We start from the raw sequence: 114497 nt of genomic DNA on the forward strand, positions 1-114497 counted from the left end.
CCCGGCCAACCGGCTGGGGCACGTTCTTTGATTAGGACTTGATAGTCCAGGCCAATGCAGTGCTCACCAGCCGGCAGCTGTAACCCGGAAGTCTGCCCCATGGACTCGCTCCCGGGAATCATTAGGCTAGTCAAGGTCAAAGGCGCCTCCGGCGGCCCCTCCGGGGAGGACCTCGCTCTGGAAAGAGTGGGGTCGGGCGGTTAACTTGCCTTTGGTCGGTGGTTCCGGTTTCGGTCCCGGCCTTTCCGTCGCATCGTCGCCTGAAGGAATCACACCGCCCAGGCGGTATCAAGGCGACCCTTCAGGTGCCGTGCCCCGGCTGATGCGAGCCTTGACACCGCCTGGGCGGCGCGATTGGCTACGCCCGCCGAAGCGACGGAAAGACCGGAACCGAAGACCTAACTTTGGGGCAAAGCAAAAAGCGGGGCACCCGGTTGCGATGACCACCGGTCCCGCTGGCCGCCGCCGGAGTGGTGATGGTGGCCGGCAGTCAATTGCGATGCTGACCAGTTTTGTTGGCCGCCGCCGGTTGCGGTGGTGGCGAGGCACCCGGTTGCGATGCCGATCAGTTCTGCTGGCCGCTGCCGGTCGCGAAGGTGGCCGGGCGATCAGTCGCGATGCTGACCAGTTTTGTTGGCCGCTGCCGGTTGCGGTGCTGGCCGGGCGGCCAGGCGCGGTGGGGCAGTGAAGCTGGTCGCTGGTCGCGGCGGGTGTGCTGTCGGCGGGGCGCTTGGTCGCGAGGGTGATTTGGCGAAGCTGGCCGTCGGGCGGCTGGTCGCGCTGGCGGTTTGGCCAGGTCTTCAGCTGCTGCTCGGCAGCGTCAGCACCTCGACGCCGTCGTTCGTCACCACCATCGTGTGCTCGAACTGGGCGGTTCGTTTGCGGTCGCGGGTCACTGCTGTCCACTTGTCGGGCCACATGTCGTAGTCGGTGGTGCCCAGGGTCAGCATGGGTTCGATGGTGAAGGTCATGCCTGGTTCCATCACCAGGGTTGCGTAGGGGTCGTCGTAGTGGGGGATGACCAGGCCGGTGTGGAAGCTGGTGCTGATGCCGTGGCCGGTGAAGTCGCGGACTACGCCGTAGGCGAAGCGTTTGGCGTAGCTTTCGATGACGCGGCCGATGATGTTGATTTGGCGGCCTGGGCGGACGGCGTTGATGGCGCGGGTCAGGCTTTCGCGGGTGCGTTCGATCAGGAGGTGGGATTCCTCGTCGACGGTGCCTACTTCGAAGGTGGCGTTGGTGTCGCCGTGGACGCCGTTGATGTAGGCGGTGATGTCGATGTTCAGGATGTCGCCGTCCTGGAGGACGGTGGTGTCCGGGATGCCGTGGCAGATGACCTCGTTGAGGGAGGTGCACATCGACTTCGGGTAGCCCTTGTAGCCCAGCGTGGAGGGGTAGGCGCCGTGGTCGAGGAGGTACTCGTGGCCGATGCGGTCCAGTTCGTCGGTGGTGGTGCCGGGTTTGGCGGCGGCGCCGGTGGCTACCAGGGCGTCGGCGGCGATGCGGCTGGCGATGCGCATGCGTTCGATGGTTTCGGGGGTCTGGACGGCGCGGCCGGCGTAGGGCTTGGGCTGCTTGCGTCCTACGTACTCGGGTCGCTTGATCCCGGCGGGGACGGGCAGAGTGGGAGAGACGGTGCCGGGTACGAGAGTCGCCATAGTCGGACAGTCTAGGCAACCGTTGGAGCCAGGGAGGTTGCGATGCGCTGGAGCAGGAAGGGCGAGCCGTCGGAGGACGACGGTTGGTACTACTGCGTGAAGCACGGCACGGTGGAGCCGGCCGGGGCTTGTGCGGCCAAGGATCGGCTGGGGCCGTATGCCACGCGGGAGGAGGCCGAGCAGGCGTTGCAGCGGGTGCAGGAGCGTAATGAGGCCTGGCGGCAGGCCGATGAGGGGGCCGACGGCTGAGTGGGCCGGGCGCGTCCTCGGGACGCGCCCGGCTGTTCTATAGCGCCTTGACCTCGGCGGCGGTCAGGGCGTGGCTGTAGACGCGGACGTCGGAGATGTAGCCGTTGAACGGGTTCGACGGGTACTTCTGGTACCAGCTGCGTCCGATCGCGAACGGGCCGGTGGCGGCGTAGGGTGCCGATCCGGTTTTGGCCGTGCCCTGGAGGGCGCCGTCGACGTAGAACGCGATCGTGCCGGCCGGGGCGTCGTAGACGCCGGTCAGCTGGTGCCAGGAGTTCAGCGGGATCGCCGTCTTCGCCCCGACGCCGATCGTGGTCGGGGTGGTGGCGTCGTTGTCGGCGCGGACGAAGGACCAGTTCTTCGCCTCGGTGGAGTAGCTGAAGGTGAAGGCGAAGTTCTGCGCGCCGTCCTGGCTGAACAGGGCGGAGTACTTGGTGGGTGTGGTCAGGCCGGTCTGGTTCATCCAGAGCGAGATGGTGAAGCTCTTGGTGGTGTCGATCACCGCCGACTTGGTGGCGACCTCGCCGCCCTTGATCTGGTTCGCCGGGCCGTTGAAGTAGGCCGCGCCGCCGTGCTGGGCCGGGTCGAAGGTGGCGGCGCCGGCGGCGGTGCCGGTCAGGCCGCGGCCGGAGCTGTCGGCGGCGGTGGTGCCGCCGGCCTCGGCGAGGCGCCAGTGCAGGAGGTCCGCGGTCGGTGCGGCGACCGGGACGGCCGGGGCGGTGCTGGCCGGGGGAGCGGCCGTGGTGCGGCCGGTGGTCGACGGCTTCGTGGCCGGGGGCGAGGACTTCGAGCCGGTGGCGCTCGGCGTGGTCGGGCTGGTGGCCGGGGCGCCGGGGACGTCCTTGCCGTCGCGCGGGCTCGGCGTGCCAGGGGCGCTGTTGTTGTCCGGTGCGCTGCCGGTGGATCCGGGGAATCCCGCGGCGCCGGAGGAGTTGCCGGTGGTGACGCTGGGGGACGCGGCGGCGGTGGGCTGCTTGTCGCCGCCGCCGCCGCTGCTGCCGCCGGCCAGGGCGATGGCGCCGGCGGTGACGCCGATCACCGCGATCGCGGACGCGCCGATCAGCAGGGTCCTGCGACGCTTGTCGGGGCCGTTGCTGTCGGGGCCGGAAGGCGGTGGGCCGAGCAGCAGCGGCGGCTGTGGCGCCGATTGCTGCGGGGCCGATGGCGGCGGGGCCTGGAACCCGGCGGCCGAGCGTTGCGGAGCGCCGGGTTCCGAGGCCGGGAAGAAGCCGGTCTCGGCCGGGGGGAACGAGGTCATCGGGCGGCCGTCGGCCCCGAGCTGCGGGCCGCCGGGTGCCCCCGCCGGGTCCTGCCCCGTCCCCGGCCCTCCTGGTGTTCCGCCCCCGGCCGCCCAAGGCCCGTAGCCGCCGTTCCCGTCCCCGCCCACCATGACAATCCCCTTATAGCTGGTCTTGGCCCGTCAGGCCCCGATCATAGGGAGGCCGCCGCGTGTGCCGCCATCCGTTCCTCGCGGACGGCCTCGGCGTGGGTGTCGGAGCGGACGTCGTAGCGGCGGAAGCCGGGCAGGAAGGCCGCCAGGCCGAGGACGGCGCCGACGCAGGCCAGGCCGCCGAAGCCGACCGAGAACACCGGGCCGCGCCAGGCCGCCATCGAGCCGGCGCGGACCTGGCCGAGGATCGGGCCGGTGGAGAAGGAGAGCATCTCGATGCCGGCCAGGCGTCCGCGCAGGGCGTCCGGGATGGTCTGGTTCCAGATCGACATCCGGAACACGCCGCTGACCGCGTCGGCGGCGCCGGCCGCGGCCAGGCAGGCCAGCACCACGCCCACGTTCAGGGTGGCGGCCACCAGGGCGATGGCCGCGCCCCAGGCGCCGGCGGCCCAGATCACCGCCAGGCCGTGCCGGTGCACGCGGCGGGTCCACCCGCTGCTGACCGACACCAGGGCCGAGCCCACCGCGGGTGCGGCGTAGAGCAGGCCCAGGGACCAGGAGGCGTGCAGCCGGTCGGCCAGGAACGGGAACAGCGCCGTCGGCATCGCGAAGGTCATGGCCGCGATGTCGACGACGTAGGTGCCGATCAGCTCCTGCCGGCTGCGGGCGTACTTCCAGCCGGCGGCGATGCCGCGCAGGCTCGCCCCCTCGGCGTCCGCGCTCTGCGGGGAGGGCCGCAGGCGGATCAGGAACACGCAGGACGCCAGGAAGGTGGCGGCGTCGGCGACGTAGGCCACGGTCGGGCCGGTGGTGGCCACCAGCACGCCGCCGAGCGCGGGCCCGGCGATCTGGGTGAACGACCCCAGCATCCATTGCAGGGCCCCGGCGGACAGGATCAGGTCCGGCGGGACGACGCGGGGCACGATCGCCTCGCGGGAGGGCCGCTGCAGGCCGTTGACCGCCGCGAAGGCCGCGGTCAGCACGTAGATCGGCCACAGCATCGGATGCGGCAGCAGCGCGTTCACCAGCAGCAGCACCGACAGGACGGCCGAGGCGGCCTCGGTGGAGACCACGAGCTTGCGCCGGTCCATCGCGTCGGCCAGCGCGCCGCCCCACAGCCCGCAGACCACCAGCGGCACCAGTTCGGTGGCGCCGAGCAGGCCGACCGCGAGCGCGGAACCGGTGAGATCCTTGATCTGGAAGGGCACCGCGACGTAGGTCAGGAACGACCCGAAACCGGATATCACCGAGGAATACGTGAGCAGCCGGTAATCGCGGGAGACTTTCAGCGGAGTGACGTCGACCCTCAGGTCACGGAGGTCACGCCACCGGCGACGGGGCTTTTCGCCCTGCTGCGACGCGTCGCCAGGCGCCGCAGTTTCTGAGTTCACGCGGGCGATTGTCCGAACCGTTGCCCGCGCGCCGCAAACGACTTTCAAGGATTTGTGAGCAGAGTCACGAATGGGGCGCGACGGACTGACCACGGACCGTTCGTACGGGTGCGCTCCAGGTCTTAACAAGGGATCCTGGGCGTGAGACGATCAGCTTCGTCCGGGTACGCCGTTTCGGCGCCTCGAGTCGTCTCAATGAGGAGAAACCAGCATGTCCGCTGCATCCAGCGTCACGCAGGAATCCGCACAGACCCCGCCCAAGCTCTCGCTCTACGGCGGGACCGGCACCGGCCGCCGGGTCACCGTCCGCGATCTGGCCAAGGCCAAGCGCGAGGGCGAGAAGTGGGCGATGCTCACCGCCTACGACGCGCTCACCGCCGGCGTCTTCGACGAGGCCGGGATCCCGGTCCTGCTCGTCGGCGACTCCGCCGGGAACAACCACCTCGGCTACGAGAACACCGTCCCGGTCACCGTCGACCAGCTGGTCATGCTCTCCGGCGCCGTGGTCCGCGGCACCAAGCGCGCCATGGTCGTCGGCGACCTGCCGTTCGGCTCCTACCAGTCCTCGCCCTCCCAGGCGCTGGACACCGCCGCCCGGTTCATGAAGGAGGCCGGCTGCGGCGCCGTGAAGCTGGAGGGCGGCCGCCGGGTGCTGCCGCAGGTCGACGCGCTGGTCCAGGCCGGCATCCCGGTGATGGCGCACATCGGCCTGACCCCGCAGTCGGTCAACGTGCTGGGCGGCTACCGGATAGCCGGACGCGGCGACGAGGAGGCCGAGAAGCTGATCTCCGACGCCAAGGCCCTGCAGCACGCCGGCGCCTTCGCGATCGTGCTGGAGCTGGTCCCGGCCGAACTCGCGGCGCGGGTCTCGGCCGAGATCGACATCCCCACCGTCGGCATCGGGGCCGGGTCCGGCACCGACGCCCAGGTCCTGGTCTGGACCGACATGGCCGGTCTGACGCCCGGCGGCGTCCCCAAGTTCGTCAAGCAGTACGCCGATCTGCGCACCCTGCTCGGCGACGCGGCGCGGGCCTTCGCCACCGATGTCGTGCACGGCACGTATCCCGACGAGTCCCACTCCTACCACTGACGCGCTTCGGGCGACCGAGCGGCTCCGAGCAACCGAGTATCAGTACTGATATGCCGGGCCGGGTGTCATAAAGGCGCCCGGACCGGCAGTATTCGACTATGGACTCCGCGCAGACCGACCTCCTCCGCGAACTCCTCGACGGCACCGCCTGGTTCGGCGAGTGCCGCGGCTTCGCCCGCACCCTGCGCCGGGCCCCGCGCAGCCCGGGCGGGCTGCTCCTGGTCGGCACGCCCGAGGAGGAGCCCTGGCACCTGGCGGCCCACCTCGACACCGAGGCCGGCCTGTCCGGCCTGCCGCAGCTGGCCCCGACCCTGGTCCGGCACCAGGTCCCGGATGGCGCCCCGCCGCATCTGGCGGTGCCGCTGAACCGGCTGGTGACCGCCCGGCGCGGGGAGGCGGTGCTGGTCGTGGCGCCGGACGACCCCGGCGGGCCGCTGCTGGAGCGGGTCGACGACGCCCGCCGGCGCGGTGCGGCGATCCTGACCATGGCCGAGGACGAGGACTCCGCCGGCGAGCTGCTGTCGCTCTCGCACGACGCCCTGCTGGTCCCGGAGTCCGGCGTCGTCCCGGGCTTCGACGCCGCCCAGCATCTGCTCGCCTCCAGCGCCGGCGAGCAGGACCGGCGCCGCCGCGGGTTCCGGGACCGCCTCACGGCCCTCATCGACCAGGTCTCCGGCGGCTCGGCGGACACGTACCGCTGAGCCGGGTGATCCACCTAATACGAGACGGTTGCGTTCCGATACCACCGGGCGTACGCTCGCGGTGTTATCGATACGGCCCCGTTCCGTATCGATGAACGACAGCTCTCGCGGAGGGGAAGAGGGGATATGGAACGCGAGGTCATACACCGCCGCAGATGGGCCATCCTCGGGGTGCTCATCTTCAGCCTGCTCGTGGTCGTGCTGGACAACACCATCCTGAACGTCGCCCTGAAGATCATCTCGAACCCGAAGAACGACCCGGTGACGCCGGGTCTGGGCGCCCAGCAGCCCGATCTGGAATGGGCCATCAACTCCTACACGCTGGTCTTCGCCGGGCTGCTGTTCACCTTCGGGATCGTCGGCGACCGCTTCGGGCGCAAGAAGATCCTGATGGCCGGCATGGTCGGCTTCGGGATCGCCTCGGTGCTGTGCGCCTACGCCGGCAGCCCCGGCCAGCTGATCGCCACCCGGGCCGTCATGGGCTTGTTCGGCGCCGCGATCATGCCGGCGACGCTGGCCATCATCGCCAACGTCTTCGAGCCCAAGGAGCAGCCCAAGGCGATCGGCATGTGGGCCGGCGGCGTGGGCCTGGCCGTGGCCATCGGCCCGGTGCTGGGCGGCCTGCTGCTGGACCACTTCTGGTGGGGCTCGGTGTTCCTGATCAACGTGCCGATCATCATCGTGGCGCTGGTCGCGATGGCGCTGCTGGTGCCGGACTCCAAGAACCCGAACCCGGGCCGCCTGGACCCGGTGGGCGTGGTGCTGTCGATGGCCGGGATCGTGGTCTTCGTCTACGGCATCATCCGCGGCGGCGACGTCGGCTGGGGCAACCCGCAGATCTGGGGCTCGCTGATCGGCGGCGTGCTGCTGTGCGCGCTGTTCGTCTTCTGGGAGCTGCGCACCAGCCATCCGGCGCTGGACGTCCGGCTGTTCCGGAGCTCGCGGCCGTTCTCGGCCTCGATCATCCTGGTCGCGATGTCCTTCTTCGCGATGATGGGCGTGCTGTTCTTCCTGTCCTTCTACCTCCAGTCGGTGCTGGACTTCAGCCCGCTGAAGGCCGGTCTGTACATGACGCCCTTCGCCCTGGCGCAGCTGATCTTCTCGCCGATGTCGGCCAAGCTGGTGCAGCGGTTCGGGGCCCGGGCGGTGTCGACGTTCGGCATGCTGGTGATCGCGCTGACGTTCCTGATGTACCAGTTCGTGAACGAGACCTCGCCGGCGGCGCTGCTGATCGCGATCTTCTTCCTCCAGGGCATGGGCATGGCGAACGTGATGCCCCCGGCGACCACCACCATCATGACCTCGCTGCCCCGGGAGAAGGCCGGTGTCGGCTCCTCGGTGAGCAACACGGTCCGGCAGGTCGGCGGCGCCCTCGGCGTCGCGGTGCTCGGCACGCTGCTGACCACCGCCTACCGCGGCAAGATGGAGAAGCCGCTGGGCACGGTGGTGAAGGACCCGTCGCTGCTGCACACCGTCGACGGCTCGATCCAGGCCACCAAGGGGGCCGGGCAGCACGTCCCGGCGCTCCAGAAGTTCTACCCGCAGGCCGACGCCGCGTTCATCCACGCGATGCACGTGACCGTGGTGGTCTCGGCCGGCGTGGCCCTGCTGGCCGCCGTCATCGCCCTGATGTGGCTGCCGCGCCGGCCGATCGGCGCGCTGGTCGACGCCCGGCCGTCGGGCGGCCCGAGCGCCGCCGAGACGGCCGAGGCGGCCGGGGTCGCCTGACCGCCGCCGCGCGGGCGGCACCGGCGCCGGAACCGGCGCCGCTGCCCGCGCGAAGGCCGCGACGAGGAGATGATGGAGCGCTATGACGACGACCCATGCCGACCACGGATCCGACGGCCGACATCCCGGACACGTCGCCGGCGGCTGCGCGGACCCCGGCTGCGCCGCCAAGAAGGACCGTCCCCGCCGGCCCGGCCGGCCCCGCAGCGAGGCCGCCGAGCGGGCCATCCTGGACGCCGTCCTGGAGCTGCTCGGCCAGGGCATGTCCTACCCCGCGCTGTCCATGGAGCAGGTCGCCGCCCGGGCCGGGGTCGGCAAGGCCACGGTCTACCGGCGCTGGCAGAACAAGGAACAGCTGGTGGTCGACGCGGTCAGCACGCTGTGGACGGAGTGCCCGGAGCCCGACCTGACCGGCGGGGGCAGCGCCCGCGACCTGCTGGTCGAGTACCTGGTCACGATGGCCGACCTGATGCACTCCGACCGCGCCGGGCTGGTGTTCGCCTCGGTGATGGCCACCGCCATGACCAACCCGGAGCTGGTCCGCCGCTACCAGCAGGTGGCGATCGAACCGCGCCGCGACCAGCTGCGGACCATCCTGCGCCACGGCATGGCGGCCGGCGAGCTGCGGGCCGACCTGGACGTCGAGCTGACGGTGCGGATGCTGGCCGGGCCGATCGTCCTCACGATGAAGACCGAGTGCCTGGACCAGCCGCTGCCGGACGGCTTCGCCGCGGCGTTGGTCGACAACCTCATGGTGGGCATGGCACCGCGCTGAGCGGCGGTGCGGGCGCGGTCCGGCGCGGCTCGGGCGCGGCTCGGGTGCGGAACGAGCGCGCCGGTCGCGCCGGGCCCGGCCGGGGTGTCTGGACGGGCACCGAGCCGCCAGGTATTGGCGACCGGCCACCGGCTATCGGCCACCAGGCATCGGCCATCGGCGATTACCCGTTGCCGGGCACTGGCCAGCGCCACCGGGCCCGTGGAATTGGCTACTGGACACCGGCCGAGCCGAGCAAGAACCGGGCCCCGATCCACCCCTGAGAACCGACCTACCGTCCGTACTCGGCGGCCAGGAACTCGGCCCACGTGGCCTTGCCGACCCGGCGCTCCGGCGCGTTGTGCCACCCGGCGCGGAACGCCGCGCCGACCTTTCCCGGCAGCGGCGCGGGCACCAGCAGTCGGTGCTTGCCGGTGGCCGCCAGCCAGGACCGGGCCAGCTCCCGGGTCCCGAGCAGCTCCGGGCCGCCCAGGTCCTCGGCCCGCCCCAGCGGCTCGCCGACCGCCAGCTCGGCCAGCCGCTCGGCGGCCTCGGCGGCGTCCAGGGGCTGGAACGGCAGCTCCGGCATCGGCACCACCGGGGACTTCGCGGCCAGGCCCAGGAACATGTCGAGCAGCTGGAACCACTGGGTCGTGCGCAGGATCGTGAACGGCAGCCCGCTGCCCTCGATCGCCTGCTCGACCTCGTACTTGGTCCGGTAGTACTTCAGCGGGTGCCGGTCGACGCCCACGATCGAGATATAGAGCAGGTGCGGCCGCCGTCCCCCGCGCTTGGCGGCCTCGATGAGGTGCCACGCCGCGACGGTGTCGCCCTTGCCTTGTTTGCGGGTGTTGGAGGCCGCGTGCACGATCACGTCGACGCCGGCCAGCGCCTCGTCCAGCCCGGTCCCGTCGGTCAGGTCGCCGACCACCCATTCGCAGGAGCCCACCGAGCCGTCGCGGCCCCGTCGGCTCAGCGCGCGCACCCGTTCCCCGCGCGCCGCCAGCAGCGGGACCAGGACGCTGCCGAGCGTGCCGCTCGCTCCGGTCACCAGGATCATCTCGTGCCTCCTCGCCGATTCCACTACCCCGTCGGGGCGAGGACGGATCCGGCGCGGGGTCTGTGACGCGGCGGCGGTGTGAGACGGATCACGGCCGCGGAACCGGGCCGGAAAAGGTCCGAGGCCTCACCGCACGGGGGGACGGTGAGGCCTCGGGATGGGAGACCCCATCGCACGGGGGGACGATGAGGTCTCGTTGGAGGATTATTCTCCGTTCAACAACGCTTGGCGAGAGGTTCCGGAGAGATTTTCGGCAAAGATCTTCAGAGTTTCCCCCTGAGCACCCGCAGTGACCGCTTTTGGTCCGATTTTGCCCCGTGATGCCGCCCTATGCGATCAAGGGCTCCGGGTACGGCGGGAGCCGCCATGTCGACGCGGTGTCGGTATGGCGGTGTCTTTCAATAAGACGGCGCGGGACCCCTAAGAGGTTGCATCCGAGTCGGGATTCGCCCTCGCCGGCCTTTCGGAGCCGGGATTCCGGGCGCCCGCGCCGGATTCCGGGCATCCGTGTGTCCGGCCGCGCGCGCCGTCCGTACGGCGTTGTGCGGATCCGGAAATCCGAACCTCATCTCCGCCTCAACGCCGGCGCCCCGGCGGCCCGCCGCGGGCTCGTCCCGGCCCCAGGAGCCCCTGTGACGCCCTCGGGGCCCGCCCGCCCCGCGCACCCCGCGTCCGATCCCGTCCGGCCGTCTGCGGCCCACCCCCGGCCCGCACGACTTCCCATCGCCGTAATCACACGGAAACGCACCTCGGACATACTTGCCTCATGGAACGTCAGCAGGAGTTCGTCCTCCGCACCCTCGAAGAGCGGGACATCCGCTTCGTCCGTCTGTGGTTCACCGACGTCCTGGGCTTCCTGAAATCCGTCGCGGTGGCCCCGGCGGAGCTGGAACAGGCCTTCAGCGAGGGCATCGGCTTCGACGGCTCGGCCATCGAGGGCTTCACCCGGGTGGCCGAATCGGACATGCTCGCCAAGCCCGACCCGCAGACGTTCCAGATACTTCCGTGGCGTGCCGAGTCCCCGGGCACCGCGCGGATGTTCTGCGACATCCTGATGCCCGACGGCGCCGCCAGCTACGCCGACCCCCGGTGGGTCCTCAAGCGCACCCTGGCCAAGGCGGCCGAGCGCGGCTTCACCTTCTACACCCACCCCGAGATCGAGTTCTATCTCTTCGAGGGCCAGCCCAAGCCCGGCAAGGCCCCCGAGCCGGTGGACCGCTCCGGCTACTTCGACCTGACGCCGCACGGCGTCGGCCACGACTTCCGGCGCCAGGCCATCACCCACCTGGAGAGCATGGGCATCTCGGTGGAGTTCAGCCACCACGAGGGCGGGCCCGGCCAGCAGGAGATCGACCTGCGCTACGCCGACGCGCTGTCCACGGCGGACAACATCATGACCTTCCGCCACGTGATGAAGGAGGTCGCCCTGGAGCAGGGCGTCTTCGCCTCCTTCATGCCCAAGCCGCTGGCCGAGCACCCCGGCTCGGGCATGCACACCCACCTGTCGCTGTTCGAGGGCGACCGCAACGCCTTCCACGAGCCCGGCGCCGAGTACAGCCTGTCCAAGACCGGCCGCAGCTTCATCGCCGGCCTGCTGCGCCACGCCGGCGAGCTGACCGCCGTCACCAACCAGTTCGTGAACTCCTACAAGCGCCTGTTCGGCGGCGGCGACCGCAGCGAGGCCCCCAGCTACATCAGCTGGGGCCACAACAACCGCTCGGCCCTGGTCCGGGTGCCGATGTACAAGCCGTCCAAGTCGCAGTCCACCCGCGTGGAGGTCCGCAGCCTGGACTCGGCCTGCAACCCCTACCTCGCCTTCGCCGTCCTGCTGGCCGCCGGCCTCAAGGGCATCGAGGAGGGCTACGAGCTCCCGGCCGGCGCCGAGGACAACGTCTGGACCCTCACCGACGCCGAGCGCCGCGCCCTGGGCATCGAACCGCTGCCGTCCTCGCTGTCCGAGGCCATCTCCCGCATGGAGGACAGCGAGCTGGTCGCCGAGACGCTCGGCGAGCACGTCTTCGACTTCTTCCTGCGCAACAAGCGCGCGGAGTGGAGCGACTACCGGCACCAGGTGACGCCGTTCGAGCTGAACCGGTACCTGCCGGTGCTCTGAGACCTGGGCACGCCGGCAAGCACAGACAAACGCTGGCGAGTACAGGCAAGCACAGGCAGGCACAGGCAGGCGGCAGGTAACCGCGAGCAAACGAAAGCGGCTGCCCCGACGCGTCCCAGCGTCCGGGCAGCCGCTTCCGTTTCGACGCCTCCGTTGCCGCCTATCCCTTGCCGCCTGTCCCTTGCCTACTCCTTGACCCAGTTCCGCAGCACCCACGACACCGCGCCGACGTCCAGCTTCCCCTCGGCGGCGTCCCCGGCCAGCCGTGCGGCCTCGCGGACGTCCGGTACCACCGGCAGCCCGCACGCGGCCAAATAGGCCACCGCCGTGGCCGCCGCGAACAGCCGGTTCGCGTTCTCCAGCGCCGGCACCCGCGCCAGCTGGTGCATCAACGCGGCGGCCTGATGATGCGGCCGCTCGTAGACCCGCCGTCCCAGCACCACCGCCTCGGTGCGGGCCAGCGCCGCGTAGAGCGCGCCGTAGTCGACGACGGCCGGGTCGCCCGGCAGCCGCTGCGCCGCGTCCAGAAGCCAAGCAATGTCGATCGGGTGACCGGGAACGACTTCTCCGCTCACGCGACCGGCTTGAGGTCGTCGTCGAACGCGCCGCTGGCCTTCGCGTCCTCCACGAACCGGTCGAAGACCGCGTCGAAGACCGCGCGGCGGCCCCGGGTGTCGGCGTCGATCAGCCGCGTCAGGTACTCGCCGAGGTTCACGCCGGCGTCCGCCGCCGCGGCCCTGGCCGCCTCCGCGATCTCGTCCGGCACGCGCGCGTTCAGCTGCTGATTGCCCATACCCGCCATGCTAGCGCCGCTAGCACCCCCTGTCACCGGCGCCGTCGCCGAAACCGTCCGGCGTCGCGGCCAGGTCCTAGGTCCAAAGTCCTAGTCGCCGCAGACCCCCGGCCCGAGGTGGGCGCGCCGAAAGCCGGTGAGGATCGAGGGGACCCCGTCCTCACCCCCCTCGGAGACCCTTCATGCAGGCCATCTGGCTCCGCGCCTTCGGCGGCCCCGCCAACCTCCGCGCCGAGCAGACCCCCGCCCCGGTCCTCGCCCCCGACACCGCGCTGGTCGACGTCGCCTACGCCAACATCACCTTCGTCGAGACCCAGGTCCGCGCGGGCAACGGCCCTTTCCGGCCACGGCTGCCGTTCATCCCCGGCAACGGCGTCGGCGGGCGGATCCGCGCCGTGGGCCCCGGCCTGGACCCCGCGATCGTCGGCACCCGCGTCATCGGCTCCACCGGCGGCTCCGGCGGCTACGCCGAACAAGCCCTGGTCCCCGCCGACGTCCTCTACCGCGTCCCGGACCACCTCCCGCTCGACGCGGCCGTCGCCGTCCTCGCCGACGGCCGCACCGCCTCCCTGGTCCTGGCCGCCGCCGCGGTCCGGCCCGGCGAACGCGTCGTCGTCGAGGCCGCCGCCGGCGGGGTCGGCTCGCTGCTCACCCAGCTCGCGAAGGCCGCCGGCGCCACCGTCGTCGCCCTGGCCGGCGGCGACCGCAAGACCAAGCTCGCCCTGGACCTCGGCGCCGACCACGCCGTCGACTACACCGCCCCGGACTGGCCGGCCCGCCTCGGCGGTCCCGTGGACGTGGTCTTCGACGGCGTCGGCGGCGAGATCGGCCGCACCGCCTTCGCCCGACTCGTCCGGGGCGGCCGCCTGGTGAGCTACGGCCTGGCAAGCGGCGAGTGGACGGCCATCTCCGAGACCGACGCCGCCGCCCGGGGCGTCACCGTCGTCCGTCCCAGCGCCGGACCCGAGGACATGCGCCGCCACACCGACGCCGCCCTGCTCGCCGCCGCCGAGGGCCGGCTCCGCCCGGTGATCGGCCAGCGCTTCCGGCTGGACCGCGCCGCCGACGCCCACAGCGTGATCGAATCCCGCCAAGCTGTTGGAAAAACCCTGCTGACCACGGAATATTCTGACAGCGAAGCAGTAGCATGAGGGACGCGTTCCGTTGAGGGCATTCGCGAACACCTCATCGACCAGCTCAACAACGTGACGAAGCGTCCCCGCCGCGCATCTTGACCGCACCGCTCCCGGCTGCTGTGGTGGCAGACATCGCGTCCAATAGATGGGGACCGCGCCACCCGCACCGCCCAGCCAGCCGCAAAGCACTCCGCCGAGACAGCCGCCGGGAGCGACCATGACGGGTACCCGCACCACCCTTGCCGAAGACCTGTCCGCGGCGCGCGCCGTCATCCCCAGCCTCGCCGACCGGTCCTCGGACCTGTTCTCCCGGCTCCGCGAACCCCGCGCCCCCTCGCGGCTGCCGGGGTGGACCGCCGGCGACGTCGCCGTCCATCTGGGCCTGGCCTGCACCGCCTACGCCGCCGCGGCCACCGGCGATTTCAGCACCCTGGACGAGGTCGGCGCGGCCAACGCCAAGGACGCGGCCGCCGCCGATCCGGCCGGACTCGCCGAACCCCTGCCCGGCGGCCCCGACTTCGACTCCTGGATGGCCGCCCTGCCGGCCCGGGCCGGCATCCGGGAGCGCGTCGCCGACCTCAACGCCCTGACCCTCAACCAGTCCGGCCCCTCCACGCACCGCGCCACCCCGGCCCGGATCCGCGCCGGCGCCGAGGCCATCGTCGCCGCCACCGCCGGACGCGACCCCGCCGAACCCTGCCGGGTCCCCTGGTTCGGCGAGGACGTCACGATCCCGCTCGGCACCGTCGCCGGCCTGTTCCTGAGCGAGACGCTGCTCCACACCCTCGACGCGGCGCGCGCCTCACACCAGAAGTGGTCGGTCCCGCCCGGCACGGCGCGCCTGATCATCTCCTTGGTCTTCCCCGAGATGATGCCCCGGACCATGAACCTGGAGCGGGCCGCGAAGCTGCACGCCGTCGTCCAGTTCCATGTCCGCGGCGGCGTCACCATCGGCCTCGATGTCGACGGCGCGAAGATCCGGACGGTCCGCGACCCCGGGTCGGGCCGCGCCGACTGCCACATCTCCATGGACCCGGTCGCTTTCCTGCTGGCGGTCAGCGGACGGGCTTCGCAGAACCGGCAGATAGCCGCCGGACGGATGATTCCCTACGGCCGCAAGCCCTGGCTGGCGCCGCAGGTCGCCCAGCTTTTCGTCTTCCCCTGAGGCCCGGCGCAGCTCGCAGCCGTCCTCGCCGCACTGCCGCCGCAGCCGTCCGGCCGAGACGGTCTGCACCAGCCCCATGGTCCAGCACATGGGGCAGCCGCGCAGCGGCACCAAGCCGAGGGGCAGCAACAGCAGGCTCGGCACCGGCGTCAGCGCCAGACCGCCGGCCAGCGCGCCGAATCCGAGGACGCCGCGCACGACGTGCCGGGTCAGCGAGCTGCTGGCGAACTCACCAGAGCCGCTCATGGTCCGACCCCTCTCCGTCGAGCTCCCGCCGCACCGCCAGCCGGGCGCGATGCAGCCGCGACTTCATCGCCGCCACGCTCAGGCCCAGCTCCTCGGCCGTGGCCCGCCCGGACTGCCCTTGCACGTCCCGGAGAATCAGCACCCTGCGCAGGTCCTCCGGCAGCGCCACGACCGCCGCCACCACTCGCTCGGCCTCCAGCCGGCCCAGGACGTCGTCCTCCAGCGCCCGGGTCGCCGTCTCGCGCTGCACGGTCTCGCGCTGCACCGGGTGCCGGCGCAGGGCCAGCCGCGTCCGCCGCAGGCACTCGTTCCGCACGATCCGGAACATCCACGACGCCAGCGCCGCCGTCGCGCGCAGCATCCCGATCCGGCTGTACAGGATGATCAGCGCCTCCTGCGCGGCGTCCTCGGCGTCCTGCGGTGTCGCGCACAGCGTCTTCGCGAACCGCAGCACATGCGGATACGACCCGGACACCAGCGCCCGCACCGCCTCGGCGTCGCCGTCCTGGGCGGCCAGCACGAGCTGCTCGCCGGGCCACGCGCCGCTCGGCCCGCCCCCGGATCCGGTTCCCGTCCCGGGCTCCGCCACCATCACCGCCTCACCCACGGGCCCGCCCCCGCCTCCGCAGGAGCGTCACCGTGCACATGCACACCAGGATCGCCGCGACGACCCCGACGAAAGCCCACACCATCTCGTACATCCTCTCTCGTGTCCCCCGACGGCCCGGCACGCCCGGAACCACCGCCGACTCACCGATAAGAGGGTCGCGCCCCCTCGGAGGATTCACGCGCGCGGCGTGTTTTGATGACTCGGTGAACCCCGACGAAGAACTCGTCTACGAGGTGGACGAGAACGACAAGATTCTGCGCGTCGTGCGCCGTGGCGAACTGACCGACGAGAACCTGCGCCACCGCTGCGTCTACATCCTGTTCCGGGACCGCGCCGGCCGGATCCTGGTGCACCGCCGCGCCGCGGCCAAGCGGGTCTTCCCCAAGTACTACGACATGTTCGTCGCCGGCATGGTCCCGGCGGGGGAGACCTACGACCAGGCCGCGCGCCGCGAGGGCGGCGAGGAGGTGGGCCAGCACAACGTCGTCCTGCGCCGGCTCGGCAAGTTCCGCTTCGACCACGACAAGGTGCCGCAGTGGGCCGCCGTCTACACCGCCACCGTCTCCGGCCCGGTCGTCCCGCAGCCGGAGGAGGTCGAGTGGTTCGGCTTCCTCACCGAGGACGAACTCGCCGAGAGCGTCAAAGAGAACGACTACTGCCCCGACAGCCTGTACTTCTACGCCAGGCTGCGCGGCGAGTCCGTGGCGCAGCCCGAAACAGAGTCCTGACCTGCCGGGTCCAGGCCGATCGCCGACCGGCCCGAGAAGATCCCCATTGGGAACCCCAGTGCAACTGTTCACCCCGATGCCACCCGCACCTCATCGGGCATCCGACCACTGCGACACCCGGCGGCACCAGATTTAGCGGCGCCAACGGACTGCACCGGGAGGAATCTTGTCCGCCAAGACCCGTTCCACCGCGCTGCTGCGCACCAAGCGGCGCCGCGTCACCGCCGCCGCCATGGCCACCTGCGCGGCCGCCGGTCTCACGTTCGCCGCCGCCTCGCCGAGCTTCGGCGACCCGCAGCCGAGCTGGGCCCGTTCCACCGCGACGCCGATCAAGCACGTGGTCGTGATCTTCCAGGAGAACGTCAGCTTCGACCACTACTTCGGCACCTACCCGAACGCCGCCAACACCGACGGCACCCCGTTCTACGCCCACGGCGACACCCCGGGCGTGAACGGCCTGCTCGGCGGCGGCGGCCTGCTGACCGCCAACCCGAACAGCGCGAACCCGCAGCGTCTGGGCACGGACATGATCCTGACCTGCGACCAGGACCACGACTACACGCCGGAGCAGAAGGCGTTCAACGGCGGCCTGATGAACAAGTTCGTCGAGAACACCGACACCGAGTCCTGCGCGGCGCCGGACAAGGGCAAGCCGGGCCTGGTCATGGACTACTACGACGGCAACGTCGTGACCGGCCTGTGGAACTACGCGCAGAACTACGCGCTGTCGGACAACTCCTACGACACCGTGTTCGGCCCCTCCACCCCGGGCGCCATCAACCTGGTCGCCGGCCAGACCCACGGCGGCTACGCGGTCGACCCGAAGACCGGCGCCAAGGTCTCCGACTCCTACGTCGTCGCGCAGCCCGACGCCAACGGCGTCGGCACCGTGATCAACGACCCGGACCCGGCCTACGACGACTGCGGCAACGCCAGCAACCGGCTGGCCATGACCGGCAAGAACATCGGCGACCTGCTCAACGAGAAGAACGTCACCTGGGGCTGGTTCGAGGGCGGCTTCAAGCCCACCGCGCCCGCCGCCGCCGGCAAGCCCGCGGTCTGCGGCTCCTCGCACGTCAACGTCGGCGGCGCCACCGTCGGCGACTACAGCGCGCACCACCAGCCGTTCGAGTACTACCAGTCCACCAGCAACCCGCACCACCTGCCGCCGACCTCGGTGGCGAACATCGGCAAGAGCGACCAGGCCAACCACCAGTACGACATCACCGACTTCGGCGCCGCGCTCCAGAACGGCAACCTGCCGGCCGTGTCGTTCCTGAAGGCCGCCAAGTACCAGGACGGCCACGCCGGCTACTCCGACCCGATCGACGAGCAGAAGTTCCTCGCCGACACCATCAACGCCCTGCAGAAGTCGCCGGACTGGAAGTCCACCGCCGTCATCATCGCCTACGACGACAGCGACGGCTGGTACGACCACGTCATGCCGCCGATCGTGAACACCTCCACCGGCGCCGACGACGCGCTCAACGGCGCCGGCGTCTGCGGCGGCGGCAAGGCCCCGCTCGGCGGCTACGCCGACCGCTGCGGCTACGGCCCGCGCCTGCCGCTGCTGGTCGTCTCCCCGTACGCCAAGCAGGACTACGTCGACCACAGCGTCACCGACCAGTCCTCCGTCCTGCGCTTCATCGAGGACAACTGGAAGACCGGTCGCGTCGGCGACTCCTCGTTCGACGCCCTGGCCGGCTCGCTGAACGGGATGTTCGACTTCGACCACCGGCGCGACGGCAAGGTCTTGCTCAACCCGGCCACCGGCGCGGTGGTCAAGCACTAGACAGCTTGACCGGGCCCTTGGTGGCCCGAAGGCACTAAGGACGCGACCGGCTCCCGGACACGGGACGCCGGTCGCGCCCGCGTCTGGGTAATGTGGCGGGGTGGCACAGACGGCGGCGGCGCAGGGCCGGGCACGAGAGTCGGCACGCTCACGACTGGTCAGGCTCGGTTTCACCGACCCCGAGACGGCCCTGGACACCCTGGCCGAGGCGCCCCTGGGCGAACTCGGCCGCGACCCCCTCTTCCTGGAGGCCCTGGGCCGCACCGCCGACCCCGACCTGGCGCTGGCCGCCACCGGCCGGCTGCTCGACGCCGCCGACGACGCCGAGTCCCTGGCCGCCACCCTCGCGGCCGCCCGGCCGTTCCAGGATCGCCTGCTCGGCGTACTGGGGGTCAGCGTCGCCCTCGGCGACCACCTGGCCCGCCACCCCGAGGCCTGGCGCGCCCTGGTCGAGTTCGACGTCGAGGACCTGGCCCCGGCCTTTCGCCGACTGATGCTGGAGGCCGTCGGCGCCGAGCCCGACGCCGCCGAGCCCGTCGCCGCCCACGCCGGCATCCCGGCCCGCGACGCCCTGCGCGTCGCCTATCGCGACGCCCTGCTCGGCATCACCGCCCGCGACCTGGGCAGCCCCACCGCCGAGGCCGCCACCGAGAGCTACGACCGTACCTCCGCCGACCTGTCCGACCTCGCCACCGCCACCCTGGAGGCGGCCCTGGCGGTGGCCCGCGCCGAGCTGCCCGCCGACGCCCCGCCGGCCCGGCTGGCCGTGATCGCGATGGGCAAATGCGGCGCGCGCGAACTGAACTACGTCAGCGACGTCGACGTGGTCTTCGTCGCCGCCGCCCCGGACGGCACCGACCCCGCCGAGGAGCACCTGGCCCTGCGCACCGCCACCCAGCTGGCCGCGACGCTGATGCGGGTCTGTTCGGACACCACGTCCGAGGGCTCGATCTGGCAGGTCGACGCCAACCTGCGCCCGGAGGGCAAGAACGGGCCGCTGGTGCGGACCCTGGCCAGCCACGTCGCGTACTACGAGCGCTGGGCGAACACCTGGGAGTTCCAGGCGCTGCTGAAGGCCCGGCCGGCGGCCGGCGACGTCGACCTCGGCGCGCGGTACGTCGAGGCGGTGACGCCGATGGTGTGGGCGGCGTCGCGCCGGGAGGGGTTCGTCCGCGACGTGCAGGCGATGCGGCGGCGGGTGATCGCGCACCTCCCGGCCAAGGACGCCGAGCGGGAGCTGAAGCTCGGCTCCGGCGGGCTGCGGGACATCGAGTTCGCGGTGCAGCTGCTCCAGCTCGTGCACGGGCCGACGGACACGTCGTTGCGCAAGCGCGGGACGCTGGAGTCGCTGACCGCGCTGTCGGCCAGCGGGTATGTCGGGCGTGCGGACGCCGCGACGCTGGTCGACGCCTACCGGTTCCTCAGGACCCTGGAACACCGGCTCCAGGTGCACCGCCTGCGGCGCACCCACACCCTGCCGGAGGACAAGGCCGAGCTGCGGCGGCTGGGCCGGTCGATGGGCTACCGGACCGATCCCATCGACCAGCTGAGCGGCGAGTGGAAGCGGCACAAGCGGGAAGTGCGGCGGCTGCACGAGAAGCTTTTCTACCGGCCGCTGCTGGACGCGGTGGCGCGGTTGGCGCCCGGACAGGCCGCGCTGGGCGCCGCGCAGCTGACGCCGGAGGCGGCGCAGTCGCGGCTGGAGGCCCTGGGGTATACGGATCCTGCCGGGGCCCTGCGCCATTTGACGGCGCTGACGTCCGGAGTGAGCCGCAGGGCCGCGATCCAGCGGACGCTGCTGCCGGTGATGCTGAGCTGGTTCGCCGACGCCGCGGATCCGGACGGCGGACTGCTGGCGTTCCGGAAGACCTCCGAGGCGCTGGGGGACACGCACTGGTATCTCCGGCTGCTGCGGGACGAGGGCGCGGCCGCGGAGCATCTGGCGCGGGTTCTGGCGTCGGGGCGGTACGCGCCGGATCTGCTGCTGCGGGCGCCCGAGGCCGTGGCGATCCTGGGGGACCCGGGGAACCTGGTGCCCCGGGCGCGACCGGTGCTGGAGGCCGAGATCCGCTCGGCGGTGGGCCGCGCTTCGACGCCGGAGGCCGCGGTCGCCGCCGCGCGGGCGGTGCGGCGGCGGGAGCTGTTCCGGATCGCCGCCGCGGACATCCTGGGGATGCTGACGGTCGAGCAGGTGGGGGACGGGCTCAGCGCCGTCACGGCCGCCACGCTGGCCGGGGCGCTCCAGGCCGCCACCACGGCCGTGGAGACCCGGATCGGCGGGCCGATGCCGACGCGGTTCGCGATCATCGCCGCCGGGCGGTTCGGGGGGCGGGAGCTCGGCTACGGCAGCGATGCCGATGTGTTGTTCGTGCACGACCCGTTGCCCGAGGCCGAGGTTGATGCCGGGGACGGGGAGGAAGCGTGGGGGGCTGCTGATGAGGTCGGCGATGGCGGCGTTGTAGAGGCTGCTGGCGCTGGTTACGCATCCAGTTCCGGTTCCGGAGATGGCGCAAGCGACGGCCCACGCCCGATTTCGCCCGAGCGCGAGCGCGCCGCCACCGACGCGGCCCACGCGGTCGCCAACGAACTGCGGCGGCTGCTTCAAGTCCCGACTCCGGACCCGCCGCTGGCGATCGACGCGGACCTGCGGCCCGAGGGCAAGCAAGGGCCCTTGGTCCGATCCTTCGCCTCCTACGCCGAGTACTACCGGCGATGGTCGGTCGAGTGGGAGTCGCAGGCGCTGCTCCGTGCCGAGCCCGTCGCCGGCGACCCGGAGTTGGGGCGGCGGTTCATCACGCTGATCGACCCGCTGCGCCACCCCAAGGCCGGGCTCGACGAGAACGCGGTCCGAGAGATCCGCCGCATCAAGGCCCGCGTCGAGGCCGAGCGGCTTCCGCGCGGGGCCGACAAGGCGCTGCATACCAAGCTGGGCCCGGGCGGGCTGGCCGACGTCGAGTGGACGGTGCAGCTGCTTCAGCTCTGCCACTCCCACGACACCCCGGGTCTGAACACCACCCGCACCCGTCAGGCACTGTCCGCGGCGGTCGATGCAGGGCTGATCACCGCCGCCGACGCCGAGATCCTCGACGACGCGTGGGTCGAGGCGACGCGGGTGCGCAACGGGATCGTGCTGGTGCGCGGCCGCGCGGGGGATTCGATACCGACCGATGTGAAGGAACGCGCGAGCATCGCCCTGTATCTCAACGCCCTCAACAGCGAGGAGTTCGTCGAGGAATACCGGCGGGGCGCACGGCGGGCCCGGGCCGTCGTGGAGCGGGTGTTCTACGGCTGGACGAACGACTCCGGCGGCCGCCGTCCGGAGCAGTGAGCGGGTGAGCGCCGACTCTCGGCGCTCACTGCTCCACGGCTCACCACGCTCACCACTGCTTGCCGCAGTACCGGCGAGCTAGGCCGAGCGGCCGAATATCCGCCCGGCCAGATCGATCCCGACGACCGCGCCGCTCTCGTCCCGCGAGAAGAATCCGCGCTGCCCCTTCATCTCGCCTTCGGTGACGATGTAGTCGTCGCCCTCCTCGGCGAGGAATCCCATGGCCGACGCCGGGATGTCCGGCGGCATGTCCGCCTCGGCGGCCGAGCGGATCTCCGGCTTGATCTCGACCGCGAGGGTCAGGCGCTTGCCGTCGTCGGCGATGTCGAGGTTCATCGCGTCGATCTCGTAGCGGCCGACGACGTCGCCGTTGCGCGCCGGATCGTAGGCGACCGGCTCCGGGTCGGCTTCGACGACGCCGAGGCAGTGTTCGAGGGCCCACTTCACGACGGCCTGGTTCAGCTGGTAGCCCTCGGGGCTGTTGCTCAGGGCCACGACGGCGAACTCGCGGTCGGGGACGACCAGCACCTCGGCGAACTGGCCGTTGCCGGAGCCGCCGTGGCCGAAGGTCGGGACGCCGGCGATGGTCTTGAGGAACCAGCCGAACCCGAGCGCGTCGCCGAGGCTCGAGCCGCGGAGCTCGGCGGAGGGCTCCCGCATGAGACGGCGGTCGGCGAGCGAGAGAACGGCTTCGTCGGCGGAGACCGATCCCTCGGCTTCCAGATGGAACCGGCCCCAGCGCAGCAAGTCCCGTGCGGTCGACACGGCCCCGCCGCCGGGGTTGTTGCCCCGCGCGCCGGCCGGATAGGCCTTCCACGGCGTGGCGGTCTGTAGCGCGCCGTCATCGGTGCGCTTGTGGCCGATCGCGAACTTGCGCCGGACCACCTCGTCGAGGTCGAAGACGGTGTCGTCCAGGGCCAGGGGCGCCAGGACCAGGTCCGCCACGGCCTTCTCGTAGGGCCGGCCGGTGACGTTCTCGATGACGCGGCCCAGGATGTTGTAACCGGCCTGGCTGTAGGAGGCACGCGCTCCCGGTTCGGCGACCAGGGAGAGCGTCCCCAGCTTCGCCACGAAGCCGGCCAGCGACCCGTCGCCCTCGTCGGTGTCGATGAGGTTCCAGTCCAGGCCGGCGGTGTGGTTCAGGAGGTTCCGGACGGTGATCCGGTCGGCGTGCTCGTCGTCGGCGAGGACGAGTTCGGGGACGTAGCGGCGGACGGGCGCGTCGAGGTCGACGCGGCCCGCGGCGACGAGGTTCAGGACCGCGGTGGCGGTGAAGGACTTCGTGGCGGAGGCGATGTGGAACAACGTGCCTTCGTCGACGGGGACGGGGTGGTCGACGTTCGTGACGCCGTGGGGGGCGTAGGTCTCAGAGCCCTGGTGGAGGATGCCGACGCTGATGCCGGGGACTTCGTAAGCCTTCGCCGCCTCGGAGACGAAGCTTCTCAATGCGCTTGCTAGCTCTGTGGCCATGGTCGCTTACCGTAACGGGCACTTGAACTAAGTACAAGTATGCTGATCCCATGTCTCGGGCGACCACTCTCACGGCGGATCAGATCGTTCGGGCCGCCGTGGCTCTGCTGGATGAAGAAGGCCTTGACGGGCTCAACATGCGGGCGCTCGGCAAGCGGCTCGATGCCGCCGCCACGGCCGTGTACTGGCATATCAAGACGAAGGACGAGCTGGTCCGGCTGGCCGCCGACGCTGTGTGGCAGGAGGCGGAACTGACGGCGGTTGGCGGCGGGGGCGGCGATGAGGGTGAGGGCTGGCGGGCTGCCGCGACGGCCAGTGCGCAGAGTTTGTGGGGAGTGGTGGGCCGACACCCGTGGCTGAGTCCGGCTTATGGGGCGTACGTGATCTATGGGCCCGGCAAGGCGCGGCATGACGACAATGAGCTGGCGATCTACGAGGCTGCGGGGTTCGGGGCGCGGGAGGCGTGGTCGGCGGCGGCGACGGTTCTCACTTATGTGATGGGGAGCGGGCTGCTGCCGGCACTACAGGCCGGGCTCGCGCGCCGGTTCACCGAGGGCGGCAAGGCCGCCGCCGACGCCTACGAGGCGATGGCGGATGACGCGTTGGAGGTCGCCAAGCAGTTTCCCAGGCTGCGGGCGCGGATCGATGCCGAGGCGGCCGAGTGGAGTGCGCCCGCGGGTAGCGGCTTCGATTTCGGGCTGAACGCGATTCTCGACGGCTTCGAGGTCGCGTTGGCGAGGGGTCGCGGCGGCGGTCCTGGCCAGGGCTGAGCGGCGCACAAAGAGCAAAAAGATGGGCCCCTGTGGAGGGGCCCATCTTTATTCAGTCACGGTGGCTAACCCTGTGGCGCTATCTCCGGCTGTCCTCGCTCGCCGCCGGCCTTGCCGCTTCTCGTCGGCGCCGTCGTGGCCGTGGTGGCCGTGCCGGCCGCCTTGGCCGCCTCGGAGCCCGTCCCGGTCCCGCCGGTCGCGCCGGTCCCGCTGCCGTTGCCAGTGCCGCCAGCGCCGCCGCTGTCCGGCTGCTTCGGCACCGCCGCCGCACCGTCCGTCGTCGGCGCCGGCGCGAACGCCGGGCGGCCCTGCAACACCCGCTGCAGGAAGAACCCGATGCCCAGCGTCACCAGGCCGCCGACCGCGTCGAGCACGTAGTGGTTCGCCGTGCCGAGGATCACCGCGAAGGTGCAGACCGGGTAGGCGATGCCCAGGGCCTTGACCCAGGGGCGCTTGGCCAGATGGGCGATCACCAGGGCGCACCAGGTGGACCAGCCGATGTGCAGGGAGGGCATGGCCGCGAACTCGTTCGTGCCCTTGCCCAGGCCGGCCACGCCGTCGGACGTCGCCGCCGTCTGACCCCAGGGGTTCAGCAGCTTGAACGTGTCGACGAAGTTGCCATGGTCCAGCAGGCGCGGCGGGGCCAGGCTGTAGAAGTAGAACCCGAACAGCGCGACCAGTGTCATCGTGCACATCACTGTGCGGATGGCCCGGTACCGGTCGGGGAATTTGATGTAGACCCAGATCAGTACCGCGATGGGCACGATGAAGTGCAGCGTCGCGTAGTAGACGTTCATCGAGAACGCCAGCCATCGGACGCCGTACACCCAGTGGTTGAAGCTCCGCTCGAAGTTCAGGCCGAGGTAGTGCTCCAGGTTCAGGATGTCCCAGCCGCGCTGCTGGGCCGACACCTCGTGGGCGGGGGCCTTCAGGCGCGTCAGGGTGTACAGGTAGTAGCCGATCGCGATGAACGCGACCTCGAGCCAGAGCTTGGGGCGGTTCGTCGGCCGGTACCTCTCCGGCAGCAGCGGCCCCGGGATCCAGCTACGTCGGCGCCGCACCCGCTGCTCAGGACCTGCGCCGGGGGATGCAGTGGCCGGTGCACCAGGGGGTGCGCCGGACGGTGTGCCGGGCGCTGATCCCGCGGGTGCCACCGACCCGCCGGGCGCGGTCGTCGCCCCGGCGGTGCTTTCCAGCGGCTGTGTCGTCGTCACGAGTTCACCCCCATGACAGCCAAGTCTGCCAGGGTGCACACCAGGCGTGCGTCATACCCCGGGTCCACATTCCGCATCACTCCATGGTAGGGGCTTGGCGGTGGTGAGAGACGGTTCGCCGGGCGTCGATGATCCCGGCGGGGACCGCCAGCCTATCCGGACGCGATGTTTCCCGCTCGTCCCATGGCAGGTCATCTTCTTTGGCTACGCTCCGCGCCAAGCATCTGTGCATCGGGTCACAACGGGCACAGGGTGATCAATCAGACACGCGAGGAGCTGCCACCCATGTCCATCCCCGTGTACATCCCCGCCAACGGCGGCCGGTGCGACCACCTGGACCAGCTCAGGGACGTCGAGCCGGACTCGGAGGACACCTGCCGCGACTGCCGGGCCGTCGGGGGCCGCTGGCTCCACCTGCGCGAGTGCTTGACCTGCGGCCATGTGGGTTGTTGCGACAACTCCCCGAACCGGCACGCGACCGCGCACTGGCGCACCACCGGCCACGCCCTGATCCGGTCCTACGAGACCGGCGAGATCTGGGCCTGGTGCTACCCCGACGAGGCGATGCTGCTGCCTGCCAACCTCTGAGCCCCGGACGCACCGAGCCCGACGGGCCGCCCCCAACCAGCGGGCCGCCCAGCCGCGCCGCCGTCGTGCCGCCGAGCCCCCGTGCCGGCGAGCCCTCCACGCGGTCGCGCGGCGCCGGGCCCGCAGCCGCCCACCGAGCAGCTGCCGGGTCCGCCGCCCCGACGCCCCACCCCTCCCGGACCGCCGCTGACGGCCGCTGCCGCCGCGTACCGCCGTCCGGGCCTCGGTCGTGCCCGAAGCCATGCCCCGGGACGCGGCGGGCCGCCAGAAGCCGGTCTGCGGCGCTCGGCACCGGGCCGCCGCCGCTCAGGTGGCCCGGGTCCAGGGCCCGGCATAGCGTGAAAAGACGGACGCCGCGGACAGCGGCACCGCCAGGCAAGGAGTTGAAAACGCATGGCCAAGAACAGCCCGGCCAAGGGGCAACACGGAATCGGCGCGCGCGGGCAGGGGAAGCTGCTCTACTTCCACACCCGTGTCAGCCAAGCGATCCGCCACTCCAAGGAACAGCTGTTCCGTAAGTACCGCAGACAACCCGAGTACCGGCAGGCCGACGGACATTGGGCCGGTATTCGCTGACGACGCCCGTGCCGCGCGGGGCGGCTCGGTGCTCGCTTCGGGCGGCTCAGCGCGGCTCCGGGCCGGTTCCGACTGCGACTTCGACCCAGCTCTGAAGCAGCTCGGAACCAGCTCGGAACCAGCTCCGACCTAACTCTCGCTCCGACCACCCGATGCGCCCCTGGCCGTGATCGACATGATCTGCCAGGGGCGCATCGTGATGTCGCCGTCGCCGTCGCCGTGCTCCGAGCGCACCGTCGCCGTGGCCGGACCCGGCGTCAGCGCCACCAGGCGCAGTTCGGGGCCGTCGCCGCCGACATCGCGGCAGCTCGTCAGCACGATGCCTCGCCCCGTGACCTCGATGCCGCCGGCCGGGACTTCCGGAACGCCCTCAGGGTCCTGTCCTGTGCCGGGAACCGCGGTGAACGGGTGCCGGAACCTCTCGGCGGCCTCCAGCAGGCCCGACTCGTGCCATTCGCCCTCGTAGAGGAACAGCGCCAGCTCCACCGTCCGCAGCCCGCGGCACTGCGCGCCCGGCGTCGCCATTTGCGGCCCCGCCGGCTCCTCCCGCCACGCGTTCTCGTTCCGGGACAGCAGCCCGACCGAGCGCAGCAGGGTCAGCGCCAGCGTCCGGCCGTCGTCGACGAGTTCGTACTCGCTGACGTGGTCCAGCAGCACAGCCAACCCGCCGGCCGCGACCCAGCCGTGGGCCGGGAACGTCGGGACGGGGCGCTCGCCGGATCCGCCCTCGGCGTGCCGGGCGCGGTCCACGACCGCGAACTGGCCCTCGGCGTGGGAGTGGGTCGCCGGGCGGGGCAGCGGCAGGTGCAGGCGGACCCGGTGGTCGTCGCATTGGTTGTCGAAGCTGATCGTGAGGCGGACGAACGGCTCGCCGGCCCGCAGCTCCACGCCGGTCCTGACCTCGGTGGTGGCGGTCGCGCCGGACCGGCGGCCGGCCTCGGCGTCGCCGTGCCGGGGCCAGCGGTACCAGCGCACCGACTCCAGCGCGCCGGTCAGCGGCCCGCTCCAGCGGACCCGGTTCCAGACCTCGTCCGGCGTGTCGACGTGGTGGTCGTGGGTCGGAGGCGCGTAGTTGTACTCGTCACCGAGATCGCCGCCGTCGACGACGGCGCCGAGGCCGGCGGCGTGGGTGCCGTCGGCGGTTCGCACGTCCAGCAGGCCGTCGGAGCGGAGCGCCACGTGGATCAGGCCGTTGTCGAGGTCCGACAGGGAGCCGCGTCCGGCGGCGATGGCGGCGGGGGCTGATGTCGGTGCTGGTACTGCTGCCAGCGCCGGTGCCGTTCCGGCCGCGGGTGCTTCGGATCCGTCAGCCGCCGGGACCGCCGTGACCGCCGTGACCGCCGCCAGGCCCAGCGCGCCCACCTCCACGCGCGCGGCCACGGTGTTCCTGGCCTGCGTCCGCACCCTGATGCGCCAGAGCTCGAAGCCGGTGGCGACGGCCGCGTCCCGGACGTCGGCGACGTCGAAGACCAGGTCGGAGGCGGACGCCAGGTCGAAGACGATGGTCTGGGTGTCCGCCTCGATCGCCCAGGCGGTGATCTGGAGGCCGTAGAGCTCGCGGCCGTGGATCTTGCGCAGGTAGCGGTCCAGCTCGGCGGCCGGGACCAGCTCGTCCGCGTAAGAGGTCTGCTCGGTGTCGAGGACCTGGCACGGCACCGCCTCGCCGGAGGCGGCCACCAGCGTCCGGCCGGCCGGCAGCGTCAGGGTCACCACCTCGGCGCGGCGGCGCGGCGACGGGTTGAACAGGAGGTGCCCGCTGTCCGGGACGGTCGCGGCGACCGGCGACAGTACCAGGTCCACGACCCCGCGCCCCAGGTCGTCGGCCTCGGCGATGCGGGCGGCGACCTGATCGGCGGTCGCGTCCACACCGCAGCCGGTCACACTGTCGTGGCACGCCGAGTCGACCAGCCGCTCCCACGCCAGGTTCAGGAACGGCCGGCTGGCGAACGGGTGGCCGTAGAGCGCGACCAGCGGCTCGGCGTAGCGCTCGACCAGGCGCTCAGCACGGCTCAGGGCCTGCTTCAGCCCGATCCGCGCGGACAGGACGCCGGGCAGGATGTTGGCGCGGGCGTGGGAGCGCAGCTCGCCGTGGATCTCGGTGACGCTGGAGCCGGTGGCGATGGCGTGGCCGGGGGTGGTGCCCGGCAGCCCGCTGAAGAACCCGGCCAGCGTGTCCAGCCGCATCCGGATCTCCTGCTGCTCCGGAGGTGCCGCCTCGTCCAGCGCCACCGACCGTGACGCCGCCTCGACCAGATCCGCCTCTACCTGCGCCGATCCGTCCTGCGCCGCTTCGATCAGCGCCAGCTCGTCCCGTTCCGCCGACCGTGACGCCGCCTCGACCAGCTCCGCCAGATCGTCCACCGGCGCCGAGTGGTCCGTCCCGTACATCCCGAGCAGCCGGCCCTCCGGCTGCCAGTGTCGCAGGGCCCGCGCGTGCTCGGCCGCGCGCCGCCGCACCACCGCCGGGTCGGCCTCGGCGAACACCCCGGCCGCGCCGCCGTAGCCGCCCTCCGGCAGATACTGCGTCCGCACCGCCGTCCCGTCCGGCGCCACCCACCAGAACCAGGTCCCGTCGACCGCCTCCGGCACGCCGCGCCACACGCACGCGTGCTTGATCCCGGCGATCGCCAGGATCTGCGGCAGCTGGGCGCAGTGCCCGAACTGGTCCGGCAGGTAGCCGACCCGCATCGCCCCGCCGAGGTCGTCGGCCCGCCGCAGCCCGAATTCCAGGTTCCGCAGCAGGTTCTCCCCGGAGCACAGGAACGAGTCGGCCAGGACCCGCCACGGCCCCACCGCCAGCTGCCCGCGCCCCACGAGGTCCCGGACCAGCCCGTCCTGCTCCGGTCGGATCGCCAGGTAGTCGTCGACCGCCGCGGTCTGCCCGTCCAGCGTGAACCGGGCCCGCGGGTCGTCGGCCAGTTGGGCCAGCAGCCGGTCCAGGACCGTCACCAGCCGCAGCCGGAACCGCTGGAACGGCTGGTACCACTCCCGGTCCCAGTGCGTGTGCGGGACGATCACCAGCTCCGCGGGCCCGGGCCCGCGGACGGTCATGCCGGCTTCCCGAGCGCGGCCAGGACCTTCAGCCCGGTGCGGATGTCGGCGACGCCCTCGGCCGGGCCGCTCAACGGCGCCGTGCCCGCCGTCACCAGAGAGTGGAAAGCCAGCAGCTCCCGCTCGAACCCGGAGTCGGCGCCGAAGAAATAGGGATTGGCGAACGCCAGGTCGCTGGTGCCGTGTTCGGTGTGCACGCGTACGCGCTCCTCGTATTCCGGATAGTCGGGAAGGAAGTGCCACCGCACCGTGTACCGGCCGTGGGGGAGCGGGCCGGAGAACTCCAGCGACCCCGGCTCGCCGTCCCGCGCGCCCCACGACGTCGCGGCGTCGACCTCCAGCTCCGGCACTCCCGCCAGCAGCCGGATCAGGGCGAGGTCGTGGCACGCGCTGTCCAGCAGCACGCGGTACTCCCAGTGGACCCGGGGCCCGGCGGGGGCCGCGGGCGCCGCGGCGGCCGGGACCCAGTCCGTGGCCGGGAACCGCTCCGGCGGATGCAGGACGTTGACGTCGATGTGGCGGACGGCCTTCGGGTCCAAGGCCGCGAGCGCCGCGGTGACCGCCGGGTCGTACTGCTTCATGTAGCCGAGCATCAGCCTGCCGATGCCATTCGCGTCTGCTTCGGCCACCAGCGCCGCCTCCTCCACCGTGTGGCCCAGCGGCTTCTCGCAGAACACCGGATACCCGTGGCGCAGCGCCTCAGCAGCGAGCCTGGCGTGCGAACCGGAAGTCAGCAGCAGTACGGCGTCGAACTCGCCGCCGTCGAACAGCGAACGCGTGTCCCGGAAGATCCCGGTACCCGGCAGCCCGAACTCGCGCGCGACCTCGTCGGCGTATCCGGGCTGCGAATCGCAGAGCGCTGTGACGGCGAACCACCGGTCCAACTTGGCCAGCAACGGCAGATGGACATGCCGCGCCACCCGGCCGAGTCCGACGACGGCGACCCGCACCGGCGAGCCCGGTCGCTCCGGTTGTCCTAGCTGCTCCGGTTGCTCCGGTTGCCCTAGCTGCTCCGGCTGCCCTAGCTGCTCCGGTCGCCCCGATGGCCCTGATTGCCCCGACGACCCCGGCCATCCTTCCGGCATCACAGCCCCAGCGCGGACAGTACCGCGCGATTGTGCCGCAGATCGCCGATGATCCCTCCCAGGTCCTGACCGCCGTCCGGCGCGTCCTGCTCGACCACGATCCACCCCTCGTACGCCAGCGCCCGCAGCGCCTCCAGGAACGCCTCCAGATCCAGTGCCCCGTCGCCGAGCCGGCAGAATGTGCCGTCCGGCCGCGCGTCCTTCACATGCACCTGCCGGACCCGGTCGCCCCAGCGCCGCAGCGTCGCCAGCGGATCGCCGCCGGCCGCGATCAGGTGCCCGGTGTCCAGGCACAGCTCCAGCTCGGTCAGCTCCAACAGCCGGTCGATGTCGTCGGGGGTCTCGATGCTGGTGTCCAGGTGATGGTGGAACACCGGTTCCAGCCCGTGGTCGCGGCACCGCGACGCCGCCCGGTACGCCTGCCGCACCAGCAGACCCCACCCGGCCGCGTCCAACGGCCCCGACGGCGGGCACGCCAGCGTCGGCTTGGGCGCGAAGCTGCTCATGTCCGGGAACCGGTTGTTCGCGTGCAGCAGCCGCGCCGTGCCCTCCAGCGCCGACAGATCGTCGGCGAACCCCTGCTCCTGCCCGAACCGCAGATCGTGCCAGCCGCCGGCCAGCGCCGGCCCCGGCGGCGCCAGCACCTCGTCCAGATAGCCGAGCGGCCCCAGATCAGTACCCTCATACCCGCAGTCGACCGCGATCCGCGCGTACTCCGCCGCGCTGATGAACGGATCGCGCGCCGAATAGATCCCGAAGTTCACCGGCGCCGTCGCGATCTTCACCGGCCACGCCGTCGGCTCCGCCGGCTTGGTCACGCGCACAATGCCACCACCTCGTTCCGCCACGTCTCCAAGCGGTACATGCCCGTCTGCGACGCCGGGAACGTCCGCCGCCCCGCCGCGTCCGAGCGCACCACCACCCGCGTCTCGTCCGGACGCACCAGCACCAGCCCGTCCGCGTCCGAGGCCACCAGCTCGTCGCCGCACCGCAGCAGCAGCGGACCGGTCCGCGACGCCGACACCGCCGTGCGCCCGGCCCGGATGCCGTCCAGCAGCGCCGGGACCGAGCACTCCTCCGCCAGCACCCAGGTCACCGGCTCCCCCAGCCCGGCCGGAGTGCCGCCGGGGGCGTGGAAATCGCTGCCGCCGACCGGGATCACCCCGGCCGGATGCCGCCGGGCCCAGGCCAGCGGCTCGCCCCAGGACCGGTCCAGCCACGACCAGTGCCAGAGCTCGGCGATCGAGGGCTGCGTCGTCAGATGGTGCCGCCACGCGCAATCCCCGGCCAGCGGATGGTTCACCGAGAACAACGCCCCGGCCTTGTCGGCCTGCTTCATCCACTCCGACGCCGGACGCCGGAAATCGATCCACTTCGGCGCGCCCCACACATTGGCGTGCCCCAGCTCGGTGGTGACCTCCTGGCCGGGGATCAGCGTCACCCCGCTACCGGCCGACCGCTTCTCCAGAAAGGGATAGTGGCTGATCGTGTTGTGGTCCGTGACCGCCAGGAAGTCCAGCCCGGCCTCGGCCGCCAGCCACGCCAGCGCCCTGATACCGAGCGCACCGTCGCTGTGCTGGCTGTGCGCGTGCAGGTCACCGGCGAACCAGCGCTTGCCGTCGACCGCCGGCAGCTCCCGCGCGGGCGGCCGCCGGGGCGGGTTGAAGTCCGCGCCCGAGAGGTCGGGCACCGGCTCCGGGACCCGGTCGTCCAGCGTGATCTCCAGCGAATACCGCACCCCGTCCGGCGGCACCCGGTGCAGCCCCAGCCACACCGCCCACTCCCCGGGCATGATGTCCCCGGCCAGATAGCCCGGCGTCGACCGCGCCACCCCCACCCGGAACTCCGCCCGCGCCCCGCCGGACCAGCCCCGGAACCCCGCCGGCCCGGCACACCCCAGATCCAGGACGGCACCGCCGGACGTGTCGTACTCCAGGCGCACCTCGATCCCCGAGGTCCCCGGCGGCACCTCGAACGGCACCGTCCGCAGCTGCTGCCGCAGCCGGTCCTCCAACCACCACACGCCGTCCAGGCGCATCAGCCCACCAACTCCCCATCCGCGTAGAGCAGAGTCCGGTCCTGGCGGGGCAACGCCCACAGCGCCGCCCCGGGTTCCGGCTCCTCCTCCTCGCTCACCACCGCCTGCACCGCGGTGCCGGCGACGTCCAGGGTGAGCAGCAGCGAGCTGCCGAGATTCTCGACGACCGCTACCGTGCCCCCAAACGCCCCCGCGACCGGATCCGGCGATACGCGGAAGTACTCCGGGCGCGCCCCAAGGACCACCTCGGCGCCCTCGGCCACGCGCCCGACGGTCCCGTCGGGGAGGGCGATCTCGGAATCTGCGACCAGAACGCATCCGTCACGGACAATCCCCTCCAGCAGGTTCATCGGCGTCGAGCCGATGAAGGAAGCCACAAACGTGTTGGCCGGCCGCCGGTACACCTCGCGAGGCGTGCCCAGCTGCCGGATCCGGCCCGACTGCATCACCGCTATCCGGTCGGCGAGCGCCAGCGCCTCGGCCTGGTCGTGCGTGACGAAGACCGTGGTGGTGGCCAGCTCCCGTTGCAGCCGCTTGAGGAACGTCCGCGCCTCAAGCCTGAGACGAGCATCAAGGTTCGACAAGGGTTCGTCAAAGAGAAATACCGACGGATTAGCCGCCGTGGCGCGCGCCAGCGCCACCCGCTGCTGCTGGCCGCCGGACAGCGCGCCGGGCCGCCGGTCCAGCAAGCCGGCGGTGCTCGCGGTGCCGGTCAGGCCGAGTTCGGAGGCGGCGGCCAGCACCGCCTCGCGCTGCCGGGGCTTGGGGACGCCGCGCACCCGCAGCGGATAGGCGATGTTGTCGGTGACGGTCATGTGCGGGAACAGGGCGTAGTCCTGGAAGACCATGGCCACTCCGCGCTTGCCCGGTGGGGTGTTGGTGACGTCGGCCTCCCCGATGTGCACCGCGCCGCCGGTCGGCGCCTCCAGACCCGCGAGCGTACGCAGCAGCGTGGTCTTGCCGCAGCCGGACGGTCCGAGCAGCGCGAAGAATTCACCGTCCGGAATCGTCAGGTTCAGGCGGTCCAGCGCGGTGACGCCGCCGGCGGCGTCGGGGAAGGTCTTCGTCAGGTCGACGGTCTTGATCTGTGCCATTGAGCGCGCTCCTCGTGGCGGCTGCCTGGTCGACGCCCGATCCGGTCACCGCTTGATCCCGCCGTGGAACCGGAAACCGTAGCGATGACTGACGAAAAGGTACAAGACGATCACCGGGATCGAGTAAAGAAGGGAGAAAGCCGAGATCAACGCCAGGTTCGGCTGTCCGCCCTCGGTGTAGAACGTGTACAGCACGACGGAGGCCGGATACTTGTCCGGGCTGCGGACCAGGATGTACGGAATCAGGAAGCTGCTCCACACGTTGACCACCGCCCACACCGTCACGGTGGCCAGTCCGGGCCGGATCATCGGCAGCACGATGTGCCGGACGATCTGGAACGGCGAGGCCCCGAACACCCGCGCGGACTCCTCGTAGGACTTCGGCGTGTTGTCGGTGAAGTCCTTCAGGATGAAGATGGCCGCCGGGATCAGGCCGCCGGTGAACACCAAGATCACGCCGAGCCGGGAGTCGATCAGGTGCAGCTTGAACGCCAGCTGGAACAGCGGCACCATCGCCGCCGTGCCGGTCACGATCGAGGAGAGCAGCAGCAGCGCGTACAGGATCCCGTCGCGGCCCGGTACCCGCACCCGGCTGAGCGCGTACGCCGCCGCCGCTGCGAACCCCACTGTCAGCAGAGCCGTACCCCCTGCCAGCAGTAGAGAGTTCCACAGCGACGGCAGCGCATAGGGATCCTTCAGCAGGACTGAGAAGTTGTGAAGAGTAAACGAGCTGATGCTTACGTTCAGTGTCGGATGCGCGTTGAACGGTGCGGACGCCAACCACAGCATGGGTAGGGCGAAAAACCCCAATAGGACTGACAAGAACGTGTAACGACCGATCCTTGCCGCGACGGCGCCGGGTGTGGAATCTCTCACGCCGCACGCTCCAGCCGCCGCTCGCGCAGCAGTCGCAGATACACCAGCGCCACCACCAGGTTGATCACCAGCATCAGCAGCGCGATCGCCGCGCCCAGGCCCATCTGCCCGTCGAACAGCGCGGTCTGGTAGATGTACACCGGCAGGATCTGCGAGCGGGCGTCCGCGCCGCCGGTGATCTGGTAGGGCGTGAAGTCGTTGAACGTCCACAGCGAGATCAGCAGCAGGTTGGTCAGGACGTGGCCGCGGATGTGCGGGAACACCACGTCGCGCAACTGCTGCCACTGGTTCGCGCCGAACATCCGCGCCGTGGCCAGCTGCGACGGCGGGACCCCGGTGAGGGCGGCGCTGTAGAGCAGCATCGAGAACGCGGTGCCGCGCCAGATGTTGAACACGATGATGACCGCCATCGGGTGCTCGACGATCCACGCGGTGCCCTGGGTGTGCAGCAGGGTGTTGACGGTCCCGGAATCCCGGTCCAGCAGCCCCGACCACAGGAACGCCACCACCGAGCTGGGCAGGATCCAGGCCAGCAGCACCAGCGCCTCGACCAGCCGCTTGAGCCGGCCGGAGGCGTCGCGCAGCAGCCAGGCGATGGTGAAGCCGAGCAGCGCCTGGCCGATCACCGCCGAGCCGAGGACGTACTCGAAGGTCAGCCACAGCGAGTGATGGAAGGCCGGGTCCTGGACCACGTTCTTGTAGTTGTCGATGCCGACGCTGCGCGGGTGGCGCGCGGCGAAGCCGGTCAGGCGGTAGTTGGTGGTTCCCAGATAGAGCGTCCACAGGGCGGGGAAGACGAGGAACGCGAGGACGACGAGCAGGGCGGGCGCGGCGATGGCCGCCGCGCGCGCCCTGCCCAGTCCGGCGGGATCCTCAACTGCCGCCGGCGATGCTGGCCGCGCCAACGAGCGCCTCCAAGCCCTTCTCGTAGGTGGCCGCCGCCTCGTCCGGGCTCTTGCCGCCCACCACGTCCGCGACCGCCTTCTGCACCAGCGCCGACACGTCGTTGTAGGCCGCCAGCGACGGCCGGAACGAGGTGATCGGCAGCACCTTGTCGTTGACGAACTTCAGCATCGGGTCGGCGGCCAGCACCTGGGTGTTCACGTCGGTGCGGGCGGTGATCTTCGCGGCGCCGCCGATCCGGGAGACGGTCTCGGCGTTGGAGTTCATGAACGCCAGGAAGTCCCAGGCCGCCTGCGGATACTTGGTCTTGGGGTTGACCGACCAGTCCGAGCCGCCGGAATAGGACACGAAGTCCTGCTTCCGGATGCCGGATCCGGGGGTCTGCGCGGGAATCAGCGCGTAGCCGACGCCGGCGTCGCGGTCGGCCATCGGCGCGGTGCCGCCCTGCGGATTAACAACCGCGCGCCACATGTAGTCGGACTCGGCGTACATGCCGATCTTCCCGGCGGCGAACTCGCTGAACGACTTGTCGCGGCCTTTGGCGTCCTGTTGCAGGACCGCGTCGCCGTAACCGCCGCCGTAGACCTTCTGGTAGAAGCCGAGAGCGTCGGTGAAGGACTTGCCGGGCTTCTGCCACTTGCCGTCGGCGTAGAGGGAGCCGCCTGCGCCGGCCAGCAGCGGCAGGAAGCCCTGGATCGTGGTGGCCTCGCCCATGGGGACGCCGCCGTCCCACTGGATCGGGGTGACGCCCGACAGGGCCTTGAGTTTGTCCGCGGCGTCGTAGATGTCCTGCCAGCTCTTGGGCTGCCAGTCGGTGGGCAGCCCGGCCTGGGCGAACAGCTTCTTGTTGAAGAAGATGACCCGGCCGTCGGTGCCGTTCGGAACGCCATAGCGCTTGCCCTGGTACTCGCCGAGAGCCTGGACCGCGTTGGTGATCTGTTTCCAGCCGTCCCAGTCGTCGACCTGCGTGCCGGCGACGTCGGCGAGCGGCTTGAGGTAGCCGGCGTCGGCGAACTCGCCGACCCAGATGCCGTCGAGGGCGAAGACGTCGTCGCCGGTGCCGGACTGAAGGTCCAGGGCGAGCTTGGACTTGTAGGCGTTGTCGTCCACGCCGTTGGCCCGGAACGTGACGGTGGCGGTGATGCCCTTGGCGGCCTCGGCCTTGATGAAGTCCGGGATCAGGGACTTCTGGATCCAGTCCGCCTCCGCGCCGTTCTTGCCGCCGCTGATGTCGTTGGCGGTGATCACCAGCGTGGGGTTCTTGGGCTGGTTGGCGGAGTTGACGTCGGCGCCGCTCGGCGAGGACTTGGAACTGGAGCAGCCGGCGGCCAGGGTCGCGGCCGCCGCGGCGACGGCTATGAAGGTTCTGAGAGGGCGGGGTCTGGGGTGGCGGGGTCTGGGGTGGCCGGAACGTTTTGGACGCACGGAACGTGCTCCCATCGATGCCTCCGCTGGTGTCGGTCGTGCCGGTCGGTGCCTTTCGTCGGGGCGGCGGGCCGTTGGCGGGCCGGGCGGTCCTTGGGATTCCTGCTTCTCGATCAGTGTTCTGTGAGAGTCGGTGCTCTGTGACAGCAAGTGCGCTGCAACGGTCAGTGCTCTGTGACGGTCACTGCTCTGTGACGGTCACTTCCAGGCTGTACCGGGACGCGCGGTAGATGTGGCTGCCGAACTCCACCGCCCGTCCACTGTCGTCGAACGCCGTGCGCTCCATGGTCAACAGGGCCGCGCCGCGCCGTTCCTCCAGCAGCGTCGCCTGCTCCTGGTCCGCGGTGCACGCGCCGATCCGCTGCCGTGCCACACAGATACGTATTCCCGCCTTGCGCAGCACTTCATACAAACCTGTGGTCTCCAGTAATTCGACGCCCAGCGCCGGCACCGGATCGGGCAGCCAGTTGCGCATCAGCGCCAGCGGCTCGCCCTGCGAACGGCGCAGCCGCACCACCTTCGTGACCTGCGTGCCGCCCGGCACGCCCAGAGCCGCGGCGGCCTCCGGCTCCGCCGGCACTCGCGCCAGCAGCAGCACATCGGTGCCGGGCGCGCGCCCGGACCGGGCCAGATCGTCGTGCAGACTCGTGAGCTCCATCTCGCGCCGCACAGGCATCGGCAGGATCTGCGTGCCCACGCCGCGGCGCCGCACGATCATGCCCCGGTCCACCAGATGCCCGATCGCCTGCCGCACCGTGGGCCGCGACAGCCCCAGCGCCTCGGCGATCTGCACCTCGGAATCAAGCTGATCGCCCGGAGCGAGCTCGCCGGCCCGGATGGCCTCGGCGATCTGCTCGGCGACCTGGAAGTAGAGCGGAATCGGGGAGGAGCGGTCCACCTCGATCCGCGGTCGGATCCCCATGCTCGTCAGTATGCTGCGGTCACTTTGTCCGGACAACAGGTTGACCGAAGAACTCCACGCTGCTAAGCACCTAACGGGAGGGAGCATGACAGACCACGACATCACCCCGGAAACGGCCGGCTGGCACTACGCGGGACTGCGCACCGTCACCCTCGCCGGCCCCCACCACTTCACCACCGCCGCCGACGAAGCCCTGATCCTGCCGCTGTCCGGATCCTGCGTCGTCCACTGCGGCCCGCACACCCAGACCCTCACCGGCCGCCCCGATCCCCTCAGCGGCCCGACCGACTTCGCCTACATACCCCGCGACAGCACCGTCACCCTCATCCCCACCACGACCCCCAGCCGCCTGGCCATCCCCACGGCGCGCGCTGAAGCCCTTCTGCCCTTCCGCTACTCACCCTGCGAGGCCGCCCCGATCGAAACACGCGGCGCGGGCACCGCCACGCGCACCATCCGCAACCTCTGTGTCCCGGAGACGTTCGAGACCGACCGGCTCATGGTCGTCGAAGTCCTGACTCCCGGGGGCAACTGGTCCTCCTGGCCGCCGCACAAGCACGACGAGCACACTGAATCGGGCGAGACGCCCAAGGAGGAGATCTATTACTACGAAGGCGGCCCGGCCTACCAGCGCGTGTACTCCTCAGCGGCGGGCGAGATCGACATCCTCCGCGAGGTGGGCACCGGCGATGTGGTCCTCATCCCGCACGGCTACCACGGCCCGACCATGGCCATGCCGGGCTACGACCTGTACTACCTGAACGTGCTGGCCGGCCCCGATCGGGGTCCCGGCCGGTCGATGGCGTACAGCGACGACCCGCGGCACGCGTGGGTGCGCGGGACGTGGGGGGCCTGAGGAGGCCCCGGTCGAGGGCTCGGACGCTCAGATGATGCGGATCTCGTCGTTGGAGTGGTCGTGGCCGCAGTTGTCGCCTTCGTAGTGGTAGTCGCGGCGGCCCAGCTGGACCACGCGGAACGACTTGTGCTCCACGATGCGCTGGAGGTGGCGGATGCCGCTGGCGCCCGCGACGACCACCGAGACGATGGCGGCCAGCAGGGTGACGCCGATGACCGCGAAGCCGCCGGTGACATGACCGAAGACGATCATGAAAAGCGCGACCAGGATCGAGATCGGGACCGCCACCAGGAGCAGGACCGCCAGGACGGTCAGGACGATCAACGGCTTGGCCGACGGGCCGCGGTCGCTGTCGTAGCGGATCGTCTGTTTGGCCATGGCTCATCCCTCTCGGCTGCGGCACGCGAGACGCGTTGTATCGCGTCTACATGGTACCAACGCGGAGGGCGCCTCCGCTGTTCCGGGGGTGCCTTTCCGGTTCCGTCACACTGGTGGGGTGATCTCGGACGTTCTGAGCTGGCTGTCCTGCCCGCATTGCGCCACCGCCATGATCGCGGACGCCGGTCCCGGCTCCCGCATCCTGTGCGAGGAGGGCCACGCTTTCGACGTCGCCCGGCCCGGCTATGTCTCGCTCCTCACCGGCTCCGGAGGCGCCGGCACGGCGGACACCGCCGCGATGGTCGCCGACCGCGTGGACTTCCTGGCGGCCGGCCACTACGCCCCGATCGCGGACCTGATCGCCGAGCTCGCCCGCGAAGCCGACGCCCGGGTGCCGGACGACGCCTGCGTCGTCGACCTCGGCGCGGGCACCGGCTACTACCTCGCCCGGGTTCTGGATTCCATCGAGTCGGCCGCGGGGGAGTCCGGTACCGCTCCGCGCGTCGGTGTCGCCCTCGACATCTCCAAGCACGCAGCGCGCCACGCCGCCAAAGCCCACCCCCGCATCGGTGCCATCGTCGCCGACGCCTGGGCGGGCCTGCCGCTGCGTGGGCGGGCAGCGTCCGTGGTGCTCAACGTCTTCGCGCCGCGCAACGCGCGGGAGATGCGGAGGGTGGTGCATCCGGCCGGGCGCGCCGTGGTGGTGGTGCCGGAGCCGGAGCACCTGGGGGAGCTGATCGCGGAGTACGGGCTGATGGCCGTCGACGAGCGGAAGGGCGACCGGTTGCGGGAGCAGTTCGGCGGACGGTTCGAGGTCGTCGACGAGGTGCCACTGGGGCGGCGGCTGGAGCTGTCCGCGCGGGAGGTTGCTCAAGTGATCGGGATGGGGCCGAACGCGTGGCACGCGGAGGTCGGACGCGTTGTGGAGGGCGCAGAGGTGACGGTGGCGGTGCGTGCCTACGTCCTGGCGCCTAGGTGAGCGTGCCAATATGACGGCCATGCAGATTGCCATGACGAAGGCCATCCAGGCCGGGACGGTCCACTTCGCGGGGAACGACGGGGCCGAGATCGAGGCCTACCTGGCGGTGCCGCAGGACGACGCCCCGCGCGGCGGTGTCGTGCTGATCCACCACCTGCCGGGCTACGACGAGTCGACGCGGGAGCTTGCGCGGACCTTCGCCGTGCACGGCTACAACGCGGTCGTGCCGAACCTCTACAGCCGCGAAGGCGGGCCCGGCATCTCGCACGAGGACGCGGCGGCGGCGGTGCGCGCCGACGGCGGCGTCGCGGACGAGCGGCTGGTCGCCGATATCGGCGCGGCGGCGACCTACCTGCGGTCGCTGGAGACGTCCAACGGCAAGATCGGCGCCATCGGCTACTGCTCCGGCGGCCGCCAGGCGCTGCTCGCGGCGTGCAGCCTGGACCTCCAGGCCGCCGTCGACAACTACGGCGCCTTCGTCATGTCCGACACTCCCGCGGGCATCGGCCTGCGCGCCACCTCGTTGGAGTCGCTTCTGCCCGGCCTGTCCTGCCCGCTGCTCGGCAACTTCGGCGCGGACGACAGCCACCCGTCGCCGGAGGAGACCGCGCGGCTCGGCGAGGCGTTGGACAAGCTCGGCAAGACCTACGACTTCAAGACCTACGAGGGCGCCGGACACGGCTTCTTCAACGTCAACCGGGTCAACTACCGCGCCGAGGCGGCGATGGACGCCTGGGACCGCATCTTCACCTTCTACAAGCAGTACCTGTCGTAGTCGTAGTCGCGGTTGTAGTCGTAGTCAGCCGGTGGCGGTGTCCGTTCATAGCCCGTCGAACAGGGCACTGACCGACTCGCCGTTGTGGATCCGTCGCATCGCCTCGGCCAGGGCCGGGGCGATCGACAGCACTTTGAGCTTCTCGGTGCTCTCGGTGTCCGCCTGGGCCGAGATCGGCACGGTGTTGGTGCACACGATCTCCACGACGTCCGGCTGGTCCGCCAGCCGCTTCAACGCCCCTGACGCGAACAGCCCGTGCGTGCAGGCCACCCGCACCTTGCGCGCCCCGAGCTCCCGCAGCCGGTCCAGCAGCTCGATCACGGTGCTGCCCTTGGCGATCTCGTCGTCCAGCACGATCACGTCCCGCCCGGACACGTCCCCGATGACCGAGCTGATGGCCACCGTGTCCCCGGCGAACCGCTGCTTCGCCCCGGCCGCGACCGGCACGCCCAGCAGCCGCGCGAACGCCGCCGCCTCCTTCGCGTTGCCCAGGTCGGGGGAGACGACGGTGGTGTTCGTCAGGTCGTGGCGCCGGAAGTGCCGCGCCAGCTCGCGGAGGGCGTGCAGATGGTCCACGGGCACCGAGAAGAAGCCGTGGACCTGCGGCGAGTGCAGCGTCATCGCCAGTACCCGGTCCGCACCGGCGGCCACCAGCAGATCGGCCACCAGGCGGCCGCCGAGCGAGATGCGCGGCGCGTCCTTCTTGTCGCTGCGGGCATAGGCGTAGTGCGGGATCACGACGGTGATCCGGGCCGCCGACGCACCCCGGGCCGCGTCGCACATCAGCAGCAGCTCCACGAGGTGCTCCTGCACCGGCGCGACGAGCGGCTGCACCAGGAACACGTCGCGCTCCCGGCAGTTCGCCTGCAACTGCACTTCCAGGCAGTCGTTGGCGAACCGGCTGACGCGCACCGGGTTCAGCGGCGTCTCCAAATGGGCACAGATCTCGGCAGCCAGCGCCGGATGGGCGCTTCCGCTGAACACGGCGATGTCGCGCATGCCTGCATGGTAGCGATCATCCGGCGGGCCGATGGGACGCATCCACGGCCCGGACGCAGGAAGGGTGTTATCAGGATCCTGGTTCGGGCGGAAAGACCTGGTATCAGGAGCCTGGTTCGGAGGTGCTGCCGGGCTCGGCGTTGCCGCCGGGCGTGGCGCCGGCCGCACTGCTGGCGCCGCCAGCCTCGCTGCCCACCGACTCCGGCACCTTCCCGTCCGGCGTCATCGCGTCGACCACCCCCGGCAAGGTCTGCGCCATCGTCTGCGCCGCCTGTTCGTTCGTCATCCCCATCGTGTTGGCGAACTTCGAGATGGTGTCCGGCCCCAGAGCCTCACTCAGCTGCTCACCCGTCACCGGTTCGTTCGGCCGGTCCGCCGACACCCACGACTTCGCCTGGTCGCCGAGTCCGCCGCCCTTGAGCTGACCCATCAGCTTCGACAACCCGCCGCCGGCCATCAGGGAACTGATCATCGGGCCGAGCTTGGCGAGCATGTCGGCGTTCACCAGCCCGCCCAGCCCGCCGGCGCCGCCGCCCGACGCCGACCGGCCGTCCTGCGAGCCGTCGGCGCCCTGCTGCTTGCTGCCGCCCAGCACGCTGTTCAGCAAAGAGCCGATGTCGAATCCGGCCATGGCACGCACTCCTGACGCTCGGGACGCACCCGCCCCGCGGCCCGCGCCGCCGGTCCCCACCCCAGCCTCGGCGCCGCCGCGGCGCGTCGCCAGTCGGCGCCCCGGCCCGGCGCCGCGCGGACTAACCGCCCGGGTTCGCCCGCCGATCGTCTTTCAGCAGGTCGGCGGCCTTCTCGCCGATCACGATCGACGGCGCGTTCGTGTGACCCCGGATGATCGACGGCATCACCGAGGCGTCGGCGACCCGCAGCCCCTCCACACCTCGCACCCGCAACGCCGGATCGACCACCGACCCCGCGTCCAGACCCATGCGGCACGTTCCCACCGGGTGGTAGAGCGTCTGGGCATAACGCCGGACGGACGTCTCGTACAACTCCTCGCCGGACATGCCCGGCAGCAGCATGTAGCCGTCGCCGTACGGTGCCAGCTGCGGTGTCGCGGCGATCTTCTCGCACAGCGCCACACCCCGGATCAGCGTCTCGTAGTCCCGGCCGTCCGGATCCGACAAATACGCCGGATCGATGGTCGGCGAGGCGGACGGATCGATCGAGGCGAGAGTGATCGAGCCTTGCGACAGCGGCTTCTGCAGGACGGCGCTGATCGTGTACCCGTGCTCCTTCGGCCGCGTCAGACCCTCGTCCAGGAAAGCGACCGGCGCGAACAGCACCTCAAGATCTGGCTGCTCCAACGCCTCGTCCGTCCTGGTGAACAAGTACGCCTCACCGACGTTCGACGACAACGGACCCTCGCGCCGGGCCAGATAGCGCGCGAAACCGGCCGGCGTACGCCCGCTTATCAGAGTCTTGGAATCCTTGACCCGCACCACGATCCCGGCAGCCAGATGATCCCGCAGATTGCGCCCGACCTCGGGCGAATCCGCGACCACCGCGATCCCGCGCTGCCGCAGATGATCACCCGGACCCACCCCCGACAGCATCAACAACTGCGGGGTGTTCACCGTGCCGCCGCACAGAACCACCTCACGCCGTACCGCCAACGTGCCGATACGGCGACCGTCGAGATAGCGCACACCAGTGGCCCGCTGATTGTGGAACACCACCCGCGTGGCCAGCGCCCCGGTGTGCACGACCAGATTCGGCCGATGCCGCGCCGGCTTCAGATACGCGTCCGCGGTCGACCAGCGGCGGCCGTCGTGCTGCGTCACCGCTGTTTGCACACCCGGCAACCCCAGCACGTCGCAGGCCTCAAGGAAACGCGACGTCAGCGGATGCGGCGACCGCTGATCCTCGACATGCACCGGACCGCTGTCGCCGTGGCCGGCGCTCGCCGAGGCGTCGACGGCGCTCGCCGCCGCCGTGAACGACTCGATCCGCCGCAGCGTCGCGAACACCTCGTCGGGACCCCAGGCCGGCCCGGCGGCCTTGGCCCACTCCTCGTAGTCCGCCGGGAACCCGCGGACCCACATCATCGCGTTGATCGACGAGGAGCCGCCGAGCATCCGGCCGCGCGGCCAGTAGATCCGGCGCCCGCCGAGCTTCGGCTGCTGGACCGTGCGATAAGCCCAGTCCACCTTGGTCTCGAACAGCTCCGAGAAGGCCGCCGGGATGTGGATCAGTGGATTGCGGTCGGCCGGACCGGCCTCCAGGAGCGCCACCCGGCAGCCCGGGTCCTCCGAGAGCCGCGCCGCGACCGCCGCGCCCGCCGAGCCGGCTCCGACGACCACATAGTCGTAGACGCTCGCGGTGTCGGTCCTCGCGTTGCCAGCGGCCATGCCCTCACGTTAGTCCCGGGATGTACCAATGAGTAGACCTTCGGGCAGCAGGCCTTCCGGCACGCTCTCCAACGCGTGCAGGATCGCCTGGGCCAGGTCGTACGCGGCCTGCGCGGACAACTCCACCGCGATCCGTGCCGACGGTCCCCGCTCCGGGTTGCGCAGATCGATGTTCAGGGTGTGCTCATCGGTGGCATGGGTCGGATGGTCGTAGTAGACGCTCGCCTCGGTCACCCGGATCCACGTCTCAGGGCCCTTCGCACTTCCGTTCACCGCGAGCTTGAACGTTTGGTAAGTACACATCGCAGTCGAATCCTCGCAATCGGTAGTGTGAACACTAGTAGTAGACATAAGATGACGCTCTGCATCCGACTGCCGAGCGTAGGGGGGATCCCTGTGTTCCATCTCGCGATACGACAGAAACGCCGCCCGGATCATGGCGAGGGGTCCGCGGACCCCGCCGGCCCCGACTTATCAGCCTTATCGGGCGACCTCGCAGCCCTGTCCGGCGCTCTGTCCGGTGCTCTGTCCGGCGACCTGTCGGCCGTCGACCGCACCGCCCGCCCCGCGGGCCTGCCCCTGCTGATCACCCCCCGATTATCCAGCCCCGAAGCCCTCCTCGCCGAAGCCGAAGAGTTCCTCAACGACTGCTACACCGAGCTCGGACTCGCCTCCGAACTCCCCGAGCGCCTCCGGGCGGTGACCGCCGAGATCGAGACCGACGGCACCTACGACCACACCTTCGCCGAACTCGAATACGGCGTCCGGGTCGCGTGGCGCAACTCCTCCCGCTGCATAGGCCGCCTGTACTGGCGTTCGCTGAAGCTGCGCGACCGCCGCGAGGCCACCACCCCCGTCCGCATCGCCGCCGAATGCGTCAGCCATCTGCGCGAGGCCACCAACGGCGGCCGCATCCGCCCGACCATCACCGTCTTCGCCCCGGAGCGGCCCGGCCGCCCCGCGCCGCGCATCCACAACGAGCAGCTCATCCGGTACGCCGGATACCGCGTCGAGGACGACGAAGTGGTCGGCGACCCGCGCAACATCGCGCTCACCGAAGCCGTCCGGGCCCTCGGCTGGTACGGGCACAGCACAGCGTTCGACGTGCTGCCGCTGGTGATCGAGGCGTTCGGCTACCGGCCCTACGTCCACGTGCTGCCGAGGGACTGTGTGTTGGAAGTTCCGCTGTCCCACCCCCGCCATTCCTGGTTCGCCGAACTCGGCCTGCGCTGGCACGCCGTGCCCGCGGTCAGCGACATGTGCCTGGAGATCGGCGGCCTGCACTACCCCTGCGCGCCCTTCAACGGCTGGTACATGGGCACCGAGATCGGATCCCGGAACCTCGCCGACGCCGACCGCTACGACCTGCTGCCGACCGTCGCCGCCAACCTCGGCCTGGACACCGGCAACGAACGCACCCTGTGGCGGGACCGCGCACTCGTCGAACTGAACCTCGCCGTACTGCATTCGTATGAAGCGGCCGGCGTCACCATCGCCGACCACCATACCGAGTCGCACCGGTTCCTGAAACACCTCGACAAGGAGCAGCGGGCTGGCCGGGCCTGCCCGGCCGAATGGTCGTGGATCGTGCCGCCGCTGTCGAGCGGGTCGACCGCCGTCTTCCACCGCTACTACGACGAACAGCCCCAGGCCGGACCCAATTTCGTGCGGCATTAGCGAGCACACGGCAGACTTGTCGTCGACGTGACGGCGGCCCGAAGCCGTCCCGCACCGCGAACGGAGCCCACCATGAAGGCGGTCCGCTTCGACCGGTTCGGGGGACCGGACGTGCTCGAACTCGTCGACCTGCCGGACCCGCACCCCGGCCCCGGCCAGGTACGGATCGCCGTCCGCGCGGCCGGCGTCAACGCCAGCGACTGGAAGAAACGCAAAGGCCTGATGGACGAGGAACTGCCCCAGACCCTCGGCCACGAAGCGGCGGGAACCGTCGACGAACTCGGCGCCGGCGTCACCGACGTGGCGCTCGGCGACCGGGTGTTCGGCTTCACCCGCGACGGCGCGGCCCAGGCCGAGTCGGCGGTCCTCGCGCACTACGCGCCGATCCCCGCCGCACTCGGATTCGCCGCCGCCGCGGCCCTGCCCGCCGCCGTCGAGACCGCCACCCGGGCCTTGGACCAACTCGGCGTCACGAGCGGCTGCACACTGCTGGTCAACGGCGCCTCCGGCACCGTCGGCAGCGCCGCCGTCCAACTCGCAGTGGCGCGCGGGGCGCGGGTTATTGGTACCGCAAGCTCGGCCAACCACGACTACCTGCGCTCCCTTGGCGCGGAGCCAGTGACGTATGGCGATGGTCTGGTCGAACGCGTCCGCGCTCTCGCGCCCGATGGCGTCGACCTCGCGCTCGACGTCGCTGGCAGCGGCGTGCTCCCCGAACTGATCGAACTGACCGGACGCACGCCGAACGTCGTGACCATCGCAGACTTCGAAGGCGCGCGGGAGTACGGAGTTCTGTTCAGCCGCGGCGATTCGGGCCGGGCCCTCCACGTGATCGGAGAGATCGGCGACTTGATCGAGTCTGGAAGGTTTGCGGTACCCGCCGTTCAGACCTTTCCGCTGGCCTCGGTCGGTGAAGCACATCAGGAAGCTGAGAAAGGCGGCGGGCGTCGGAAACTGGTTCTGGTCGTCGATTGAAAGGCTGATAGCGTCCCAGAACGTGAGCATTCACGGGAGGCACATAGAGGTCCGCGGGACTCGTTTGTACGTGTACGAACTCGGCGACGTTGATGCTCCAGCCTTGCTCTACCTGCATGGCGGACCCGGGATGGGCTGCCACAACTTCGTGCAGTGGCAGGGACAGACGCTTGCGCGCGGGGTGCGGCTCGTCACGTTCGACCAGCGCGGATTCCACCAATCGGACGCCCTCGGGCCCGACGAGCCGCTGTCCGAGGACATCATCGTCGAAGACTGCGAAGCGCTTCGAGAGGCGCTGGGTATCGCGTCGTGGTTCGTGATCGGCCACTCCTACGGCGGACGGCTCGCCACCAGATACGCCGCCCGGTATCCCGCGAGCGTGCGCGGTGTGATCTTCGAGAACCCGTCGTGGGACGTGGCGAGTACCCGGCGTTTCCGGCTGCCGGTCGTCGCGACCCTCTTCGAGCGGCATGGTCGGCCGGAAGAGGCTCAGGCGTGCCGGGACGACGCGGCGAGCACGGAGCTGTTCGCTGACGACCCGATGCGCACCGAGCTGCTCGGCCGCCTCGGCCCGCTCGGCGAGAGGTGGTTCCTGCACCCGGATTCCGACCGCGGGCTGCTGGACCACGAGCTCGTCGAGAGGCTGCATGACGAGGCCGACGACCGTGCGGCGGAACTGCTGTTCCAAAGCCCGTTGCTGCTGGAGAACCTGACGGCCTTGCTCGCCGGTCTGACGGTGCCGAGCCGGCTGGTTCTCGGCGAGGCGGATCTGGTGACGGCACCGGACCAGGTCGCGATCTTCGAAGCCGCGTTCGGGGCGGACCGCGTCGTGCGGGTCGCCGGGGCGGGGCACGTCATTCAGGGCGAGCAGCCGGCGGTATACGCGGAACTCGTCCTCGATCTCGTCGACGCGATGGCTCAGCAGCGCTGACTGGACCGAATTGCCTTGCAGCCTCCAGCCAACCTCGTGCGTGTCTCACTTCGTTAGCAAACATGACGCCTGCTGAGGCGTCCTTCGACGACGGGGATACATGCGAAGGCCGGAGGCGGCGTTATGAGTGGCGGGGATCTAAAACAGGATATTGCGACGGGGCCGCGAGCGCGGGAGCTGCTGGCCGGGGGGATGCCCGGCTTCGTGGCCGCTCCGATCGCGACGGTGACTGGGCGGGCGGTGGCCGCCGAGGATCGGTACCACCGACGGGCGCGGATGGCGGTCGGCATCGGGGTCGTGGTGGCGGCGGTTTTCGGGGCGCTGCTGATCGGGCCGATCTTCGGGCGGTGGCCGGCGTCGGATCATGTGAGGCAGCCGGCGATCGCGGCCGGCGGGCGGGCGGAGTCGGCGTTGGACGCGCGGCTTCAGGCTTTGGCGCGGGTGGAGGGGGAGCTGAAGGCTGCTCACGCGGGCGCCACGACGGGGGTCGGTGTGCCAGGGATCGACTATGCGACGGGTGTGCAGTCGCCGGTCTCGGATGCTGATCAGCTCACCGTGATCGTGTATCGCGTTCCGGGCAGGGATTCGACGTTGGAGCGTGATGCGGAGGCGGCGGCGAGGCCGTTCTACGTCGTGTTTCGGGACAGTGTTCTGAATGCGGCCGAGGTGTCGGCCTTGGGCGCGCGGCTGGCGGCTGATCGGGACTTCTGGCAGAAACAGGGTCTTGATTTTGTCGGCAGGGTGGAGGTCGACGGGACTATCACAATCTCCTGCCATGATCCTGGCCGGGTTGTGCCTGCGGTCGAGCGGTACTACGGGTACGACGGCAGGGTTTTCGTGGGGAATTAGGTGGACCCGGACCGGGACCCGGTCCCCCACCCGGACCCGAGCGCACCGCTCCCGGGCAGGCCTCACCCAGGCCCGGGAGCGGTGCGCGTTCAGGGGCCGGGGCCGCCTCCTGCGGACGGTCAGTCGTCCAGGCTGCCCATGGTGAGGTTGACCGTCGTGCCGGTCATCCCTCCGGCGCGGTCCGAGGCCAGGAACGCGGCGACGGTCGCGACCTCGTCGAGGTGCATGACCCGGCGGGGGTGCGTGTCGGCGGCGAGGAAGCCCTGGAACTGCTCCCAGGTGATGCCGAGGACGTCGGCCTTGGCGTCGTAGACGTCCCGCATCGACTCGGCCTCGGGCATGCCGTGCGGGCGTACGCCGACCACCCGGATCCCCTTCGGGGCCAGCTCGGCCGACAGGTCGCGGGTCAGCGCCTCCTTCGCCGCCTGGGCGGGGCCGTAGCCGCCGTTGAGCGTCGTGCCCTTGCGTGACAGCAACGCGGTGACGGTCATGATGACGCCCGAGCCCTGCGGGATCATGTGCCGGGCGGCGAGGCGCGCGGTGTGGAAGTACGAGCTGGTGTAGGCCAGCACCGGGCGCATGAACAGCTCCGGGCCGATTTCGGTGACGGGCTTGCCGAGGATGTCGCCGTCGGGGATGCCGACCGCGTTGAACGAGATGTCGACGCGGCCGTCGCGGTCCACGACGTCCTGGAGATGCCGGCCGATGGCGGCCTCGTCGAGAGCGTCGACCTCGGCGGCCTCGGCCTGGCCGCCATTGGCGGTGATGTCCTTGACGACGGCCCGCGCCGCCTCAAGGGACCGCCCGGTGACATGCACGCGAGCGCCCTCCGCGGCGAACGCACGGGCCACCGCGCCGCCGATCGCGCCGGCGCCGCCGTAGACGATGGCGACCTTGTCCTGGAGCAACATGGTGTTTCCTTTCGGGTTTTTTGGCTCGCCGATGGCCCATGGCCGGGCTTCGGGCTTTGGGCCTGGGCATCGGGCTTCGGGCTTCGGGTCTCGGGCTTCGCGCATCGATCACTGGGCATTGGGCAACGGCGATCTGCCATCTGCCATCTGCCGTCTGCCATCGATCGCTGACGATGCAGAACCCTCCGGTCGTGGAAACTGGGCGTCCGCGGAGCGCCCAGTTCGGGGATCGGGCGGTGTCCCTATCGGAGTGGGAGTGACAGTGCTGACAAATGACCTGCTGGCCCGAGCCCGCGGAGGCGACGGTGATGACTTTCGCGAGCTGACGGAGCCGTACCGGAGGGAGCTCCAGGTCCACTGCTACCGAATGCTCGGCTCGTTCCAGGACGCCGAGGACGTGCTCCAGGACACGCTGCTGTCGGCGTGGCAAGGACTGTCCGGCTACGAGGAGCGCGCCTCACTGCGGACGTGGCTGTACCGGATCGCCACCAACCGCTGCCTCAACGCCCGCCGCGCCGCCGCCCGCCGCCCCGCCGCCCCCTGGGACTTCGGCGCGTATCAGCCCCCTGAACCCACCCGCCTCGGCGAGGTGACCTGGCTGGAACCGTACCCGGACACCCACCTCGGCCCCCCGGTCCCCGGCCCCGAAACCCGCTACGAGCAAAGCGAATCCATGTCCCTGGCCTTCATCACCGCACTCCAGACCCTGCCACCCCGCCAAGTGGCGACCCTGATCCTCCGCGACGTCCTGGGCTTCCCCGCCACCGAGGTCGCCACCATGCTCGACACCACCACCGAGTCCGTGACCAGCGCCCTGAAACGCGCCCGCGCCACCCTCGCCCACCGCCCACCCACCCCCGAACCAGCCCCCAACTCCCCCGAAGAGTCCGCCCTGGTATCCCGCTTCATCACCGCCTACGAAGCCGCCGACCTACCCGCCGTCATAGCCCTCCTGACCGACGACGTCTTCATGTCAATGCCCCCCATCCCCCTCGAATACGAAGGCCGCACCCAAGTAGCCACCTTCTGCACCAACCTCTTCGCCTCCAACCGCCGCTTCCGCCTCCTCCCCACCCGCGCCAACCTCCGCCCCGCCCTCGCCACCTACCTGATCACCCCCAACAACCCACCCCGCGCCACAGGCCTGATCACCCTGACCCTGACCCACAAGGGAATCCGAGCCCTGACCCGCTTCGACACCACAGTCCTCGCCCCCTTCGGATTACCGCCCACTATCCCCTCAACTCAGGACTGATCCACGACGCGGGTCGATCCACGACGCGAGCGACCGGCGGCACAGGCCCGATCGACGGGTCCGAATGACCGGCGGCACAGGCCCGATCGGTGCGTCCGGATGGCTGGTGCGCGGGCCCGATCGGCGGGCCCGGGGGCTGGTGGCGCAGGCCCGATCGGCGGGTCCGGGGGTCCGGGGGACCGGTGGCGCAGGCCCATCGGCGGCATGTGCATGTTCGGCGGCGCAGGATGTCTTGCGGCACACGGGCGACCGTCGGAGTGCGGGCGGCCGACGGGGTGCGGGCGACCTGCGGTGCGTGGGCGGCGGGCGGGGTGGGGGCGCGATCTGCGGGGTGGGGGCGATTTGCGGCGCGCGGGTAATCGGCGCCGCGCGGGCGGCCGGCGGCTGGCAGGGGGCGATCTGCGGGGTGGGGCGGCGTGGGACTGACCGGCGGTGTGCGGGTGACCGGTGACATGGGCCGATCGGCGCCGCAGGGACAAATGGTGTCGGGTGTCGGGTGTCGTTTCGCTCGCTTGCGAGTGCTGCTTGCCCCTCCACGCGACCTCCATATGGAGCACGTAGAAAGTGGCCTCCGGCGTTGTCACGGCTTTCACCCGAATGGCGCAATGGCCTATCTCGCGAGCGCTGGACATACGCAAATACACTCCGCCAGCACCCGCCAAGCTGCTGCCAGCACCCGCCAAGCGCCCGCCTGGCTTCCGCCAACACTCGCCAGCACCCGCCAGACAGCCGCCGACCGCCTACCCGGCGCCGCCTGCTGACCATCGACTGCCGACTGCCGACTGCCGACTGCCGACTGCCGACTGCCGACAGCCTGCCGACCAGCCACAGCCTGCCAACCAGCCTCAGCCGACCGGCGACCGGCGACCGGCGACCGGCGACCGGCGACCGGCGACCGGCGACCTGCGAGTGGCGACCTGCGAGTGGCGACCTGCGAGCGGCTACCTGCGAGCGGCTACCTGCGAGCGGCTACCTGCGACCGGCCTCAGCCGACTGCTGGCCAGTCATTGCCAACCGTCGGCCGGCAGCCAGCGCGCGGCAACCGCCGACCGGCCCCTGCCAGCCGCCGACCGCCCGCGCCCGCCGCACACCGCGCACACGCGCGCCCCCACCTACAAATACAACCCCGTCCCCGCATCATCCCCACCAGCAGCCACCGGCTCGTTCCCATCCCGTGCCGCGATCAGCTCCGCCAGCGTCGCAGCGCCCGTGCCCAGTTTGGTCGCGTCCGCGTGTTCGTGGTTCATCCACGCTAGGGCTTCGGGGCGGGGGAGGGGGCCTACTTCGATTTGGGCGAGGCAGCGGCCTGGTCTTATGACCGCGGGGTGGAGGCTGGCCAGGTTTTCGTTGGTGGTGATGGCTACTAGGACGTCGCGGCCTTGGCCCAGGAGGCCGTCGGTGAGGTTGAGGAGGCGGGAGAGGGCTTGGCCGCTGGTGGCTTTGGCTTCGCCGCGGATGAGTTCGTCGCAGTCTTCGAGGAGGAGGAGGCGCCAGCGGCGTTTGTTTTCGTCTTCGTCGCCGTGGCCGTGGTACTCGACGCCCATTGCTACTTCCATCAGGTAGCCGGGGGAGTTGAAGAGGGCGTCGGGGTCGAGGACGTAGTCGACTTGGCACCATTCGCGCCATTCGCGGGCGAGGGTGCGCAGGGCTGTGGTTTTGCCGGTGCCGGGGGCTCCGTGGAGGAGGATCATGCGGCCGGTGGTCTCGGTGCGGCGGACGGCCATCAGTTTGTCGAGGGCGGTGGCGGCGGAGGCGGAGTAGTTTTTGCGGACCGCTTCCCAGGGTTCGGCGGTGATGGTGCGGACGGTGCGGTAGGGGCCTCGTTGGGGGGCCGCGTACCAGAAGCCGACGGAGACTTTTTCTTCTTCGGGTTCTTCTTCGGCCGCTACGCCGTCGGTGGCTTGTTCGAGGATCTTGGTGGCGAGTTCGGGGGTTTCGGCCACGACGGTCACCTCGCCGCCGCCGCTGGACCAGCGGACGGAGCGGGCGGTCCAGCCGGGTCCGGCGGTGAGGCAGGATTCGCGCTTGTCCTCGACCACGGAGCGCAGGACCTCGCCCTCGGCGGGCACCAGGGTGGCGTCCTCGCGCAGGGCGTCCAGGCGGGAGTGGCGCGCGTGGGGCTGCGCGCCGGTGGTGAAGGGGGTGAGGAGGAGGGCGTCCACGACGTCGTAGGGGGTGTCGGAATCGTCGACCGTGACCCGGAACGGGACCTTGCCCCAGGGATCGCTGGATTCGCGCCCGTTCGGGGCGGCCTCGTCGGGCAGGCCTTCGCGCACAGGCACCGGTCGCGTGGCAGGCCCCTGAGGGCGCTGGCGGGGCAGCGTCATGGACCCGATGATCCTCCTGTCCACGGGCCCGCCACAACACGTTTGCCGAGGTTCAGGCGTGCGTCCGCGTGTCGGACGCCACCTGTCCGGCCCGGCGTCAGGGGTTTTACGAGAGCTTTGCCGTACCCGGCGCATGATCGTATCGGGGCGCGGATACGATAAGCCGTCATGAGTTCGGCCGACCATTACCCGCAGTGGGGGACGCCCCAGGGGCCGCAGACGCCGCCCGCGCCGCGGATGCCCGAGAACCCGTCCGATGGTTCGCAGGACGGCGCGTCCACGCCGTTCGCGGGGGCGTTCGGCCAGCCCGATCAGTCAGGCCAGTCCGGCCAGTCGCAGGCAGCGCCGGCACCAGGAGCGCAGCCGCAGGCACCGGTACCTGGAACGCAGATGGGGACGTCGTACGAGGCCGAGGCGCCGTTGCCGCCGATGATGCAGTCGCCGTACGGCATGCCGTTGGCTGATGGCTCGGCGGCTGGCCAGCCCGCTTTCGGCTCCGGCCGCAACACCAACGGTCCCGGCCGCAACACCAACGGCTCCGGCCGCAACACCAACGGCCCCGCCGCCCCGGCCCCCGACCGCCGTCGCAAAACCCTCATAGCCTCCGCCCTCGCCGCCGTGGCCGTCCTCGGCATAGGCGGCGCCGCGATCGCGTTCACCGGCGGCGGTTCCTCGAAGAACCCCTCGGGCTCGGCCCTCGCCGCCACCGAGTCGTCCAGCGGTGCCGTCGGCGCGGCCGACTTCCCCGGCGCCGCGATCTCCGTCTCCGGCAAGCCCAACGGCGACACCCTCCCCGGCGGCGGCGCCGTCTCCAGCGCCGCGATCCCCGGCGGCCCCGGTGCCGCCACTGGTTCCTCGGGCTCGGCGCCCGGCAGTCCGGGTGCGGCCGGCACGACCGGTGCCACCGGCGCCAAGTCCACCGGCGGCACGTCGGCCAAGCCCGGCGCCACCAGTTCCAGCGTCAGCGGCGCGCCGGCCAAGCCCTCGTCCAAGGGCACCACCCCGGGCAGCCCCGCGACCACCGCGCCGGCCACCACCGCCAAGCCGAGCACCCCGGCCAGCAGCGCTCCCAAGACCACCGCCCCGCCGCCCTCCACCGACTGCACCTACCTGAACCTGCCGGCGGCGCAGATGCCCACCCTTCAGAAGGGCTCGACCAACGCCAACGCGGTCAAGCAGCTTCAGTGCTTGCTCAAGAAATCGATGCTGGGCATCAAGCCGCTCGCCATCGACGGCGCCTGGGGCGCCGACACCCAAAGCGCGTTGACGAGCTTCCAGTCCTGCAACAACGCCCCGACCGTGAAGTCGCCGGGCGGCACGCCGCCGTATCCGAAGATCGACGTGGACGGCGTCGCCGGGCCGCAGACCTGGGCCGACCTGTACTTCTGGGACAACCAGTACTTCAACAACGTCGCCTACTACTGCAACGGCACGCGCTGAGCCCGAGTACCAACACCAACCAAGCAACTAAAAGATCTGAGTCCTTCGCGACTCCGCCGACCTCGCCGACGGTGACGCCGTTCACAGCGTGATGGTAGGGATGGTCCCGTGCCCGTTGTCACCGAGATCTTCATCGGATTCCTCGTCGTCCTGGGCGCCGCCGGCGCCGTCGCCGCCGCCCGTCGCAACAGGGCGCTCACCGCGCTGGCGGCCGTGAAGCAGTGGGACCTGACCAAGAACGACCGCGAGATACCCGACACCTTCGGCGGCCCGCCGTTCACCATCGGTCACAAGCGCGTCGCCCGCCGGGTGCTGCGCGGCAGCCACAGCGGCCGCGCGGTCCTCGTGCTGGACTACGAATACCGCACCCCCGGCAGCGACGGCGACGACACCCACCACGCCTGGGTGGCCTGCGTCGACGACCTCCCGGTCGCGCTGCCCGCGCTGGAGGTGGTGGCCCGCTCCGGACGGCGTGAGCTCAGCAGCCGCAGCGGCGGGCAGCTGGCGATGCCGGAGTTCGTCATCGGCGATCCGGCGTTCGACCGCCGGTATCACGTCTACGCCGCGAACCTCCAGCTCGCTGCGGACCTGCTCGGACCGCAGGTCCTGCGGCTCATCGCCTCCTGGCCCGACTTCTCCTGGCGGGTGGAGGGCACCCGGTTGCTGACCTGGGGCTCGGGAACGCTCAAGCCGCACTGGATCGAGACCAATCTCAACATGTTGGTGTCACTCGTGGAGGCAGTGCCCGAGCGCGTGTGGCAGACGGCACGCGGATAGCCATCCGCCGACACCGCGCGGAAGACGTCCACTATGGGATGATCAGGTGTCATGACGGCGCAACACCTCCTATTCCTCCTGGGCGTCCCCTTCTTCTCAGTGGTCGTCTCCGCCCTCGCGCGGCGTTTCGCGCTCAACGGGCCCCTCGTGCTGGTCGTCATCGGCATCGTGGTGTCCATCGCACCCTTCATCCCGGATTACGACCTCGAACCCGAATTCGTCCTGATGATCCTGCTGCCGCCCCTGCTCTACCAGGCGGCGGTCGAGACCTCGGTGCCGTCGCTGCGGCAGAACTGGCAGGCCGTGCTGATCCTGTCGGTGGCGATGGTCCTGGTCACCACCATGCTCACCGGCTTCGCGATGCACCTGTTGATCCCCGAGATGCCGCTGCCGGTGGCCTTCGTGCTCGGTGCGGTGCTCGGCCCGCCGGACACCGTCGCGGCCATCTCCATCGCCAGACGGCTGGGGCTGCCGCGCCGGACCGTCGACGTCCTGGTCGGGGAGGGGCTGTTCAACGACGCCACCGCCCTGACCGCCTTCCGGATCGCGCTGGCCGCCGCGGTCGGGGAGACCGTGACGTTCATCGACGCCATCGGCCGGTTCCTGCTCTCCGCGGCCGGCGGCATCCTGATCGGCGCGGTGGTGGCGATGGTCTGGGATCCGATCCGGTTCCGGATGCGCGACCCGCGCGCCGAGAGCTCGATCTCGCTGATACTGCCGTTCGTCGTCTACATCACCGCCGAGGCCGTGCACGTGTCCGGCGTGATGGGCGTGGTCATCCTCGGCCTCTACCTCGGCCATCGACGGGTCCGCGCCGGCTACGCGACCCGCATGCTGGACACCGCGGTGTGGGACGTGATCGTCGAGATCCTCGAAGCCACGGTGTTCGCCCTGATCGGATTGCAGCTGATCCCGATCCTGCGCGACGTGGACCACTGGAGCGGCTTCCAGCTGATCGGCTACGGCCTGGCGGCGTTCGCGATCGTGGTGGTGGCGCGGTTCGGCGGCGTGTTCACCTTCGGCTTCCTGGGCCACCAGTTCACCCGGCGGTTCCGCGGCACGCCGCCCAACCGGTCGACGGAATCCCAAGCGGTCAGAACGCTTTTCGTCGTGAGCTGGGCCGGCATGCGCGGCGTGGTGTCGCTGGCCGCCGTGCTTTCGATCCCCATGACGACCAACACCGGCGAACCGCTCCCCGAACGCGAACTGGTGCAGTTCCTCACCTTGTTCGTGGTGCTGGCGACGCTCATCGTGCAGGGCTTGACGCTGCCTCCCCTGATCCGCCGGCTCGGCATCACCGCCGTGGAGGAGGAGAAGGAGGACGCGTTCGCCTATTGCAGCGCGATGGGCACGGCGGCCAATGCCGGCCTCGCGCGCCTGGACGAACTGGAGGCGCAACTCCCGGACCCGGCCGTGGACCGCATGCGGGACCAGGCGTTGTGGCGCGGCGAGAAGGCGCGGCGGTATGCGCAGCAGGTCGCGTCCGGCGGCCCGAGCGCTCGCGCCGCGGCTGTCGACGACGCGCGGCGCTCGATGCTGGACGCCGAACGCGCCGCGGTCGAGCATCTGCGGGACTCGCGGGAGATCAACGACGACGTGTACCGGCGCGTTCTGAACCAGCTGGACTTGGAGGAAGCTTTTCTCGAACGGCGCTGAGGTTGTTGAGGTATGGGGAAAAGCAAGTGGGGCTGATCGGGAGAACCCGGTCAGCCCCTACCTTTTGCCATCAATCACACCTGCTCGGCAGTCGAGCTCTGTTCAGCAGCCAAGCTCAGCGGCCGACTCTCAGCAGCCGACTCTCAGTGCCCGAACATCATCGTGCACAGCTTGACTACCACCAGCACCGTCGCCACCGCCAGATACGTCCGCAGCACCGCCAGGCTCACCCGCCGCGCGAGCGAGAACTGGACCTGCCCGAGCTCGGCCAGTGCCGGCGTCCGCCACTCGTCGCGGCCCGACCGGTCGACGACCTCGGCGACATAGCCCGGAGCCCGCCGCGCGATGAGCGCCTTGGCCCCCATCCCGGCGCCCAGCCCCAGCGCCGCCAGCGCGCACACCGCCAGGATCGCCTCGATCTGGCCGGCCGTGATGTTCGGGTCCAGCACCGAGCCGGTCAGCACCAGCGACAGCGCCACCAGCACCGCGATCACTCCCGCGGTGAACACCGTGGTCCGCCGTCCGTTGACCCACGGCCCCAGCACCGCCTTGTCGGTGCACAGCAGCAGCAGGTACACCGACGCCGACGGCAGCAGCACCCCGGCCAGCGCCTGCACGCCGACCGTCAGCACGCCCTGCACGTGGTCGCTGGCCACCAGCACGATGGTCGCGGCCAGCGCGATCACGCCGACGTAGACCGCGTAGAAGCCCTTGGCCTGCTTCACGCCGCGGTGCAGCGAGTGGTTGATCTTCAGGCAGTCGCCCATCGCGTAGGCGGTGGACAGCGACACAGCGAAGGCCCCGATGATCGAGGCGTCCAGCAGTGCCACCGCGAACAGGTCGCCGAGCACCCGGCCGCCGTAGGCGGACAGGCCGCGGGCCACGTCGGCGGCGTCGGTGAACGGCCCCGGCAGGTGCGCCGCGGCGACCGCGCCCAGCCCGATCGTCGCCGCCGCGCCGACCACGACCACGACGATCCCGATCGACAGGTCCGCCTTCTCGTACTTCATGAAGCGCGGCGTGATGCGCTTGTCGATGACGTAGCTCTGCTGGAAGAACAGCTGCCAGGGCGCCACCGTGGTGCCGACGATGCCGATCACCAGCAGCATCACCGCGGCCATCTGGCCGGAGCCGCCGGGCAGCGCCGGGGTGGTGAAGCCGTGCGCCATCGCGCCGGCCGAGGGGTGCGCCATGATCGAGATCGGGATCAGCAGCAGCGAGCCGGCGCACAGCGCCAGCGCGATCCGCTCGAAGCGCTGGAACGAGCCGGTCATCGCGGCCGCCACCACGACCAGCGCCGCCATGACCACTGACGGGACCTTGGGCAGTCCGAGATAGCCGGTGGCCAGCGTGATGCCGATGAACTCGGTCACCAGTGTCAGAGCATTGAGAATGAACAGGTCGATGACGCTGAACGCGCCCCAGAACCTGCCGAACCGCTCGAAGATCAGCCGGGCGTGCCCGACGCCGGTCACCGCGCCGAGCCGCAGCACCATCTCCTGGTTCACGTACAGCACCGGGACCAGCAGCAGCAGTGTCCACAGCAGGCGGGTGCCGTACTGGTGCCCGGCCTGGCCGTAGGTGGCGAAGGCGCCGGCGTCGTTGTCGCCGACCATCACGATCAGGCCGGGGCCGACGACGGCCAGCAGGGTCTTGAGCTTCGCCGACAGCCCGCGGCCGGTGCCGTGGTCGTCGAGGTTGATGGTGCCGAATGCACCCTTGATGTCGCCGACGTGGGCGTCATCGAGCACTGCGCCGGTGCGCAGGCCGGGGACGTCGCTGTTCAGCGTGGCCGTGGTCATGTGGAAACACCCCCTGCTGCCGGTTGTGGCGGCTGGTCGGGCGGCGCGACGGACCCGCCCGGGGCGCGTCCGGGCACGCCGAGGCGGCCCGGGCGGGCCCGGGGTGGGAGCGGAATGCTGATCGGGTCAGCGCGCGCCGAGGGAGGAACGGAGGACTGGGTCGTGCGCGATGCGGGGCCGACTGTGGCCCGAACTACTGCCTGGGTTCATCGCAACCACCTCCCTGGCCGCCGCGGCGCCGCGGCGCCTGGTCCCTGGTCGCGTCCACACACCCGACATGGACACGATCGTGCGACACCCCTGGGAGGCAAACCCGGAAAACCTCTGCCGTTCACTCGCCGTTCACCATTGCACGACGCTGGCAGGATCGGTCCGGCCACCTCTCTCGTCAGAGCTTCGGCACTTCACGGCGTAGCGTCAGCTGCGCAGCCACTTGGGATCACCCCTTAAGCCGAGGAGATCTGTCCTGATCCGGAGGGTCTCTCGACCGATGGGATCAGTGGCCTTTGTCCGTGAAGACGCCTCACCGAACGAGGTGTCCTAACGGAATATGAGGATCCTCTTGCCCTGTGGCGTGTGTCAACTCGGGATGTCACAGATGAGTAACGATGCGGATACGGCGGCAACTTCGTGGGTAACCCCGGACGTTCGACTCGGATGGGTCGGCGCCGGGCGCGGCGCGGCCGCGATTGTGGGCGTGGGCTGCGATATTCGGTGGATGCTGGAGACCACTGAAGAACTCGCCGCTTTGCAGTCCCTGCTCGACCAGAGCATTGCCGCGGCGGGGCCCCACCTGCGGGGAATCATCACGGAAAAGCGTCGGCTCGACGCCGCGTCCCTGGTCGGGCGGCTGTCGGGGATGCGGCTGATCACGGTGGCGACGGCGACCGCCGACGGCCGCCCGCTGACCGGGCCGTTCGACGGATATTTCCTCCGCGGTTCCTGGTGGTTCAGCTCGGGTCCGGACGCCGTCCGGATCCGGCATCTGCGGGCCCGTCCGGCGGTGAGCGCGACATATCTGCCGGGGGAGGAGATGTCGGTGACGGTGCACGGCCGGGCGGAGTTGTTCGACCTGCACGGACCGGAGTGCGCGGATCTGCGGCAGGCGATGCTGGATTTCTATCTGCCGAAACAGGGGCCGGCATTCCAGGAGTGGATGGACGGCCTGGTCGGCGGGGTCGGCGTGCGTATTGTCGCGAGTAAGATGTTCACCTTCTCCGCATCCCCGGAGTCCTGAACGCTTGCCTGGCGCATAGCATGCGAGCGTGTTGAGAGAGCCTGTAGCCACCGCACGATTACTACTGACTCCGCTAAGCGCCGCGGACGCCGAGGAGATGGTTCCGGTATTGGCCGCTCCGGAACTTTATGCGTTCATCGGCGGGGAACCGCCGACGCCGGACGCCTTACGCGCGCGCTACGCGCGTCAGGCCGCGGGCGGCCCGGCCGACGGATCGCAGGAGTGGCACAACTGGATCGTGCGGCGCGCCGAGGACGGTGTCGCCGTCGGCACCGTGCAGGCCACGGTCGTCGACGCCGGCCGCGCGGCCGACGTGGCTTGGGTCGTGGGGGCTGAGTTCCAGGGACGCGGGTATGCGGCGGAGGCGGCCGGCGGGATGGTCGCCTGGTTGCGGGAGCACGGCGTGGCCGAGGTGCGGGCGCACATCCATCCTGACCATGCGGCCTCCGCGCGAGTGGCCGGCCGGGTCGGGTTGGCGGCCACCGGCGTGCTGGACGACGACGGCGAGCAGCTGTGGCGGGACGGCCCGGCCGGGAAGGCCGCGCCCACGGAGAAGACCGAGCGGATGGAGACGAACCGGTGATCGAGCTGAAGACGCCGCGAGAGATCGACAAGATGGCGGTGACCGGCCGGTTCGTCGGCGAGACCCTGGCCGAGCTGGCCGAGCTGGCCCGGCCCGGCGTGAACCTGATGGACCTGGAGCAGCGGGCCCGGCGGCTGGTCAACGAGCGCGGCGCGGAGTCCTGCTACTGGGATTACGCCCCCTCGTTCGGCCGCGGGCCGTTCCGCAACGTCATCTGCCTGTCGGTGAACGACGCGGTGCTGCACGGCCTGCCGCACAAGTACACGCTCAAGGACGGCGACGTGCTGACCCTGGACTTCGCGGTGTCGATCGACGGCTGGGTCGCCGACGCGGCGCGCACGACGATCGTGGGCACGCCCCGCGAGGAGGACGTGCGGCTGGTGGAGTCGACGCGCGAGGCGCTGGCGGCGGGCATCGCGGCGGCCGGGCCGGGGGCGAAGCTCGGTGACGTCTCGGCCGCGATCGGCGCGGTGGCCGAGCGCCACGGCTATCCGGTCAACATGCAGTTCGGCGGGCACGGCCTGGGCCACACCATGCACGAGGACCCGCACGTCCCGAACGACGGCCGGGCCGGCCGCGGGCTGGTGCTGCGTCCGGGGCTGACGCTGGCGCTGGAGCCGTGGTGGTCGGCGTCGACGAACCAGATCTTCACCGATCCGGACGGCTGGACGCTGAAGTTCACGGACGGTTCGCGCGGGGCGCATTCGGAGCACACCATCGCGATCACGGACGACGGTGCGCGGGTGCTGACGTCGGCAGAGTGAGCTGATGGCTGGTTGATTGCTGATCGCCCTGGGCCCCGCGTTCGCGGGGTTCCAGGACGGTTCAGGCCGCGCAGGCCGCCGGGGCCGGGCTCTGCGCCGAGCGGCCGCGCAGGACCCCGACGCCGGTCCTCAGGTAGTAGGACCAGTAGCCGAGGTGCTCGCCGTAGTGGCGGCGCACCCGATCGGCGTCGAGCGGACGGCCGTAGAGCTCCATCGCCGCGTCCTGGAACTGGGCCATCCCCAGCGGCACGTGGTCCATCCGGCCCAGGCCGCGCAGCATGATCGCTGAGGCCGTCCAGTCGCCGGCGCCCTTGATCGAGCGGAGCGTGGCGTAGGCGTCCTTGTAGGACGCCTTCCGCAGGAAGTCCTCGCCGATTTCCTGGAGCCCGCGCATCATGTTGCCCAGATAGGCGGCCTTGCGCTCGTTGCGGACCAGCGAGAACCACTCCGCGTCGCTCAGTTCGGCGAGGACGGCGACTTCCGGGAAGGCCTGGAACCGGACTCCGTCGACGGTCGTGGCCGGGCCGAGGGCCTGGATGCGGCGCTTCATGCCGAGCGCGTGCGACTTCGGCGTCCGCTGCGAGACCAGCGCCCAGGTCGCGATCTCGGGGAGCGTCAGGAAGCGGACATGGTGCAGGCCGCGCAGCTGGTCCACCAGGTCGGCGTAGGCGGGATCGTCGGCCTCGGCCAGGGCGTAGAACTCGGTGAGGTCGTCGGACAGGCTCAGGTAGCGGTCGATCGCGGTCCGGGTCCGCTGCTCGACGCCGGCGTCGATCGGGGTGTCGGCGGACAGCCGGTAGGCGAGGCCGGCCGGGGTCGGGGTGACCTCGAAGACGACCGCGCGGCCGTCGACGGCCAGGGCCTTGGCGATGCTGTCGTCGGTGAGGATCTGGTCGCCCTTGCAGGCGCCGAACCCGCTGAGGAAGCGGATCGAGGTCCGCAGGTCGAACGGCTGGGCGGCCGGCAGCTCGCCGGTCTTGGTGGCCTCGATGTCCTTGACTGTGTCTGCGATTTCCGCGATGCGTGTCATGTCTTCGACGCTAGACCCCATATAGGTCAGATCATGTCCTAGTTCTGTGCCATCGTGGAACTCGTGACCGACACCCCCGCGCGGCTGCTCCGGCTGCTGTCCTTGCTCCAGACCGGGCGCGAGTGGCCGGGCTCCGTCCTGGCCGAGCGTCTGGAGGTCACCCCGCGCACGATCCGGCGGGACGTCGACCGGCTCCGCGGCCTCGGCTACCCGGTCGAGGCGACGCAGGGGGCGGCCGGCGGCTACCGGCTCGGGTCCGGGCAGGCGATGCCGCCGTTGCTGCTGGACGACGACGAGGCGGTGGCGATCGCGGTGGGCCTGCGGACATCGGCCAGCCACGCCGTCGAGGGCATCGAGGAGGCGTCGGTCCGGGCGCTGGCCAAACTTCAGCAGATCCTGCCCTCGCGGCTGCGGTACCGGGTCGACGCCCTGGTCGGGGCCACGGCGCCGATCCCGGCCGGGGACACGCCGCTGGTGGACATCGCGGACCTCACGGAGATCGCGGGAGCCGTCACCGCACGCCAGACGCTGCGGTTCGGCTACCTCGCGGCGGACGGGAGCCAGACGCGGCGGCATGTGGAGCCGTACCGGCTGGTACCGACCCGACGGCGCTGGTACCTGGTCGCGTACGACCCGGACCGCGCCGACTGGAGGGTGTTCCGGCTGGACCGGGTGGCGGCGCCGATGGCGACCGGGATGCGGTTTCCGGAGCGGGAGACGCCGTTCGAGGACGCGGTGGCGTATGTGAACGATCGGATTGCGGGGTTGAAGGCGGGGACGTGATGGAGGGGCGGGGGTTGCGGTGCGGCGCGGTACGGCCCAGCTTGCGGCTGCGGCTGCGGCTGCGGCTGCGGCTGCGACTGCGACTGCCACTGCCACTGCTACGGCGACTGCTACTGCCACGGCGGCTGCGGCTGCGGCTGCCACGGCGACTGCCACTGCGAGTGCGTTGCGGTGGTGGCGATGGTGGCGGTGCTGGCGAAGTCGGGTCCCGGCGCTCGCGGCTATGCGGCGTTTCGCGCGGCGATCTCGGTGATGAGTTCCTCGTCGGTCGCGTACGGCCGCTCCATCAGCAGGTCAGCGAGTTGCAGCCAGCGCTCGGTGTGCCCGTCGAGGACCGTGCGGATCAAGTCCACGACCGGCCGGACCAGCGGTCGCTCCAGGGCGTCCTCAAGGCTCGCCAGCTCGGCGAGTGGCACGTCCGTCATCTCGATCGGGGAGTTCCAGGCGGCCTCGATCAGCGGCTCCGCGTCGCCGGAGGCCATCGACGCGCGCACAGAGGGCTCCATGTCGGCGAGCGTCCCCACGCGCTCCTGCTCCAGTGCCCACACGGCCTCCACCCCGGCCACCTCGGCGAGCAGCACGTAGGCCGCCATCCGGCCCGGTTCGTCGAACTCGTTGTTCGCGGCGCGCAGGACCCGCAGTATCCACTCCGGATCGTCCGCCGTGCAGCGGAGCGCCTTCAGGGCCATCGCCGGATCGAAGCTCACGGTTTCGACGATCCACTCCTTCAACCCGCGGTCGCGCGGCATGACGGCGAAGACCTCGGTGACGACGTCGGGCCCGACCAGCTCGCGTTCGAGGATCGCGAGCAGGACCTCCGTCCGCTGCGTCACCTCGATCAGGCGGGCCAGGACCGAGTCCGGGGTGGCCTCGTTGGCCGCCAGCTGTTCGCGCTGCGGGGCGGTGCCGCGAGCGATGATGCAGTCCGTCAGCGGACGGCACAGGGGAGGGTTGCCGGCCGCGCGGGTGATCGTGCGCTTCATGCGCTTGGTGACCAGGGCCCGGTCGGCGACGTCGCGCGCGGCCATCGCCAGGAGCACGTTGGCCGCGTGGAAGTCGCTGCGGATCAGGGAGCTGTAGTCCACCGAGGACCAGTGCTGGTGGCCGGCGAAGGGGTCGGGATCGGCGAGGAGCTCGGGCACGGTGCCGGCGTAGGAGTTCACGCGGGCTATCACGCGGGCCCAGCGCTTCGGGTCATTGCCGAGCCGTTCGCTCGCGTCCCGCGCGATGAGCGCCCGGACGTTGTCCGAGGCGCGGGCCTCGCCGGGCCGCCACATGTCGGTGCCGTCGCAGTCGGCCAGCGACACGGCGAGGGCGGCCGGCCGGGTGTGCTCCAGGATCTCGGCGGGTGAGAGGCTCCCGGTCCGCAGCCCGAGCCAGGCGGCTTGGCGCGCGGCGGTGTATCCGCCGGCGGATTCGGGGCGCGCGCCGGCGACGAGTTCGCGGTAGCGATCCAGCGTCATGGCCTCCTCGCCCTTTCCCGGATCGAGAATGAGCCGGCGGTTGAGCACATGCATCTTGCTCACGGCGGTGACGCGCCGGAACCCGAGGATCATGAATCTGATGGGGTACTTGCGCCGCGCCCACAGCTCGCGCTTGCCTTTCGCCTCGCGGCGGAGGCCGTGGGCGTCCAGGGTCTTGATGACGTGTCCCGCGTCGCGCGCACCGAGCCGGCGGGCGTGCGGCAGCAGAGCCAGGACCAGCTCCGGATCGTCGGCCTCGGCGACCTCGGCCAGCAGCCGCGACGTCGGCGCGCCGTCCGCGAGGGCCTCCAGGAGGGACCGCTTGACCAGCGGCGGGATGATCGGACGGCCGTCCGGGCCGCGCCGGTGCCGCAGGATCATGGTGCGGGCCCAGCCGGCCGCGTGGACGTCCGGACAGGCGAAGACACCCGCGTCGGCGTCCGGGTCGCACCGGGCCAGGATGCGGTTCACGGTGCCGGTCGGCATGTCGCCGCGATTGACCATCACATGCCGGAACAGCACGCCCAAAGCGCGGCCAGGGCCCTCGACGAGGAGATACTCGCGGACCGGCAGGCTGAGCCAGCCCTGTACGCCGTCCACCGCCGCGGCGACATCGGCCGCGGGCAGGGCCGCCAGCACCGGCCGGACGTCGGCGGGCCGGGCCGAGCCGAGGAGCGAGACGAACCGGGTCAGGGCCGCCGCACGCTCCGGACTCACCGGCTCGGCGCCGAAGAGGGGGTCGTCGAAGACGCCGTCGGTCATGCGCATCGTGTGTCCCCCCACTGGCTCAACGTATACCGGGCCGCGAGGTTCGAGGGGCACACCTGGGGGTGGCGTGCTTTATTGACACCGCCGCATTGACACCGCCACCGGAGCGGCGGGATCATTGAACCGAACGTTCGGTCGGTTGAGAGGTGGGTGCCGTGACGGCCGAGGCATCGGCAAGGACGGAGAGCGTGCAGGCCCGGTTCGAGGAGCTGATCGCCGCCGACGAGCGGATCGAGCCGCGGGACTGGATGCCGGAGGCGTACCGGAAGACGCTGGTCCGGCAGATCGCGCAGCATGCGCACTCCGAGATCATCGGGATGCAGCCGGAGGGCAACTGGATCACCCGGGCCCCGTCGCTGCGGCGCAAGGCGATCCTGTTGGCGAAGGTGCAGGACGAGGCCGGCCACGGGCTGTATCTCTACGCGGCCGCCGAGACGCTCGGTGTGGACCGCGCGGACCTGCTCGACGCGCTGCACAGCGGCCGGCAGAAGTACTCCTCGATCTTCAACTACCCCACGCTGACCTGGGCCGACATCGGTGCGATCGGCTGGCTGGTGGACGGGGCGGCGATCATCAACCAGATCCCGTTGCAGCGCTGCTCCTACGGGCCCTATGCGCGGGCGATGGTGCGGATCTGCAAGGAGGAGTCGTTCCATCAGCGGCAGGGCTTCGAGCTGTTGTACGACCTGGCGCACGGTACGGCCGAGCAGCACGCGATGGCGCAGGACGCGCTGAACCGCTGGTGGTGGCCGTCGCTGATGATGTTCGGGCCGCCGGACGCGGAGTCGGCGCACTCGGCGCAGTCGATGGCGTGGCGGATCAAGCGACACTCGAACGACGAGCTGCGGCAGCGGTTCGTCGACATCAGCGTGCCGCAGGCCGAGGCGCTCGGCCTCACCATTCCGGACCCCGACCTGCGGTGGAACGAGGAGCGGGGGCACCACGACTTCGGCGTCATCGACTGGACGGAGTTCCAGGAGGTGCTGGCCGGGAACGGGCCGTGCAACCGGCAGCGGGTCGCGGCGCGGGTGCGGGCGCATGAGGACGGCGAGTGGGTGCGGCAGGCGGCGCTGGCGTACGCGGCCAAGCACAGCGCGGACGGGCGTGACGGCGAGAGGAACGTGGCGGCGGCATGAGCACAGGTCTGCCTCTGTGGGAGGTCTTCATCCGAGGGCGGCGCGGGCTGTCGCATCAGCATGTCGGGAGCGTGCACGCGTCGGACGCGGAGATGGCGCTGCGCAATGCGCGCGATCTCTATACGCGGCGCGGCGAGGGCGTCTCCATCTGGGTGGTGCCGGCGGCGCAGGTCTCCGCTTCGTCGCCCGACGAGAAGGAGCCGTTCTTCGACCCGGCCGCGGACAAGACGTATCGGCATCCGACGTTCTATCGGATCCCGGAAGGCGTGAAGAACCTGTGACTACGCCGGTGGCGCAGTATGCGCTTCAGCTGGGAGACGACGCGCTGATCCTGTCGCAGCGGTTGTCGGAGTGGTGCGCGCATGCTCCGGAGCTGGAAGAGGACGTCGCGCTGGCGAACCTCGCGCTGGACCTGTTGGGCCAGGCGCGGACGCTGCTCACTTACGCGGGTTCGCTGGAGGGACGCGGGCGTTCGGAGGACGACCTGGCTTTCCTGCGCACGGAGCGGGAATTCCGCAACGTGCTGCTGGTGGAGCAGCCCAATGGGGACTTCGCGATGACGATCGCGCGGCAGTTGTACTTCGCGACGTACCAGTACGAGCTCTATGCGGCGCTGTGCGAGTCGACGGACGCGGAGCTGGCGGGACTGGCCGCCAAGGCGGTGAAGGAAGTCGCCTACCACCGGGACCACGCGGTGCAGTGGACGCTGCGGCTGGGTGACGGCACCGAGGAGAGCCGCCGGCGGATGCAGGAAGGCGTGGATCAGCTGTGGCCCTATACGGCGGAGCTGTTCGAGGCCGACGCGGTGGCGCTGGAGTTGGCGGGTTCGGGCGCCGCGGTGGACCCGCGGACGCTGCGGCCCGCGTGGGAGGCGTCGGTCGCGGAGGTGATCGAGGCGGCGACGTTGACGATGCCGAGCGGGGATTGGCAGCCGCGGGGCGGTCGGGCCGGGAAGCACACGGAGGCGTTCGGGCTCCTGCTGGGCGAGATGCAGGCGCTGCATCGGCAGTTTCCCGGGGCTGCTTGGTAGGCGGCGGTGGGGCCGAGGGTCGAGGCAAGAGCGAGTCGGAAGCCAGGCAGGAGCGAGGTGGGAGCGAGGTGGTGAGGATGGCGACGCGGACGATCGAGGCGTCGGACTTGGCGCTGCTCGAAGCCGCCGCTTCGGCGGTGCCCGATCCGGAGCTGCCGGTGGTGACGCTCGGCGATCTGGGGATCGTGCGGGGCGTGGCGGTGGCCGACGACGGCGCGGTCGAGGTGCGGCTGACGCCGACGTTCGTCGGATGTCCGGCGACGGAGGTCATCGCCGCTGATGTGCGGGCGGCGGTCGAGGCGCGGTTGGTGACGCTCGGCGGTGCTGGTGCTGGTGCTGGTGCTGGTTCTGGTTCTGGTGCCGGTGCTGGTGCCGACACTTCTGGCGATGCGGGCAGCACGGGCAGCGCCGGCGCGGTCGCGGACCTCGCCCACGTCGAAGTCCGCACCCGCATGGAGATGTCGCCGGCGTGGAGCACCGACTGGATCAGCGACGACGGCCGGCGGAAGCTGGCCGAGCACGGGATCGCGCCCCCGCGCGGTGGCCGGGCGAGCGGGATCGTGGCGGTGACGATCGGGCGGCGCGCGGGCCTGGGCGAGGCCTCGCCGCTTGCCGGCGCGTCGCCTCAGCCCCCGACCCCCTGCCCCCGCTGCGGCAGCACCAGCACCCGCCTCATCAGCGCGTTCGGCAGCACGCCGTGCCAGTCGTTGCGAGCCTGTCGGGCGTGCGGGGAGCCCTTCGGGGCGATGAAGGCGCTGTGATCATGTCTGTCCTGTCGACCCTTGTGAGAGTGTTGTGACCCTTCTTCCTGTTGTCGGGTTGGACCGGCTGACCGACGACGCTGTGCGTGTCGTCTTCGAGGTGCCCGCGGAGCTGCGCGGCGGGTACGGCTTCGCGCCGGGGCAGCATGTGACGGTGCGGGTCGAGCTCGACGGGGCGGAGGCCCGGCGGGCTTATTCGTTGTGCGCCGCACCCTACGGGGACTCCGGGCGGGCGACGTTGAGCATCGCGGTCAAGGAGCTGGGGCCCGGGGGGTTCGGGCAGATCGCCGCGAGCAAGCTCGCGGTGGGGGATCTGGTCGACGTGCTGCCGCCGGCCGGGCGCTTCGTGTTGCAGGCGGGTGGCGAACACGTGGGGATCGTCGCCGGAAGCGGGGTGACGCCGGTGCTGGCCATGGCCGAAGTGGCGTTGGCGCGCGGGGATCGCTTTACCCTGATCTACGGGAATCGTAGCGCTTCATCCGTCATGTTCCTGGAGGAGCTTGCCGATCTCAAGGATCGCTACTCCGAACGGCTGATGGTGCTGCACGTGCTGTCGCGGGAGCCGCGGGAAGCGCCGCTGCTGACCGGGCGAGTGGACGCCGAGCGGCTGCCAGGCCTGCTGGAAGCGGCGTCGCCGGGTCCTGATGCGCACTACTACCTGTGCGGGCCGATGGCGATGGTCGACATGGCCAAGGAGGTGCTGGCGGAGCGGGGCGTGGGGCGCGGGCATGTGCACTTCGAGCTGTTCCACGCCGAGGACGCGCCGCCGCCGGCCGCCTACGCGGAGACGGCGAAGGTGCTGGCCGAGGGCGATGTGGACGTCACCGTCACGCTCGGCGGCCGGCGGACGCAGCTGGCGATGTCCAGGGACGACGACTCGGTGCTGGCCGCCGTGCTGAAGGCCCGTCCCGACACCCCGTACTCGTGCACCGGCGGAGTGTGCGGGACCTGCCGGGCGAAGATCGTCGTCGGCGAGGTCGCGATGGCACATGACTACGCCCTGGAGCCGGAGGAGAAGGCCGAGGGATTCGTCCTCGCGTGCCAGTCGCGTCCGCTCACACCGGCTGTGGAACTGGACTTCGACGCGTAGGCAGGACAGGGCCGGCAGGCCGCCGGGATGGCGGCTGCGATCAGCCGGCGTGGATCTCGACAGTACGGCCGTCGGGGTCGGTCAGCAGATGGCGGCCGGGGACGAGCGGAGGTGTCGCGGCGGCCCCGTTGAGAGCCATGCCCAGCCGCAAGGCTCCGGTCCGGCGGTCCGCGCCGCCCGGGTAGATCTCGAAGACGACGCCGCCGGTGAGGACCGCGGCGTAATGCCGGGGCCCCCGACTGTGCTGTTCGGCGGTGAAGTCCAACCCGAGGTCGCTGTAGAAGCGGTGGCACTCCTCCATCCGCGGCGAGTACAGGACCAGCAAGGTCGCGTGAATCGCGTTCGAGGTCGTCATCGGGCTCCTGGCCTGGCGTGAGGTGGCCGCGCGGGTCGGGCTCCACAGTCTAGGAAACCCGCGACCTAGGAAACCCGCGACAAATACTCCTCGACACTGCGCGCGATCCCCGAGTCCTCAGCAGGTCCGGCCACGGCCCGCCATCCGTTGTCCCTCCGCCATCCGCCGCGCGGCTCGGCGCCGAGCCAGGATCCTGTCGCGGACACGCTGTCCGCCGGGGCCGGGCCGGTGCCGTGGCCGGCGGCCTGGACGGCCGTTCCGGGGGCGGCCGGGGTCGTGGGCGGTGTCGGGCTGCCCTGGCCGGCGCCCGGCTGCCAGAGGCCGTCCATGCCGCCGTAGGCGTCGAAGCGGATGTTGGCCAGGGGGATGTTCAGCTCCTGGAGGCGGGCGATGGTCGCGCGGACCATCGGTACGGAGCCTGACACGTACACGTCGCACCCCTCCCAGTGGTTGTGGAAGTCGCCGTGGCGGGCCACCACCTCGGGGAGCATGCCGCGTTCGCCGGGCGCGTGGGGGTCGTGGGAGATCGGGGTGACCAGGGAGAGCCAGTGGAAGCGCTCCACCAGCCCGGTGAGGGCCGGCATGTCGTAGAGCTCCTGGTCGCGCCGGGCGCCGAAGAAGAGGCGGACCCGGCGGTTGGTGTTCCACTGGGCCATGTCCTCCAGGATCGCCTTGATCGGCGCCAGGCCGGTGCCGCCGGCTATGCACAGGACGTCGCGGGCCGAGACCGTGCTGCAGAACATCGTTCCCATCGGCGGCCCCAGGCGGACGGTGTCGCCGACGCGGGTGTGGTTCACCAGCGCGTTGGACACCCAGCCGGCGGGGACGGCGCGGACGTGCAGGGTCAGGGTGTTGTCGGCGCGGGGCGCGCTGGCTATGGAGTAGTGCCGCCAGACGCGGGGCCAGCGCTGGGTCTCCAGGGAGAGGTACTGTCCCGGGCGGAACTCGTAGGGGGCGTCCGGCTCCAGGGTCAGGACGGCGATGTCGCGGGTGCGCAGCTCGTGCTTCACCACGCGGGCCGTCCACCAGGCCGGGGTCAGGTGCGAGTCCTGTTCGGCGGCCTCGATCATGGTCCCGGCCACCAGTTGGTAGGCGGCCAGCCAGGCCTGGTCCATGTCCGGGGTCCAGCCCGGCCCGGCGTAGCGCTTCAGGGCCGAGATCAGGCAGCGCCAGATCACGTCGTAGTGCTCCGGGCGCGCGCCGTACTTGCGGTGGTCGCGGCCCAGCTGGCGCAGGTAGTCGGCGAGCGTGTCCGGACGGTCGGCCTCGGCCACCACCCGGACCAGGGCCTGGAACAGGCGGTCGCGCTGGGCGTCCATCATCGGCGGGAACATGTCCCGCATCTCCGGATGCTCGGTGAAGACCAGCGCGTAGAAGTGCGCGACGACCCGGTCCGGGATCGCCCCGACCAGGGCGAAGCTGTCCCGGATCAGACCCGGGACGCGCTCCGGGTCCAGATCGGTTCCGCCTGCGGCCTGCTGCCCCATACTCCGCGCCCCCCAGCCTTCCACCAGGCTCCGTGACCCGACCGTCACGGAGTGCATACCCAGTGCAAGCGATTACGTTAGGCTCCGGTCGCGTCGCGGAACGTTGAAGTCCGCTGGAAGTCCGGTCCATTTACGGAGGAAATGTCCGCTATCGCGCGGGGAAAAACCCTGGAAGTCCGCCAGGAGTCCGGGCGCCGCGGGGTGCGAGGGCGGCGCTGCGGGTGCGAGGGCGGGGTGTGAGGGCGGGGTGCGGGGCGGGGCCCGCACCGGGGTTCGTCACGGGGCCTCACGGGGCGGCGCGGTGCATCGCGGGTGCGGCGCGGGTTCGGGCCGGGGCGGCGCTAACGCGAGGGTTCTTGGCGCATGAGGGTCACGCGGCGGCTCAGTATGGCCTCCGCGGTCGCGCGTCCGTCCGGCCAGCGCCGGACCGCGATCCAGTCGTCGGTGAGGGGTCGTCTCAAGGGGTCGGCCGCCATGGAGAGCAGCAGGTTGGGGCCGTAGGTGGCGCGCAGCGGGCCGCTTCCGGCCTCGGCGTCGCACCCGCCGTCGCCGGCCTCGGTGACCAGTGCCGGTATGAGGTCGGCACCGGCGGCTTCCTGCAGGATCGCGAAGGCCTTCTGGTGGCCCGCGGTCCAGCCCAGCGCCCGGAGCCGCTGCGAGCCCATCGGAGCTGCTTGTGACACGTATGCTGTCCCAGCTTTCACTGTTCTGTCCGGTTCAACTAGTCCGGGGACGCAGGTCCGTCGCCTGTCCCGGTATCTACCGAAATCCTGGAAGATCGCTTCATGGTACGTACGCCTGTCAGGCGTTGTCGCCAGAGTTTTCGGCCAGCTCAGTCCGGAGGGGAAGGTCCTTCCGCGGGCTCGGGGGGACTGTCCCTCTGAGCTGCCACCCGCTGCCTCAGCGCCAGCCTCGCCAACCACAACTTCCGCGAGGGCCACACTTGTTCCACCGCCGCGTTCAGCGCCGCGCCGAGCAGCGTGGCCATGGCGGTGACGTACAGCCACACCAGGATCGCCACGGCCGCGGCGAGCCCTCCGTACAGCGAGTTCGACGCGTTCGTCCCGGAGAACGTGGACGAGACGTAGTCCCGCAGCAGCGCCGATCCGCCGAGCCACAGCAGCAGCGCCAGGACGGTGCCCGGCAGGTCCTGCGACCACGGCGTGCGCACCGGCACCGCCAGGTGGTACAGGGTGTTGAGGAAGGCCGCCAGCACCGTCAGCACCACCGGCCAGTACGCGGCGTGGATCAGCCCCTCGATCCCCGGGAACGCGCTGACCAGCAGGTCCGGCCCGATCACCAGCAGCGGCAGCGCCACCGAGCCCAGGACCAGGCCCAGCAGGTACATCCCGAAGGCCAGGAACCGGGTGCGGACGATGCCCCGGCGCCCGGACAGGCCGTAGGCGATGGTGATGGTGTCGACGTACACGTTCATGGCCCGCGACCCGGCCCACAGCGCCAGCAGGAACCCGATGGAGATCAGGTCCGGATGGCCGTTGGTGAGCAGGTTGGTCAGCAGGCCGTCGAGCTTCTCGATGCCCGGCGCGGACAGCATGGTGCCGGCGCCGTTGAGGATGTGGCCCTTGATCTCGGCGATCTTCGTGGCGCCGATCCAGCCGTTGAGGTAGCCCAGGGTGCCGGCCAGCCCGATCGCCAGCGGCGGCAGCGACAGCAGCGCGAAGAACGCCGCCTCGGCGGCCAGCCCGGTGATCCGGTACCGCATGCAGATGGCGAAGGTGATCTTGACGACCCGCCACCAGTTCCGGGCCTGCGCGCGCAAGCGTTCGCGCGGCGACGGCCGGGCGGCGGTCTCCGGGGCGGCGGCGTCGGCGCCGGCGGGCAGGTCGAGCACTGGGCGCATGCGCTGGTCCTCGGGGCCGACGACGGGACGGAGGGGAGGTTCGCTGGACAATCTGTCGTTGTTACCGGTTGGTAGGCGAGTGGGGCGATCGGGTACTACGTTAACGGCAGCAGGCCCCAGTACCCGCATCCCGCCGAACGGAGATGAGCCGAACAATGTCCGAAGGCACGCTGACCGGCCCCGCCGACGAGCCCCTGAACCAGGCCCGGCCGCTGGCCGGATACAACGCCTACGGCGCGGACCCGGCCCTCGTCGGCGCCGTGACCCGGCTGTTCGGGGAAAACTCCGCCACCCACGGCGAACTCCTCGGGCTCGGGGCGCTCGCCGGCTCCTTCCAGGCCCGCGAATGGGGCCGGCTCGCCGAGGCGCACCATCCCGTCCTGGTCACCCACGACCGCTACGGCCGGCGCGTCGACGAGGTCGAGTTCCACCCGGCCTGGCACGAGCTGATGACCGTCGCGGTCGGCCACGGCCTCGGCGCCGCCCCCTGGCAGGAGGACCCGGCGAGCCCGCGGCACACCGCCCGCGCCGCCAAGATGCTGGTCTGGGGCCAGACCGACGGCGGCCACCTGTGCCCGGTCTCGATGACGTACGCCGCCGTCCCGGCCCTGCAAGCCGATCCCGGCCTCGCCGCGCTGTGGACGCCGCGCCTGGCGTCGAAGACCTATGACTTCGGGCTGCGCGACCCGGCCGCCAAGGCCGGCTGCCTGGCCGGCATGGGCATGACGGAGAAGCAGGGCGGCTCCGACGTGCGCGCCAACACCACCGCCGCGACCCCGGTCCCCGGCGCCGACGGCGAGTACACGCTCGTCGGCCACAAGTGGTTCACCTCCGCGCCGATGTGCGACGTCTTCCTCGTGCTGGCCCAGGCGCCCGGCGGCCTGACCTGCTTCCTGATCCCGCGCGTGCTGCCCGACGGGACCCGCAACTCCTTCCGCCTCCAGCGGCTGAAGGACAAGCTCGGCAATCGCGCCAACGCCTCCTCCGAGGTCGAGTTCCACCACACCCGCGCCTGGCGGGTCGGCGACGAGGGCCGCGGGGTGGCCACCATCATCGAGATGGTCGCCATGACCCGGCTCGACTGCGTCACCGGCTCGGCCTCGCTGATGCGCGCGGCGCTGGCCGAGGCCGTCAACCACACCCGGTCCCGGAAGGCGTTCGGCAAGCTGCTCGCCGACCAGCCGCTGATGCGCACCGTGCTGGCCGACCTGGCGCTGGAGTCGGAGGCGGCGACCCTGACCGCGCTGCATCTGGCCTCGGCCACCGACGCCGCGACCGGAGCGGCCGCCGACGAGCAGTCGCGCCGGTTCCGCCGGATCGGGCTCGCCGTCGCCAAGTACTGGGTGACCAAGCGCTGCGCGCCGTTCGCCGCCGAAGCGCTGGAGTGCCTCGGCGGCAACGGATACGTCGAGGAATCGGGCATGCCGCGCCTGTACCGCGAAGCGCCGCTGAACTCGATCTGGGAGGGCTCGGGCAACGTCAACGCCCTGGACGTGCTGCGCGCGCTGGCCAAGGAGGCCGGGGTGTGGGACGCGTTCCTCGCCGAGGTCGGCGCGGCGCGGGGCGCCGACGCGCGGTTCGACGCCGCGTTCAAGGAGCTCCAGGACGAGCTCGGGACGGTCGACGAGGCCGGCGCGCGCCGCTTCGTGGAGCGGATGGCGCTGGTGCTTCAGGGGTCGTTGATGCTGCGGTTCGCGCCCGCGCCGGTCGCGGACGCGTTCGTGGCCTCCCGGCTCGGCGGGGACTGGGGCCGGACGTTCGGGACGCTGCCGCGCGGCCTGGAGGTCGGTGCGATCGTGGACCGGGCGCTGGCGCTGTGAGCGGCGGGACAGGTCCGTGAGCAGGCGCCCGGTATCGTCGTCCCATGTCCGCCGAGAGTCCGCCGAACCCCCGACCGCGCTCCGGCCCGCGCCGTGACGAGGCCGCGCGCCTGGCGGTGCTGCACGCCGCCGACGACCTGCTGGCGGAGAACGGCTTCGGGGCCCTGACCATCGAGGCGATCGCGCGGCGGGCCGGCGTCGCCAAGCAGACGATCTACCGGTGGTGGCCCTCGAAGGTCGAGATCCTCATCGACACGCTGATCGAGGACAGCGGCAAGCAGCTGCCGATCCCGGCGGGGGAGCCGACGGTCGCGAGTATCCGCGCCTACCTGCGCGACTTCGCGGACTTCCTCAGTACGGATCCGGCCGGGAAAGTACTGCTGGTGCTGCTCGCCCAGGCGCAGCACGACGAGGCCACGGCCGAGAGCTTCCACAAGCGCTATCTGGGGCCGCGCCGCGAGGCGGAGCTCGACATGATGGTGAGAGGCATCACCGGCGGGGGAATCTCGCCCCGGGTCGACCCCGAGGTGGCGCTCGACACGCTGCTGGGGCCGCTCGTCTACCGCGCCCTCATCGGCGCGGCGATTCCCGCCAGCTTGGTCGACGCGCTGGTCGACGAAGTGCTGGGCGCGTCGGCCTAGGGCGGCTCAGAAACCGGCCGCGACCAGGTCCGCGTACTCGGGGTTCTTCTTGATGTAGGCGGCTATGAACGGGCACCACGGCGCCACCTTCAGCCCCTGCTCCCGGGCGCCGTCCAAGGCGGCCTTCGCCAGCTTGCCGCCGATGCCGCGGCCCTCGAAGCGGGGCTCGACGCCGGTGTGCGGCAGGACCGCTATGCCGTCCTGCACGCGGTAGGTCAGCACCCCGGCCAGCTCGGCGCCCAGGCGCGCCTCGTACCGGCGGTTTTCCCGGTTGTCGGTCACGGTCACTTCGTCGCTCACTACCCACTCCCGGCTCGATCTACGATCTTCAGTAGTGTTCGCATCAGCGTAACCAGACCGATGTTTATGCCCCGTCGGGCGAGCAGGAGGCGATTGTGACCGTGGACGGCGAGGGCCTGCGGATCCACCCCGAGGTGATCGAGGCGCTGGAATCGGACACGCCGGTGGTGGCGCTGGAGTCCACGATCATCAGCCACGGGCTGCCGCGGCCGGACAACCTGCGCATCGCCCGCGAGATCGAGCAGACGGTGCGGGACCACGGCGCGGTCCCGGCCACCATCGCGGTGGTCGGCGGCAAGCCCTGCGTCGGGCTGTCCGACGACGAGCTGCGGCTGATCGCCGAGTCCGACGACGTCGTCAAGCTCGGCGTGCGCGACCTGGGCGTGGCCGTGGCCAAGGGCCTGCACGGCGCCACCACCGTGGCCGCCACCGCCTCGCTGGCGGCGCAGGCCGACATCGACGTGTTCGCCACCGGCGGCCTGGGCGGTGTGCACCGGCTGGCGCGCGACACCTGGGACGAGTCGGCGGACCTGACCGCGCTGTCCCGGGTCCCGATGGCCGTGGTCTGCGCCGGGGTGAAGTCGATCCTGGACGTGCCGGCCACCCTGGAGCGGCTGGAGACGCTCAACGTCCCGGTCTTCGGCTACCGCACCACCCGGTTCCCCGGCTTCTACCTGGCCGACTCAGGGCACGCGCTGGAGTGGAGCTTCGACTTCGCGGAGGAGATCGCCGACGCGGTGCTCGCGCACTGGCAGCTGGCCTGGCCGGCGGTGTCCTCCGGGGCGCTGATCGCCAACCCGATCCCGGTCGAGGACCAGCTCGACCCGGAGCTGCACGACCGGATCCTGAACGAGGCGCTGGCCGCCGCCGAGAAGCAGGGCGTGGCCGGCAAGGACGTGACGCCGTTCCTGCTGGAGTACTTCCACCGCGAGACCGACGGCGCGTCGCTGCGGGCCAACGTGCTGCTGGTGAAGCGGAACGCCGAGCTGGCGGCCCGGATCGCGGCGGCGATCATCGACGCCGCGCCGGCCCGCTAAGGTCCGCGCGTGGCCGCCGTGGAGCCGGACGGCCGGTGGGCGCCGCCGCCGGCCGGCCCGCCCGGGACGGCCGCCCCGATCGTCGTCGTCGGCGACCTGATGGTGGACGTGCTGGCCCAGCTCGGCGGGCCGCTGGTGGCCGCCTCGGACAGCCCGGGGCGGATCTCCATGCGCGGCGGCGGCTCGGCCGCCAACACCGCCTGCTGGCTGGCCGCCACCGGGCACGAGGCGCTGTTCGTGGGCTGCGTCGGCGACGACCTGCCGGGGCGCGAGGCCGCCGAGGCACTGCGCGCCACCGGGGTCCGGGCGCTGCTGAAGGTCGACGCGTCCCGGCCCACCGGCACCGTCGTCGTGCTCGTCGACCCGGCCGGGGAGCGGACCATGGTCCCGGACCCCGGGGCCAACTGCGCGCTGACCCCGGTGGATCTGCCGCGCGCCGAGTTCCAGCCCGGCCGGCACCTGCACCTGTCCGGGTACACGGTGCTGAACCCGGACACCCGGGCGGCCGGCATCGCCGCGCTGGACCTGGCGCGGCGGCACGGGATGACGACCTCGGTCGACGTGGCCTCGGCCGGGCCGCTGGCCGCCGTCGGACCGGACCGGTTCCTGGACTGGATCGGCAACCCGTACATGCTGATCGCCAACCGGGACGAGGCGGCGGTGCTGACCGGGATCGACGACGACCCGGTCGCCGCGACGCGGGCCCTGACCGAGCTGTGCGACCAGGTGGTGGTCAAGCTCGGCGCGGACGGCGTGGTGCGGCACGACGCGCTGTTCGACCGGACGATCCGGGTGGCGGCCGAGCCGCTGGGGCCGGGCGAGCTGGTGGACACCACCGGCGCCGGCGACGCGTTCGCCGCCGGGTACCTGGCGGCGTGGATGCGGGACGCGGACCCGGAGGAGGCGCTGGCGGCCGGGTGCCGGCTGGCGGCGCGGGTGATCCGGAAGGTCGGGGGACGGCCCTAGGCAGTGGCGCGCCGCGCCGGATCCACATCGGGCACTGCGAACCTCGGATTGCGCCCCGCCCCCACCACGCGCAGCACGAAGCCGGCGGTCTCCTCCGCCTGGCGGGCGCTGTCCAGGCCTCCGACGACGGCGGTGTGCGCGCCGAGGTCGGCGACGAGCTGCGCGGCCGTCTCCAGGGCGGACGGCTCGTCCCCGCAGACCGCCACGACCGGTGCCGCCTGTGGCGCTCCGGTGTAGGGCCAGGAGGCCCCGGCGAACAGATGCAGGGCTTTGACCACGTGCGCTCCCGCCGCCAGCCGAGCCACCATCTCGGCGGCGGAGCCCGATTCCATCTTGTGCGGACCGGTGCGCAGGACCGGGACGGTGCAGTCGAGCACGGTCCGGCCGGCGAGTGCGCCCCGGGGGCCTCCGACCAGGCCGATGGCGGTTTCGAGGCCTTCCCAGGCCACTGCGATCACGACGACGTCGACGCTGCGTGCGAAATCGCCCACGTCGACCGCGCGCGCTGCGGGACCGATCTTCTGTGCGGCATCACCCGCACGCCCCGGATCGCGGCCGGTCACCACGATCGCGTGTCCCACCGCGGCCCACGCCCGGCCCATCGCCACGGCGAAGCCGCCGGTGCCCAGTATCCCGATGTTCGTCATGAGGGCGACGCTACGAGCCGATCTCCTACCATCCGGTAGGACGACCTGTGCGAGACTCGGTTCGTGCCCGAGGAACAGTGCCCGATCTTCGTCGTCGACTGCCATGTGCGGGCAGCGGCGGAACTCGTCAGCCACGCCTGGGACCCGGTGGTCCTCACGGCCCTCCGGCTCGGGCCGACGCGCCGCAAAGACTTAGTGGCGGGCATCGCGGGGGCGAGCGACAAGGTGCTCTATCAGTCCCTCCAGCGCCTGCTGGCGCGCGGGCTGGTCGCCAGATCCCGCCCGGCCGGGCCGACCGCTGGTGCCGCCGGCGCGATCTACCAGCTCACCGCCCTCGGTGAGTCCTTCGCGGACGGGCCGCTGTCCGCCCTGGCTCGATGGGCCGCCGAGCACCACGCGGCGCTCGTCGACTCCTGAGACGGCCTGCGGGGCCGCTCACCGCCCCCGCAGCCACCCCAGCACCCCGATGAGCGTCAGCACCACGCCGACCAGCGTCACGCTCCCGCCGATGACCAGCGCGCCGTCGTAGGTGTCGGGCATGGCCAGCGCCCGCATCGTGTACCGGCCCGTCCACAGCAGCCCGGCGACGAACATCACCACGCCGGCGATCGTCACCTGCTCAGTGCCCTGTGCTCTGCCCTGCTTCACGACCGCCCCCATGTCAGCGTTAGCTCCCTGACAAGTGTGCGCCCTGCCACCGACACCGGGCCACGCGGGTCGGGTGAATCTCAGACCACCAGTCGCAGACGCCGCCCCGCCGCCCGGATCCGCACGGTCTGGCCCCAGGTGAGGGTCAGCCGGTCGCTCTCGATCCCGTCGCCGAACACCACCAGGGACTCGCCCTCGATCCGCACCGCCAGCTCCTCCCCGGCGGGCAGCAGCCCCTCGGTCAGGTCGGCGCCGGTCGTCGGCGACGGCCACGCCTCCCGCACGAACCAGCCGAGCTCGGGATCGGTCGGCGCGGGCAGGCTGACCTGGCGGGCCCGCTGCCGGGCGATGGACAGCAGCCACCCGGTGGCGCCGGTCCCGGAGCCGACCAGCAGCCCCGAGGAGGAGTGGTGCTCCTCGGCGCCGTCGGGCGTGGTGATGAGGTAGCGGGCCGACTGGTGGCCGGAGTGCCCGAGGTAGACCTCGTTGAGCGCCAGCAGCGACTCCCCGTCGTCGGTGGCCGCCGAGACCATGGTGCGGGCCTCGAACCGGGCCTTGCCCGCGCCGACCCGGCCGAGCAAACCCTCGAAGTCGCCGGGGGAGTGGCGGACCAGGACCCCCATGTTGCTGCCGGGGGTGGGATCGATGCCGATCACCGGCTGGCCGTCCAGGTACTTGGCGGTGTTGGCCACCAGCCCGTCCTGGCCGACCACGACCACCACGTCCTCCGGCTCGAACAGGAAGCGCGGCAAGTCGGCCCGCTCGACCGTGCCGCGGCGCCACTCCTTGGGGATGCTTGCGGAGACGGCCTGCACGGCCGCGCCGAGCGACTCGTGCCGCTTCTTCACCGACGACAGCGACACGCCGCGGCGCTTCTGGACGAACTCGGCCTGCCCCCACGTCCCCTGCTCGGCGACGATCTCGTCGCGCTCGCTGTGCCGGTGCACGAGGACCACGCGCGGCGCCACGGACATCGCGCCGCTACTCCCCGCCCGCGAGGCCGGCGGCGCCCGGCGCGCCGCCCGCCAGCTTGTTCAGCAGCCCGGTCAGCACGTCCGGCGTCAGGTTCACGGTCCCGATCTCCGGCAGCTGCCCGGCGAACTCGCGCAGCGCCAGCGCGAACAGCACGTCGCGGTCCAGGCCCGCGTAGGCGGCCAGCTTCGCCGCCTCGTTCTCGGCCTGCGCCGCGCCCATCGCGCGCGCGTCCTCGACGTTCGCGGAGCTGCGCACCCGCAGCGCGTCGGCGTCCGCCTGGGCCACGGTGCGCGTGCGCTCGGCGTTCGCGGTCGTCGCGATCCGGGCCCGCTCGGCCTCGCCCTCGGCGGCGATCCGGGCCCGGTCGGCGTCGCCCTCGGCGGCGATGCGCGCCGCGGCCGACTGCTCCGTGGCCCGCCGCCGCGCGTTCGCGCCCTCCTGCGCCACCAGCTGCTCCTCGCGGGTGGCCAGCTCGATCCGGCTCTGGAGCTCGTTCTCGCTGATCGCCCGCTCGCGCTCGACGGCCAGCGCGCGGCGCTCGAACCCGGCCCGGTCCGCCTCCTGCTGGATCAGCTCCCTGGTGGGGGTGCGCAGCGCCCGCTCGACGTCGGCCTCCGGCTTCACCGCCACCACCCGGACCCCGACCACGCCGATCCCGGTCTCGGCCAGCCGCTCGTCGGCGGCCAGGCCGCCGGCCACCCGCTCCCGTACCGCGGCGGTCCCGGTGGCCAGCGCCTCGGCCAGCTCCATGGTGGCGATCAGGGTCAGCGCGTGCTGCTGCGCCAGCTCGGTGAGCAGCACCGCGACCTGCTCCAGCGGCGTGGCCCGCCACTGGCCGGTCCCGAGGTCCACGGCGAAGTCCAGCCGCCGGGTGGCCACCGCCGGGTCGACGAAGCGGTAGGTCATCGAGGCCTGCACCGTGACGTCCTGGAAGTCCTTGGTCCGGCCGTGGAACAGCATCGGCAGCTCCCGGTCGTCCACCGGCACCTCGGCCAGCACCGCGGTCAGCGGCCGGAACCAGAACGCCTGTCCGGTGCCCTCGTGCGCGACCTGGCCGCGGCGCAGGTGCACCACGTGGTTGGTCGGGCTGCCCCGGAAGTGGCTGAGGAACAGCCGCCTCGTGATGTCCGCCATCGAAGATCCCCCCAAGCATTCTCGAACGCCTGCTCGGCGCCGGCCCCCGGCGCGCGCTCGAACGCTGCGAAGGTAGCGGGTCCGCGCCATTATCGTCAAGATGACGAGATATCCCCGGCCGGCCGTGCCGTCCCACGTGCGGCCGTCGCACCTTCGACCGTCGGTCGGTTCAACGTCCGAATAGTCCCGCCCATGGGTATCGGGCCGCCCCGCGCCGGGCCCGCGACGTGCGCTTCTTCGGGGCCTGATCATTCCGACGGGTGACATCGGCCCGACTATCGGCTAAGAATCCTCAAGTCCCGGCCGCCTCCGGCCGACGACAACAACATGAGCATTCCTACACACATGACCGGGACCGTCGCGCCCGTCGAAACCCTTCCCGCGCCAGCCCCGTCTCCGGTGGCCAACACCCTCGCCGCGGCCGCGGCCGGCTCCCTGCCCGACTCCTACCTGTCCCTGCGCGCCGGCACCCAGGCCCGCGGCCTGCACGGCCAGCTGGTCCAGCAGCTCGGCCGGATGATCGTGGCCGGCGAGCTCGGCGCCGACCGGCCGCTGGTGCCCGAGGAGATCGGCCGCCGCTTCGAGGTGTCCCGCACGGTGGTCCGCGAGTCCCTGCGGGTGCTGGAGGCCAAGGGCATGGTGACGGCGCGGCCCAACGTCGGCACCCGGATCCGCCCGGTCCCGGAGTGGAACCTGCTGGACCCGGACGTCATCGAGTGGCGCGCGGCCGGTGTGGCCGGCCTGGACCAGTGCCGCGAGCTGGCCGAGCTGCGCTGCGCCTTCGAGCCGCTGGCCGCGCAGCTGGCCGCCGGCCGGCTCGGCGAGGCCGCCGGCGCCCGGCTGGCCGAGCTGGCCGCCGCGCTGAAGCAGGCCGCCGCCAACGGCGACCAGGCCGGCTACGCCAAGGCCGACGGCGAGTTCCACGCGCTGCTGGTCGCCGAGTGCCCGAACCGGATGGTGGAGCACCTGGCCCGGGTGGTCTCCGGCGCCGCCGAGAGCGCCGGGATGCGTCGCCGCTCCTGCGGCCCGATGACCGACGCGGCGGCCGCCGGGCACCAGCGGCTGGCCGACGAGGTGGTGGCCGGCGACGGCCAGGCCGCGGCCGGTGTGATGCGCGCCATGCTGGCGGCCCAGCTGGAGGAGCAGGCGACCGCGTACGGGCTGCCCGGCCAGCGCGGACAGTGAGCGTCATATCCCGGTTCCGTGACCGGGAGTCGGTAAAGTGGTGCGGGGCACCGCCCCAGGAGGCGCGCGCGGACCGCGCGCGCCCGGCGGTGCCCGCCGATCATCGGGTATCCGGTGCCGGGGGAATACATCGGCGTGCCACAATGCTATGTCGCGTGCGATACGGAACGACCGGGTGCGACCGGCCGGGTCCGTGACGCGATCGGAATCTTCCACACGAACCCGGCACAGAGCAAGACGGCCCCGGAACCTTCGGGACCGTACCCCGGCTCACGTCGGAAGCGGGTGGTTGCCATCCAGTAGCGAGAGGGTTTTCGTGTCGGCCAGCACTTCCCGTCCACTGCCCGCCGAGATCGCCGAGTCCGCCCACCTCGTGGCGCTCATCGAGCGGGGCAGGGCGCAGGGACACATCGCCGCAGACGAGGTGCGGCAAGCCTTCGAAGAGGCGGACATCCCGATGGCCAAGGCCAAGAGCGTCATGCGGGCCCTGACCACCGTTCTCCACGAAGAGGGCGTTGACCTGACCGTCAACGCCGCCCAGTCGGCCGGGGTCGCCCGCAAGCGGGTCGCCGCGGCCGCCAAGACCGCGGCCAAGAAGACGACCACGGCCACCACCGGCGGGGCCGCCGCGGCCAAGCCCGCGGCCAAGAAGACCGCCGCCAAGCCGGCCGGCGCCGAGGGCGCCGAGGGCGAGGCGTCGGGCGCCGCGAAGCCGGCGGTGAAGAAGGCGGTGGCCAAGAAGGCCGCGGCCAAGCCCGAGGCCGCCGAGGCCGAGGGTGCCGGTCCGGCCAAGAAGGCCGCCGCGAAGAAGGGGGCCCCGGCCAAGAAGGCCGCCGCCCCCGGTGCGAAGAAGTCCGAGGACGAGGACGGCGAAGACGTCGAAATCGAGGAGGACATCGATCTGGAGCTCGACCTCGAGGACGAGGACGGCCCGGACCTGGAGACCGCCGAGGACGCCGAGGAGGGCGACGAGGCCGCCGAGGCCGAAGGCGCCGCCGCTCCCGGCGAGGACAAGGAAGAGGGGTTCGTCCTCAGCGACGACGAGGACGACGCCCCGGCCCAGCAGGTCGCCTCGGCCGGCGCCACCGCCGACCCGGTGAAGGACTACCTGAAGCAGATCGGCAAGGTTCCGCTGCTCAACGCCGAACAGGAGGTCGAACTCGCCAAGCGGATCGAGGCCGGCCTGTTCGCCGAGGAGAAGCTCAACGCCGACGAGCCGCTGTCCCCGGAGTTCCGGCGCGAGCTGGACATCATCGCCGAGGACGGCCGCCGGGCCAAGAACCACCTGCTGGAGGCCAACCTCCGCCTGGTGGTCTCGCTGGCCAAGCGCTACACCGGCCGCGGCATGCTGTTCCTGGACCTGATCCAGGAGGGCAACCTGGGCCTGATCCGCGCGGTGGAGAAGTTCGACTACACCAAGGGCTACAAGTTCTCCACCTACGCGACCTGGTGGATCCGCCAGGCGATCACCCGCGCCATGGCCGACCAGGCCCGGACCATCCGGATCCCGGTCCACATGGTCGAGGTCATCAACAAGCTGGCCCGCGTCCAGCGCCAGATGCTCCAGGACCTGGGCCGCGAGCCCACCCCGGAGGAGCTGGCCAAGGAGCTCGACATGACGCCGGAGAAGGTCGTCGAGGTCCAGAAGTACGGCCGCGAGCCCATCTCCCTGCACACCCCGCTGGGTGAGGACGGCGACAGCGAGTTCGGCGACCTCATCGAGGACAGCGAGGCGGTCGTCCCGGCCGACGCGGTGTCCTTCACGCTGCTGCAGGAGCAGCTGCACTCGGTGCTGGACACCCTGAGCGAGCGCGAGGCGGGCGTGGTGTCCATGCGTTTCGGCCTGACCGACGGTCAGCCCAAGACGCTGGACGAGATCGGCAAGGTCTACGGGGTCACGCGCGAGCGGATCCGGCAGATCGAGTCCAAGACGATGTCCAAGCTGCGCCACCCGTCCCGGTCGCAGGTGCTCCGGGACTACCTGGACTAGCCACTCGGATCGGCGGCGGGTCCGGCGGCGCCGGACAGGGCGGCGGTCACATCGTGAGATGCGGCCGCCGCTGTTTTTCGCAGCGTGCGCTGTCTTGCGCGCACTCGCCCCGGACAGCACAGAACCCCGGCTCCACGCGGAGCCGGGGTTCTCGCAAGTTCAGCAGTAGTCGTTATATGACGCTCGGCATTGAGCCTGCTTAAAACCATGTCAGGACGGCCTGGAACACGCTGTGCCACCGGACGGCGACACTCCGTCGGCGCTTCTCGTCAACGCTCCTCGTCGGCGGCGACCTTCGGGGTGGCCTCCGTCAGCTTGTCGGAGAAGTCGTGTATCTCGATGGCCACCTTGGCCAGGCCGTCGTTGTACTTCTTGCCGTGGTGAGCGCAGAAGAGGAGCTCGCCGCCACCCAGGACGACGCGCACGTAAGCAGCGGCACCGCAGCGGTCGCAGCGGTCGGAGGCCTTCAGCGGCTCAGTGTCAGTCAGGACTGCAGTGGTCACGTCGCACCTGCTTTCTGTGTGGTACCCGGAACAACATCAAAGCAGGCGTTCCGTGTTCCCGCGCTAGTGATTCGGCGTCGAAAGCGTCACGTTCGCTGAGAGCGTACGAGGAAAGAGCCCTGATCCTCAGGAAACTGAACGATGAGTAGCGGCGACGGCACCCAGGGTGTCCGAACCGGCCCGCGCCGCCCGTCAGGGTGTTGCGCCGGTCACATGGACTCGCCGGGGGGAGCCGCCCGGTACGCTGGCCCTGCCGTCGCTACCATGGAGACGAAACTGTGTTCGAGTGGCGCGACGTGCCGTGACGGGACAATGAGACACGAGTCGATCCTGAGTCGACGACGAAAGGAAGGTCCGCAAGTGAGTGCGCAGGGCAGGCCCGCCCCGTCCGCCGACAAGGACGGCTCCTACACCGCGCGGCACCTCCTTGTCCTTGAGGGCCTGGACGCGGTCCGCAAACGTCCCGGGATGTACATCGGATCCAACGACGGCCGCGGCCTCATGCACTGCCTCTGGGAGATCATCGACAACTCCGTCGACGAGGCGCTGGCCGGGTTCGGCGACCGGATCGAGATCGTCCTGCACAAGGACGGCTCGGCCGAGGTCCGGGACGACGGCCGCGGCATCCCGGTGGACGTGGAGCCCAAGACCGGGCTGTCCGGGGTCGAGGTCGTGATGACGATGCTGCACGCCGGCGGCAAGTTCGGCGGCGGCTCCTACGCCGCCTCCGGCGGCCTGCACGGCGTCGGGGCCTCGGTGGTGAACGCGCTGAGCTCGCGCGTGGACATCGAGGTGGACCGGGCCGGCTCGGTGCACGCCATGTCCTTCCAGCGCGGCGTCCCCGGCGTGTTCGCCGGCGACGGGCCGGACTCCAAGTTCAAGCCCGAGTCCGGGCTGCGCAAGGTGGGCAAGGTCTCCCGGGCCAAGGGCGCGTCCCCGACCGGCACCCGGACCCGGTTCTGGCCGGACAAGCAGATCTTCCTCAAGGACGCCGAGTTCGTGCTGGAGGACCTGCACGCCCGGGCCCGGCAGACCGCGTTCCTGGTCCCGGGGCTGGCGATCTCGGTCGTCGACGAGCGGGACGGCGGCCACGCCGAGGAGGTGTTCCTGTTCGCCGGCGGCATCTCGGAGTTCGTGGAGTTCCTGGCCCCGGACCGCCCGATCACCGACGCCCTGCGCTTCACTGGCTCGGGCAAGTTCACCGAGACCGTGCCGGTGCTCGACGAGCAGGGCCACATGACCCCGGCCGACATCGAGCGCGAGCTGACCGTGGACGTGGCGCTGCGCTGGGGCACCGACTACGACACGGTGATCCGCTCGTTCGTGAACATCATCGCCACCCCCAAGGGCGGCACCCACCTGACCGGGTTCGGCAAGGGCCTGCTCAAGGCCGCCAACGAGCAGCTGCGGGCGGCCAAGCTGCTGAAGGTCAACGACGACGACGTGATCCGCGAGGACGTCTTCGAGGGCCTGAGCGCGGTGGTCACCGTGCGGCTGGCCGAGCCGCAGTTCGAGGGCCAGACCAAGGAGGTGCTGGGCACCCCGGCGGCCAACCGGATCGTGGCCCGGGTCGTGGAGAACGCCTTCAAGGAGTTCCTGACCTCGGCCAAGCGCAACGACAAGCCGATGGCCCGCGCGGTCCTGGAGAAGATCGCCAGCGCCGCGCGCACCCGGATCACCGCGCGCCAGCACAAGGAGGCGCAGCGCCGCAAGAACGCGCTGGAGACCTCGGCGCTGCCGGCCAAGCTGGCCGACTGCCGCAGCGACGACGTGGACCGCTCGGAGATGTTCATCATCGAGGGCGACTCGGCGATGGGCTCGGCCAAGGCCGCGCGCAACTCCGAGTTCCAGGCGCTGCTGCCGATCCGCGGCAAGATCCTCAACGTCCAGAAGTCCTCCATCGCGGACATGCTGAAGAACGCCGAGTGCGCGGCCATCATCCAGGTCGTCGGGGCCGGCTCCGGCCGGTCGTTCGACATCGACCAGGCCCGCTACGGCAAGGTGATCCTGATGGCCGACGCCGACGTCGACGGCTCGCACATCCGCTGCCTGCTGCTGACCCTGTTCCACCGCTACATGCGGCCGATGCTGGAGGCCGGGCGGGTCTACGCCGCGGTGCCGCCGCTGCACCGGATCGAGGTGATCGGGGCCGGCCGCTCGAAGAACGAGTTCATCTACACCTACTCCGACAACGAGATGAAGCGCACGGTCGCCGAGCTGCTGAAGAAGGGCAAGCGGATCAAGGAGCCGATCCAGCGCTACAAGGGCCTCGGCGAGATGGACGCCGACCAGCTGGCCGAGACCACGATGGACCCCCGCCACCGCACTCTGCGGCGGATCACCGTGGCCGACGCCGAGTCCGCCGACAAGGCCTTCGACCTGCTGATGGGCAATGACGTGGCACCGCGCCGGGAGTTCATCATCAACTCGGCCGCGGTCCTGGACCGGTCCCGGATCGACGCCTAGCGATGGCGACGGCGGGCCCCGCGGCCCCCACCACGGTGCTGCCGGCCGGACGCGGCGCCGTCTGCCGCGCGGTGATGGACTGGCTGGCCGACGCCGAGGCGCCGCGCACGCTGCTGGTGACCGGCCCGCCCGGCGCCGGGAAGACGTTCACCCTGGCCTGGGCCGCCTCGGAGCTGGCGGTCCTGGCCGAGGCGGCCGACGACGAGCGCTTCGCCTGGGTCTCGGCCCGCGGGCTGACCCCGAAGGTGCTGGCCTGGGTGCTGGCCGGTCAGCTGGGGGTCACGGTCGGGGCGGCGCAGGAGCTGGGCGCGGCGCTGGGGGCGCGGCTGCGGGGGAGTGCGGGTGCTGGTGCTGGTGCTGGTAGTGGCGCGGGCGCGGCGGCGCCGACCGGGTCGGGGTTCGGGCCGGGGGTGGCGGCCGGGGGCGGTGGGGTCGCGGTGGGGCTCGAGGGTGGGCTCGGGGTGCTGGAAGCGGCGGCCGCGGTGGCGGTGGGTGAGGGGGCGGATGGTGTGGCCCCGGACGGTGTGGCCTCGGACGGTGTGGCCCCGGACAGTGCGGCCCCGGACGGTGCGGTGGCCGGGAGTGCTTCGCTGAGCTCTGCTTTGGGGAACCTTGAGGACAGTGAGTTTCCGCCTCCGCTCGCCTCGGTGGCGGCGTTAGGCGCATCGATAAGCGCGTCGATAGGCAGCGCGGACGGCGTGGTCGCGGCAGACGCCGTCCGGCCGGCCTCCGCCGAGTTGCCGTTCGCGGCGCGGGCCAATCTGCCCGGGCGGTCGGCCACGTGGGATCTGCTGGCCAGCACCGCCGCCGCCACGTACGAGGTGGGCCGCTGGTCGCGGGTCACGATCCTGATCTCCGAGCTCGATCTCGCCGGGCATCTGCGGGACGGGTCGGCGCGGGACGCGGTGATCGCGGAGCTGGTGACGCCGTTGGTGGCGGTGCCGGGGGTGCGGGTGATCGTCGAGTCGCGGGGGTCGGACCTGCCGGGGGCGGCGACGGTCATCGACCTGGGGGAGCCGCGGTGGACCGACAAGGCTGAGTTCGCGGCCTGGCTGGACGACCTGGTGCCCTCCGGCGGCGCGGCGGCGCCCCAGGCGTATCCGAACCCCACCAAGGCCCGGGAGATCCTCAGCCTGGCCTCGAACCGCCACGCGGGGCTGCTCGCGGCCAGCGACGAGCGGCCGTGGAAGCTGGCGGCGGTGCCGTTCGACGTCGCGTTCCGCGAGGGCATCGCCGACCAGATCGTGCTGGAGCCCGCCAACCTGGTGCTGGTGCAGCAGCCGGCCCTGTCCACCGCCATCGACGCCCTCGGCACGGCGGTCGCCCCGGGCACCCGCGCCGCCTGGCGCGTGGCCGGCCAGGCGCTGACCAACGCGGTCGGCGTCCCCGAGCGCGCGGCGGTGCTGCACGGCGCCGCCCTCGCCGTCGGCGACCACGCCCTGGCCGAGGCGGTCGCGCCCTACACCCGCGGCACCCGGCCCTCCGACGGCGCCCCGGTCGGCGACCCCACGCCCTGGCTCACCCGCTGGGCCGGCTGGCGCCCGCTGCCGCCGGACACGCCGCGACCGATGCCGTGGCCGGGACCGGTGGCCGCCCTGGCGGTGACGGTGCCGGGCACCGAGGAGACCACCGCAGAGAGCAGCAACGCACCAGCCGACGCGCAGGCCGACCCGCAGGCCGATCCGCAAAGCGTTGACCGGGCCGGTTCCCCGGCCCTCATCGCCGAAGCAGAACCCTCCGAAGGCTCCGCACCCGGTCCCGACTCGATCGCCACCATCCCGCCGAGCGCACCGACTCCGCAATCTCCGCAGACTCCACAACCCCCACAGACTCCAGAACCTCCGCAGCCCGTGATCCTCGTCGCCATCGACGACCTCGCCCGCGCCTACCGCCTCGACCCCCGCGACGGTCGCATCCTCGCGCGGCCGGCGGCGCCGGTCATGGTCAAGGCACGGACCGCGGCCGTGGTCGACGCGGCGCCCAGTCTGGTGCTCACCGACACCAGCCGGCGGTTGGCGGCGCTCGGGCCCCGGGCGCCGCGCGGTGCGGTGGCGGCGGTGCGGGATGTGCTGCCCGACACGCATGTCACCGCCGTCGCGGTGGCGCGCGAGGCGCTCGTGTTCGGCGCCGGGGACGGCCGGGTGCACGTCTGGGACGCCGGGACCGAGGAGCTGATCGCCGACCCCGAGGACCAGCACTCCGGCGCCGTCACCGCGGTGGCCGCCATCTGGATGCCCGACGTGGACATCCTGTTCGCCCTGTCCGGCGGCCAGGACGGCACCTTCCGCCTCTGGGTGGTCCCCGCCGACGCCAGCCTGCTCCCGGTCGAGGACCGCGGCGTCCCGGTCACCGCCGTCACCGCCGCCATCACCGCGGTGGGCCCGGTCGCGGCCGTCGCGTGGGCCGACGGCAACGTCACCGTCTGGGACCTCGCCGAGGCGCGCACCGGGCGCCCGATCCCGCTGGGCTGGGTCCCGAAGGCGCTCGCCATGGGGGCCGACGGGCTGCTCGTGGCCGCCGGGGACGACGGCCTGATGGCGATCGACATCCACCTGGCGGAGTTCTTCGAGGCCTGAGCAGGCTACTCGGGGGCCAGCAGCCCCTCCCGCAGCGCCGCGAGGTCCTCGGCGGTCACCCCGTGCGCCAGCAGGTACGCCTCGGCGGTTCCCCACCGGGATCGCACATGCGCGAGCGCCCCGACGATCAGGTCGGCGGTGATCGTGTACTCGTACACGATGTCGCCCTTGTCGGCCCTCAGCATCGCGTCGGTCTCCATGTAGTCGGCGATGATCGCCTTCTCCTCGACCCCCAGCACGTCCAGCACCAGCGCCACCACCAGCCCGGTCCGGTCCTTGCCGGCGGTGCAGTGCACCAGCGCCGGCAGGGCGTCCGGCGCGGCCAGGGCGCGCACCGCGTCGGCGAACGCCGTCCCGCTGTCGTCCAGCCAGGACAGGTACAGCCCGAAGAACGTCAGTCCCGGGTCGTTCTCGGCCTCCAGGCTCGGCGGGGTGTTGATCCGGGCCACGTCCAGTGTTCCCAGCGCGTCCGGCCAGGCCCTGATCTCAAAGCCCTGCCGCAGGTCGATGACGGTGCGCAGGCCGATCGAGGCCAGCCATTCCCGGTCCGCGTCGGTCATGGCGTTGAGCCGCGCGCTGCGCAGCAGCCGCAGCGACCGCACTTCCCGGCCCGAATGCGTTCGGAGCCCTCCGACGTCCCGCGCGTTCCGTACTCCGACCAACGGAAGGTGTGTCATACCGATGATTCTCCACGGCGGTCAGCGGAGCTTCTCGATCGCCTCCACCCGCAGCTCCAGCGGCGAGCCCTCGATCTTCCCGCAGCTCTCCGGCCTCGGCACCGCCGCGTGCGCGCCGGCCACGGAGACCTCGTACGCCCGGCCATCCTCGGTCTCGACGGTCGCCGTCCAGGCCGGTTCCGGCTCGCCGGCGAGCTTGGCGACCGCCGTGACCACGACGGCGCCGGTCCGCCACTCCTCCAGCTCGGCGCGCACCGCGAGTTCCGCCGCCTGCCCCGGACGGGACCACGTCGACCGGCCCCGGCAGCCGTCGGCCACCACCTGGTCCCGGCGGGCCTCGGTCAGCACCCGGGTGGCCAGCGCGGCGTCCAGACGGCCGTAGAGGTAGCCGGAGGGCAGCAGCACGCCGGTCGGGGCGAATTTGTGTCCGCCGAGGTGCGTGATCTCCCAGACCGCGGGCGGTCCGGCGGCAGCGGAGGTGCGAGCGTCGGCGTCGAGCGCGTCCGCGGCGATCACGACCCGGCGGCCCAGCGTCGCGCAGCAGACGTCGCGCTTGCCGTTGGTGCAGACGCCGAGGATCGGCGTGTCCAGGAAGGTGTGCTCCAGCTCGGCGACCGCCGTCCGGTCCCCGGCGTCCAGCGCCGCGAAGTCGATCCTCAGCAGCTCGGCGGGGTCGCTCACCTCGCCGGTGGCCAGCCAGGTGCGCTCCGGGTGGGTGGACGCCGCGAACCAGCGGCGGCGCTCGGGGTCGTGGTCCGGCCTGCGGCCCTCGGGGCGCCGGATCAGGCACAGCCGCACCCCGGTCCCGGCGGTGCGGCCGTCCAGCTCGCCGCCGAGCGCCGGGTCCAGCCGGCTCTCCCGCGCGGCCACGCGCCCCCACGGCCCCGACTGCTCCAGCAGCAGCCAGGCGCTCTGGGTCGCCGCCGTCCCGGCCACCGGCTCGCCGAGGTCGCGGGAGAGCAGCGCGCACGCGTGGGGCTGAGGTGGCGGGAGTTGGTCATCGCGCATGCGTACGAAAGTACCGACTGCGGGAATCAGGTACACAGCTGGCCAACCTGTGGACCGCGCGCCACGATGGAGAAAGAGGAAGTTTCGGGGGCAGCCCTGAGGCAGGTGGACCATGTCCGAGAGCCAGCAGCCGCATCAGCAGCCCGACCAGCAGCCCGAACGGCGGCCTGACCAGCAGTCCGGTCAGCAGCCCGACCAGCGGTCCGAACCGCGGCCCGACCAACAGTCCGGTCAGCAGCCCGACCAGCAGTCCGACGACCGCCGAGCCGCTCCGGAAGCCCGGCGCTACGGCTTCCCCGTCGTCCACGCCCACGAGGTCTGCGCGGTCCGCACCGTCGCCCGCGAGGACTGGGACGGCTCGGCGCCGGGCCGGGTGCAGCTGCTCCGTTGGCGGGACGGCTCCGGCGCCCTGGTCCGGGACCTGCCGCTGGACCGGCTCTACGTCTGGGCCCGGGCCGGCCGGGTGAGCTTCGGCGACCAGGAGGGCCGCACCGTCGACCTGGTGCTGCTCGGCGAGCCGGAGACCGAGGGGCTGGGCCTGGGCACGCCGTGGCCGCGCACCCACAACCGCACCAGCACCTCCTCGAACCTGGCGCACGGCCTGGCCGAGGACCTGAGGAACGCGGTGACCCTCCCGGCCGCCTTCCCGCGCATGATGCGGGTCAGCGGCGAGCGCAACGCGGTGCTGGACGCGCTGGTCGGCTGGTGCCAGCGCGAGGTGCCGGGGATCCACATCCTGCGCGGTTGGCCGCGCGGTTCCGAGCGGCCCACACGCCACCAGATCGAGGGTCTGGCGCACAAGGGCCTGCTGGGCGACCACGGCTGGCTGCCGGACACGGTCGGGGCCCGGCCGGCCGGATGGTCACCGTTCGGTAACGATCGCAACGCGCACAGCGGGACCGCACGTCCTAGAGCTCATGAGCACCCTTCAGGAGCTTGAGCTCGCGGCCGGCAAGCCGAAAGAGGTCTACGGCGAGGACGCCAAGATCGTCTGCGACAACCTGGTCCGGATCTACAAGACCGACGGCATCGAGGTCCAGGCCCTGCAGGGCCTGGACCTGCTGGTGCGCGGCGGTGAGCTGGTCGCCATCGTCGGCGCCTCCGGCAGCGGCAAGTCCACGCTGCTGAACATCCTGTCCGGGCTCGACACCCCGACCGCCGGGGTGGCCCGGGTCGGCGGCTACGACCTGCTCACCATGAAGGGCCGGGACCGGCTGCGCTACCGGCGCGAGACGGTCGGCTTCATCTGGCAGCAGACCGCCCGGAACCTGCTGCCGTACCTGAACGCCGCCGACAACGTCGCGCTGCCGATGGGCTTCGCCGGCAAGAAGCGCCGGTTCGCCCGGCGCCGCGCCGACGAGCTGCTGGAGATGCTGGGCGTGGCCTACTGCGCCGACCGGCGCCCCGGGCAGATGTCCGGCGGCGAGCAGCAGCGGGTCTCGATCGCGGTGGCGCTGGCCAACGACCCGGAGGTGGTGTTCGCCGACGAGCCCACCGGGGAGCTGGACAGCACCACCAGCCAGCAGGTGTTCGACGCGCTGCGCACCGCCAACGCCGAGCTCGGCGTCAGCATCGTGGTGGTGACCCACGACCACGAGGTGACCGAGCAGGTGCAGCGCACCGTGGAGATCCGCGACGGCCGGACCAGCACCGAGGTGCTGCGCCGGGGCGGCGAGGGCGGCGGCGCCGCCGAGCAGTTCGCGGTCCTGGACCGGGCCGGCCGGGTGCAGCTGCCCCGGGAGTACATCGACGATCTGCGGATGCGGGACCGGGTGCGCCTGACCAAGGACCCGGACCACATCGGCCTGTGGCCGGACCTGGGCTCCGCCGCCCACGACCCGGCCCGGAAAGGGGACTGAGCGGTGCGGGACATGATCGAGGTCGAGGGCCTGACCCGGACCTTCGGCTCCGGCGACAACGCCGTGCACGCGGTGAACGACGTCTCGTTCACCGTGCCGGAGGGCCAGCTGTGCGCGGTGGTCGGCCGCTCCGGCTCGGGCAAGACCACGCTGCTGAACCTGATCGGCGGCCTGGACAAGCCGGACGGCGGCCGGATCGCGGTGGACGGCAAGCAGCTCGCCGGCCCGGGCCGCAGCCTGGGCGAGAAGGAGCTGGCGGCGCTGCGCCGGGACCTGTTCGGCTTCGTGTTCCAGTCCTTCGCGCTGATCCCGATCCTGTCCGCCGCCGAGAACGTCGGCATCCCGCTCCGGCTGCGCAAGACCGCGGTCGCCGAGCGCGAGGAGCGGGTCGAGCTGCTGCTGAACATGGTGGGCCTGGGCGGCCACACCAAACAGCGGCCCGGCGAGATGTCCGGCGGCCAGCAGCAGCGGGTGGCGCTGGCCCGGGCCCTGGCCAACTCGCCCCGGGTGCTGATCGCCGACGAGCCCACCGGCCAGCTGGACTCCGAGACCGGCCGCGCCGTGATGCGCCTGCTGCGCGCGGTGGTGGCGGCCGAGAACGTGACCGCACTGGTGGCCACCCACGACCCGCTGATGATGGAGCTGGCCGACCGGGTCATCACCATCGGCGACGGCCGCCTGGTGTCCGACACCGGCGCCGAGGGCGCACCCGGCCTGTCGGCCGCGGCGGGCGTGCCCGCGTAACACCCGCGGACCCCGGACCCCCTCGGCGGACCCCGAGGGCGGCTCCGGGACCGGCGCGACGACGTCCTTCCGTGGTCCGTCGCGCCGACGGGGGAGCACCGCCGACCCCGCGGCGGGAACCCCGGTCCTGCCTCACCGGACCGGGCGACACGGCCTGCCGCGGCCCCGCCCGCCGCGGCGGGCGGCGGTGCTCCCGCCTCTTGGGGAAGGGGCCTTGGCCACTCAGGCGGCCAAGGCCCCGGGCCAGGGCCGGACCCGGGCCCGGACCAGGGCCGGACAGAGTTCGGCCAATCAGACAGTCGTGGACCCGAGCCATGGTCGCCTGCTCAGGCGGCCAAGGCCCCGGGCCAGGGCCAAACAGAATTTGGCCAATCGGATAGTCGTGGACCCGAGCCATGGTCGCCTGCTCAGGCGGCCAAGGCTGGACAGTGTTCGCTGATTCAGGCGGCCATGGCACCGAGCCCAAGTCGGACCATGCTCGTTTGCTCCAGCGGCCAAGGCCCCGGGCCAGCGCCGGCTGGTGCTCGGCCACTCAGGAGGCCGAGGCCAGTCTCTGGTTTCACGGTTCGCGGCCGACCGGGTTCCGGCCCTGACTTCGTGGCCTGATCCCGAGAACGACAGAGCCCGGACCGGGATCAGTCTCCGGTCCGGGCTCTGCTCAGTCCTCTCGGCCGCTCTCGGCCGCTCTCAGCCGCCGTCGACCGGGCTCGTCACGAACGCCACCGGCACCTCCACCGGCGCCCCCGAGCCGTCGCGGCGCGGATCCACCGCGGGCAGGGCCACCGGGGTGCCGGTCTCGGAGCTGGCGTAGGCCGGGGCGTTGACCGCCCAGGCGGCGACCAGGCGGTGCTCGCCCTTCAGGAACCGCTGGCAGCGCACGCCGCCGGTGGCGCGGCCCTTCGTCGGGTACAGGTCGTAGGGCGTGGCCTTGATCGTGGTGGCGGTGTCGACCAGGGCGTCGTCGCTGCCGGCCAGGGTGACCACCAGGCCGTCGCGGCCGGGGTCGACCGCGCCGAAGTAGAGCACCGAGGCGTCCTGGTCCAGGCTGATGCCGGCCATGCCGCCGGCCGGGCAGCCCTGCGGGCGGACCAGGGCGGCGGCGTACTTCAGGATCTGGGCGTCGTCGGTGATGAAGACCAGCTCCTCCTCGCCGGTGCGCAGCTCGGTCGCGCCGATCAGGCTGTCGCCGTCCTTGAGGGTGATCACCTCGAAGGTGTCGCGGTTCTTCGGATAGTCCGGGACCACCCGCTTGACCACGCCCTGCACCGTGCCCAGGGCCAGGCCGGGGGAGTCCGGGGACAGCGAGCACAGGCACAGCAGGCGCTCGTCCTCCTCCAGCCGGACGAACTCGGTCGCCGGGGCGCCGCCGGCCAGGCTGGGCGCGGCGGCCGAGGCGGTCTGGGGCAGCACCGGCAGGTCGATCACCGGGAACCGGATCAGCCGGCCGGTGCTGGTGACCGCGCCGACCTCGCCCCTTATCGTCGAGGTCACCACCGAGGCGACGGAGTCGTTCTTGCCGCGCTCGCCGCCGGTGCCCAGCGCGGTGACGCCGGAGGCGGTGCGGGCCAGCAGGCCGGTGGCGGACAGCAGCACCCGCACCGGGTCGTCGGAGATCTCCAGCGGCTGGGCCTCGAACACCGGCAGCGCGCCCTCGACCAGGACGCTGCGCCGCGGCGTGGCGAACTGCTTGGAGATGGCGTTCAGCTCGTCGGAGACCACCTTGCGCAGCAGGGTGTCGGACTCCAGGATGGCCGTCAGGTCCTTGATCTCGCCGGTCAGCTTGTCGCGCTCGGACTCCAGCTCCATCGAGTCGAAGCGGGTCAGCCGGCGCAGCGGCGTGTCCAGGATGTACGTGGCCTGCTTGTCCGACAGCGCGAGGGCGGCCATCAGGTTGTCCTTGGCGGCCGCGGCGTCGTCGGACTCGCGGATGATCCGGATCACCCGGTCGATGTCGACCAGCGCGATCAGCAGGCCCTCGACCAGGTGCAGCCGGTTCTGGCGCTTGGTGCGGCGGTGCTCGGTGCGGCGGCGCACCACCTCGAACCGGTGGTCGAGGTAGACCTCCAGCATCTCCTTCAGGCCCAGGGTCAGCGGCTGCCCGTCGACCAGGGCCACGTTGTTGATGCCGAAGGACTCCTCCAGCGGCGTCAGCTTGTACAGCTGCTCCAGCACCGCCTCCGGGTTGAACCCGGCCTTGACCTCGATCACCAGCTTCAGGCCGTTGAACCGGTCGGACAGGTCCTTCAGGTCGGTGACGCCCTGCAGCCGCTTGCTCTGCACCAGCTCCTTGACCTTGGCGATGACCTTCTCCGGGCCGGTGTTGAAGGGCAGCTCGGTGACCACGATGCCCTCGCGGCGCGGGGTCACCTTCTCGATCGTGGCGGTGGCCCGCATCTTGAACACGCCGCGGCCGGACTCGTAGGCGTCCCGGATGCCCTGCTCGCCGATGATCTGCCCGCCGGTGGGCAGGTCCGGGCCCGGGACGAACCGCATCAAGTCGTCCAGGGTGGCGCTCGGGTGCTTGATCAGGTGCCGGGCCGCGGCCACCACCTCGCCGAGGTTGTGCGGCGGCATGTTGGTGGCCATCCCGACCGCGATCCCGGCCGCGCCGTTCACCAGCAGGTTCGGGAACGCCGCCGGCAGGACCTGCGGCTCCTGCTCCTGGCCGTCGTAGTTGGGCCCGAACTCGACCGTGTCCTCGTCGATGGACTCGGTCATTATCATCGCCGCCGGCGAGAGCCGGGCCTCGGTGTACCGCATGGCGGCCGGCGGGTCGTCCCCGCCCAGGGAACCGAAGTTGCCGTGCCCGTCGACCAGCGGGATCCGCATCGCCCAGGACTGCGCCATGCGCACCAGCGAGTCGTAGATCGCGGTGTCCGAGTGCGGGTGCAGCTTGCCCATCACGTCGCCGACGACCCGGGCGCTCTTGACGAACCCGCGGTCCGGCCGCAGGCCCATCTCGTTCATCTGGAACAGGATCCGCCGGTGCACCGGCTTGAGGCCGTCCCGGGCGTCGGGGAGGGCACGCGAATAGATGACCGAGTACGCGTACTCCCGGTACGAGTCGGAGAGCTCGTCGGCGACGTCGACGTCGATGATGCGTTCTTCGAAGTCCTCGTCGGGCTCGGGGGTCGTGCTGCGGCGTGCCATCTCTCGTGCGGCTCCTGCTCTACGCGCTGCGATGCGGGTGACGCCCTATTGTTGCGCGTCGCCCCGACAGTTCGGGTCAGCAGGGCTCGTCACGGACGCCGGGCGGTCGGTTCGAACGTCTATCCTCTTTGAATCTTGATGTCACGGGGAGGACATGTGAAGGCGAAGATATCGCTCGGGTTGGCAGTGGCGACGGTTTTTCTGGCCGGATGTTCGAGCTCTGCGAGCGGGGGATCGGGCCTCGGCGCGCTGGCGCCGTCGGGCCAAGGGCCGGCCGCGAACGCGGCGAACACCTCGGAAGGCACCTCGGCCGACACCTCGGCGGGCACGTCGGCGGCCACTTCAGCGGGCACCTCGGCCGGTGCGGACGGCGCGAGCCCGCCCGACGCCGGCGCCACTGCCACCACCGCCACCACCACCGGCTCGGCGTCGGGCGCCAAGCCGGTGGCCAAGCTGCTGGCGCCGTTGAAGCTGTCGGCGGGCGGCGGCTACCGGTTCAGCATCACGGACGGCCCGCATCCGCCCGCGGACTGGATCCAGGCCACCAGTCCGACCGACTCCGCCGGCGAGGAGGTCACCGTCCCGGTCGAACTGGTCGCGCTGGTCGACGAGGCGGCCAAGACCGGGGACCTGGACTCGCTGCGCAAGCTCTGCGCGAAGAACTGCTCCGGTCTGGCCACGGTCCTGCCGGCCAAGGACAAGTCCGGGCGCACCGGCTTCCAGCGGCTGTCCGAGCTGCTGGAGAAGGCGCATCCGGCCGGGGACGAGGCGAACCCGCTGAATTCCTGGTACTTCCCGGGCTTCACCGCGCCGAAGCACGACGCGACCGACCTGGACCAGAAGGACCTGAAGCTGTTCGGCGCCGCCAAGGCGGCGTCCTACCAGGGCCTGCGGACCGCGTTCGAACTCGTCGGCGACGGCCCGGACGGGAGCCTCGTCTGGAACGGGATCCTGCCGGCCGCGGGGTGAGGCGGTAGCGCCGCGGGGCGGGGTGCGCCGGCCGGTACGGCCGAAATCGGCGGATAACACCCCGTCCCGTCACGCTTCCGTGCGGCATGGGGCCCGCGCGCGGCCCGGCAGGTGTCAGGATGGACCCATGCCCAACTCGCAGTCGTCCTCCTCAGCCCGCTCCGCAGATCACGGTCTGCTCGCCGCGATCGAACGCAGCGGCTACTATCCGGCGCTCGTCGCGGAGGCGGTCCAGGACGCGGTCGGGTCCGAGGCCGTACTCGGCCACCTCGTGCACCAGGAGACCACCTTCGACGCCGACGAGGTGCGGCGGCACGTCACGGTGCTGGCGGTGACCCCGACCCGGCTGATCGCCGGGCACACCGACGAGTACGGTTCCGACGACCCGATGGCCCCGGTGCCCCCGGGGTCGCCGGAGTCCACGACCGGCGCCAAGGCCTACGCCACCACCTCGACCGAGACCGTGCCGCTGCACCGCATCTCCTCGGTGGTGGTCAGCCGGGTCGTGGAGGACCCGGCCAACCACAAGCCCGGCATCCCGCCGCGCGAGGTGGTGCTGACCATCGGCTGGGGCGTGGTGAGCCGGCTGGACCTGGAGCCGGCCAACTGCGGCGACCCGCACTGCGACGCCGACCACGGCTACACCGGCACCGCCACCGCCGACGACGTGATGATCCGGGTCTCGGCCGAGGCCGACGGCGCGGACGCGGTCAACGAGACCCTGGCCTTCGCCCGGGCGCTCACCGACGTGGTGACCGAGGCCGGCGCCCGCGGCGGGCGCTGAGGGCGCGCCGCGCGTGAGCGACTCCGACCTGGTCCTGCCCGCCTACGGCCGCGGCGCGCTGTCCGATCTGATGCCGGCGGTGCTGGCCGCGCTCGGCGTCGCCGGCTCCGCGAACCCGCTGGGCCTGGCCCCGACCCGCCGGGCCTGCGTCTTCCTGGTCGACGGCATGGGCGCCCGGCTCGTCGAGCGCAACGCCGACGCCGCGCCGTTCCTGGCCGCCGCGCTGCGCGCCGGCCGGTCGCTGACCGCCGGCTTCCCCTCCACCACCGCCGCCAGCATCGGCTCACTGGGCACCGGACTGCCCTCCGGCGCCAGCGGCATGCTCGGCTACCGGGTCCTGGTCCCCGGCACCCCGCACCTGATCAACCTGCTGCGCTGGGACGCCCCGGTCGACCCGCTCCAGTGGCAGCCGCGCGAGACCGTGTTCGAACACGCCACGCGCGAGGGCATCGAGGTCACCCAGGTCACCGCGGCCCGGTTCCAGGACTCCGGCCTGACCCGCTCGGTGCTGCGCGGCGGCACCTTCACCGGCGCCGAGTCCCTGGTCAGCCGGGTGGCCGGGGCGCTGGAGGTGCTCCAGGACGCGGCCGCCCGGGACGCCCGGGCCCTGGTCTACCTGTACTACGCCGACCTGGACGCCGCCGGGCACGTCAGCGGCGTGGCCTCGGAGACCTGGCGCGAACAGCTGGCCACCGTCGACGCCACGGTGCGCGAGCTGGCCGCGCGGCTGCCCGCCGGCACCACGCTGTACGTCACCGCCGACCACGGCATGGTCGACATCCCCGCCGACCGCCGGGTCGACGTGGACGAGGACCCCGAGCTCCAGGTCGGCGTCCGGCTGCTGGGCGGCGAGGGCCGGGCCCGGCACGTGTACGCCAAGCCCGGCGCGGCCCGCGACGTGCTGCAGATCTGGCGCGAGGCGCTGGAGGACGTGGCCGTGGTCCGGTCCCGCGAGGAGGCCGTCTACGAGGGCTGGTTCGGGCCGCCGGAGGACGTGGCCGACGCCGTCGCCCCGCGCATCGGCGACGTGGTGGCGGCGCTGCTCGACGACTGGGCCGTGGTCGCGACCCGCCGCGAGAAGCTGGAGTCCCGGCTGCTCGGCATGCACGGGTCGCTGTCCGCCTCCGAGCAGGAGGTGCCGCTGCTGGTGTTCGCGGCGCCGCAGGAGGTGTCGCCGGCGACGGTGGTACCGGAGGCGGCGTCGTCGGAGCCGGTGTCACCGCGGTAGACGGTCTCTCTAGATCAGTTGGGATTTCGATGCCAGGATTGCGCTCATGCGCCAACCCGGAACCTCCCCGCTGATCTGCGTGGACCAGCTCGCGGCCGACCTTGCTTGCGGCACCGCACCGATCCTCATCGACATTCGTTGGAAGCTCGGCGAGCCGAGTACGTACGGGTTCGGCGTCTATCGCGAGGGGCACGTCCCGGGCGCGCGCTATCTCAGTCTCGACGAGGATCTGGCCGAGCACCCCGAGGCTCCGGTCGGTCCGCGCGGCCGGCACCCGCTGCCGGACCCGGAGCGCTTCGCCGCCGCGATGCGCCGGGTCGGCGTGCGCAGCGACCTGCCGGTCGTCGTGTACGACGACGGCGACGGCACCCAGGCCGCCCGGGCCTGGTGGCTGCTGCGCCACCACGGCCATGCCGACGTGCGGGTGCTGGACGGCGGGTTCGCGGCCTGGCGGGCCGCCGGGCACGTCGTCGAGCAGGGCGAGCCGGAGGCGGACGCCGCCGAGGGCGACTTCCAGGCCCTGGTCCCGGGGATCTTCACCGTCGTCGACCACGACGGCGCCGCCGCCGTCGCCGAGTCCGGGGTGCTGCTCGACGCCCGGGCCGGCGCCCGGTACCGCGGCGAGGTGGAGCCCGTCGACCCGGCCGCCGGACACGTTCCCGGGGCGGCGTCCGCGCCGACCACGGACAACCTGGCCAAGGACGGCCGCTTCCTGCCGGCCGCCGCGCTGGCGCAGCGGTTCGAGGCGCTGGGCGTCACGCCGGAGCACGCTGCGGACGTCGCCGTGTACTGCGGTTCCGGCGTCACCGCGACCCACGAGATCCTGGCGATGGCGGTGGCCGGCATCGACCCGGAGGGCGTGGCGCTCTATGAGGGGTCGTGGAGCGGCTGGGCTTCGGACCCGGAGCGCACCGTGGCCACCGGCGAGTCCTGAGACGCAGATCACCGGATGATCGGACCGGGGTGGTTCCGCCCTCCGGCTCGGCGGTGCTAGCTTAGGCATGCCTTACTGAAGTAAGGCGTACCTTAGTGTGTGCTGACGAGCTGAAGGGGCGGGACACGGTGCTGTCGGACGCCTTCCCGAGTTTCCTGATCGGACTCCGTGAGGGATTGGAGGCCGGGCTGGTCGTCTCCATCCTGCTCGCCGCCCTCATCAAGGCCGGCCGCCGGGATCGGGTCGGCCCGGTCTGGTTCGGGATCGCCGCCGCCGCCGCGCTCAGCCTGTCCTTCGCCGCGGTGCTCACCTTCACCTCCGCGCACCTGCCGCCCAAGGCGCAGGACGTGTTCGGCGGCGTGCTCTCGCTGCTGGCCGTCGGCTTCGTCACCACGATGGTGTTCTGGATGCGCCGGGCCAGCGCCTCGATGTCCGGGGACATCAAGGCCAAACTGGCCGCCGCGCTCGGCTCCAGCACCGGCGTGCTGATCTTCACGGCGTTCGCCGCGGTGGCCCGCGAGGGCCTGGAGACCTCGCTGTTCCTGTGGACGACGGCGCAGACGGCGCATGAGAAAAGCGGGCCAGCCATCGGCGCGGTTTTCGGGATCGCAGTGGCGACGCTGCTGTGCTGGGGGCTCTACCACCGCGCGCTGAAGCTGAACCTCACCAAGTTCTTCAAGATCACCGGGCTGGTGCTGGTGGTCATCGCGGCCGGCGTGGTCGCCTACGGCCTGCAGGACCTCCAGGAGAGCGGCGTGGTCGGCGGCTTCACGTCCTACGCCTGGGACCTGAGCGCGCACATCGACCCCAACGCCTGGTACTCCACGGTGGTGGCCGGGACGCTGAACCTGACGCCGAAGATGACCTGGCTGTCGGTGGCCGGATACGTGGTCTACCTCGCCCCGGTGCTGTACTTCTACCTGCGGCCGGCTGTCGCGCCGCGGCCCAAGGTTTCCCAGACCGCCGAGGCGGCCCCGTCGACTCCGCGCCCCACCGCCGGGTCGGCGGACACCCCGGTCGCCTCGGCTTCGACGCCGGCCGCGACGCCGGCCCCGGTCCCGGCTTCGGCCTCCGTCCCGGCCGCTCCGGCCCCGGCTCCCGCCGCCCGCCGGCCCGCCCCGCGCTGGGCCATGGGCACTGCGGTGGTCGCGGTGCCCGCGGTCGCGGCGGTGGCCGTGATCGTGGCGGTCGGCCCGACGTCCTCGGCCCGGGCCGACCAGACCATCGAGGTCTCGGCGGCGTCCTGCGGCAAGGGCTTCGGGGATCTGGCCACCGGTGAGCACGTGTTCCAGATGAAGAACACCGGCGACGTGCCCGCCGAGGTCTACCTGCTGGACCCGTCGACCAACGCCGTCTACGGCGAGATCGAGGGCCTGGCCCCGGGCACCACCCGGCCGCTGACCGCGACGCTCGGCGCCGGGGCCTACGCCTGGCGCTGCGTGCCGAACGGCAAGGGCGCGGTGACCTCGGCGGTCAAGCGCGTGACCGGCGCCGGCACCTCCAGGACCGCGGTCGTGCCGATCGCCGAGAAGGACCTGGACGCGCCGCTGGAGCAGTACCGGTCCTACGTCACCGACCACCTGACCGAGCTGGCCGGTTACACCGCCAAGCTGAAGCAGGACGTGGACTCCGGCGATCTGGCGGCGGCCAAGAACGACTGGCTCACCGCGCATCTGTCCTACAACCGCCTCGGCGCCGCCTACGGCACCTTCGCGGACTGGGACGCCAAGATCGACGGTCGCGCCGACGGGCTGCCGGACAAGGAGAAGGACAAGGACTTCACCGGCTTCCACCGGCTGGAGTACGGCCTCTGGCACGGCGAGGCGGCGGCCGGGCTGGCGCCGGTCGCCGACCAACTGGACGCCGACGTGCACGGCTTGATCGACGCCTGGCCGAAGCAGGAGTTCGACCCGGCGGACCTGCCGCTGCGCGCCCACGAGATCCTGGAGAACACTCTTCAGTTCCAGCTCACCGGCGACGCCGACTACGGCTCGGGCAGCACGCTGGCCACCGCCGACGCCAACCTCGCCGGCACCCGGGTGGTGCTGAACGTGATCCGGCCGCTGGTGCAGGCCCGGGACCCGCGCGGGCTGGCGGACATCGACACCTGGCTGGACCGGTTCGGCGCGGCGGTCGGCGTCGCGAAGCAGCCGGACGGGACCTGGACGCCGGTCGACAAGCTGGCCGCCGCCGACCGCCAGAAGCTGAACGGGACGCTGGGCGAGCTGCTGGAGCAGCTGGCCGTGGTGCCGGACCTGCTGGAGATCCGCAAGGCGACGTGAGCGGCGGGAGCGAGCCTCCCCCGTACGCCGTTCCTGCCGATTCCGTAGACGAAAGCTGTGCTTTGAGATGACTGACCAGACCTCGAACCCGACCCCGGACGATGCCGCCGCTTCAGCGCCCGCCGCCGCCCCGGCCGCCGTGCCCGCCGCCGCTTCTGCCTCGGCCTCCGCCGCCGCCTCCGCTGCTTCCGCCTCCGCCGCCGCACCCGCGGCCCCGGTCGCCGCGGCTCCCGCGACCTGCCCCTTCGACCACGCGGGCTTCGCCCGCCGGTCGATGCTCAAGGGCGTCGCGGCCGGCGTCACCGGCGCCGCGGTCGTCGGCGCCACCGGGTTCGCGATGAACAAGGCGGCCGCCGACGCCGCGCCGACCGCGTCCTCCGGCGCGGTCACCGGCCGGGAGCTGCCGTTCCACGGCGCCCGGCAGCAGGGCGTCACCACCCCGGCGCAGAAGCACCTCACGCTCGCGGTGTTCGACGTCACCGCCGCCGACAAGGGCGAGCTGACCCAGCTGTTCCAGACCCTCACCGAGCGGGTCCGGTTCCTGACCGCCGGCGGGACCCCGCCGGACCTCGGCGTCGGCTCGCCGCCCTCGGACAGCGGGATCCTCGGCCCGACGGTGCCCTCGGACGGCCTGACCATCACCCTGGGCGTCGGCGCCTCGCTGTTCGACGGCCGGTTCGGCCTGGCCGACCGGAAGCCGGCCCGGCTGACGCCGATGAAGACCTTCCCGAACGACAACCTGAACGCCGCCGAGTGCCACGGCGACCTGTCGCTCCAGATCTGCGCGGACAGCCAGGACACCGTGGTGCACGCGATCCGCGACATAGCCAAGCACACCCGCGCCGGGATGCAGCTGAAGTACCGGATCGACGGCTGGGCCAACGACCCGCGGCCGACCGGCGCCCAGCGCAACCTGCTCGGCTTCCACGACGGCATCGCCAACCCCGCCACCGAGCACGAGTTCGACTACCTGGTCTGGGTCGAGCCCGGCGCCCCCGAGCCGGCCTGGACCGCCGGCGGCACCTACCAGGTGGTGCGGCGGATCCGGATGCTGGTGGAGTTCTGGGACCGGGTCAGCCTGCTGGAGCAGGAGAAGATGATCGGCCGCCGCCGGGACACCGGAGCCCCGCTGGACGGCGCCGCGCAGACCGACATCCCGCAGTACGCCAAGGACCCCGACGGCGGGTCCATCCCGCTGGACGCCCACATCCGGCTGGCCAACCCGCGCACCGCCGAGACCGACCGGAACCGGATCCTGCGGCGCGGCTACAACTACGACCGCGGCTTCGACGCCGTCGGCGACCTGGACATGGGCCTGGCGTTCGTCTGCTACCAGCAGGACATCCAGCGCCAGTTCGAGTTCGTGCAGACCAAGCTCGTCGACGAGCCGCTGGTGGACTACATCTCGCCGGTCGGCGGCGGCTACTTCTTCGTCCTGCCGGGCGTGAAGGACGCCTCCGACTGGTTCGGCAGCGGCCTGCTGGCGTGATTGTCCGGACGGCGGCCCCGGCCGCGGAACCTCGGCGACGCCTCGCCGGCGCCTCGCGGATCCCTCGCGGATCGAAATCGATGATCCCCGCCTGATCCCATTCAGAAGTCGCTGCCCTAAAGTGGGGGCCATGGGACTGGCCTCTGAGGTGCGTCGCCTGCGCCTGGCCCGGGGCCTGACCCAGCGCGAGCTGGCCGAGCCCGCCTACACGCGGGCGTTCGTCGCGGCGATCGAGTCCGGGGCCCGGGTCCCGAGCGACGAGGCGCTGGCGCATCTGGCCGGACGCCTGGGCACCGGCGTCGACGACCTGCGGCACGGCCGCCCGCCCGGCACCGAGGCGCGGCTGCGGGCCCGCCTGGTGGAGGCACGGCTGGCGCTGTCGCACGGCCGCGCCGAGGAGAGCGCGGCCGAGCTGAAAGCCGTGCTGGAAGAGGCCTCCGCGTACCGGCTGACCGAGATCACCGGCTGGGCCCGGCTCCGCCTCGGCGAGATCCACACCCACCTCGGCGAGTCGCACAGCGCGCTGGCGGCCTTCGAGGAGATCCTCGCGGAGACCCCGGCCGAGCAAGTGCGGCTGCACGCGGCCGTCGTGGCCCGGGTCGCGTACTCGCGCTTCACCATCGGCGATCCGCAGCGCGCGATGGCGATACTTGAGACGGAATTGAGGGCGCTGCGCGACCGCCCCGAGGCCGACGCGGACGCCGAGCTGCGGATCGCCTCCGGCCTGATGTACGTCTACAACGAGCTCGACTGGAACGATCGCGCACGCCAGGTGGAGTGGGAGGCCGCGCCGCTCATTCCCCGCGTCGTCGACCAGGAGTGGGTGGCGCAGTTCTGCTCGACCGCCGCGCAGCTGCGCCGCATCGAGTCCGAGCTCGACGACGTGGACCGGCTGCTCACCGACGCGGTGCGGCGCTACACCGACCTGGGCATGCAGCGCGAGATCGGCATGTGCCACTGGGCGCGCGGCTACGTGCTGCGCCGCGCCGCGCGGCTGCCCGAGGCCGCCGCGCAGTTCCGGCGGGCGCGCGCGATCCTGCACGAGGTCGGCGCCATACAGGACGTCGCCGGCGCGACGATAGAACTCGCCGAGGTGCTGCGGCGCCAAGGCGAACTGGAGGAGGCCGGGACCCTGGCCGCCGAGGCCGGCGCGACCTCCGAGCGGACCGGGCACCGCGAGGGCATGGCGGAGGCCTCCCGGCTGCTGGGCCTGGTCTGCGGGCAGACCGGCCGCAACGCCGAGGCCGAGCACCATCTGGCGGTCGCGGCGGACCGGTACGAGGGCGCGGGACTGATGGCCGAGCTGGTCACCACCTGCGGCCTGCTGGCCGACCTGCTGCTGGCCACCGGGCGCGAGGCCGAGGCCCGGTCGATGCTGCGGCGGGGACTGCGCGGCGCGGAGACGTTGTGGTGAGGGGTTGTCGTGACGTCCGTCGGTGAGCGTCTGCATCGGTTGCGCACAGAGCGTGGAATGAGCCAGCGGGAGCTGGCCGAGCCGAGATACACGGCCGCGTTCGTGTCGTCGCTGGAAGCCGGGAAGCGGACCGCCTCCGTCGAGGCCCTGGAGTACTTCGCCCAGCGGCTGGCGATCGCCGTCGACGAACTGCGCACCGGCCGGGCCGCCGACCACTGGCTGCGGCTGGAGCTGGCGCTCGCCGTCGCCGAGGCCGCCGGAGCCCCCGGCGCGTTCCGGGAGCTGCTGGGCTCCGAAGGGCTCTCCGACGAGCAGCAGGCCTGGTGCCACGTCGGGATCGGGCACGCCGCCCTGGCCACCGCCGACCTGGCCGAGGCGGGCATCCAGTTCGAGTCCGCCGACCACCACCTGGTCGGCGCCGCGCCGCACCACCGCGCCCACGCCACCGTCGGCCGCGCGGCCGTCCTGCGCCGCCAGGGCGACGCCCGCTACGCGGTCTACCTGCTGACCGAGGCGCGCGACGAGCTCACCCGGACCGGCTACCCCGACCCCTCGGCCCTGCTGGCGCTGCACGTGCACCTGGCCGTGGCGCACAGCGACCTGGGCGACGACGTCCAGGCCGCCGAGGCGGCCGAGTCGGCGCTGCTCCTGGCCTCCGGGCCGCGCCCGATGACCATCGCCCGCGGCCATCTCGACACCGGACGCACCCTGCTGGCCGCCGGACGGCTGCCCGAGGCGGCGGTGGCCGTGGGCCAGGCCCGCGCGGCCTTCCGCGAGGCGACGCTGCACTCGCTGCTCGCGTGGTGCCACCGGGCCCGGGGCCTGCGGCGCAAGCGCGACTGGGACCGCGAGGGCGCCCTGACCGACCTGACGATGGCCGAGCGGCTGTTCGCCGAGTCCGGGCAGGACGACCGGCGCGTGGACACCGCCCTGGAGCTGGCCGAGCTGCGCCTGGCGATGGGGATCGCCGAGCCGGACCTGCCGGTCGCCGGGAACCCGGTGCAGCAGGCGCGCGCGGACCGGCTGCGGGCCCTGATGGCGTCCGACGGCGTGGCGAAGGAGCAGTTCCTCGTCGCCGCCATCGGCGGCTTCCGGGACCGGGGGCCGCGGCCGGAGCTGGCGCGCGCGGTGAACGAGCTCGCGGACCTGTTGGAGGCGGCGGGGCGCGGCGACGAGGCGCTGCGGGTGCTGCGGGCCGGCCTGGCCGACGTGCAGCGGCTCAACAGCCAGACCTGAGGCGCCCCGGAACGACAAAAGCAGCGGCGGACGCCGCTGCTGTCGCCTTCCGTGGCCGCCCCAGACCGGCCCGGTCAGTTCTTGGGGAAATGGGAGGCGGACCCCTGCCCCAGAGGGGTCCGCCTCTTTGAAGGAGCCCGGTGTCAGCAGGCTCCAGCATCGCTCCACGAGGCCCACGACTGCGGATCGCTGGGGATCGCGCCGGTCGAGTACCACGTGGACTTATAGAGGTGGCCGCCGTACGTCACCTTGTCGCCGGGGACATACGCGCGGGTGGAGCTCCACGCGGAGACGCCCGCGCAGTTACCGGTGCCGCCACCGCCGGAGACCGTCAGCACGAACGACGCGGTGTGCGTCGCCGAGCCGGCGCCGGCGATGGTCAGCGTGTAGGTGCCCGGCGCCGCGGTGGCGGCGACCGCCACCGTGAGGGTCGCCGAGCCGCCGGAGGTCACCGAGGCCGGGCTGACCGACGCGGTGACGCCGGTGGGCGCGCCGGAGACCGTGAGGTTCACGGTCTGGGCGGTCCCGGAGACCGTCGCGGTGGCGACGGTCGCCGTGGTGGAGGCCCCGGGTGCCACGGTGGCGGAGCCGGGGGACACGTTCACAGAGAAGTCGTTTCCAGGGTTGGTGGAGGTGACGGTCGCGGTGTAGGTGGCGGTGTGCGCCCCCGAGGCCGCGGTGCCGGTGACGGTGATCGCCTTCGAGCCGGTGGTGGCGCCCGAGGACGCGGTCAGAGTCAGGGTGCTGCTCTGGCCGGCCGTCACGGTGGACGGGTTGAAGGAGGCGGTCACGCCGCTGGGCAGACCCGACGCGGTCAGGGTGACCTGCTGGGCGCTGCCGGACGTGACCGACGTGGTCACGGTCGTGCTGACCGACTTGCCCTGGGCGACGCTGCCCGAGGCCGGATTGAGGGCCAGCGCGAAGTCGTTCGACGGTGCGGTGGAGCACTGCGCCTCACCGGACTGGGCCGCCACGCTCACCGCGTCCCAGGCCGCCTTGACGGAGCGGCACTCCTGGGAGTTCGCGCCGAAGAGGTTCACCGCGGCCTGGAGGGTGGCGGTGCGCACGTTGCGGTAGGTCCAGGTCGAGGTCTTCATGTTCAGCGCGGCCATGTAGATCTGGCCCGCGTGCTGGATGCCGACGCCGGTCACCGACGAGTTGTTGCAGGTCGGGCTGGCCGGGTCGGTGCCGTTGCCGGCCGAGCCCACCGCCACCAGGTAGAACCAGTGGTTGTTGGGTCCGGCGGCCGAGTGCACCTCGGTGCTCGGGATCGAGCTGCTGTAGCAGTTCGGGTCGCCGACCAGCGAGGGGTTGTACATGTAGCGGATCGGGCCGCTGCCGGTGAGGTTCACCTGCAGCCCGACCACGTAGTCCGGCGGATTGCTGGGGTTGTTCGCGTAGTGCTCGGTCAGGGCGCCGAAGATGTCGCCGGTGGACTCGTTGAGCCCGCCGTTCTCGTTGCCCGAGCCGGCGCCGCCGGGGGTGTACTGGAAGATCGAGTGGCCCATCTCGTGGCCGACCACGTCGATCGAGGTCGCCTGGCGCTGGTTGTCCTGGGTGTGGCCGAAGTGGCCGGACGTCCCGTCCCAGTAGGCGTTCACGTCGTTCAGCCCGACGTACAGCGGGAACTCCTGCCCGTTGCCGGACAGCCCGTTGCGGCCGAGCCAGTCGCGGAGCATGTTCGTTTCCTGCTCCACGGTGTAGTACGCGTCCACACACGCGGTGGTCAGGTCGGTCCCGGCGCCCGTGCCGCCGTTGCGGTAGGTCTGGTGCGTGCTCTCGTTACCGCAGGACAGACCGCTGCGCAGCGGGTCCTGGAGCAGGCCTCCGTTGGTGTCGATGGAGACCGTGCCGTCGAAGTACCCGCGGCCGGTGTCGGCGTGGACGTCGTCCTTCGTGTCGGCGATCGCGCCCGTTCCCGCGTCGACGTACACGTGCAGGTGGCTCGGGGCATTGCCCTTCGCCCCCACGGCCAGGACTTCCCACGCCAACACCGGCTTGGCGCCCGTGGCCAGCACCACCAGTTCGGGGGTGCTGACCGAGCTCACCGCGGTGAGCTGGGCGCTGGCGAGTGCGGCGGCCTTGGCGGCGTCCACCTTGGGGGTGGTGGACGCCACGGCCAGCGCGCCGCGGTGCGCGGAGGTGGTGCCGCGCAGATTGCCGGCGGCGTCGGTGACGACCACAGCATCGCCACCCACGACCGGCAAGCCTTTGTAGGTCCGCTCGAACCCGAAATAGCGGAGATCGTTGGTCCCCGCCATCGCCGAGGTCCGGACGTAGCTCTCGTCGGGGCCCTTGGCCAAGGCGTCGAAACCGCTGGCCGCGGCCGTGTCGGCGACCAGCGCCGCATGGTCGGCGGCGGCCTGCGCACCGGTCAGCGCGACCGGCGCGGCGCCGGGCCTGGCGGCCCCGGCGGTGGGTGTGGCGGCGTTCCCGACCGCCGCCACGGCGAGGCCGGCTCCGCACAAGGCGGCGGCCAGCCCCAATATCAGGGGGGTGCGTCTCACGGTGGTACTCCTCCAGGTGGCTATCAGGAGTGGTGCGAGGTGCGACGTGCTGGTGGGAAAAGCGATCGCATGTGCGAGTGCGAGCAGATGCGAGTGTGCGGTGCGGTTTCTTGGCCATTAACCGTGGTTGACTGTCTAGTTACGTCGAGCCCCGGAGTCAAGGGTCTGGACCACTGGGATCAGATTTCTGATGGCGGGGCCGCGCTTTTTAATGAGTGGCCGATAGCGGCGCGGATGCATAGCCTGGGCTGATGGCCATCGAGATCAAGGTCGTCGACGAGTCCCGGATCGAGGACTACTCCGACGCCGTTGAAATGGGGTTCTACCATCCGCAGTTCCGCGGGCAGCGCGGTTCGCGGCGGCGGGAGTGGTTCGGCGAGGACCTGGCGGCCGGCCGGCTCGTCGCCGCGTTCGACGGCGACCGCGTCGTCGGGACGTTCGGCAACCATCCGAACCGGGTCACCGTCCCCGGCGGGGCGTCGGTGCCGGCCGCCGCCGTCACGGCGGTCACCGTGACGCAGACCCACCGGCGGCGCGGGATCCTGTCGTCGATGATGGCCAAGGGGCTGCGACAGTCGGCCGACGCCGGCGAGCCGCTGTCGATTCTGATCCCCGCCGAGTGGCCGATTTATGGGCGGTTCGGATTCGGCCACGCGACCGATGAGGCGCGCTATGTCTTCGACACCAAGCATTGCGGTGTCGCGCGGCCGTTGCCGGGCACCGTCGAATTTGTTTCCGCGCCGCAGTGGGTGGACGAGATTCCCGCCGTGTACGACCGGGTCCGGGCCCGTACCCCGGGGGCGATCGAGCGCCGGCATCACTGGTACGAGCGCGATACGGGCCTGCTGACCTGGGACGGAAAACCGACGGACGGCGAATTCTTTCTCGCCGTCTATCGGGACGAGTCAGGAGTCGCGCGCGGCGGGTTGAAATACAAATTCGCCGAAGGGGATTGGGACGGCTTTGTTCCCGAGGGTGTCGCCACGCATGTGGATGTGGTCGCCGAGGATTCCGTGGCCCGCGTGCGGTTGCTGCAGTTCCTGTGGGAGCAGGACTGGGTCACTTCGTTCGAGGCGGAGAAGTTCCCGGCGGACGACAGTTGGCGCCACCTGATGGCCAATCCGCGGTACGCGCGCGAGAAGCAGCGGTTCGATGTGCTGTGGGTGCGGGTGCTGGACGCGCCGGCGGCGCTGGAGGCGCGGACCTACGAGGGGGAGGGCCGGCTGGTCGTCGCGGTCAGCGATCCGGCCGGGTACGCCGAGGGCGTGTTCGCGGTGGAGGGCGGTCCCGGCGGGGCGACGGTGAAGCGGGTGACCGAGTCCGCCGATCTGACGATGCCGGTGCGGACCCTCGGCGCGCTGTATCTCGGGCACCACTCCGCGACGGCGCTGGCGTCGGTGGGCGAGGTCGTCGAGGAGCGGAGCGGGGCTTTGGCGGTGGCCGACCGGATGTTCAAGACGGCCGTCGCGCCGTTCTGTGCCACGTGGTTCTGAGCCACGTGGTTCTGAGCCGGCTGCCCGGACCCGGTCCGGCCGCCGGCCGCCCCGCCGCCTTCACCTCCGCCACCAATACCCCGCCGCCGTCACCCCCGGCTCACTCCGTCACGGGTCCCGGCTTGGTCGGCCGCTCGTCGATCTCCATCCAGGACTGCGGCCGCTCCACCGGGACGAACCCGGCCTTGGCGTAGGTCGAGTGCTTGTCCTTCGTCGCCAGCAGGAAGCGGTTGATGCCCAGCGCCTTCAGGTCGGCCAGTATCTCGCGGGTCAGCCAGGGGCCGATGCCCTTGCCCCGGTAGGTCTCGTCGACGTACACGTCGCAGAAGTAGGCGAAGGTCGCGTTGTCGCTGATGATCCGGGCGAGGCCGATCATCGTCTCGCGGTCGGAGTAGACGCCGTAGACGTGGGAGCCGTCCACGGAGCGTTCGACGCGGTCGCGCGGGCGGCCGACGCCCCACCACGACTCCTCGGCGATCCAGCGGTAGACCTTGTCCCGGTCCACCAGGGCCGGGTCGTCGCTGATGAACAGGCCGTCGTCGCGCGTTGTCTCCATGATGGAAATCCCATCACAGGAAAAGGGCGGGGCCAAAAGCCAGTCGCCGCGAAGTGGCCTGGTCCCACGTGCTGAGACCAGGCCTTTCACCGCTGTCGACCGGGGCTCCAGGCGGACCGGTCCGCGACTGGAGTCAGTCTCGACCCTTCTGCTTGCCGCGGCGGGAGCCGAAGACGATCTCGTCCCAGGACGGGACGGTGGCCCGGCGGCCGGGGCGGACCCCGTCGGCCTCGGCCTGGCGGTCGGTGGTGCCGACCATGCGCTCCCGGTGCGGGGAGGTGGTGCGGGGGCCGAAGATCGCGTCGTCGAAGGCTGAGCCGGCCGACTGGCCGGCGACCGCGGCGATCGGGGCCGCGGCGCGGGTGTCGGCGTCGAGGAAGTCGAAGTCCTCCTCCGGGCTCTGCGTCGGGCCCGGGACGTTGGCACCGCCCCCCGGGGAGCCCGGGGGTGCGCCGCCCCCGCCGGCGGCCGCCGAGGCGGCCTGGGAGGGCAGCGACGACGGGTGGCGCTCCACCGAGGCGGTGCGCTCCGCGGCGGCGCGGTCCCGATCGCGCTCCCGCTCCCGATCGCGGTCTCGTTCCCGCTCGCGATCCCGGTCGCGGTCCAGGCTTCCGGACCCGCCTCCGGAGGACGGGTACTCGGCCGGGCGGCGCCGGGCCTCCAGATGGACCAGCGACCCGCCGGCCGAGGAGCCGTTGGAGCTCGGCACCGGGCCGGGGACGACGGTCCCGCCGGAGAGCACCGAGGCGGCGACGAACGGGAACATCGGCTCGGCGGCGGCGATGCTCGCCGCGTCGGAGGACAGCAGGCGGGCCTCGTCGTCCTCGGGCGTCACCAGGCGGCGCGGGGGGTCGAAGGCCCACAGCGCCTCGTAGGTCTCGCCGGAGATGCGGTAGATCGCCTGCACGGTCCAGGTGCCGTCCTCGCGGCGCCAGGAGTCCCAGCGCACCGTGGCGCCGTCCTCGGCGCCGCGCTTGGCCAGCCGCTCGGCGACGATCTCGCCCAGCTTCTGGCCGTGGTTCTCACCCTGCCGGCGGACCTGGGTGTTCTGGGCCTTCTCGGCCATGAACGCGCGCTCGGCGAGGATCGGGCCCTCGAAGCGGCGGATGCGCTCCACGGAGATGCCGCACGCGTCGGCGACCTCCTGCGCGGTGGCGCCGGAGCGGATGCGGGCCTGGATGTCCCGCGGGCGCAGCTGCCCTTCTGCCTCTATCTCGATCTGGCCCAGCCGGGCCCGGTCGCCGCGCACCGCGGCCCGCAGCCGCTCGTCGATGGTGAGGTGGAATTCCTGCCCGTCGTTCGAGCGCAGCACAAGTCGCGAACCGTCGCTGGTGACGGCCATGACGCGGAGCTCTGTCACGAGCGGACCTCCCTTCGACGAGTGCTGCCAGCTAGACCGTACTGCATCGACACGCCGATCGGGTACGGGAAACGGATGAGGTCGCCCGGACAGCAAGGGTTGTCGGTCATTTGTCGTACGCCGTCCAGTTGTGGGATGACAGTTCTGTGATCCCCCCGCGAGATCACCTTCCCGCCTTGAACGAGGTACATTCCCTGACATCATGGTCGCCAATCCTCATCTTCCAGTTCTTCTGGATCTTCTTGGAGTCTTCGCCGCGGCGGTCGCGGGCGCATTCGCGGGACTGCGCAGAGGACTGGATCTCGTCGGCATCCTGGTGATCGCCGTCGCGTCATCACTCGGAGGAGGGATGATCCGCGACGCGCTGATGGGAGCGACGCCGGTGGCCGCGATCGCGGACTGGCGGTACTTCGCGACGGCCCTCGGCGCGACGACCGCGGTGCTGTTGTTCACAAGCCGCCGGATGAGTGATTCCAAACTGCGATCGGCGATGGAGGAGGTGCGCGGCCGGGCCGTCCGCTTCGACCGGATCGCCGTCGTCGCCGATGCCCTGACCCTGGGCCTTTTCGCGGTTTCCGGAACTCTCAAAGCATTGGATTACCATCTGCCGGTCTTCCAGGCCGCGTTGCTCGGAACGGTCACCGCGACCGGCGGCGGAGTGGTGCGCGATGTGCTCG

Annotated in this window: 99 protein-coding genes, 1 pseudogene and 1 riboswitch (1 of these 101 running past the window's edge); of the genes and pseudogenes, 56 read left to right on the top strand and 44 right to left on the bottom strand. The window is 71.6% G+C overall.

Features of this window, described 5'->3' with window-relative positions; translation table 11 throughout:
• Positions 1–800 precede the first annotated feature (800 nt).
• Positions 801–1658: a type I methionyl aminopeptidase gene (gene map, locus ABD481_RS14075; RefSeq protein WP_344666072.1), complete on the bottom strand. Its 858-nt coding sequence runs from the start codon at positions 1656–1658 to the stop codon at positions 801–803.
• Positions 1659–1700: 42 nt separating this feature from the next.
• Between map (ABD481_RS14075) and ABD481_RS14080 the strand changes: the two genes are divergently transcribed.
• Positions 1701–1907, top strand: a complete 207-nt coding sequence (locus tag ABD481_RS14080) for a YfcZ/YiiS family protein (RefSeq protein WP_344666073.1) — start codon at positions 1701–1703, stop codon at positions 1905–1907.
• A 37-nt stretch (positions 1908–1944) separates the two neighbouring features.
• On the opposite strand, the gene ABD481_RS14085 is transcribed toward ABD481_RS14080, so the two are convergent.
• Together ABD481_RS14085 and ABD481_RS14090 are read right to left on the bottom strand one after the other, a co-directional pair.
• Entirely contained in the window at positions 1945–3297 is a 1353-nt protein-coding gene (locus ABD481_RS14085) for a LamG domain-containing protein (protein WP_344666074.1), read from the bottom strand.
• A 41-nt stretch (positions 3298–3338) separates the two neighbouring features.
• Positions 3339–4607 carry an MFS transporter gene (locus tag ABD481_RS14090; RefSeq protein ID WP_344666212.1) on the bottom strand — a complete coding sequence of 423 codons (1269 nt, stop codon included), beginning with the start codon at positions 4605–4607 and terminating at the stop codon, positions 3339–3341.
• Between the two features lie 292 nt (positions 4608–4899).
• On the opposite strand from ABD481_RS14090, the gene panB reads away from it, so the two are divergent.
• The 4 genes from panB to ABD481_RS14110 all read left to right on the top strand — a co-directional run bounded on the left by panB (position 4900) and on the right by ABD481_RS14110 (position 8982).
• Positions 4900–5778 carry a 3-methyl-2-oxobutanoate hydroxymethyltransferase gene (gene panB / locus ABD481_RS14095; RefSeq protein WP_344666075.1) on the top strand — a complete coding sequence of 293 codons (879 nt, stop codon included), beginning with the start codon at positions 4900–4902 and terminating at the stop codon, positions 5776–5778.
• A gap of 98 nt (positions 5779–5876) precedes the next feature.
• The gene (locus tag ABD481_RS14100) at positions 5877–6479 is read left to right on the top strand and encodes a hypothetical protein (protein ID WP_344666076.1); all 603 of its coding nucleotides are present in this window, start codon (positions 5877–5879) and stop codon (positions 6477–6479) included.
• Positions 6480–6605: 126 nt separating this feature from the next.
• Positions 6606–8207, top strand: a complete 1602-nt coding sequence (locus tag ABD481_RS14105; protein ID WP_344666077.1) for an MFS transporter — start codon at positions 6606–6608, stop codon at positions 8205–8207.
• A gap of 82 nt (positions 8208–8289) precedes the next feature.
• Positions 8290–8982: a TetR/AcrR family transcriptional regulator gene (locus ABD481_RS14110; protein ID WP_344666078.1), complete on the top strand. Its 693-nt coding sequence runs from the start codon at positions 8290–8292 to the stop codon at positions 8980–8982.
• A 271-nt stretch (positions 8983–9253) separates the two neighbouring features.
• On the opposite strand, the gene ABD481_RS14115 is transcribed toward ABD481_RS14110, so the two are convergent.
• On the bottom strand, positions 9254–10021 hold the full coding sequence (locus tag ABD481_RS14115) for an SDR family oxidoreductase (protein ID WP_344666079.1): 768 nt from the start codon (positions 10019–10021) through the stop codon (positions 9254–9256).
• Between the two features lie 766 nt (positions 10022–10787).
• Here ABD481_RS14115 and glnA point away from each other — a divergent pair.
• Positions 10788–12134: a type I glutamate--ammonia ligase gene (glnA, locus tag ABD481_RS14120; protein WP_344666080.1), complete on the top strand. Its 1347-nt coding sequence runs from the start codon at positions 10788–10790 to the stop codon at positions 12132–12134.
• 185 nt (positions 12135–12319) lie between these two features.
• Here glnA and ABD481_RS14125 read toward each other — a convergent pair whose 3' ends face one another.
• Positions 12320–12709 carry a fic family toxin-antitoxin system, toxin component gene (locus ABD481_RS14125; RefSeq protein WP_344666081.1) on the bottom strand — a complete coding sequence of 130 codons (390 nt, stop codon included), beginning with the start codon at positions 12707–12709 and terminating at the stop codon, positions 12320–12322.
• The gene (locus tag ABD481_RS14130) at positions 12706–12927 is read right to left on the bottom strand and encodes a hypothetical protein (RefSeq protein ID WP_344666082.1); all 222 of its coding nucleotides are present in this window, start codon (positions 12925–12927) and stop codon (positions 12706–12708) included. Before ABD481_RS14130 ends, ABD481_RS14125 begins: the two co-directional genes overlap by 4 nt.
• A gap of 182 nt (positions 12928–13109) precedes the next feature.
• On the opposite strand from ABD481_RS14130, the gene ABD481_RS14135 reads away from it, so the two are divergent.
• Positions 13110–14078 carry a zinc-binding dehydrogenase gene (locus ABD481_RS14135; RefSeq protein WP_344666083.1) on the top strand — a complete coding sequence of 323 codons (969 nt, stop codon included), beginning with the start codon at positions 13110–13112 and terminating at the stop codon, positions 14076–14078.
• A 202-nt stretch (positions 14079–14280) separates the two neighbouring features.
• The gene (locus ABD481_RS14140) at positions 14281–15228 is read left to right on the top strand and encodes a maleylpyruvate isomerase N-terminal domain-containing protein (protein WP_344666084.1); all 948 of its coding nucleotides are present in this window, start codon (positions 14281–14283) and stop codon (positions 15226–15228) included.
• Between the two features lie 229 nt (positions 15229–15457).
• Here the strand turns inward: ABD481_RS14140 and ABD481_RS14145 are convergent, their stop codons facing one another.
• A complete protein-coding gene (locus tag ABD481_RS14145) occupies positions 15458–16066 on the bottom strand; it encodes an RNA polymerase sigma factor (protein ID WP_344666213.1) in 609 nt (202 codons plus the stop codon).
• 221 nt (positions 16067–16287) lie between these two features.
• On the opposite strand from ABD481_RS14145, the gene ABD481_RS14150 reads away from it, so the two are divergent.
• The 3 genes from ABD481_RS14150 (at position 16288) to ABD481_RS14160 (ending at position 21932) form a co-directional block, all read left to right on the top strand.
• Entirely contained in the window at positions 16288–16812 is a 525-nt protein-coding gene (locus ABD481_RS14150) for an NUDIX hydrolase (protein WP_344666085.1), read from the top strand.
• Positions 16813–17044: 232 nt separating this feature from the next.
• Positions 17045–18604 carry a phospholipase C gene (locus ABD481_RS14155; protein WP_344666214.1) on the top strand — a complete coding sequence of 520 codons (1560 nt, stop codon included), beginning with the start codon at positions 17045–17047 and terminating at the stop codon, positions 18602–18604.
• 100 nt (positions 18605–18704) lie between these two features.
• On the top strand, positions 18705–21932 hold the full coding sequence (locus ABD481_RS14160) for a bifunctional [glutamine synthetase] adenylyltransferase/[glutamine synthetase]-adenylyl-L-tyrosine phosphorylase (RefSeq protein WP_344666086.1): 3228 nt from the start codon (positions 18705–18707) through the stop codon (positions 21930–21932).
• Between the two features lie 78 nt (positions 21933–22010).
• Here the strand turns inward: ABD481_RS14160 and ABD481_RS14165 are convergent, their stop codons facing one another.
• Complete coding sequence (locus ABD481_RS14165) at positions 22011–23402, bottom strand: serine hydrolase (RefSeq protein ID WP_344666087.1); 1392 nt, start codon at positions 23400–23402, stop codon at positions 22011–22013.
• A 50-nt stretch (positions 23403–23452) separates the two neighbouring features.
• Between ABD481_RS14165 and ABD481_RS14170 the strand changes: the two genes are divergently transcribed.
• Entirely contained in the window at positions 23453–24172 is a 720-nt protein-coding gene (locus ABD481_RS14170; RefSeq protein WP_344666088.1) for a TetR/AcrR family transcriptional regulator, read from the top strand.
• A gap of 65 nt (positions 24173–24237) precedes the next feature.
• Here the strand turns inward: ABD481_RS14170 and ABD481_RS14175 are convergent, their stop codons facing one another.
• Positions 24238–25233, bottom strand: coding sequence for a phosphatase PAP2 family protein (locus ABD481_RS14175; RefSeq protein WP_344666089.1), 996 nt, complete (start codon positions 25231–25233; stop codon positions 24238–24240).
• A gap of 438 nt (positions 25234–25671) precedes the next feature.
• On the opposite strand from ABD481_RS14175, the gene ABD481_RS14180 reads away from it, so the two are divergent.
• Both ABD481_RS14180 and ABD481_RS14185 read left to right on the top strand, forming a co-directional pair.
• Entirely contained in the window at positions 25672–25974 is a 303-nt protein-coding gene (locus ABD481_RS14180) for a UBP-type zinc finger domain-containing protein (RefSeq protein ID WP_344666090.1), read from the top strand.
• 393 nt (positions 25975–26367) lie between these two features.
• Positions 26368–26550, top strand: coding sequence for a hypothetical protein (locus tag ABD481_RS14185; RefSeq protein ID WP_344666091.1), 183 nt, complete (start codon positions 26368–26370; stop codon positions 26548–26550).
• A gap of 129 nt (positions 26551–26679) precedes the next feature.
• Here the strand turns inward: ABD481_RS14185 and ABD481_RS14190 are convergent, their stop codons facing one another.
• From ABD481_RS14190 to ABD481_RS14230, 9 genes are all read right to left on the bottom strand, one after another.
• The gene (locus ABD481_RS14190) at positions 26680–29601 is read right to left on the bottom strand and encodes a glycoside hydrolase family 38 N-terminal domain-containing protein (RefSeq protein WP_344666092.1); all 2922 of its coding nucleotides are present in this window, start codon (positions 29599–29601) and stop codon (positions 26680–26682) included.
• Complete coding sequence (locus tag ABD481_RS14195) at positions 29598–30551, bottom strand: Gfo/Idh/MocA family protein (RefSeq protein WP_344666093.1); 954 nt, start codon at positions 30549–30551, stop codon at positions 29598–29600. The genes ABD481_RS14190 and ABD481_RS14195 overlap by 4 nt, the downstream gene beginning before the upstream one ends.
• Positions 30552–30685: 134 nt before the next feature.
• A complete protein-coding gene (locus ABD481_RS14200; protein WP_344666094.1) occupies positions 30686–31504 on the bottom strand; it encodes a TIM barrel protein in 819 nt (272 codons plus the stop codon).
• On the bottom strand, positions 31501–32724 hold the full coding sequence (locus tag ABD481_RS14205) for a CehA/McbA family metallohydrolase (RefSeq protein WP_344666095.1): 1224 nt from the start codon (positions 32722–32724) through the stop codon (positions 31501–31503). The genes ABD481_RS14200 and ABD481_RS14205 overlap by 4 nt, the downstream gene beginning before the upstream one ends.
• Entirely contained in the window at positions 32724–33818 is a 1095-nt protein-coding gene (locus ABD481_RS14210; RefSeq protein ID WP_344666096.1) for an ABC transporter ATP-binding protein, read from the bottom strand. Before ABD481_RS14210 ends, ABD481_RS14205 begins: the two co-directional genes overlap by 1 nt.
• A gap of 45 nt (positions 33819–33863) precedes the next feature.
• Positions 33864–34607: a carbohydrate ABC transporter permease gene (locus tag ABD481_RS14215; RefSeq protein ID WP_344666097.1), complete on the bottom strand. Its 744-nt coding sequence runs from the start codon at positions 34605–34607 to the stop codon at positions 33864–33866.
• Positions 34608–34690: 83 nt separating this feature from the next.
• Entirely contained in the window at positions 34691–35599 is a 909-nt protein-coding gene (locus tag ABD481_RS14220; RefSeq protein WP_344666098.1) for a carbohydrate ABC transporter permease, read from the bottom strand.
• Positions 35568–37022 (bottom strand): extracellular solute-binding protein, encoded by a 1455-nt coding sequence (locus ABD481_RS14225; protein WP_344666099.1) that lies wholly within the window; start codon positions 37020–37022, stop codon positions 35568–35570. The genes ABD481_RS14220 and ABD481_RS14225 overlap by 32 nt, the downstream gene beginning before the upstream one ends.
• 181 nt (positions 37023–37203) lie before the next feature.
• Positions 37204–37944: a GntR family transcriptional regulator gene (locus tag ABD481_RS14230; protein WP_344666100.1), complete on the bottom strand. Its 741-nt coding sequence runs from the start codon at positions 37942–37944 to the stop codon at positions 37204–37206.
• Between the two features lie 85 nt (positions 37945–38029).
• On the opposite strand from ABD481_RS14230, the gene iolB reads away from it, so the two are divergent.
• Positions 38030–38800, top strand: coding sequence for a 5-deoxy-glucuronate isomerase (iolB, locus tag ABD481_RS14235; RefSeq protein ID WP_344666101.1), 771 nt, complete (start codon positions 38030–38032; stop codon positions 38798–38800).
• Between the two features lie 27 nt (positions 38801–38827).
• Here iolB and ABD481_RS14240 read toward each other — a convergent pair whose 3' ends face one another.
• Positions 38828–39178, bottom strand: a complete 351-nt coding sequence (locus ABD481_RS14240) for a hypothetical protein (RefSeq protein WP_344666102.1) — start codon at positions 39176–39178, stop codon at positions 38828–38830.
• Positions 39179–39296: 118 nt separating this feature from the next.
• On the opposite strand from ABD481_RS14240, the gene ABD481_RS14245 reads away from it, so the two are divergent.
• Both ABD481_RS14245 and ABD481_RS14250 read left to right on the top strand, forming a co-directional pair.
• Complete coding sequence (locus ABD481_RS14245; protein WP_344666103.1) at positions 39297–40157, top strand: putative RNA methyltransferase; 861 nt, start codon at positions 39297–39299, stop codon at positions 40155–40157.
• 10 nt (positions 40158–40167) lie between these two features.
• The gene (locus ABD481_RS14250) at positions 40168–40932 is read left to right on the top strand and encodes a dienelactone hydrolase family protein (protein WP_344666104.1); all 765 of its coding nucleotides are present in this window, start codon (positions 40168–40170) and stop codon (positions 40930–40932) included.
• Positions 40933–40977: 45 nt separating this feature from the next.
• Here ABD481_RS14250 and ABD481_RS14255 read toward each other — a convergent pair whose 3' ends face one another.
• From ABD481_RS14255 to ABD481_RS14270, 4 genes are all read right to left on the bottom strand, one after another.
• Positions 40978–41931: a ribose-phosphate diphosphokinase gene (locus tag ABD481_RS14255; RefSeq protein ID WP_344666105.1), complete on the bottom strand. Its 954-nt coding sequence runs from the start codon at positions 41929–41931 to the stop codon at positions 40978–40980.
• A gap of 103 nt (positions 41932–42034) precedes the next feature.
• Entirely contained in the window at positions 42035–42562 is a 528-nt protein-coding gene (locus ABD481_RS14260; RefSeq protein WP_344666106.1) for a YidB family protein, read from the bottom strand.
• Between the two features lie 121 nt (positions 42563–42683).
• The gene (locus ABD481_RS14265) at positions 42684–44294 is read right to left on the bottom strand and encodes a GMC family oxidoreductase (RefSeq protein ID WP_344666107.1); all 1611 of its coding nucleotides are present in this window, start codon (positions 44292–44294) and stop codon (positions 42684–42686) included.
• A 9-nt stretch (positions 44295–44303) separates the two neighbouring features.
• Positions 44304–44597 carry a DUF6295 family protein gene (locus ABD481_RS14270; RefSeq protein WP_344666108.1) on the bottom strand — a complete coding sequence of 98 codons (294 nt, stop codon included), beginning with the start codon at positions 44595–44597 and terminating at the stop codon, positions 44304–44306.
• Between the two features lie 93 nt (positions 44598–44690).
• Here ABD481_RS14270 and ABD481_RS14275 point away from each other — a divergent pair, with 93 nt between their 5' ends.
• From ABD481_RS14275 to ABD481_RS14290, 4 genes are all read left to right on the top strand, one after another.
• The gene (locus ABD481_RS14275; RefSeq protein WP_425559173.1) at positions 44691–45971 is read left to right on the top strand and encodes a nitric oxide synthase oxygenase; all 1281 of its coding nucleotides are present in this window, start codon (positions 44691–44693) and stop codon (positions 45969–45971) included.
• Positions 45972–46043: 72 nt separating this feature from the next.
• The gene (locus ABD481_RS14280; RefSeq protein WP_344666109.1) at positions 46044–46946 is read left to right on the top strand and encodes an NADP-dependent oxidoreductase; all 903 of its coding nucleotides are present in this window, start codon (positions 46044–46046) and stop codon (positions 46944–46946) included.
• A 70-nt stretch (positions 46947–47016) separates the two neighbouring features.
• The gene (locus tag ABD481_RS14285; protein ID WP_344666110.1) at positions 47017–47877 is read left to right on the top strand and encodes an alpha/beta fold hydrolase; all 861 of its coding nucleotides are present in this window, start codon (positions 47017–47019) and stop codon (positions 47875–47877) included.
• Between the two features lie 204 nt (positions 47878–48081).
• On the top strand, positions 48082–48726 hold the full coding sequence (locus tag ABD481_RS14290; protein WP_344666111.1) for a hypothetical protein: 645 nt from the start codon (positions 48082–48084) through the stop codon (positions 48724–48726).
• A 119-nt stretch (positions 48727–48845) separates the two neighbouring features.
• Here the strand turns inward: ABD481_RS14290 and ABD481_RS14295 are convergent, their stop codons facing one another.
• A complete protein-coding gene (locus ABD481_RS14295) occupies positions 48846–49637 on the bottom strand; it encodes an SDR family NAD(P)-dependent oxidoreductase (RefSeq protein WP_344666112.1) in 792 nt (263 codons plus the stop codon).
• Positions 49638–49899: 262 nt separating this feature from the next.
• Between ABD481_RS14295 and ABD481_RS14300 the strand changes: the two genes are divergently transcribed.
• Positions 49900–50892 (top strand): RNA polymerase subunit sigma-70, encoded by a 993-nt coding sequence (locus ABD481_RS14300; protein ID WP_344666216.1) that lies wholly within the window; start codon positions 49900–49902, stop codon positions 50890–50892.
• Between the two features lie 1112 nt (positions 50893–52004).
• Here the strand turns inward: ABD481_RS14300 and ABD481_RS14305 are convergent.
• Positions 52005–53219 carry a DUF5925 domain-containing protein gene (locus tag ABD481_RS14305; RefSeq protein ID WP_344666113.1) on the bottom strand — a complete coding sequence of 405 codons (1215 nt, stop codon included), beginning with the start codon at positions 53217–53219 and terminating at the stop codon, positions 52005–52007.
• 168 nt (positions 53220–53387) lie between these two features.
• Between ABD481_RS14305 and ABD481_RS14310 the strand changes: the two genes are divergently transcribed.
• The 3 genes from ABD481_RS14310 (at position 53388) to ABD481_RS14320 (ending at position 57092) form a co-directional block, all read left to right on the top strand.
• Positions 53388–54659, top strand: a complete 1272-nt coding sequence (locus tag ABD481_RS14310; protein WP_344666114.1) for a hypothetical protein — start codon at positions 53388–53390, stop codon at positions 54657–54659.
• Between the two features lie 108 nt (positions 54660–54767).
• Positions 54768–55436: a hypothetical protein gene (locus ABD481_RS14315; protein ID WP_344666115.1), complete on the top strand. Its 669-nt coding sequence runs from the start codon at positions 54768–54770 to the stop codon at positions 55434–55436.
• Between the two features lie 51 nt (positions 55437–55487).
• Positions 55488–57092, top strand: coding sequence for a Na+/H+ antiporter (locus ABD481_RS14320; RefSeq protein WP_344666116.1), 1605 nt, complete (start codon positions 55488–55490; stop codon positions 57090–57092).
• A gap of 143 nt (positions 57093–57235) precedes the next feature.
• On the opposite strand, the gene ABD481_RS14325 is transcribed toward ABD481_RS14320, so the two are convergent.
• Complete coding sequence (locus ABD481_RS14325; RefSeq protein WP_344666117.1) at positions 57236–58894, bottom strand: NRAMP family divalent metal transporter; 1659 nt, start codon at positions 58892–58894, stop codon at positions 57236–57238.
• Positions 58895–59267: 373 nt separating this feature from the next.
• Positions 59268–59436, bottom strand: a riboswitch (M-box (ykoK) riboswitch).
• Between the two features lie 176 nt (positions 59437–59612).
• On the opposite strand from ABD481_RS14325, the gene ABD481_RS14330 reads away from it, so the two are divergent.
• From ABD481_RS14330 to map (ABD481_RS14340), 3 genes are read left to right on the top strand one after another with little or no spacing between them, the layout of a single operon-like run.
• The gene (locus tag ABD481_RS14330; protein WP_344666118.1) at positions 59613–60131 is read left to right on the top strand and encodes a pyridoxamine 5'-phosphate oxidase family protein; all 519 of its coding nucleotides are present in this window, start codon (positions 59613–59615) and stop codon (positions 60129–60131) included.
• A 28-nt stretch (positions 60132–60159) separates the two neighbouring features.
• Entirely contained in the window at positions 60160–60714 is a 555-nt protein-coding gene (locus tag ABD481_RS14335; protein ID WP_344666119.1) for a GNAT family N-acetyltransferase, read from the top strand.
• Complete coding sequence (map, locus tag ABD481_RS14340) at positions 60711–61478, top strand: type I methionyl aminopeptidase (RefSeq protein ID WP_344666120.1); 768 nt, start codon at positions 60711–60713, stop codon at positions 61476–61478. The genes ABD481_RS14335 and map (ABD481_RS14340) overlap by 4 nt, the downstream gene beginning before the upstream one ends.
• A 61-nt stretch (positions 61479–61539) precedes the next feature.
• Here the strand turns inward: map (ABD481_RS14340) and ABD481_RS14345 are convergent, their stop codons facing one another.
• The gene (locus ABD481_RS14345; protein ID WP_344666121.1) at positions 61540–62508 is read right to left on the bottom strand and encodes a DNA-3-methyladenine glycosylase family protein; all 969 of its coding nucleotides are present in this window, start codon (positions 62506–62508) and stop codon (positions 61540–61542) included.
• 63 nt (positions 62509–62571) lie between these two features.
• Here ABD481_RS14345 and ABD481_RS14350 point away from each other — a divergent pair.
• Positions 62572–63273 (top strand): annotated as a pseudogene (locus ABD481_RS14350) (helix-turn-helix transcriptional regulator); the annotation flags it as partial.
• Between the two features lie 239 nt (positions 63274–63512).
• Here the strand turns inward: ABD481_RS14350 and ABD481_RS14355 are convergent.
• A complete protein-coding gene (locus ABD481_RS14355; RefSeq protein WP_344666122.1) occupies positions 63513–65522 on the bottom strand; it encodes a hypothetical protein in 2010 nt (669 codons plus the stop codon).
• A 155-nt stretch (positions 65523–65677) separates the two neighbouring features.
• Between ABD481_RS14355 and paaA the strand changes: the two genes are divergently transcribed.
• The 5 genes from paaA (at position 65678) to ABD481_RS14380 (ending at position 69539) form a co-directional block, all read left to right on the top strand.
• The gene (paaA, locus tag ABD481_RS14360; RefSeq protein ID WP_344666123.1) at positions 65678–66658 is read left to right on the top strand and encodes a 1,2-phenylacetyl-CoA epoxidase subunit PaaA; all 981 of its coding nucleotides are present in this window, start codon (positions 65678–65680) and stop codon (positions 66656–66658) included.
• Positions 66655–66939: a 1,2-phenylacetyl-CoA epoxidase subunit PaaB gene (gene paaB / locus ABD481_RS14365; protein ID WP_344666124.1), complete on the top strand. Its 285-nt coding sequence runs from the start codon at positions 66655–66657 to the stop codon at positions 66937–66939. Before paaA ends, paaB begins: the two co-directional genes overlap by 4 nt.
• Complete coding sequence (gene paaC / locus ABD481_RS14370) at positions 66936–67688, top strand: 1,2-phenylacetyl-CoA epoxidase subunit PaaC (protein ID WP_344666125.1); 753 nt, start codon at positions 66936–66938, stop codon at positions 67686–67688. Before paaB ends, paaC begins: the two co-directional genes overlap by 4 nt.
• Positions 67689–67765: 77 nt before the next feature.
• A complete protein-coding gene (locus tag ABD481_RS14375; protein ID WP_344666126.1) occupies positions 67766–68449 on the top strand; it encodes a PaaD-like zinc ribbon domain-containing protein in 684 nt (227 codons plus the stop codon).
• Between the two features lie 34 nt (positions 68450–68483).
• Complete coding sequence (locus tag ABD481_RS14380) at positions 68484–69539, top strand: 2Fe-2S iron-sulfur cluster-binding protein (protein ID WP_344666127.1); 1056 nt, start codon at positions 68484–68486, stop codon at positions 69537–69539.
• A 40-nt stretch (positions 69540–69579) separates the two neighbouring features.
• Here ABD481_RS14380 and ABD481_RS14385 read toward each other — a convergent pair whose 3' ends face one another.
• The 4 genes from ABD481_RS14385 to ABD481_RS14400 all read right to left on the bottom strand — a co-directional run bounded on the left by ABD481_RS14385 (position 69580) and on the right by ABD481_RS14400 (position 73242).
• Positions 69580–69894 carry a VOC family protein gene (locus ABD481_RS14385; protein ID WP_344666128.1) on the bottom strand — a complete coding sequence of 105 codons (315 nt, stop codon included), beginning with the start codon at positions 69892–69894 and terminating at the stop codon, positions 69580–69582.
• Between the two features lie 65 nt (positions 69895–69959).
• On the bottom strand, positions 69960–71381 hold the full coding sequence (locus tag ABD481_RS14390) for a globin domain-containing protein (protein ID WP_344666129.1): 1422 nt from the start codon (positions 71379–71381) through the stop codon (positions 69960–69962).
• A 341-nt stretch (positions 71382–71722) separates the two neighbouring features.
• Positions 71723–72064, bottom strand: coding sequence for a hypothetical protein (locus ABD481_RS14395; protein ID WP_344666130.1), 342 nt, complete (start codon positions 72062–72064; stop codon positions 71723–71725).
• A 149-nt stretch (positions 72065–72213) separates the two neighbouring features.
• Positions 72214–73242, bottom strand: coding sequence for a YihY/virulence factor BrkB family protein (locus tag ABD481_RS14400; protein ID WP_344666131.1), 1029 nt, complete (start codon positions 73240–73242; stop codon positions 72214–72216).
• A 155-nt stretch (positions 73243–73397) separates the two neighbouring features.
• Here ABD481_RS14400 and ABD481_RS14405 point away from each other — a divergent pair, with 155 nt between their 5' ends.
• Both ABD481_RS14405 and ABD481_RS14410 read left to right on the top strand, forming a co-directional pair.
• Entirely contained in the window at positions 73398–75062 is a 1665-nt protein-coding gene (locus tag ABD481_RS14405) for an acyl-CoA dehydrogenase family protein (protein ID WP_344666132.1), read from the top strand.
• 44 nt (positions 75063–75106) lie between these two features.
• Positions 75107–75703 (top strand): TetR/AcrR family transcriptional regulator, encoded by a 597-nt coding sequence (locus ABD481_RS14410; RefSeq protein ID WP_344666133.1) that lies wholly within the window; start codon positions 75107–75109, stop codon positions 75701–75703.
• Between the two features lie 6 nt (positions 75704–75709).
• Here ABD481_RS14410 and ABD481_RS14415 read toward each other — a convergent pair whose 3' ends face one another.
• On the bottom strand, positions 75710–76003 hold the full coding sequence (locus ABD481_RS14415; RefSeq protein WP_344666134.1) for a GNAT family N-acetyltransferase: 294 nt from the start codon (positions 76001–76003) through the stop codon (positions 75710–75712).
• Between the two features lie 95 nt (positions 76004–76098).
• Here ABD481_RS14415 and ABD481_RS14420 point away from each other — a divergent pair, with 95 nt between their 5' ends.
• Positions 76099–77040: a pseudouridine-5'-phosphate glycosidase gene (locus ABD481_RS14420; RefSeq protein ID WP_425559174.1), complete on the top strand. Its 942-nt coding sequence runs from the start codon at positions 76099–76101 to the stop codon at positions 77038–77040.
• A 9-nt stretch (positions 77041–77049) separates the two neighbouring features.
• Positions 77050–78006 carry a carbohydrate kinase family protein gene (locus ABD481_RS14425; RefSeq protein WP_344666135.1) on the top strand — a complete coding sequence of 319 codons (957 nt, stop codon included), beginning with the start codon at positions 77050–77052 and terminating at the stop codon, positions 78004–78006.
• On the opposite strand, the gene ABD481_RS14430 is transcribed toward ABD481_RS14425, so the two are convergent.
• Positions 78003–78653, bottom strand: coding sequence for an NADPH-dependent F420 reductase (locus tag ABD481_RS14430; RefSeq protein ID WP_344666136.1), 651 nt, complete (start codon positions 78651–78653; stop codon positions 78003–78005). The two genes, ABD481_RS14425 and ABD481_RS14430, sit on opposite strands and share 4 nt — an antisense overlap.
• Positions 78654–78716: 63 nt before the next feature.
• Between ABD481_RS14430 and ABD481_RS14435 the strand changes: the two genes are divergently transcribed.
• A complete protein-coding gene (locus ABD481_RS14435) occupies positions 78717–79070 on the top strand; it encodes a winged helix-turn-helix transcriptional regulator (protein WP_344666137.1) in 354 nt (117 codons plus the stop codon).
• Between the two features lie 18 nt (positions 79071–79088).
• Here the strand turns inward: ABD481_RS14435 and ABD481_RS14440 are convergent, their stop codons facing one another.
• The 3 genes from ABD481_RS14440 to ABD481_RS14450 form a co-directional block, all read right to left on the bottom strand.
• The gene (locus ABD481_RS14440) at positions 79089–79313 is read right to left on the bottom strand and encodes a hypothetical protein (RefSeq protein ID WP_344666138.1); all 225 of its coding nucleotides are present in this window, start codon (positions 79311–79313) and stop codon (positions 79089–79091) included.
• Between the two features lie 68 nt (positions 79314–79381).
• Positions 79382–80275, bottom strand: a complete 894-nt coding sequence (locus tag ABD481_RS14445; RefSeq protein ID WP_344666139.1) for an NAD(+)/NADH kinase — start codon at positions 80273–80275, stop codon at positions 79382–79384.
• Between the two features lie 7 nt (positions 80276–80282).
• Positions 80283–81410 (bottom strand): SPFH domain-containing protein, encoded by a 1128-nt coding sequence (locus ABD481_RS14450; RefSeq protein WP_344666140.1) that lies wholly within the window; start codon positions 81408–81410, stop codon positions 80283–80285.
• Between the two features lie 327 nt (positions 81411–81737).
• On the opposite strand from ABD481_RS14450, the gene ABD481_RS14455 reads away from it, so the two are divergent.
• Both ABD481_RS14455 and ABD481_RS14460 read left to right on the top strand, forming a co-directional pair.
• Positions 81738–82595 (top strand): FadR/GntR family transcriptional regulator, encoded by an 858-nt coding sequence (locus ABD481_RS14455; RefSeq protein WP_344666141.1) that lies wholly within the window; start codon positions 81738–81740, stop codon positions 82593–82595.
• A 316-nt stretch (positions 82596–82911) separates the two neighbouring features.
• Positions 82912–84585, top strand: coding sequence for an RNA polymerase sigma factor (locus ABD481_RS14460; RefSeq protein WP_344666142.1), 1674 nt, complete (start codon positions 82912–82914; stop codon positions 84583–84585).
• 269 nt (positions 84586–84854) lie between these two features.
• On the opposite strand, the gene ABD481_RS14465 is transcribed toward ABD481_RS14460, so the two are convergent.
• On the bottom strand, positions 84855–85088 hold the full coding sequence (locus ABD481_RS14465) for a DUF7455 domain-containing protein (protein ID WP_344666143.1): 234 nt from the start codon (positions 85086–85088) through the stop codon (positions 84855–84857).
• A 312-nt stretch (positions 85089–85400) separates the two neighbouring features.
• On the opposite strand from ABD481_RS14465, the gene ABD481_RS14470 reads away from it, so the two are divergent.
• On the top strand, positions 85401–87554 hold the full coding sequence (locus tag ABD481_RS14470) for a DNA gyrase/topoisomerase IV subunit B (RefSeq protein ID WP_425559175.1): 2154 nt from the start codon (positions 85401–85403) through the stop codon (positions 87552–87554).
• A 2-nt stretch (positions 87555–87556) separates the two neighbouring features.
• Positions 87557–90130, top strand: coding sequence for a hypothetical protein (locus ABD481_RS14475; protein ID WP_344666145.1), 2574 nt, complete (start codon positions 87557–87559; stop codon positions 90128–90130).
• Positions 90131–90135: 5 nt separating this feature from the next.
• On the opposite strand, the gene ABD481_RS14480 is transcribed toward ABD481_RS14475, so the two are convergent.
• Positions 90136–90807: a tyrosine-protein phosphatase gene (locus ABD481_RS14480; protein ID WP_344666146.1), complete on the bottom strand. Its 672-nt coding sequence runs from the start codon at positions 90805–90807 to the stop codon at positions 90136–90138.
• 21 nt (positions 90808–90828) lie between these two features.
• A complete protein-coding gene (locus ABD481_RS14485) occupies positions 90829–91815 on the bottom strand; it encodes a ferredoxin family protein (RefSeq protein ID WP_344666147.1) in 987 nt (328 codons plus the stop codon).
• Positions 91816–91927: 112 nt separating this feature from the next.
• Here ABD481_RS14485 and ABD481_RS14490 point away from each other — a divergent pair, with 112 nt between their 5' ends.
• From ABD481_RS14490 to ABD481_RS14500, 3 genes are read left to right on the top strand one after another with little or no spacing between them, the layout of a single operon-like run.
• Positions 91928–92755 (top strand): hypothetical protein, encoded by an 828-nt coding sequence (locus ABD481_RS14490; protein ID WP_344666148.1) that lies wholly within the window; start codon positions 91928–91930, stop codon positions 92753–92755.
• Entirely contained in the window at positions 92733–93674 is a 942-nt protein-coding gene (locus ABD481_RS14495) for an ABC transporter ATP-binding protein (protein ID WP_344666149.1), read from the top strand. Before ABD481_RS14490 ends, ABD481_RS14495 begins: the two co-directional genes overlap by 23 nt.
• A gap of 12 nt (positions 93675–93686) precedes the next feature.
• The gene (locus ABD481_RS14500; RefSeq protein WP_344666218.1) at positions 93687–94418 is read left to right on the top strand and encodes an ABC transporter ATP-binding protein; all 732 of its coding nucleotides are present in this window, start codon (positions 93687–93689) and stop codon (positions 94416–94418) included.
• Positions 94419–95105: 687 nt separating this feature from the next.
• Here the strand turns inward: ABD481_RS14500 and ABD481_RS14505 are convergent.
• Positions 95106–97568, bottom strand: coding sequence for a DNA gyrase/topoisomerase IV subunit A (locus ABD481_RS14505; protein WP_344666150.1), 2463 nt, complete (start codon positions 97566–97568; stop codon positions 95106–95108).
• A gap of 156 nt (positions 97569–97724) precedes the next feature.
• Between ABD481_RS14505 and ABD481_RS14510 the strand changes: the two genes are divergently transcribed.
• The 8 genes from ABD481_RS14510 (at position 97725) to ABD481_RS14545 (ending at position 107904) form a co-directional block, all read left to right on the top strand.
• Positions 97725–98537: a hypothetical protein gene (locus tag ABD481_RS14510; RefSeq protein ID WP_344666151.1), complete on the top strand. Its 813-nt coding sequence runs from the start codon at positions 97725–97727 to the stop codon at positions 98535–98537.
• A gap of 127 nt (positions 98538–98664) precedes the next feature.
• Positions 98665–99321 (top strand): DUF5998 family protein, encoded by a 657-nt coding sequence (locus tag ABD481_RS14515; protein ID WP_344666152.1) that lies wholly within the window; start codon positions 98665–98667, stop codon positions 99319–99321.
• Between the two features lie 13 nt (positions 99322–99334).
• Positions 99335–100549: an alkaline phosphatase family protein gene (locus ABD481_RS14520; RefSeq protein ID WP_344666153.1), complete on the top strand. Its 1215-nt coding sequence runs from the start codon at positions 99335–99337 to the stop codon at positions 100547–100549.
• A gap of 46 nt (positions 100550–100595) precedes the next feature.
• Positions 100596–101483 (top strand): sulfurtransferase, encoded by an 888-nt coding sequence (locus tag ABD481_RS14525; protein ID WP_344666154.1) that lies wholly within the window; start codon positions 100596–100598, stop codon positions 101481–101483.
• Positions 101484–101611: 128 nt separating this feature from the next.
• Positions 101612–103765, top strand: a complete 2154-nt coding sequence (gene efeU, locus ABD481_RS14530) for an iron uptake transporter permease EfeU (RefSeq protein WP_344666219.1) — start codon at positions 101612–101614, stop codon at positions 103763–103765.
• 274 nt (positions 103766–104039) lie between these two features.
• On the top strand, positions 104040–105254 hold the full coding sequence (efeB, locus tag ABD481_RS14535) for an iron uptake transporter deferrochelatase/peroxidase subunit (protein ID WP_425559177.1): 1215 nt from the start codon (positions 104040–104042) through the stop codon (positions 105252–105254).
• A 130-nt stretch (positions 105255–105384) separates the two neighbouring features.
• Entirely contained in the window at positions 105385–106668 is a 1284-nt protein-coding gene (locus tag ABD481_RS14540) for a tetratricopeptide repeat protein (RefSeq protein WP_344666156.1), read from the top strand.
• Positions 106669–106677: 9 nt separating this feature from the next.
• The gene (locus ABD481_RS14545) at positions 106678–107904 is read left to right on the top strand and encodes a helix-turn-helix domain-containing protein (RefSeq protein ID WP_344666157.1); all 1227 of its coding nucleotides are present in this window, start codon (positions 106678–106680) and stop codon (positions 107902–107904) included.
• 143 nt (positions 107905–108047) lie between these two features.
• Here ABD481_RS14545 and ABD481_RS14550 read toward each other — a convergent pair whose 3' ends face one another.
• Positions 108048–110411, bottom strand: coding sequence for a M4 family metallopeptidase (locus tag ABD481_RS14550; RefSeq protein WP_344666158.1), 2364 nt, complete (start codon positions 110409–110411; stop codon positions 108048–108050).
• 251 nt (positions 110412–110662) lie between these two features.
• Here ABD481_RS14550 and ABD481_RS14555 point away from each other — a divergent pair, with 251 nt between their 5' ends.
• Positions 110663–111904 carry a GNAT family N-acetyltransferase gene (locus ABD481_RS14555; protein WP_344666159.1) on the top strand — a complete coding sequence of 414 codons (1242 nt, stop codon included), beginning with the start codon at positions 110663–110665 and terminating at the stop codon, positions 111902–111904.
• A 100-nt stretch (positions 111905–112004) separates the two neighbouring features.
• Here ABD481_RS14555 and ABD481_RS14560 read toward each other — a convergent pair whose 3' ends face one another.
• Complete coding sequence (locus ABD481_RS14560; protein WP_344666160.1) at positions 112005–112460, bottom strand: GNAT family N-acetyltransferase; 456 nt, start codon at positions 112458–112460, stop codon at positions 112005–112007.
• Between the two features lie 133 nt (positions 112461–112593).
• Positions 112594–113820, bottom strand: a complete 1227-nt coding sequence (gene sepH, locus ABD481_RS14565) for a septation protein SepH (RefSeq protein WP_344666161.1) — start codon at positions 113818–113820, stop codon at positions 112594–112596.
• A gap of 202 nt (positions 113821–114022) precedes the next feature.
• On the opposite strand from sepH, the gene ABD481_RS14570 reads away from it, so the two are divergent.
• Positions 114023–114497, top strand: the 5' portion of a protein-coding gene (locus ABD481_RS14570; protein ID WP_344666162.1) for a trimeric intracellular cation channel family protein. It continues 206 nt past the right edge of the window; only the first 475 of its 681 coding nucleotides appear in the window; the start codon lies at positions 114023–114025; its stop codon lies off the right edge, out of view.

The sequence above is a fragment of the Catenulispora yoronensis genome (assembly GCF_039531695.1).
Taxonomy (GTDB): domain Bacteria; phylum Actinomycetota; class Actinomycetes; order Streptomycetales; family Catenulisporaceae; genus Catenulispora; species Catenulispora yoronensis.

Bases quoted from the DNA above. Each gene is read 5' to 3' on its own strand.
- map (WP_344666072.1), bottom strand. From the start codon at position 1,658: ATGGCGACTCTCGTACCCGGCACCGTCTCTCCCACTCTGCCCGTCCCC.
- ABD481_RS14080 (WP_344666073.1), top strand. From the start codon at position 1,701: ATGCGCTGGAGCAGGAAGGGCGAGCCGTCGGAGGACGACGGTTGGTAC.
- ABD481_RS14085 (WP_344666074.1), bottom strand. From the start codon at position 3,297: ATGGTGGGCGGGGACGGGAACGGCGGCTACGGGCCTTGGGCGGCCGGG.
- panB (WP_344666075.1), top strand. From the start codon at position 4,900: ATGTCCGCTGCATCCAGCGTCACGCAGGAATCCGCACAGACCCCGCCC.
- ABD481_RS14100 (WP_344666076.1), top strand. From the start codon at position 5,877: ATGGACTCCGCGCAGACCGACCTCCTCCGCGAACTCCTCGACGGCACC.
- ABD481_RS14105 (WP_344666077.1), top strand. From the start codon at position 6,606: ATGGAACGCGAGGTCATACACCGCCGCAGATGGGCCATCCTCGGGGTG.
- ABD481_RS14110 (WP_344666078.1), top strand. From the start codon at position 8,290: ATGACGACGACCCATGCCGACCACGGATCCGACGGCCGACATCCCGGA.
- ABD481_RS14115 (WP_344666079.1), bottom strand. From the start codon at position 10,021: ATGATCCTGGTGACCGGAGCGAGCGGCACGCTCGGCAGCGTCCTGGTC.
- glnA (WP_344666080.1), top strand. From the start codon at position 10,788: ATGGAACGTCAGCAGGAGTTCGTCCTCCGCACCCTCGAAGAGCGGGAC.
- ABD481_RS14130 (WP_344666082.1), bottom strand. From the start codon at position 12,927: ATGGGCAATCAGCAGCTGAACGCGCGCGTGCCGGACGAGATCGCGGAG.
- ABD481_RS14135 (WP_344666083.1), top strand. From the start codon at position 13,110: ATGCAGGCCATCTGGCTCCGCGCCTTCGGCGGCCCCGCCAACCTCCGC.
- ABD481_RS14140 (WP_344666084.1), top strand. From the start codon at position 14,281: ATGACGGGTACCCGCACCACCCTTGCCGAAGACCTGTCCGCGGCGCGC.
- ABD481_RS14145 (WP_344666213.1), bottom strand. From the start codon at position 16,066: ATGGTGGCGGAGCCCGGGACGGGAACCGGATCCGGGGGCGGGCCGAGC.
- ABD481_RS14155 (WP_344666214.1), top strand. From the start codon at position 17,045: ATGGCCACCTGCGCGGCCGCCGGTCTCACGTTCGCCGCCGCCTCGCCG.
- ABD481_RS14165 (WP_344666087.1), bottom strand. From the start codon at position 23,402: ATGGCCACAGAGCTAGCAAGCGCATTGAGAAGCTTCGTCTCCGAGGCG.
- ABD481_RS14170 (WP_344666088.1), top strand. From the start codon at position 23,453: ATGTCTCGGGCGACCACTCTCACGGCGGATCAGATCGTTCGGGCCGCC.
- ABD481_RS14180 (WP_344666090.1), top strand. From the start codon at position 25,672: ATGTCCATCCCCGTGTACATCCCCGCCAACGGCGGCCGGTGCGACCAC.
- ABD481_RS14185 (WP_344666091.1), top strand. From the start codon at position 26,368: ATGGCCAAGAACAGCCCGGCCAAGGGGCAACACGGAATCGGCGCGCGC.
- ABD481_RS14190 (WP_344666092.1), bottom strand. From the start codon at position 29,601: ATGACCGTCCGCGGGCCCGGGCCCGCGGAGCTGGTGATCGTCCCGCAC.
- ABD481_RS14205 (WP_344666095.1), bottom strand. From the start codon at position 32,724: ATGCGCCTGGACGGCGTGTGGTGGTTGGAGGACCGGCTGCGGCAGCAG.
- ABD481_RS14210 (WP_344666096.1), bottom strand. From the start codon at position 33,818: ATGGCACAGATCAAGACCGTCGACCTGACGAAGACCTTCCCCGACGCC.
- ABD481_RS14215 (WP_344666097.1), bottom strand. From the start codon at position 34,607: ATGCTGTGGTTGGCGTCCGCACCGTTCAACGCGCATCCGACACTGAAC.
- ABD481_RS14230 (WP_344666100.1), bottom strand. From the start codon at position 37,944: ATGGGGATCCGACCGCGGATCGAGGTGGACCGCTCCTCCCCGATTCCG.
- iolB (WP_344666101.1), top strand. From the start codon at position 38,030: ATGACAGACCACGACATCACCCCGGAAACGGCCGGCTGGCACTACGCG.
- ABD481_RS14240 (WP_344666102.1), bottom strand. From the start codon at position 39,178: ATGGCCAAACAGACGATCCGCTACGACAGCGACCGCGGCCCGTCGGCC.
- ABD481_RS14250 (WP_344666104.1), top strand. From the start codon at position 40,168: ATGACGGCCATGCAGATTGCCATGACGAAGGCCATCCAGGCCGGGACG.
- ABD481_RS14255 (WP_344666105.1), bottom strand. From the start codon at position 41,931: ATGCGCGACATCGCCGTGTTCAGCGGAAGCGCCCATCCGGCGCTGGCT.
- ABD481_RS14260 (WP_344666106.1), bottom strand. From the start codon at position 42,562: ATGGCCGGATTCGACATCGGCTCTTTGCTGAACAGCGTGCTGGGCGGC.
- ABD481_RS14265 (WP_344666107.1), bottom strand. From the start codon at position 44,294: ATGGCCGCTGGCAACGCGAGGACCGACACCGCGAGCGTCTACGACTAT.
- ABD481_RS14270 (WP_344666108.1), bottom strand. From the start codon at position 44,597: ATGTGTACTTACCAAACGTTCAAGCTCGCGGTGAACGGAAGTGCGAAG.
- ABD481_RS14280 (WP_344666109.1), top strand. From the start codon at position 46,044: ATGAAGGCGGTCCGCTTCGACCGGTTCGGGGGACCGGACGTGCTCGAA.
- ABD481_RS14295 (WP_344666112.1), bottom strand. From the start codon at position 49,637: ATGTTGCTCCAGGACAAGGTCGCCATCGTCTACGGCGGCGCCGGCGCG.
- ABD481_RS14305 (WP_344666113.1), bottom strand. From the start codon at position 53,219: ATGACGCTGCCCCGCCAGCGCCCTCAGGGGCCTGCCACGCGACCGGTG.
- ABD481_RS14310 (WP_344666114.1), top strand. From the start codon at position 53,388: ATGAGTTCGGCCGACCATTACCCGCAGTGGGGGACGCCCCAGGGGCCG.
- ABD481_RS14320 (WP_344666116.1), top strand. From the start codon at position 55,488: ATGACGGCGCAACACCTCCTATTCCTCCTGGGCGTCCCCTTCTTCTCA.
- ABD481_RS14325 (WP_344666117.1), bottom strand. From the start codon at position 58,894: ATGACCACGGCCACGCTGAACAGCGACGTCCCCGGCCTGCGCACCGGC.
- ABD481_RS14330 (WP_344666118.1), top strand. From the start codon at position 59,613: ATGCTGGAGACCACTGAAGAACTCGCCGCTTTGCAGTCCCTGCTCGAC.
- ABD481_RS14345 (WP_344666121.1), bottom strand. From the start codon at position 62,508: ATGACACGCATCGCGGAAATCGCAGACACAGTCAAGGACATCGAGGCC.
- ABD481_RS14355 (WP_344666122.1), bottom strand. From the start codon at position 65,522: ATGCGCATGACCGACGGCGTCTTCGACGACCCCCTCTTCGGCGCCGAG.
- paaB (WP_344666124.1), top strand. From the start codon at position 66,655: ATGAGCACAGGTCTGCCTCTGTGGGAGGTCTTCATCCGAGGGCGGCGC.
- ABD481_RS14375 (WP_344666126.1), top strand. From the start codon at position 67,766: ATGGCGACGCGGACGATCGAGGCGTCGGACTTGGCGCTGCTCGAAGCC.
- ABD481_RS14385 (WP_344666128.1), bottom strand. From the start codon at position 69,894: ATGACGACCTCGAACGCGATTCACGCGACCTTGCTGGTCCTGTACTCG.
- ABD481_RS14390 (WP_344666129.1), bottom strand. From the start codon at position 71,381: ATGGGGCAGCAGGCCGCAGGCGGAACCGATCTGGACCCGGAGCGCGTC.
- ABD481_RS14400 (WP_344666131.1), bottom strand. From the start codon at position 73,242: ATGCGCCCAGTGCTCGACCTGCCCGCCGGCGCCGACGCCGCCGCCCCG.
- ABD481_RS14405 (WP_344666132.1), top strand. From the start codon at position 73,398: ATGTCCGAAGGCACGCTGACCGGCCCCGCCGACGAGCCCCTGAACCAG.
- ABD481_RS14410 (WP_344666133.1), top strand. From the start codon at position 75,107: ATGTCCGCCGAGAGTCCGCCGAACCCCCGACCGCGCTCCGGCCCGCGC.
- ABD481_RS14430 (WP_344666136.1), bottom strand. From the start codon at position 78,653: ATGACGAACATCGGGATACTGGGCACCGGCGGCTTCGCCGTGGCGATG.
- ABD481_RS14440 (WP_344666138.1), bottom strand. From the start codon at position 79,313: ATGGGGGCGGTCGTGAAGCAGGGCAGAGCACAGGGCACTGAGCAGGTG.
- ABD481_RS14445 (WP_344666139.1), bottom strand. From the start codon at position 80,275: ATGTCCGTGGCGCCGCGCGTGGTCCTCGTGCACCGGCACAGCGAGCGC.
- ABD481_RS14450 (WP_344666140.1), bottom strand. From the start codon at position 81,410: ATGGCGGACATCACGAGGCGGCTGTTCCTCAGCCACTTCCGGGGCAGC.
- ABD481_RS14455 (WP_344666141.1), top strand. From the start codon at position 81,738: ATGAGCATTCCTACACACATGACCGGGACCGTCGCGCCCGTCGAAACC.
- ABD481_RS14470 (WP_425559175.1), top strand. From the start codon at position 85,401: ATGAGACACGAGTCGATCCTGAGTCGACGACGAAAGGAAGGTCCGCAA.
- ABD481_RS14475 (WP_344666145.1), top strand. From the start codon at position 87,557: ATGGCGACGGCGGGCCCCGCGGCCCCCACCACGGTGCTGCCGGCCGGA.
- ABD481_RS14480 (WP_344666146.1), bottom strand. From the start codon at position 90,807: ATGACACACCTTCCGTTGGTCGGAGTACGGAACGCGCGGGACGTCGGA.
- ABD481_RS14485 (WP_344666147.1), bottom strand. From the start codon at position 91,815: ATGCGCGATGACCAACTCCCGCCACCTCAGCCCCACGCGTGCGCGCTG.
- ABD481_RS14490 (WP_344666148.1), top strand. From the start codon at position 91,928: ATGTCCGAGAGCCAGCAGCCGCATCAGCAGCCCGACCAGCAGCCCGAA.
- ABD481_RS14495 (WP_344666149.1), top strand. From the start codon at position 92,733: ATGAGCACCCTTCAGGAGCTTGAGCTCGCGGCCGGCAAGCCGAAAGAG.
- ABD481_RS14500 (WP_344666218.1), top strand. From the start codon at position 93,687: ATGATCGAGGTCGAGGGCCTGACCCGGACCTTCGGCTCCGGCGACAAC.
- ABD481_RS14505 (WP_344666150.1), bottom strand. From the start codon at position 97,568: ATGGCACGCCGCAGCACGACCCCCGAGCCCGACGAGGACTTCGAAGAA.
- ABD481_RS14515 (WP_344666152.1), top strand. From the start codon at position 98,665: ATGCCCAACTCGCAGTCGTCCTCCTCAGCCCGCTCCGCAGATCACGGT.
- ABD481_RS14525 (WP_344666154.1), top strand. From the start codon at position 100,596: ATGCGCCAACCCGGAACCTCCCCGCTGATCTGCGTGGACCAGCTCGCG.
- efeB (WP_425559177.1), top strand. From the start codon at position 104,040: ATGCTCAAGGGCGTCGCGGCCGGCGTCACCGGCGCCGCGGTCGTCGGC.
- ABD481_RS14540 (WP_344666156.1), top strand. From the start codon at position 105,385: ATGGGACTGGCCTCTGAGGTGCGTCGCCTGCGCCTGGCCCGGGGCCTG.
- ABD481_RS14555 (WP_344666159.1), top strand. From the start codon at position 110,663: ATGGCCATCGAGATCAAGGTCGTCGACGAGTCCCGGATCGAGGACTAC.
- ABD481_RS14560 (WP_344666160.1), bottom strand. From the start codon at position 112,460: ATGGAGACAACGCGCGACGACGGCCTGTTCATCAGCGACGACCCGGCC.